Raw genomic sequence first — 115,343 nt, forward strand, 5'->3', positions numbered from 1 at the left:
GATTCAGGCGCGGTAGCAGACGGTTGAGCGCCGAAACGCCCTCTTTCGCCTGATCATACTGTACCCGGTTTTGCTGGTTATCGCTCTCGTGTGCGCTAAGCGCCCGTTCCAGCTCGCCGCGACGGGTGTTGAGTTTACGAATTTCTTCTTCCGGATCGTCCTCAAAAGCGACAGCCAGATGATTGCCGATAAAGCGGCTGAACGCCTGATGCAAACGCTGAGTTTTCTGCACATCAAACGACAGCGTCGCAAAACGTTCTGACAGACCTTCACGCTCGGCGTGCAGCGTTTCAACGCGACTTTCGCGCGCGGCGCGGCCAAACAGCGGCAGCGTCGGGAAGCGTGAATAGCGCCACTGGCGATCGGCAATCTTAACGACAACCGCTTTTTCCAGCTCATCAACGCTGAATACGCTGTCATCAAACGACTGCGGATCCCCCTCGATCAGATAGAGATCTTCCGGACAATCTTCCAGCCCTTCCAGCTGTTCAGCAATTCGCGACAGGTCCGGTACCACAATCGCGTGGCGGGACGGTCCATATAGCGCGGAGTAATACGGCGCATCGTCGAGGCTAACGTCATCATAGATTTCTGATAGCAGCACGCCGCCGAAACGCTCGGCTAGCGCATTCAGGCGCTGATCTTCAGAGCCGCCCGGCTGACTGAGACGCTCAATTTCATCGTCGATAGCGCGCTTGCGGGCACCGACTTCGTCACGCTCGACGATGGCCTCGCGTTCACGCTCCAGCAACTGCTGGAGATATTCAGTGACGTCCTGGCTTGATTCAAACTGCTCGCCGCTCTGCTCGCAAAGCTGGTTGAGGCTGTTCTGCGCTGCCAGCCAGATTGGCGCGCGGCGCATCAAGGTCTGGGTGCGCGATTGCAGCTGCTCCAGTTCCTGACGCAGGGTCATGCGCCGTTCACTGGCGGAAGAGACGCTATCAGACAACGAAGCAATACGGGCTTCCAGCTCCTGATGCAGGGCTTCCAGCTCGTCGATATCGTAGCGTTTGCCCTGACGTTTGCAGAACTCGGTCAGCTGGCGCTCGGCATCCTGCTGTTCACGCAGGCGCTGTTCAAGTTCAGTCAGGCGACTGCGCAACCCATGGGCCTGCTCAGCCTGATGACGCTGATTGACACCATCGCGCAGCAGTTCGCGTGCTACATCCCAGGCCTCGTTACGCGCCAGCGGGCCGTTGATCGAAGCCACCAGCTGATACGCCTGCTCGAACTGGCTGTGCGCGGTTTGCGCCACGCTCATTTTCTGGTCCAGCGACAGCATTTTCTCCGTCGCTTCCTGCTCTTTCGCCTGGAACGTTTCCAGCCACTCGTCAGCGCTCTCCGGGGTTAAGTCCGGCAGATGGCAGAGGGCTTTTGCCCGCTCCAGCGCCTGCAGCGCCTGGTTATACTGAATCGCACGAGTCTGCTGCACATCCAGCGCCTGCTGATAGTCGGCCAGCTGGTTTTTCAGCTCATCCACTTCCAGCTCTGCGGCTTCGGCGCGGGCTTCGTTCTCTTCCTGTTGGTCAGAGGCTTCCGCCACCACTTCATTTTGTTCTTCGAGGCGAATCTGTAGCTCATCGAGATCCGCTTCATAGCGCTCGATTTTTTCCTGCTGGCGCAAAGCGGTCTGCACCAGGTTCAGGTGGTCGCTGGCGGCCTGGTAATCGGCTTCCAGATCGCCTTCCGCGCCGTTATGTTCCTGTAGCTCACGCGCCATATCGACATGCTTATACTGCTCAGCGGCAAGCTGAGAGCGGGAAGTAAACAGATCCCGGCGGTATTCCAGCGCTTTATCGAGATGAATGCGTCGCTCGTTGGCGTGGCGCATATAGTCAGCCGCCACGTAGTTGGTAGCTTCGCTGATCAGATGTTTGAACAGATCGCGGTCGGACTGCGTGACGCGAATCGCTTCCAGCGTCATGCGGTTTTCGCGCAACGCTGCTTCCATATCCTGGAACGCTTTACGTACGCCGCTGTTTTCCGGCAGCAGGTAGTCGCGCAGCGAACGGGTGATGGTGCTCGAAATCCCGCCGTACAGAGAGGCTTCGATCAGGCGATAGTATTTGCTACGGTCCGAGGCCGAACGCAGGCGACGAGCCACCACGCCCAGGTCAAACATCAGCGAGTGATATTCGGTGATAGAGTTGAACTGCTTAAACTGCACCCCTTCCATCGCTTCGAGTTTATCTTTCAGCTCGTTGAGCGTAACGACGCGCGCCTGGCGTTCGTTAAGGGTTTCAGTTAGCAACTGAGTCGGCTGAATGGAGGTCGGCAGGCCCTGAATCGCAAAAGGTTTGATATCGACTTTACGATCGCGGCCAGCGACCTGCTGTAGACGAACCCCAACCACCACGCGCTGGTGACGAGAGTTGATAACGTCCAGCACTGAGTAACAAACCCCGGCGCGCAGCTTACCGTGCAGACCTTTGTCGCGCGAACCGCTGGTAGCCCCGGCTTCCGTGGTGTTACGGAAGTGCAGCAGCGTAAGGTCCGGGATCAGCGCCGTAACGAAAGCCGCCATGGTTGTGGATTTACCGGCACCGTTACCGCCCGAAAGCGTGGTCACCAGTTCATCGAGATCAAAAGTACGGGCAAAAAAACCGTTCCAGTTAACCAGCGTCAGCGAGCGAAATTTACCGCGTTCAATCATTACTCTTCCTCCCCGCTATCCGGCTGATTCTCTTCATTCTCATCATTGAGCTGCAGGCGATTTTCCAGCGCCATGGCTTCGCCGTCGCGGATCATGCGCAGCTGCGCTTCGCGCGGATCGTCTCCAGCACGTACGTCAGCCCCGAAGCGGAAGACCGATTCAGTGATGCGGAATTTGCTGCTGTCATGGCCCATAAACCACACCATGCCGAGACGGCGCAGACGGTTAAGCGAGGCGCGCATTTTTTCCTGCAGTTTCTGACGGTCAAGGTCGGAACCAGTGGAGCGGTTATTCACCAGCTTCAGCAGTTTCGCTTCATCCGCCAGAGTCAGCAGCTCATCATAAAGCTCCTGCTGGGTGAAGATACCTTCATTCGCCAGACGTTCCGGGCTCAGGTAGAGATAGCACAGAATTTTACCCACCATCATATCCAGCTCGGAGAGCACCGAACGCGGGATAAGCGTGGTGGAACGCGGGCGCAGGTAGAAAAATCCCTCCGGCGCGCGAATCAGCTCAACGTTATAGCGAGCATAAAACTCTTCCAGGTAATCCTGAAAATCCATTAAAAAGGCGTGATTATCCAGCTCGTCGAGACCGACGTGACGGCCCGCGCGCAGGGCGCTATCCAGCGCCGGAAATAACGGATTAGCCAACGCTTGCGCCAGTTTAACCGGCATCACTTGTTCAATATTTGTCGATGACATGCGCCTGTACCTTGGCTCCGTAATCATTAATCGGCTGCCATTTAGCTGGCAGTCCGGTGAAATCTGCTTGCGCTACGCCCAAACGTACCGCCTGGTCGACAACGATTCGCGCAACGTCAAAGTGGCGCGCGCGCGGATACTGCGCCAGATACTCGCGTACCACCAGGCCGAGATCCAGCGGCAGGCCTTTATCTTTATAAATCGCCAGTTGAGATTCGATAAGCGCCGCAAGCTGCTCGCGAATTTCGTTAAACTCTTCGTACTCAAGATCCGCAGGAAGTTCCCCGGTTACCTCTTCATCATGCAGCGCCATCTCTTCATCGCGCATATCAAGCAGGCGATCGGCGCTAGCATGAGTGAGTGCCCACGGTGCATCAAAGTAGGTCTGAACCGACTGACGCAGGCGCTGAGCGAAGACGCGGTTCTTATCCATATCAATCGCGGTACGGATAAACTTGTGTACGTGGCGATCGTAGCCAATCCACAGGTCAATCGCCTGCTGGCCCCAACTGACGATACGGTCCAGCTTGCTTTGCAGATCGAAAACCAGGCGATCGACGAAGTTAAGATCGTCGCGGGCCATGGTCGAATCTTGAATGCGCAGCAGGTTTGCCTGCAGCTTATCGCCGGCTGCATCCAGCGTATCCTGCAGTTCGCGCAGAGTACCGGAGGTTTCCGACAGCAACAGTTCACAGCTGGAAATCGCCGCCCGCCAGTCTTTGTTCAACAGCTGAGCAATGTCGTCTTTCACCAGTTGCTGCTGTTCGTCCATGATTCGTTGGGTGAGATCGATACTGTCGAAAATTTCCGCTACCGAGTATTTCAGCGGTGCGAACACATTACGGTGCCAGTGGAACTCATCGCCCCCCTCTTCCGCCGAGTCAGCGGCACGCTTTAGCTCACCGGCAACGATCGATAGCTGCATCGACAGACGCAGGGTGGAGAACTCACGCTGGCGAATATAGTAATCGGTAATGCCGATGCCCAACGGAGTCAGGCGATAAATGGCATTGCCTTCGGTAATTTCGCTGGTAAAGCGGTTCAGCAGACGCTGGCGTACCATATCGTTAATGGCATTATTGGCACGCTGGCTGATGGTTTCGCTGGTCTGCTCAAACGCATCACTGACGTGGCGGAACGCGTCCACCAGTTCTCCCTCGGTCATTTCCCCTTCCATCCGCTCACCGTTCAGCGTGGCAATCGCCAGCAGGAAAGAGAGTCTGTCGACCGGCAGCGAAATAGAAAAATCATTTTTCCTGGCCCAGGCAACCAGTTCGGGGACTGTCTGGGAAAATTCACTCATAGTTTATCCTTGCATCTGCGGCTTAAGCGCGGTGACATGAATGTAACGACCCAGGCTGATATACGGCTCCTGGCGACAGTAGCGCGTTTCCAGCTCCAGTAGCGCCGCAAACTTGTCGTGCTGTTGGCGTTTTTCACGCAGATAATCATGAAACACCCGCACGCCGGTCTTACCGGTAATCTGCCAGCCAATCTCTTCCAGCCAGCCATAAACCTGCTGCGGATCGCGCGGGTAATCCGGCGATAGCGTGCGTTTTTTCTTTTTCGGCATACCTAATTGCACATAGTCTAAATTTCCGACAACGATATTGCGCATCAATAGACCGTTAGCATTGTAGAACATGAGCGACAACGCGCCGCCGGGACGTAACATTGACCACAGCGTACGCAGCATCGCCTGCGGCTCGGCTACCCATTCCAGCACCGCATGAAACAGTATCAGATCGACAGGACTTTCCAAATGCTGCTCAATATCCTGAGCTGCGCATTGTACAAAATGCATGTTGTCGATCACACCTTTATCGGTAGCAGCCTGTCGGGCACGAGCTACCATTTCGCCGGAAAGATCGCATAATGTGACATGGTGGCCCATTTCCGCCACTTTGATTGCCGTTTGCCCTTCGCCGCCGCCCGCGTCAAGAACCCGCAGTGGTCCCGGCCCCATCTGGCTGAGCAGCGGTTGCAGATCCTGCCAGAGGATCGCCTGCCGCAGCTGGCCCTTGGTGGTACCGTAGATATTGCGCGAGAGCTTATCAGCAATATCATCGAAATTACGATCCTTCACGGATGACTCCACACGCCAACACAAAGCCGCTATTTTGTCATACCCGCGCGGAGAATGGAGCGATCTGTTATAAGATCCGGGCATATCTTTGGTTATATGGTCAAAAAAGGAACCATCCGGCATGCTTTTTACGCTGAAAAAGTTTTTAGGTGGCATGATGCTGCCGCTCCCCCTGCTGCTATTGCTTATCGCTCTGGGGATAGCGTTACTGTGGTTTAGCCGCTTCCAGCGCACCGGCAAGCTCTGTGTGAGCCTCGGTTGGCTACTGTTACTGCTTCTTAGCCTGCAACCGGTGGCCGACAGTTTGCTCAAACCTATTGAGGATAAATATCCGACGTGGCGCGGCGAAGAGCGCGTGCACTACGTGGTTGTGCTCGGCGGAGGCTACACGTGGAACCCTGAGTGGGCTCCCAGTTCAAACCTCATCAGCAATAGCTTGCCACGGTTAGCGGAGGGGATCCGCCTGTGGTATGCAAACCCGGGTGCAAAATTGATCTTTACTGGCGGGAGAGCAAAAACTAACCCGATGAGTTCCGCAGAAACCAGCGCCAGAGTTGCAGAGAGTCTGGGCATACCGCGCAGCGAAATTATCGTGCTGGATAAACCCAAAGATACTGAAGAAGAGGCCGCGGCGGTGAAAGAAGCGATTAGCGATGCCCCATTCCTGCTGGTGACCTCCGCCTCACACCTGCCGCGAGCGATGATTTTCTTTCGTCAGGCCGGACTGAACCCTTTACCCGCCCCCGCCAACCAGTTGGCGATTGAGTCACCACTCAATCCGTGGGAACGCGCAATTCCGTCCCCCGTGTGGCTGATGCATAGCGATCGGGTTGGCTACGAAACGTTAGGCCGCATCTGGCAGTGGTTAAAAGGATCCTCAGGCGAGCCAGGGCAAAATTGATTTTGCCGCAAGGTCGAAACGGGCGCGATCAAAGCGCCCGGTATTAACCAGGTTTTCCACTTCATCCCACAACAGATACAGCCAGCGCCGCCAGAGAAAAGCCTCAGCTACCGGCGCACGACGCAGATAGTGCCACAATAGCTGTTCCCCTTGCCCACCATCGGCCAAACGAAATAACTCAAATTCACGCGGAGCCCAGAGCATCATGCCCGGCCCCACCATCGCCAGCAGCTGATCGCTACGCGCATCTTTCAGCATGCTGCGCAGCGTAAAGCTACCGTGCACCAGAACACAGTTATCATTAAAGTCTTTAAACAGATCCGCAAGGCATTCGCGAGTACGGAACAAAATACGTTTGTCCTGCATGGTCAGGCCGGTATCCTGATAGAGATTCAGCGTGCTCCATAGCACCTCGACCCGTTGGCGATACCAGTGCGGCCAGAGGTTTTCCTGAGTGCTATCAACCATCCCTACGCAACCACCGCTATCCTGCCGATGCCAGGCCAGTAGCGCTTCAACGATTTGCTCCTGCAATTGTTCCCAGCGTTCCGGGGTACGGGCAGGCGCTTCAACCGAAACGCCACGCAGTCGTTCAATCAGCAGGACATCGGGCCCAGGTTGCTCTTCATGCGTCATCACGCCATAGACAACCGGCATGCGTACGGTTCCACTACGCGCAAGCGTCGAGATTTTCCACGCTAGCTGACGCGCGATACCTGGCGTCGTAAAACTTCGCGCCAGCAGCGGCATTGGGTTTCCTTGAGCATCATATAGCGACCACAGCGCTGACGAAGGCTTCTCGCTGACGCACTCCACGCGGCTTAGTTTTTCACCAAGCAGGTGGCTCAGTTCGGTACGCAACTGTTCCATTTCAGATTACCCCTATGAATACTACCGATTTCATAATGAGCGTCTGCTACGGGGTTGTCATCGGGTGAGATCAAAATTGCCGCAAAAAAGTATGGAAAAACGGCCTGAATATATCCCCTCCAGACGGAGGGGATGAAAAGATTAACGCAACGCTGCGCGAACGCGTTCCAGATCTTCCGGCGTATCAACGCCCGTACCTGGAACCACTTCAGCCACCGCAACATGGATTTTTTCGCCGTACCACAGAACGCGCAGTTGCTCCAGCATTTCAATCTGCTCCAGCGGACTTGGTGCCCAGCTGACGTAGCGACGAATGAAACCGGCGCGATAGCCGTAAATACCGATATGGCGCAGCAGAGAGTCGCCGATAGTTTCGCGGGATTGAGCAAAACGATCGCGATCCCACGGGATGGTGGCGCGGGAGAAATAGAGTGCGTAGCCCGCAGCGTCCATCACGACCTTCACCGCATTCGGGTTAAAGGCTTCTTCAGCATCGTGGATTGGCACGGCTAACGTCGCCATGCCGCTAGTGCTGGCCGCCAGATTTTCGGCAACCTGACGCACTATCGCCGGCGGGATCATCGGCTCATCGCCCTGAATGTTAACGATGATAGTGTCATCGCTAAAGGCGCATTTCTCGACCACCTCGGCAAGGCGCTCGGTACCGGATTGATGATCTTCACGCGTCATACATACTTCACCACCGGCAGCTTCAACCGCACGGGCAACGTCTGGGTGGTCAGTAGCAACGATGATACGGTCGGCTCCGGACTCACGTGCACGCTCCAGCACATGGACAATCATCGGTTTGCCATTGATATCCTGCAGCGGTTTTCCCGGCAGGCGAGTCGAAGCAAAACGCGCGGGAATGATAACCACGAAGCTCATGACTGGCTCTCTTCTACGGCAAGCGGACGGGCTTCAGTTTCTAACAGTACAGGAATGCCGTCTCGCAGCGGGAAAGCCAGGCTATCAAGTTTGCAGATCAGTTCTTGCTTATCCTGGCTGTAATACAGCTTACCGTTACAAACCGGACAGGCGATAATTTCAAGTAAACGATGATCCATAATTCCTCCAGATGGACCGAATAGATTCCGCAGAAGCATACCATACGCAGGCTCAGGCGGCGTCAATTTCCCAACCCTGTCGTTGCCCGGTAAAGAGCTCCGCCGGCAGCTGCCCGCAGGCCACCTGCGTCGCGTCCTGCCAGCGGGCGAAATCATCAATCGCCCGTTTTAATCCCTTCTCCAGCCCCGATGTCAGCTTGACGCCATCCTCCAGCCACAGTGAGAAAATTTCCAGTACCCCGGTTTTGCGATGCATTTTGCTATCCATCCGCCCCACAAGCTTTCCCTGGTGCAGAAGCGGTAAAACAAAATAGCCGAACTGGCGCTTCGGTGCGGGCGTGTAGCATTCCAGCCGATAACTAAAGTTAAACAGCTGTTCAGCCCGTTTACGATCCCATACGACCGGATCGAAAGGCGAAAGTACGGCGCTATGGCTGGCAGACAGTCTGCCGCCAGGTGCTGACTCCAGTTGCGCTAGCGCATCGCGATGGAGCCACATTTCACCTAGCGCTTCTACGTTCACCGGTACCACCAGCCCTTCTTCCTGCCATTTCGCCAGCAAACCAGGTCGCGAGGGTTGGCGCAAGCGATAATAATCCGCCAGCCACTGCGGGCGAAAAACCCCCAGGCTACGGGCGCTGTTGCGCAGCATAATGTCTTCTGCATGCTCTTGCGAAAGCCCATCCCGCTCATCATTCCAGTGCGGCATTACCCGATGCATCAGGTCATAAACCCGCTGAAAATTGCGCCGTTCGACAACCATAACTTCGCCTGCGGTAAATAAACCTTCAAGGTGACGTTTATGCGGTTTCCACTCCCACCAGCCGCTGGTGCCTTTGCGCGGATGCTCGAAATCTGCCGAGCGGACCGGGCCGTTTTCAGCGATATGATTCAGTAATTCCTGAATGCTCTCGGCATGTGCGTCCATCCACTCTTTATGATACTTCCAGCCCATTTTACCCGGCGTCAGCATGCGGTGACGCACCAGCGAAAAGTCACTACGCGGTAAAAAGCAGGCCTCATGGGCCCAGTACTCCATCAGTTCACCAGTGCGTAGCGCCTCATCCAGCCAGCCCTGTTGATAGTGACCGAGGCGGCTAAAAAGCACCAGGTATGGGCTACGGGCGACAACATTAATGGTGTCGATTTGCAGTAAAGACATCTGCTGGATAGTCTGCAAAATATCTTCGGGTCGCGCGCGACGGCGGGGCTTTTTCAGCAGCCCCTGCGCGGCAAGATGGAGATGGCGGGCTTCTTTAAGCGAGAGGGACAATACCGACATGCAGGTTCTCCATTAAGGGCTCCAGCGCAACGGTATGGCAAAACTAACGTTGCGCCAGCGTGACTAATTCCGTGAGCAGCCGCTGTGCGCGTTCATCAGCCATTATGGCGTCGACGGGTAAATACCACCAGTTAGCTTGCGCAAACTCCCGGCATTTTACCGCGTCTTTTTCGGTCATCAGCAGGGTTTGCTGTGACGTCGCCAGGGCAGCGACGTCGCTTTGATTCAATGCCTGATGATCGGCTAAGGCCACCGTTTTCACTGGCTGCACGCCACAGCTCTCAAGCGTGGCAAAAAAACGCGGCGGGTGACCGATTCCTGCCATCGCCACCACATTGTCGAATGTCGCGACGTTTCGACGTTCGCCAGTCAGCAGATTCACCGCCAGTCCAGGACGGAGCTGCATCGGGATCTCTCCCGGTCGGGCCACACCGCCATTAACGATAATCGCATCCACGCTGTGTAAACGTGAGGCGCGCTCGCGCATCGGCCCGGCGGGCAGCCACCAGCCGTTGCCAAAACGGCGCACGCCGTCTATCACCACGATTTCTTTATCACGCGCCAGCTTGTAGTGCTGCAGGCCATCATCAGTGACGATGATCTGCAGATCGTTTGCTGCCAGTAAAGCCTGGACCGCCTCGCTACGAGACGGCGAGACGGCAACCGGTGCCCCAGTACGCTGGCGAATCAGTACCGGCTCATCGCCCGCTTCGGCGGTATCCGTATTGGCATTAAGCAGAAGCGGATAGCGTGCCGCTTTGCCACCGTAGCCGCGAGAAACAACGCCAACGCGAATGCCGCGCTGCTGGAGCTGCTCCACCAACCAGATCACAACCGGCGTTTTACCATTACCGCCGGCGGTCAGGTTTCCCACCACCACGACCGGGACCGGCGCTCGCCAGGCTTTTCGCCACCCCAGCTTATAGCTAAGCCGTATTAACCCGCTCACCAGGCCATATAGCCAGGAGAGCGGCAGCAACAGCCACCATAAAGGCGATTCACCGGACCAGATGCGAGCAATCATGCGCCGAATTGCATCTTATGCAGTTGAGCGTAAACGCCCTTATGCTCGAGCAGATCGGCATGGCTGCCGCGTTCAACGATTTGACCATCTTCCACCACCACGATCTCGTCAGCTTGCTCAATCGTCGACAGGCGGTGGGCGATAACCAGAGAGGTGCGGTTTTTCTGCAGTTCGTCCAGCGCAGCCTGGATAGCGCGTTCGGATTCAGTATCCAGCGCCGATGTGGCTTCATCGAGAATCAGAATCGGGCTGTTACGCAACAGCGCGCGCGCGATAGCAATACGCTGGCGCTGTCCGCCGGAGAGCATCACGCCGTTTTCACCGATAATCGTATCGAGGCCATTATCCATTTTGTTAATAAAGTCCATGGCGTAAGCCATGCGTGCCGCTTCTTCAATCTGCTCACGGCTGTACTCTTCGGTACGCGCATAGGCAATGTTATTCGCCACCGTATCGTTGAAGAGATGAACGTTTTGCGACACCAGCGCGACCTGATCGCGCAGGGAAGTCAGCGTGTAATCGCGCAGGTCATGACCGTCCAGCAATATCTGGCCTTCATCGACATCGTAGAAACGCGTGATAAGGCTGGCGATAGTCGATTTACCTGAACCTGAACGCCCAACCAGCGCCACGGTTTTCCCTTCGGGTATGTTCAGGTCGATATTGCGCAGTGCAGCAACTTCGCGTCCTGGATATCTGAAGGTGACGTTTTTAAATTCCAGATTGCCCTTCGCGCGCGCGATCTCCAGCTTGCCTTCGTCTTTCTCCTGCTCGGAATCAAGGATAGCGAAAAGCGTCTGGCATGCCGCCATCCCACGCTGGAACTGGGCATTGACGTTAGTCAGCGACTTTAAAGGACGCATTAAAGCAATCATTGAGGAGAAGACAACGGTGATGGTACCGGCAGTCAGCGTCTCCATTACGCTCGGGAAGCTCGCAGCATAAAGCACAAAAGCCAGCGCCAGAGAGGCTATCAGCTGAATGATAGGATCCGAAATAGAGGACGCAGAGACCATTTTCATCCCTTGCAGACGCATCTTGTTACTGACCTTATCAAAACGCTTGGTTTCCACCTTCTGGCCACCAAACATCAGCACTTCTTTATGCCCTTTCAGCATTTGCTCTGCGCTGGTCGTCACCTGGCCCATCGTGTTCTGCATATTCTTACTGATATTACGAAAACGCTTCGACACCACGCGGATAGCGATCGACACAATCGGCGCGAGCACGATAAGAATCACCGAGAGCTGCCAGCTGTAATAGAACATCATGATAAACAGGCCGATAATCGATGCTCCTTCGCGCACGACGGTGATCAGCGCGCTGGAAGAAGAGGATGCGACCTGTTCGGAATCATAGGTAATACGAGATAACAACGTACCGGTGGACTGTTTGTCAAAGAAGGAGACCGGCATTCCCATCATGTGGCTGAATAAACGGCGGCGCATCGTCATAACGACTTTGCCTGAGACCCATGAGATACAATAGCTCGAAACGTAGCTGGTAACACCGCGCAGAATCATCAGCCCGATAACCACCAGCGGCATCCATATCAGCACTGAGCGATCCGTTTTACCAAAACCATCATCCAATAACGGTTTAAGAAGCGATAGCATGAAGGTATCACTAGCCGCGTTAAGCACTAGCGCCACTGCCGCAACGATTAGCCCGGGTTTAAACGGCGCTATAATCGGCCAGAGTCGGCGGAAGGTCTGCCACGTGGAGAGATCTTTATCGTTCTGCATTCAATAAACCAGCTTGTGTTGAAATAGCCGCATATTCTACCCGTTCTACGCCTTCCCGCCAAACCACTGATGATACCAACGAGGTAAAACTTGATCCCGTAAGCCATGGATTTGCCAACTATCTGTGGAAAAAACAACCGTAATTTGCCCCTGGTGCGGGGTATCGAACCATTGATAACCCAAGTTCCGATAACGCTGAATCACTTTACTGGAGGGCATCCGCCATGCGTTAAAGCGTGAAGCTGAGGCAAGCGCCGCTTCGCCTCCCACGCTCTGAAGTAAAGCTGTCCCTGACGAGGTATTGCTACCGTGATGCGGAACCTGGATAAGTGTAGACGCAAGATGCTGCCAGTAGTGGCTGATCATCGCCATTTCCGCAGGGGTTTCGATATCACCCGTAAGCAGAATACTGTGCTTGCCGTCATCAATTCGCACTACGCAGGAACGATTATTTCCCTGCTTTGTCACTCCCGGCAGTGGCCACAGAGCACGAAAAGTTAACCCTCTCCATTGCCAGGTTTCACCGCGCTGACAGGCTAAATGCCCCGCCCAGCCCAACGGGCTACGAACCCATAGTTGCGGCCATGCTTTCTGTATCGAATTCAATCCGCCGCGATGATCGAGATGTTCATGGCTCAGAATGACCCCCTCCGGTTGCAAATGATGCCAACGCAGCCAGGGGATAATAATTTGCTGACCACTGTCACCGTCTGGCCACGCCAGCCCGGTATCATAGAGAAGCGCCGCTCCCTGACGTTCAATAACCATAGCCAGCCCCTGCCCCACATCCAGCATCGTCACTCGCCATTCATTAGCGTCGGTATTACGCCCAAAAGGCCGACTCAATAACACAAGGCACCCTAAACAAAGCGCAGGTAGCGTCCGCCAGGCATGAAAGCGCCAGGCTATCAATGCCAGCCAGGGTATTATGCTTACGCCAAGCCAGCGAACATCCAGGCCCAACCAACCTGGTGGCAGCTGGCGTAATGACCAGAATAACGCGGCCAGAATCCGGTCCGCCATTTGCCACAAGGCCATCTCTACAAATAGCGGCCCGCAGAGATGCAACAGCATTGCTACCAGAATCAGCGGGACAACGACGAAGGTAACCAAGGGCACGGCAATCAGATTGGCGATGATGGAAGTCATACTGATGCCATGAAAGAGAGCAATTTGGATGGGGATAAGTAAGAACATCAATCCAATCTGCAAATGACACAGCGCAAGTATCTGACGTAGCAACCAATGCCTTTCACGAAGTGAAATTGGCGCCAACTGATACCAGAAGATCAACGCAGCGACGGCAAACGCTGATAACCACAGGCTTTCGGATAAAACCGCTAACGGGTCAGCGAACAAAATCGCGCCAAGGCAGCAACACCATATTTGCCACGGCGACCAGCGTTTACCGGATAACCGAAGCCAGCAGCCGACGGCTAATGCGGCGCAGGTACGCAATGCAGGCGGCTGCATACCCGTCAGCCAGGAGTAGAAGATGGCGCATCCCAGGCCAATAAGCAGCGGTGCCCGCCAGCTAAGCCAGCGGCATGGGAGAAAGAACTGCAGCCCTCTCAGTAATAACCAACCAAGCGAAGCCCCCAGCGCAATATGTAAACCCGAAATCGCCATCAGATGCGACGTGCCGGTTTCCTGCATCAAGGTCTTAATCTCACGAGGAACGGCCAGACGCTCCCCCATGCCTAATCCTAGTATCACAGACCGCCATGGCATTATATCAAGTGTTTGGTTTAGCGATGCCAGATAGCGTGCCCGCAAACTACAGCGTCTGTCCCGGGCTTCGGCGGTAAGAAATCGTCCAGTCAGCGGGCGATGTTGCGACAAGGCATAGCGTTGACTATCAAATCCGCCATCGTTGAGCTGTCCGTGAACCGGGCGGGCACGAAGCGTCATTGCCCAGACCTGGCCCGCGCAAGGTGTTTCGGGGAGATAGTTGCCGTAGAGACTCACCCCAGGTGCTGGAAATAGCCGCCGTCCGTCCAGACGGATAATCTTTCCTTGATGGGTTGTCTGTCCATCAGTTGCGGTAAGTTCAATTTCAACCTGTCGATTTCTGTCTAGTAATGTTTCGGTTGGCCATAACACCTGTCGGGCACTGAGTATCCCCCAAACCAGGAACAACATTATCAACGCGACATATTGCGCAGCGCTGCGACGGCATTGTGCGATAAGTAATGCAAGGGCAATGAGTCCCCAGACAACAAAGCGTCCGGGCAAAACGGGTAACCAGAGCAGCGGTAAGATACCGACAATCACACAGCCAGCGAGTTGTGGTAAACGCATTAACACCTCCTTGTCGGCAGAAGTGTCGCGCCAAATAGAAGATATGTCTCACACGGCGTAGATGAGTTGCATGGTGCTTTCCAGTAAATTTACTCTGTTACCAGAAAACGACCTGTGTTTTGCGAGGAGAGATGGAAAAAGTACAAAAAAAAGCACCCGAAGGTGCTTTTTCAACGTTTAAGTATGTTGTCGCCGCTCAGCGAAACTTACTCTTCGTAAATATTGGCGCGGTCGCGTAATTCTTTACCTGGTTTAAAGTGTGGAACGTACTTACCTTCCAGTTCAACTTTATCGCCAGTTTTTGGATTACGCCCGGTGCGGGGTGCTCGATAATGCAAAGAGAAGCTGCCGAAACCGCGGATTTCAATGCGCTCACCTTGAGCAAGCGTTGAGGCCATATGCTCCAGCATTTCTTTAACAGCATCTTCTACTGCTTTCGCAGGAATGTGAGATTGCTGGCTGGCAAGTCTTTCTATCAATTCTGACTTGGTCATTATTCCTCCGGTTTCCTTCAAGGCAAAGTTATCTAACAGCTTAAACAAGGGCGGCCGTAGCCGCCCTTTGTGCTTGATTACAGGACGAATCCTGCAATCTGTCAAGTAAACTCGTCATAATTCAGGTTGTTGTAACCCGAAAGACTAAGATTACTCGCCTTTAGCTGCTTTGAAAGCTTCAGCCATTGCGTTGTTAGAGAAACCAGCTTCTTCCTGTTTGTTAACAGTAGCGATAGCATCTTTCTCATCAGCTTCGTCTTTAGCACGAACAGACAGGCTGATTGCACGGTTCTTACGATCAACGCCGGTGAATTTAGCTTCAACGTCGTCGCCTACGCTCAGAACCAGAGTTGCATCTTCAACGCGGTCACGTGAAGCTTCAGAAGCGCGCAGGTAACCTTCAACGCCGTCAGCCAGTTCTACGGTTGCGCCTTTAGCGTCAACTGCAGTCACTTTACCGTTTACGATTGCGCCTTTCTTGTTCAGTGCAACCCAGTTGTTGAACGGATCTTCTGCGAGCTGTTTAACGCCCAGAGAGATACGCTCACGTTCTGCGTCAACCTGCAGAACAACTGCTGCGATTTCGTCGCCTTTTTTGTATTCACGTACTGCTTCTTCGCCTGCAACGTTCCAGGAGATGTCAGACAGGTGAACCAGGCCGTCGATGCCGCCGTCCAGGCCGATGAAGATACCGAAGTCAGTGATAGACTTGATTTTACCTTCAACACGGTCGCCCTTGTTGTGGGTTTCCGCGAACTGCTGCCATGGGTTGTTTTTGCACTGCTTCAGGCCCAGGGAGATACGACGACGTTCTTCGTCGATATCCAGAACCATAACTTCCACTACGTCACCAACGTTAACAACTTTGGACGGGTGGATGTTTTTGTTGGTCCAATCCATTTCGGAAACGTGAACCAGGCCTTCAACGCCTTCTTCGATTTCAACGAAGCAGCCGTAGTCGGTCAGGTTGGTCACGCGACCAGTCAGTTTGGTACCTTCCGGATAACGCTTAGCGATAGCTACCCATGGATCTTCGCCCAACTGTTTCAGGCCCAGAGATACACGAGTACGCTCGCGGTCGAACTTCAGCACTTTAACAGTGATTTCGTCGCCAACGTTTACGATTTCGCTTGGATGCTTAACGCGTTTCCATGCCATATCGGTGATGTGCAGCAGGCCGTCAACGCCACCCAGATCAACGAATGCACCGTAGTCAGTGAGGTTCTTAACGATACCTTTGACTTCCATGCCTTCCTGCAGGTTTTCCAGCAGCTGATCGCGTTCTGCGCTGTTTTCGGACTCGATAACGGCACGACGAGAAACAACAACGTTGTTACGTTTCTGGTCCAGCTTGATGACTTTGAATTCAAGCTCTTTGCCTTCCAGGTGCAGCGTGTCGCGCACCGGACGAACGTCTACCAGGGAGCCTGGCAGGAACGCACGAATACCATTCAGCTCAACAGTGAAGCCACCTTTAACTTTGCCGTTGATAACACCGACTACAGTTTCAGCTTCTTCGTAAGCTTTTTCCAGCGTGATCCAAGCTTCGTGACGTTTAGCTTTTTCACGGGACAGCAGGGTTTCACCGAAGCCGTCTTCTACTGCATCCAGAGCAACGTCAACTTCGTCACCAACCTGGATTTCCAGCTCGCCCTGGGCGTTTTTGAACTGCTCTGCCGGAATGGCAGACTCAGATTTCAGACCGGCGTCAACCAGTACGATATCTTTGTCGATAGCAACAACAACACCACGAACGATGGAACCCGGACGGGTTTCGATTGTTTTTAAGGATTCTTCAAATAGTTGAGCAAAAGATTCTGTCATGTTTAATCTTCAGGTTTCATATTTAACGTCCACCTGGCTCCATGCCGGATGGGGTTGTTTAACATACCCGCTAACACTCCATTGCTGCGGGGGTACTGCTAAAATTCGGAGGCTATTGCGCTTCACCGATGAACAATTAAGCGACTGCCAGTTTTTCGCGCGCATATTGTAGCGCTTTTTCAATCACTTGCTCAATGTTTAGTTCTGTGGAATCAAGAACTAAAGCATCAGCTGCCGGGATAAGCGGCGCCACTGTGCGATTACGATCGCGGTCATCGCGCTCTTTTATCTCGGATAAAAGGCGATCAAAGTTAACACTAAAGCCCTTCTCCTGCAACTGGAGCATGCGGCGCTGAGCACGTTCTTCCGCTGAGGCATCAAGGAAAATTTTCACCGGCGCATCAGGGAACACTACGGTCCCCATATCACGCCCGTCAGCAATCAGGCCGGGGAGATCGCGGAAGGCGCGCTGACGGCGCAGCAACGCTTCTCTTACGCGTGGGAAAGCGGCCACTTTTGATGCCGTATTGGCCACTTCCTGAGTGCGAATTTCAGCACTAACATCCTCGCCTTCAAGAATCACTTCCAGGCTACCGTTAGTAGAAACAAAACGCACATCCAGATGCGCGGCCAGTGGAACCAGCGCGTCTTCAGATTCAACATCTACGTGATGATGCAATGCCGCCAGAGCCAGAACACGATAAATCGCCCCAGAATCCAGCAGATGCCAGCCCAGCGTTTCCGCCATTGCCTTGCACAATGTGCCCTTACCCGCACCGCCAGGCCCATCAATGGTGATTACCGGAACAGCTACCGTCATCTTTTTCTCCTTCAGCAAGGCGCATAAATATATAAACGCCGCGCATTATACGCATCTATACGACGGAAAGTGAGTGTTGCTTGCAAATTACGGACAACAGGAAATGGAATGCAGAAGAATTACGCAATTATAGCGGGCTGATGGAGCATCAGCCCGGATTGGGACGAAGTTTTACTTTTTATCAGCGGCGATGCGGTCGCGAATGTGCTGCGCACGTTCAGCTGAAGGCGGGTGTGAATCGAACAAAGATTTACTATGCCCGGCGTCAAGGCTGGCCAGTTTGTCGAAGCTTCCCACCAGGCCCTGGGTGCTGATCTTACGTTTCTTCATCAGGTCGTAAGAGAAATCATCGGCATCCGATTCCTGAGAACGGGAGAAGGCTGAGTTGATCATCCCCTCGCCGATATCACCCAACTGGGATTTAGACAAACTTGCAGCTGCTCCACCGGTTGCTGAAATCGCATCACGTGCGGCGACGGTTGCATACGCGGTTTGCATCGCTTTACGCGAGTGACCCAGCGCAACGTGACCCAGTTCATGGCCCAGTACGCCTTCGACTTCATTATCGGTCATCATGTCCATCAGACCGCTATAGACGCGCACGCAGCCGTTAGCCATTGCCCAGGCATTCACGTCTGATGTCACGTATACTTTATAGTTTACCGGGGTACCATCGATATTATTGCCTAACGCTTTGGCAATTTTATTCAGGCGTTTGGTGTACTTGCTTGAAGAGCTCGCCAGTTTATTTTCACCATCCATTTGCTTACAGGCATCATCGGAAAGCGCTTTAACTTCAGAGTCAGAGAGGGTCGCTGCTTTGTAGGCCGTCATCCCGGAATTGACCAGGGCGTTGGTATCCATACCTTGCATATTTTTACAACCTGCCAACAACGTGGCAGAAACAGCCAAAGCCAGCATTAATTTTGTATTTCTCATATCAATCATCCATTGATTTTTCATATTAATTGCTTATAAATCCTATATTTACAAGCAATTAAGGCTAGCACTTAGTTTATCTGCCGACAAGCACGTAAAAAAAACGCCGACCTGATGGTCGGCGTTTTTATAGGACTTGCGTCATTCAAGCCAGTGTGCTGATACGCGCCAGTTGCTCGAAGTAATCAGGGAAAGTTTTCGCCGTACACTTCGGATCGAGGATGGTGACTGGGGTATCGGAAAGCGCAACCAAAGAGAAACACATCGCCATGCGGTGGTCGTTATAGGTACCGATATCGGCAAACTGCAGCTTCGCAGGTGGAGTGATGCGGATGTAATCCTCACCCTCTTCAACTTCAGCGCCCACTTTACGCAGCTCTGTTGCCATAGCAAACAGGCGGTCGGTCTCTTTGACACGCCAGTTATAAATGTTGCGCAGCGTGGTGGTACCTTTCGCAAACAACGCGGCAGTGGCGATAGTCATCGCAGCATCCGGGATATGATTCATGTCCATATCAATGGCGTTCAGCTCGCCATGAGTACAGGCAATAAAATCATCACCCCAGGTAACGGTTGCGCCCATTTTCTCCAGCACATCGGCGAAACGAATATCGCCCTGCACGCTATTACGGCCGATACCGGTCACCTTCACCGTACCGCCCTTAATCGCGCCAGCTGCGAGGAAATAGGATGCAGAAGAGGCATCGCCCTCAACCAGGTAGTCGCCTGGTGATTGATACTGCTGATTGCCGCGTACCACAAAACGCTGATAAGACTGGTTTTCAACCTCAACGCCAAACGTCTTCATCAGGTTGAGCGTGATATCAATGTAAGGTTTGGAAACCAACTCGCCTTTAATAGCAATAACGGTATCCTGCGGAGCCAACGGCGCGGTCATCAACAGCGCAGTGAGGAACTGGCTGGAAACGCTGCCGTCAACTTCAACATGACCACCGTTGAAACCACCGCGCAGACGCAGAGGCGGGTAGTTTTCCTGCTCCAGATAGTCGATTTGCGCGCCGCCCTGACGCAGCGCATCAACCAGGTGGCCAATCGGACGCTCTTTCATTCGCGGCTCACCGGTCAGCACAATATTATTGCTACCCAGGCATAACGCAGCCGCCAGTGGGCGCATTGCGGTCCCGGCGTTACCGAGGAACAGTTCCAGCGCCTGGTCAGACTGTAGTGGGCCCCCGTTACCTGTCACTTCGCAACGAGTACGATCGGAGGACAGGGTGTAATGAACTCCCAGGGCGTTGAGGGCATTCAGCATGTGGCGCACATCGTCGCTGTCCAGCAAATTGGTCAGCACCGTAGTGCCATCGGCTAATGCCGCCAGCAGCAAGGCACGATTGGAGACACTTTTGGACCCGGGCAGGTTAATAGTGCCATCTACACGTGCGATGGGTTGTAACGTCAGGGATTCCATTAAACTCAACTCTCAAACAAACAGAATAAAAACCCCGCAGGCTGGCTGCGGGGATGAAAAACAAGGCAACGATTAACCGTGACGGCGTTCGAAGTCCTGCATAAAGTCAGTCAGCGCCTTCACGCCCGCCAACGGCATCGCGTTATAAATGGAGGCACGCATACCACCCACGACGCGGTGACCTTTCAACGCATGCAGACCGGCTGCAAAAGACTCTTCAAGGAACAACTTGTCAAGAGCGCTATCCGCCAGTTGGAACGGCACGTTCATGCGAGAGCGGTTCGCCACAGCTACGTCATTGCGATAGAAACCACTGCGATCAATCACGCCATATAATAAGTCGGCTTTCTGCTGGTTAATTTTATCCATCACAGCGACGCCGCCCTGCTCTTTCAGCCACTTAAACACCAGGCCTGACAGATACCAGGCAAATGTCGGCGGCGTGTTGAACATCGAGTCATTCTCAGCCAGGATGGAATAGTCAAGAATCGACGGGCAGGCTACGTTGGCTTTACCCAGCAGATCTTCGCGAACAATAATCAGCGTCAAACCTGCCGGACCGATGTTTTTCTGCGCACCGGCGTAGATCACGCCATAATGGCTAACGTCGATTTCACGAGATAAAATAGTCGAAGATAAATCCGCCGTAACTATCACATCGTCAGCAAAGTTCGGCGCTTCTTCGATGGCAATACCATCAATGGTTTCATTCGGGCAGTAGTGCAGGTATGCAGCGCCAGGCGTCAGTTGCCATTCGCTCATTGGTTTAACCGCGCGCAGGCCGTCAACGGTGATTTTGGCGTCGATTACGTTCGGATTACAGTATTTATGCGCTTCTTTAACCGCGCTGGCTGCCCAGTAACCAGCATCAACGTAGTCGGCAACGGTTTTATCGCCAAGCAGGTTCAGTGGGATGCCTGCAAACTGCCCACGGCCGCCGCCATGACAGAATAAAACTTTGTAGTTGGAAGGAATATTGAGCAGGGAGCGAAAATCCTGTTCCGCCTCTTCAGCCACCTTAATGAACTCTTTCCCACGGTGGCTGATTTCCATCACCGACGTCCCCAAACCGTTCCAGTCGCACAGTTCCTGCTGCGCCAGTTTGAGTACTTCCGCCGGCAGCATTGCCGGGCCCGAACTGAAGTTATAGACCTGAGCCATTTACCCTCACCACGTTGCTATGTTATTTGCCCGCGAACCGTCGCGGGCATAAGTTATTCCTGTGGCTATCGGTTTTATCATTCAGTGACACGTACCGCAACGGCTAAAACTGAACAGTGGCAAAATGCGGCCTCGCTCACACAAAAGAATCTGCCAGCTTGACGTCATATAACCGACATAATTGCTGTCAGGTGACTCTTTTTGCTCGACTGACCTTCGACCATTCTGCATTTGCACAGCGCGGGCATAATTGCTTATCCCCGGCACGAAGCGTAAGGATTGCGCTACAGCGGACGCAGGCGTACTCATCATCATGCGGAACGGTAGTAAAACGCTCAGTAAAGCGTGAAGGTAGAATAGAGAGTCCGGCTTTAACATCCGAATCCGGGTAGTAATAAAGGCTAATTTGTCCGTTGGTTTCCAGAATAGCCAGCCGTACCTGCCCCAGTTGCTCCACGCCGTTGGTGCGAAGCTCCATAAAAAACTCAAATTCGGTCATGTTTTCCGCCTGGAGTTTTTCCCATGCCAGCTCGCCGTTTTCCACCACCACAATCGGCTTACCTTCGAGTAAATCCTCCAGCTTTTCACTATGCCCCATCAGCCACATAACCAGTCGGTACAAGAGAGCCAGGGTGATAAAGACGGCCAGTACCGGCAGCATAGGGACATCGTCATAGAATGCGACATCACCCGCCGCCGAGCCGAGGGTCAGAATGATCAGTACTTCAAACAACGACATCTGTCGAACGCCACGCCGCCCGGTTATTTTAAGGAAAATGAATACCAGCACGAAGGTATAGAGGCTACGTAACGCCACCTCGGCAAGAAACTCCACAGGCACCTTATCCAGTGCCATACGATGCCAATCAAAAGTCTTCATGGTTAACGCCTGAACAGTTATCGAGTGACATAAGCATAGCCAGACGATGGAGATAGCACCTGTCATCTAAAACCCGTATGATTGCGCGCTTTCCGTACGATAAAAGTGACTGCCATGACTCAAACATTTATTACTGGCAAAGATGCCGCCCTGGAAGATTCCATCGCCCGCTTCCAGAAAAAATTGCTCGACCTCGGATTTGATATTGAAGAGGCCTCATGGCTTAACCCGGTACCGCACGTCTGGTCAGTGCATATCCGCGATAAAGAGTGCGCCTTGTGTTTCACCAACGGTAAAGGCGCAACCAAAAAAGCCGCGCTGGCTTCCGCGTTGGGGGAATACTTCGAGCGTCTCTCCACTAACTACTTTTTCGCCGATTTCTGGTTAGGCAACACCATCGCTAATGGCCCTTTCGTTCACTATCCGAATGAAAAATGGTTCCCGCTCACCGACGATGACGAAGTACCAGAAGGTCTGTTAGATACCCGCCTGCGTGCGTTCTACGATCCTGACGATCAGTTAACTGCCAGCATGCTGGTGGATCTGCAATCAGGTAATGACGATCGTGGCGTATGTGGCCTGCCGTTCACTCGCCAGTCTGACGGCGAGACTATTTATATTCCGATGAATATCATTAGCAACCTGTACGTTTCGAATGGCATGTCTGCGGGCAACACCCGCAATGAAGCCCGCGTTCAAGGTCTGTCAGAAGTATTCGAACGTCATATTAAAAATCGCATTATTGCTGAAAGCATCAGCCTGCCAGAAATTCCGGCGGAGGTGATGGCGCGTTATCCGGGCGTTGTGGAGTCAATTAATAAACTGGAAGCCGAAGGTTTCCCGATTTTCGCCTATGACGGTTCACTGGGCGGCAAATATCCGGTTATCTGCGTTGTGCTGTTTAACCCGGCCAACGGAACTTGTTTTGCGTCTTTCGGCGCGCACCCTGATTTCGGCGTCGCGCTGGAACGTACCGTTACCGAGTTACTGCAAGGCCGCAGCCTAAAAGATCTCGACGTCTTTACGCCGCCGACCTTCGATGATGAAGAAGTTGCCGAACACGCCAATCTAGAGACTCATTTTATCGATTCCAGCGGTCTGATCTCCTGGGATATGTTTAAGCAGGATGCCGACTACCCGTTCGTGGACTGGAGCTTCTCCGGAACAACGGATGAAGAGTTCGCCACCCTGATGGCTATCTTCAAACAAGAAGATAAAGAAGTGTATATCGCCGATTACGAACACCTGAGCGTCTACGCATGCCGAATCATCGTTCCGGGCATGTCCGATATCTACCCGGCGGAAGATCTCTGGCTGGCGAACAACAGCATGGGTGCGCACCTGCGGGAAACCATTCTTTCCCTGCCGGGAAGCGAGTGGGAAAAAGAAGATTATCTGGCGCTTATCGAACAAATGGACGATGAAGGCCTTGATGATTTCACCCGCGTTCGCGAACTGCTTGGCCTGGCAACTGGCAAAGATAATGGCTGGTACACGCTACGCATTGGTGAGTTAAAAGCCATGCTGGCGCTGGCGGGCGGAGATATTGAGCAAGCCTTGATCTGGACCGAATGGACCATGGAGTTCAATGCTTCAATATTTAGCGCTGAACGCGCTAATTACTACCGTTGCCTGCAAACGCTACTGTTGCTCAGCCAGGAAGAAGAGCGCCAGCCGCTGCAATACCTGAACGCCTTTGTACGTATGTACGGCGTTGAAGCAGTAGAAGCCGCCAGCGCAGCGCTTAGCGGCGAAGCTCCTTTCTACGGTTTGCAGACCGTAGACAGCGATCTGCTGGCTTTCCCGGCTCATCAGTCTTTACTGAAGGCCTATGAAAAGTTGCAGCGCGCAAAAGCAGAATTCTGGGTTAAATAACGCGTCTTTATCTGTCAAAATATCAGTATCGCGGGGTCAGTTGTGGCCCCGTTTTTTTATGCTTTTCGCAAGCCTTCGATTATTTGTGGCAATAAAGTTAATTAATAGTGAAAAATAACGAATAATCGCTGAGAATATTGTTAGTTTTAATAAAAATACCCCATTTTAATTAACCGCCAGAGAGAGCGAGAATGAAAAAAATCAACATAATTTGCAAAATTTAAAATTTATTTTTCACATAAAAAACAACATCTTAAATGCATTTAAAGCCAAAACCATACACTAAAAAGGCCTATAGTTCCGGTAGGATATGATCTACATCAAATTCCCTTCTATAATGCTTTGTTAGTATCTCACCGCCAACTTACATAAAGAGAGAGTTAGTGTGAAAGCTGACAACCCTTTTGATCTTTTACTCCCTGCTGCAATGGCGAAAGTTGCCGAAGAAGCGGGTGTCTATAAAGCGACAAAGCATCCGATAAAGACGTTTTATCTGGCTATTACCGCTGGTGTCTTCATCTCTATCGCTTTTGTTTTCTATATTACGGCAACAACCGGTGCCGCTGGGATGCCTTTCGGTGTTGCCAAACTGATTGGAGGCGTCTGCTTCTCACTAGGTTTGATTCTCTGCGTCATTTGCGGTGCCGACCTGTTTACCTCCACCGTACTTATTGTCGTGGCGAAAGCCAGCGGACGAATTACATGGGGTCAACTGGCAAAAAACTGGCTCAACGTCTATGTTGGTAACCTGATCGGCTGCTTACTATTTGTATTACTGATGTGGCTTTCTGGCGAATATATGACCGCCAACGGTCAATGGGGACTTAACGTCCTGCAAACCGCCGACCACAAAATGCACCATACTTTTATTGAAGCCGTGTGCCTGGGTATCCTGGCAAACCTGATGGTCTGCCTTGCGGTATGGATGAGTTACTCCGGCCGTAGCCTGATGGATAAAGCCATGATCATGGTTTTACCGGTGGCAATGTTTGTTGCCAGCGGATTCGAGCACAGTATCGCTAATATGTTTATGATTCCGATGGGTATCATAATCCGCGACTTTGCAAGCCCGGAATTCTGGACCGCAGTCGGTTCAACTCCGGAAAGTTTCTCTCACTTAACCGTCATGAACTTCATCACTGATAACCTGATTCCGGTAACTATCGGGAACATCATCGGCGGTGGTCTGCTGGTTGGGTTGACATACTGGGTCATTTACCTGCGTGGCGACGACCATCACTAAGGGTTGTTTCAGGCAGTAAATAAAAAATCCACTTAAGAAGGTAGGTGTTACATGTCCGAGCTTAATGAAAAGTTATCTACAGCCTGGGAAGGTTTTGCGAAAGGTGACTGGCAGAAAGAAGTCAACGTCCGCGACTTTATCCAGAAAAACTATACCCCGTACGAAGGTGACGAGTCCTTCCTGGCTGGCGCAACTGACGCGACCACCAAGCTGTGGGACAACGTAATGGAAGGTGTTAAACAGGAAAACCGCACTCACGCGCCTGTTGATTTTGACACTTCCCTTGCATCCACCATCACTTCTCATGACGCTGGCTACATCGAGAAAGCTCTCGAGAAAATCGTTGGTCTGCAGACTGAAGCTCCGTTGAAACGTGCGATTATCCCGTTCGGCGGCATTAAAATGGTTGAAGGTTCTTGCAAAGCGTACGATCGCGAGCTGGACCCAATGCTGAAAAAAATCTTCACCGAATACCGCAAAACCCATAACCAGGGCGTATTCGATGTTTACACCAAAGACATCCTGAACTGCCGTAAATCTGGCGTTCTGACCGGTCTGCCGGATGCCTACGGTCGTGGTCGTATCATCGGTGACTACCGTCGCGTTGCGCTGTACGGTATCGACTTCCTGATGAAAGACAAATACGCGCAGTTCCTGTCTCTGCAATCCGATCTGGAAAATGGCGTAAATCTGGAAGCAACCATTCGTCTGCGTGAAGAAATCTCTGAACAGCACCGTGCACTGGGTCAGATCAAAGAAATGGCAGCAAAATATGGCTGCGATATCTCTGCTCCGGCAAAAACTGCTCAGGAAGCTATCCAGTGGACCTACTTCGGTTACCTGGCTGCCGTTAAATCTCAGAACGGCGCGGCAATGTCCTTCGGTCGTACTTCCAGCTTCCTGGATATCTTCATCGAACGTGACCTGAAAGCCGGTAAAATCACCGAGCAAGACGCTCAGGAAATGGTTGACCACCTGGTCATGAAACTGCGTATGGTTCGTTTCCTGCGTACTCCTGAATATGATGAACTGTTCTCCGGTGACCCGATTTGGGCAACCGAATCTATCGGTGGTATGGGCGTTGATGGCCGTACGCTGGTAACCAAGAACAGCTTCCGCTTCCTGAACACCCTGTACACCATGGGGCCGTCTCCGGAGCCGAACATCACCATTCTGTGGTCTGAAAAACTGCCGCTGAGCTTCAAAAAATTCGCTGCTAAAGTGTCCATCGATACCTCTTCTCTGCAGTATGAGAACGATGACCTGATGCGTCCGGACTTCAACAACGATGACTACGCTATCGCTTGTTGTGTAAGCCCAATGGTTGTTGGTAAGCAAATGCAGTTCTTCGGTGCTCGTGCAAACCTGGCGAAAACCATGCTGTACGCAATCAACGGCGGCGTTGATGAAAAACTGAAAATGCAGGTTGGTCCTAAATCTGAACCGATCAAAGGCGATCTTCTGAACTTTGATGAAGTGATGGATCGTATGGATCACTTTATGGATTGGCTGGCTAAACAGTACGTCACTGCGCTGAACATCATTCACTACATGCATGACAAATACAGCTACGAAGCTTCTCTGATGGCGCTGCACGACCGTGATGTTATCCGCACCATGGCTTGTGGTATCGCTGGTCTGTCCGTTGCTGCTGACTCCCTGTCTGCAATCAAATATGCGAAAGTTAAACCGGTTCGTGATGAAAACGGTCTGGCTGTTGACTTCGAAATCGAAGGCGAATACCCGCAGTTTGGTAACAACGACCCTCGCGTAGATGACATGGCGGTTGACCTGGTTGAACGTTTCATGAAGAAAATTCAGAAACTGACCATGTACCGTAACGCTATCCCGACTCAGTCAGTTCTGACCATCACCTCTAACGTTGTGTATGGTAAGAAAACCGGTAACACCCCTGACGGTCGTCGCGCTGGCGCTCCGTTCGGACCAGGTGCTAACCCGATGCACGGCCGTGACCAGAAAGGTGCTGTTGCCTCTCTGACCTCCGTTGCTAAACTGCCGTTTGCTTACGCGAAAGATGGTATCTCCTATACCTTCTCTATCGTTCCGAACGCGCTGGGTAAAGACGACGAAGTTCGTAAGACTAACCTGGCAGGCCTGATGGATGGTTACTTCCACCACGAAGCTTCCGTCGAAGGCGGTCAGCATCTGAACGTCAACGTCATGAACCGCGAAATGCTGCTCGACGCGATGGAAAACCCGGAAAAATATCCGCAGCTGACCATTCGTGTATCTGGCTACGCAGTACGTTTTAACTCCCTGACTAAAGAACAACAGCAGGACGTTATCACTCGTACCTTCACTCAGACCATGTAATTCCCTGTCTGACTGAAAACGCGTACAATAAAGGCTCCACGCAAGTGGGGCCTTTTTAGCACTCCCCTCTGCCATAGTCTCTTTTGTCTGCTGTCTATACTCAATGGATAACCGCCAAAACAGACTTAACACAGCCGGTTTGAGCTGTGCATCCACAGGCCCCGAACGGGCCGAATCTGGAGATATCACTGCAATGTCAACTATTGGTCGCATTCACTCCTTTGAATCCTGTGGCACCGTCGATGGCCCGGGGATCCGTTTTATCACCTTCTTCCAGGGCTGCCTGATGCGCTGCCTGTATTGTCATAACCGTGATACCTGGGATACCCACGGCGGTAAAGAGATCACCGTTGAAGAGCTAATGAAAGAAGTGGTGACCTATCGCCACTTCATGAACGCTTCCGGAGGCGGAGTGACAGCATCCGGCGGCGAAGCTATTTTGCAGGCTGAATTCGTTCGCGACTGGTTCCGCGCCTGTAGGAAAGAAGGCATTCATACTTGTCTCGACACCAACGGTTTTGTGCGCCGCTACGACCCGGTTATTGATGAACTGTTGGAAGTGACCGACCTGGTGATGCTCGATCTCAAACAGATGAACGACGAAATCCACCAGAACCTGGTCGGTGTTTCTAACCACCGTACGCTGGAGTTTGCGCGCTATCTGTCCAATAAAAACATTAACGTCTGGATCCGCTACGTTGTGGTTCCGGGCTGGTCGGACGACGACGACTCCGCTCATCGTCTGGGCGAGTTTACCCGCGATATGGGCAATGTCGAAAAAATCGAGCTGCTGCCGTATCACGAGTTAGGTAAGCATAAATGGGTCGCGATGGGTGAAGAGTACAAGCTAGATGGCGTTCATCCGCCGAAGAAAGAGACCATGGAACGCGTGAAAGGCATCCTTGAGCAGTATGGTCATAAGGTGATGTACTAAACGCAAAACAGCCCCGGTAAACTTCGTGTTACCGGGGCTTTTGCCGGTAACTTGCGTCAGGACATAAAATATTCCGACAGCTTATTCGCCACGCTCTCAATCGAGAAAATACGTTTCTGATGCGCTTTGCGGTACTCAGCATAGCGTTCATCCTGCTCTTCCAGCGCGCTGAGGATCCGGTCAGCCACCATCATCGCTCCCGCAATTTCTGCAAATCCGGATTCGCCTTCCCCTTGTAAAGCAACGGCTGCCTGAAGGTTCCAGTCAGACAGGCGGGCTAACGGCGTAAACGTCCCACGCGTTAGCGATAATATTTTAACCCCCTGCTGTTTTGCCAGAGACAGGGCCTGCATCATGTCCGCCGATGCCTGCTCGGTATGAATGACAATAATGCCAATTTTTTGATTATCAGCCAGCAGCGGCATCGCCGCCGGATAAGAGCGATCGACAAAACTTGCCGCTTTACCCATATTGATTAAATTCATTTGCAGGAACAACGCGACCGGCACCGCCGTGCCTACAGCATAAATAGCAATGTTATTCAGCGAGTTAAGCCAGTCCGCGGCGGCTTTCAGCTCCTGATTATCAACAATGGCATTGCTGTCGCGGATGCTCGCCAGTACTGGGGCGATCTCTTCATTGCCATTGTCTTTTGAGCGTGCAGCACCCTGCTCCATCGCCAGCGCCGTTCTGAAATCCGAAAAGCCTTTGAAGCCGAAAGCCCGACAAAAACGGGTGATACTTCCCTCACTGGTATCAATGGAGTCAGCCAGTTCTGAAATCGTGTGACGCATCACAAAATCAGGATTTTCCGTAATAAAGCGGCCGACTTTCTCCAGTATCGGGCTTAGCCCCGAAGCTCCATTTCTTATGCTTATCAACAAGTTATTGTCTATCTGACTCATTTTTTGCCTTATTTGCTCAAAATGCAAACACAGTCACATCTTTCGTCCTGCGGTAAAGATAATAATTATTATCTCATACAAACAAATAAAAATAATTATTTTTACAAACAGGAGAACATCTCATGAAAGGTCTCATAGTCTGTCGTACCGGTATGGGTAGCTCGCTAATGCTCAAAATCAAAGCCCAAAAAATTATCGACAAACATGGCTGGGATATCGATCTGGAACACGATGTCCTTTCGGGTCTGAGGACCTGGCGAGACATTGATTTCGTCATCACTATGCGCGATCTCACCGATGAAGTCGAAGCTGCCGGATTCAGAGCTATCGGCATTACCGATCTGATGAATAGTGAAGAAATGGAATCTGCTCTCACTCGCGTCGTTCAAAGCAACTAACCTCTCCCGGAGGCAATATGGATCTCCTCAGATTTATTGTATTCGACATTCTGGGTGTAACCCCACTTTTAGTTGGCTTTATCGCATTAATCGGCTTGTTAATCCAACGTAAGCCGATTGAAAAAGTCCTTTCCGGCACCTTCAAAACTATCGTCGGCTTTTTGGTGTTCGCCGGTGGTGCCGGGCTCGCGGTGACCTCTCTGGGTAATTTTCAGACGTTATTTAGCGATGGATTTGGTTTAAAAGGTGTTATGCCGCTCGCGGAAGCACTAACCGGGCTGGCGCAAACCAAATTCGCGATGTGCGTATCGCTTATCATGGTGATCGGCTTTGGCTGGAACCTGTTCTTTGCACGCGTCACGCCGTTTAAATACATCTTTCTTACCGGACAACATAACCTTTATCTCTCCGCGCTGCTTACCGTCACGCTGAAAGCGCTCGGCTATAGCGACATGACGACCATTATTGTCGGCTCCGTGTTATTAGGTCTGGCGGCCTGTCTTTATCCGGCGATTGCGCAACCCTGGATGCGAAAGATCACCGGTAACGATGAAATCGCGATGGGGCACTACGTGACCCTGGCTTACGCCGCATCCGGCTGGATCGGTTCGAAGGTCGGCGATCCTAAACAATCCACCGAAAAGCTGAACCTTCCCGGCTGGTTGGGGATCTTTAAGGATTACATCGTCTCTGTGTCGATCCGGTGAGTATTTTCTACTACATCGCCGCGCTCGCTGCCGGGAAAGAGGCGGTAACCGCTGCTGCAGGTGGAATGCACTGGCTGGTTTATCCCCTCTTCCAGTCGCTGACCTTCACCGCTTCGCTGTACATCATTATTACCGGCGTGCGTCTGCTGCTGTCAGAGATTGTTCCGGCTTTCCTCGGCATTTCGGAGAAGTTTATTCCTAACGCCAAACCCGCGCTCGACTGTCCAGTGGTCTTCCCGTATGCCCCCACCGCCACGGTTCTGGGATTTATCTCTTCGTTTGTTGGCGGGCTGGTGGTAATGGGCTTTCTCGCGATTTTGGGGCAAACCGTCATTATCCCCGTAGCCATTCCTTATTTCTTCATCGGTGCCACCGCAGCGGTATTTGGTAATGCCTCCGGCGGCTGGAAAGGTGCGATTGCGGGAAGCTTCGTCACCGGGATCCTCATCGGCATTGGGCCTGCGCTGATTTACCCGATTATGGAGTCCGTGGGTCTGTCAGGCACCAGCTTCCCGGAAACCGACTTCGTTGCCCTGGGCCTGGTTGTGTACTACATCGGTAAAATGCTGCCATAAGAAGGAAAAAACATGAACATTGATGAACTGAAATCTCATGCGCTCGCCGCTCGCCGCGAGATAGTCACCATGATTTACGAGTCCGGAATCGGTCATCCAGGCGGAGCGTTATCGATCATCGACATTCTGACCTGGCTCTATTATCAGGAAGTCGATCTGGCTGCCTCTCCGCGTTCGCGAGTGGTGATGAGCAAAGGGCATGCCGTTGCCGCGCAGTACGCCATGCTGTACCAAAAAGGAAAAATCGATCGCAGCGAGTTTAGTACGTTCCGCCAGATTAACTCACGTCTGCAGGGACACCCCAGCATAAAATCGCTGCCGGATGTCGATGCAACTACCGGCCTGTTGGGTCAAGGGCTGTCCATTGCTTTCGGTATGGCGGCGGCGAAAAAACGGCACGACGATCCCCATCGAGTATTTGCCATTATTGGCGATGGCGAAATGCACGAGGGGCAAATCTGGGAAACCTTGCAGCAGGCCGGGCATATGAAGATGGATAACCTGGTTGCCATTATCGATTACAACGGCTTCTCTTCTCACGATCCGGTCAACGAAGTCGTTAACCTCGAACCGCTAGCGGATAAAATCCGCAGCTTTGGCTGGCACGTACTTGAGCTTCATAACGGCAACGATATGCATCAGGTGGCCGACACCCTGATGTTATCCCGCCATCTGAAAGGCAAGCCAATTGCCATCGTGGCGCACACCACAAAAGGTTCCGGTGTCAGCTACATGGAAAACAACGGCGACTGGCACTCAAAAACCCCAAGTAAAGAACAGTATCAGCAGGCAATGGAGGAGTTACAGTGATGAAAGCACCCCGTGATGAGATCGGTAATGCCCTGATTGCCCTCAAAGAAAAAGGCTATCCTGTCGTTGCCATCGACAGCGACTTAGCCAGCTCAACACGTACCGACCAGTTTCAGGCACTCTACCCTGAGGCCTTTTTCGAAATGGGCATTGCGGAAGGTTCCGCTATGAGTTTTGCGGTCGGCCAGGCGCTGGAAGGCTTTATGCCCTTCTACGTTAACTTCGCAATGTTCGTGACGGGAACCGCCTGGACTCAGCTGCGGCAGGCCTGCTATGCCAAAGCGAATATCAAGCTCGTGGGCAGCCATCCTGGCATGGATGATGGCCCGGACGGCGCATCGCATCACGCGCTGGAAGATCTGGCGTTAACCCGCGTACTGCCTGGCTTGACTATCCTGACGCCTGCTGATGCCGAAGAAATTGCCGAAGCCTTTGAACAAGCCGCGAAAATTAATGGGCCAGTCTATATCCGCGTCGCGCGAGAGCCGATGCCGATTCGCGATAAGAGCGCGGTCCCGCGAGTAACTGATATTGCCGCCATCGCCAATAGCGGCAATGATTTCGCCATTATCTTCGAAGGAACCGTGCTCGAGCAGGCTACCGACGGCTACGAAAAACTGCTCGCCAGCGGCAAAAAGGGCAAGCTAATCCATGTGGCTACGCTCAAACCTTTCAATCAGCAGGCATTTTATCAGCTGGTCGAAGACTGCCCGCTCATCGCCACGCTGGAAAATCACAGCGTAAACGGTGGTCTCGGTGGGTTGATTGCTGAAACCATGGCGCAGGCGGCTCACCCTGCCCGTCTTGCACGACTGGGGACGCAGGATACGTTTACTGAATCGGGTAATAGCAGGCAACTGAAAGCGAAATATGGTATCTCGGGCGAGGCGCTGTTGAACGCACTTCGTTAACCGTCACGCGAGCCGATCGCATTGCCGATCGGCTCCGTTATTAAAGAGATCCAATATGGAAAATGCGTTATTTTCTGCCTGTCAGTATGCCAGTAACGGTCTGGACTGGCGCAATGCCATTCAGCTCGCCTGCCGTCCTCTCGAACAGCAAGGAAAAATCACCGAAAGTTATGCCCAGGCGATTATCAGTGCCACGGAACAACACGGCCCCTGGTACATACTCAGCCCGGAATTTGCGCTACCGCACGCACGTCCGCAAGAAGGCGTGTTAAGCCAGAACAGTGTACTTTCGTTGCTTTGTTGCGAAGAAGGCGTTGAATTTCCCGGTTATCCCGGTATACGGCTGATAGTGGTGCTGGCGGCAGCGGATAGCGAACAGCATATTCAAACGATCCAGCGGTTAGTGTGCTGGCTGGATGAGGGGGACAGGCTGCAACAATTCACTACGGTTCAGGATAAGGCCCAGTTTGCGGCGCTTATCGCTTCTCACCAATAGTCAGAGGATATATCCCCTGACTATTGCTTGAGAAAATCAGGCGTGGGCCACCGGCGTCGGATGATGTCCGGCTTTGCGCAGCAGCGTTAGAAGGTAGATAAAGGAGACGCTGGCAATCATGATAAACAGCAGATTGTCTGAGAAATTTTGCATCAGCATGGCGGTAAGCGTCGGACCAAGCAGGCTACCAACGGTGTAGCTCATCAACAGCGCCTGGTTCATCGCCACCAGCTGATGACGTTCCACTTTTTCACAGGCCCAGGCCATAGCGACCGGGTAGAGCGTGAAGCCGGAAGCGCCAAGCACGAACAGCGCAGGCGCCATTGCGGCCTGGCTCAGCATCGCCAGACAGCCCAAAATCACCACAAAAACCTGGACACGCAGGACCATCAGGCGACCATAGCGATCGGCCAGTCGACCAATTGGCCACTGCCCAACAATACCCGAACTCACCATCACCGCCATCCAAAAGCCGATGCCCGAATCGCTGACGCCCTTATGGTTCAGCCACAGCGGCATCAGCCCATATAGCGAGCCGAGAACAATGCCGGAGATAATGCAGCCGTTAACTCCGTGACGCGCCTGGCGCAGTCTTAACATTGGCCAGATACGTGCGGGTTCATGCTGCTCATCAGCTTGATTTGCCACGCGGGTGAACAGCAGCGGCAGAATGCCCGCCAGGGCCAGCGCAGTTACCCACGGCAGGACGCTCATCAAATCCGTCGGCAGTTTGCTGACCATTAATTGGCCCAGCACCGTGCCGACATAATAAATCATCATATACGCCGCCAGCAGGCGACCACGGCTACGTGAGGTGCCGCTACAGACCAGCGCGCTCTCAACAACCACCCAAATCATCGCGCAGCCCACGCCCGCAATAAATCGCCAGCTAAACCACGTCCAGAAACCAATAGTGACACCAAGACCCACGCAGCCAACGGCAAAAATAATCGATGCCAGATAATAGCTGCGGTTGAAACCCAGACGCTTGATTACCCATCCGGCCAGCAAGGTTCCCACCAGGTTACCGGTAAAATAGGACGAACCTACCATCCCAACCTGCCAGGTAGGCATATTTTCATGGGCGAGCCAAAGCGGGACGAGCGTATTTAAAACCGCTATCGCCAGCGTCAATAAAAGCAGGCCACAGAGCAACATTTGCACTGGCCGGGTGTAGATGGTCATGGGTATAAACCGTGATGGAGTTCAGATTTCGTGCGCATCATGCCACTGCTGTAAACATTGTCAATCCACCTAAAGTCAGGCCTGACGCGGTTTGCGGACGAACGATAGAAGTTTTTTATCCAGCGAATCGACAACAGAATCGTTATTTATATTATTCCATTGTTTTTATTAATTTATTCGAAAAAAGAGGCGGGAATATCAGTAGAAATATTTCATGAATCAGCAGCACTTTTTATCGCGCCAGAGTACTTATTTCTGGCGCGATAAAGGTCATTAACTGGCGATAGCCATCCCAACGGTCATATGCAGACCATAGAAGACGCCGCGGCCAATCATCTCACCCACCAGAACCAGCACAAATGCCAGACCCAGCAGCGGTAAGGCAGGCTGATAGCCTTTGAGCTGCGGAGTAATCCAGCATACCAGCGCCAGCGCCAGCGCAACGACACGCCAGGCCATCAGCGAGCCGTAATCCGGCACCAGCGCCGAGGCCTGCTGAATAGAGCTATGAATGGTGGCCAGCTCGCTCCCCTGCATCAGCACAACGGTCACGCTAACCACCAGCGCCAGCAGAGTCACTGCAGGTAGCAGACGCATCGCCCAACCATCAACGCCCGCAACGCGCAACAGCAGATATCCCAACTGCGGGCCACCGATAAACAGCGTCAGGAAGAAGCTAAGCGGCGTCCAGACCGTGTACCAGGTAGGCACGGTATCAATGGTGTTATAAACGCGAACCATCATCCAGACAAAGATAACGCCCAGTACCATGGTGATTACCAACCAGAGCGCACGCAGGCCCGACGGCAACTTGTTGATCACCGCCAGCAGCCAGCCAATACCACCCACGGCAAAGAACAGCGCCCCGCTGGCGATTTCATTGCTGAGCGACGAAGCTCCCACGCGGTTCAGCGAGTTAAAAGCACGCATCGGCGACCCCAGATGCAGAGTTGAGGCAATAAAGCCAATCCCCATCAGCACCCACAGGCCGAACATGCTCCGCACCACTCTCTGCTGTTGCTCTTGCGAGAGATCACCCTTCATTAGCGCCAGGGCCAGCACAATAAAGCCCCCCACAACGCATTGACCAAAGACCGTGAAAATTATCAGCGGCCATTCATGCCATCCACTCCCCATCTCACACCTCCTTCGGGTTGGCCAGATAACCGGTGGTATCACCACACGGACGGCTGTTGGCGTTAGGTTTAATTACAATGCTCGGCTTAGTGAAATGCGCGGCAGGTAACGGCGCAACGGCAGCCAACTGACCGTGTTTTTTACGCAGTTCTTCGATAGGGCCAAAATCGAGCGCGCGCAGCGGGCAAGATTCCACGCAGATCGGTTTTTTGCCTTCGGCTACGCGTTCATGGCAACCATCACACTTGGTCATATGCCCTTTCGCCGCATTGTACTGTGGCGCACCGTACGGACAGGCCATATGGCAATAGCGACAGCCAATACACACATCTTCATCAACCACCACAAAGCCATCTTCACGCTTGTGCATCGCACCGCTTGGACAAACCTTAGTACAGGCCGGATCCTCACAATGGTTGCAGGCGATAGAGAGATAGTAGGCAAAAACGTTTTGCTGCCAGACGCCGTTATCCTCCTGCCAGTCGCCACCGGCGTATTCGTAAATGCGGCGGAAGCTCACCTCCGGCGTGAGATTTTTGTAGTCTTTACAAGCCAGTTCGCAGGTTTTGCAACCGGTGCAACGGGCGGAATCAATAAAAAATCCATATTGAGTTGTCATCGGTCACTCCTTACAGCTTTTCAACCTGGACAAGGTTGGTATGCGATGGGTTGCCTTTCGCCAGCGGCGACGGGCGTTGGGTGGTCAGCACGTTGATGCTGCCCGCCTGATCCACGCGACCTGCATCCGGGTTGTACCAGGCCCCCTCTCCCAACGCGACAACGCCAGGCATCATTCGCGGTGTCACTTTAGCTTCGATATGCACTTCACCACGGTCGTTGAAAATACGGATACGATCGCCATTGGCGATCCCGCGTTTCTTCGCATCAAGTGGGTTAATCCACATCTCCTGACGGCAAGCGGCTTGCAGTACATCAACGTTGCCGTAGGTTGAGTGGGTACGAGCTTTGTAGTGGAAACCGGTAAGTTGTAGCGGATAATTTTTAGTCAAAGGATCGTTATAGTTTTCGAACCCTGGGCTATAGATCGGCAGCGGATCGATAACGTCTTCTTCTTTTAGCTCCCAGGTCGCGGCAATCTCCGCTAGCTGCGCAGAGTAAATCTCTATTTTCCCTGACGGAGTGGTTAACGGGTTAGCCACTGGATCCTCACGGAAAGCCTTGTAGGCTACGTGATGCCCTTCAGGATCGCGCTGTTTGAACATTCCTTGTTTACGGAATTCATCAAACGGCAATAGCTCAGGAATCGCTTTACGGGATTGCTCATAGAGATGACGTAACCACTCTTCCTGAGTACGCCCTTCCGTAAACTGTTGCTCAACGCCCATGCGTTTTGCAAGTTCCGTCGTCATGTCGTAGATGGTCTTGCACTCAAAGCGAGGTTTGATCGCCTGGTCGGCAAAAATAACGTAAGACATGTTGCCGCAGGAAGCATCCAGGGCAAAATCCATCTGTTCCGAAGCCGTACAATCCGGCAGCAGAATATCGGCATATTTCGCCGACGAGGTCATATGGCAATCGATGACCACGATCATCTCGCACTTTTTGTCATCCTGCAGGATCTCATGGGTGCGGTTAATTTCTGAGTGCTGGTTAACCAGGCAGTTACCGGCATAGTTCCAGACCATTTTGATGGGCACATCGAGCTTATCTTTGCCGCGCACGCCGTCGCGCAGCGCGGTCATTTCGGTCCCGCGTTCAATGGCATCTGTCCACATAAACATGGAAATGCTGGTCTCGATCGGGTTGTTCAGCGTTGGCATCCGCTCAAATGGCAGCGAATATGAACCTTCACGTGCACCGGTATTCCCGCCGTTGATCCCTACGTTACCGGTTAAAATCGCCAGCATTGAGATTGCACGGGAAACCAGCTCGCCGTTAGCGTGACGCTGCGGCCCCCAACCCTGAGAAATATATGCGGGTTTGGCACCAGCAATTTCACGCGCCAGTTGCACAATTCGCGCCTGCGGAATACCGGTAATCGTCGACGCCCACTCAGGGGTTTTCGCAATACCATCTTTGCCCTGACCGAGAATATAGGCCTTATAGTGGCCATTAGCTGGCGCACCTTCGGGTAGCGTTTTCTCGTCATAGCCTACGCAGTACTTATCCAGGAAAGGCTGATCAACGAGATTTTCACTAATCATCACCCACGCCAGCGCGGAAATCAGTGCGGCATCAGTACCGGGTCGGATGGGGATCCACTCGTCTTCACGCCCGGCACCGGTATCGGTGTAGCGAGGATCGATAATGATCAGCCTGGCATTAGATTTCTCTCGCGCCTGCTCCAGGTAGTAGGTCACCCCGCCGCCGCTCATTCGGGTTTCACCTGGGTTGTTGCCAAACAGCACCACCAGCTTACTGTTTTCGATATCCGAAGGGCTATTGCCATCGGCCCAGCCGCCGTAGGTGTAATTCAGGCCCGCGGCAATTTGTGCGGTAGAGTAGTCGCCGTAATGATTGAGATAACCGCCGCAGCAGTTCATCAGGCGGGCAATCAGGGTTTTCCCCGGTGGCCAGGAACGCGTCAAGGTACCACCCAGGGTTCCGGTACCGTAGTTCAGATAGATCGATTCGTTACCGTAGTCTTTAATCAAGCGCTGCATATTGCTGGCAATGGTGTCGAACGCCTCTTCCCAACTAATTTGTTCAAATTTGCCTTCACCGCGTTTGCCAACGCGCTTCATAGGATATTTTAGGCGATCGGGATTATAGACACGCCGACGCATCGAACGACCGCGCAGACAGGCGCGAACCTGGTGCAGACCGTCATAGTTATCATCGCCGAAATTATCGGTCTCAACGTATTTGATTTCGCCATCAACCACATGCATACGCAGCGGACAGCGGCTGCCACAGTTAACCGTACAGGCACTCCAGGTGACCGTTTCGCTAACAGGAATTTGGGTGTCCGCAGCATAGGCAATACGTGCGAAGGGTAAGGTCAATGCGCTGCTGGCCATCGCCAGCCCGCCAATCGCCGTGGTTTTCATTAAACCACGCCGGCTCACCTCGGCAGCCAGTAAAGCATCGGGGGTTTTGGTTTTCATAGATACTCGCTTTGGTTGCTCACAATTAACTGAAAACCGCTATATAGATTAATATATAACGAAATTAGCCTTTATTAGTTTTTTATACTGGTTAATCCAAAGGGAGTATCTTCGTATTCACAGGGCCGATTATTGCCCGGTATCAAGAAGGGGGTAAAAAAAAAGCGCCTGAAGGCGCTTTTAGGACGATTAACGAAAATCAGCCGATGAATTCGAGGCCGCGCATATATGGGCGCAGAATTTCCGGGATCTCAATGCGGCCGTCAGCCTGCTGATAGTTCTCCATCAGGGCGACCAGCGTGCGTCCGACCGCCAGGCCAGAGCCGTTCAGCGTGTGCACCAGGCGAGTTTTCTTGTCAGACTTGCTGCGGCAGCGAGCCTGCATGCGACGCGCCTGGAAATCCCCGACGTTGGAGCAGGAAGAAATTTCGCGGTAGGTGTTCTGCGCCGGAACCCACACTTCCAGATCGTAGGTTTTGCATGCGCTAAAGCCCATATCGCCAGTGCACAGAGCCACTTTACGATACGGTAGACCCAGCAATTGCAGAACTTTTTCCGCATGCCCGGTCATTTCTTCCAGCGCCGCCATTGAATCTTCCGGACGCACGATCTGTACCATTTCAACTTTGTCGAACTGGTGCATACGGATCAGGCCGCGAGTATCACGACCGTAGGAGCCCGCTTCGGAGCGGAAGCATGGCGTATGCGCGGTCATTTTGATCGGCAGATCGTCTTCGTCGATGATCTCATCACGAACCAGGTTGGTCAGCGGGACTTCCGCCGTCGGGATCAGCGCGTAGTTGCTGCTGTCCGCTTCTTCTTCCAGCGGACGAGTGTGGAACAGGTCACCGGCGAATTTCGGCAACTGACCAGTACCGTACAGCGTCTCCTGGTTAACCAGATACGGGACATAGTTTTCACTATAGCCGTGCTGTTCAGTGTGCAGGTCCAGCATAAACTGCGCCAGCGCGCGATGCAGGCGAGCCAGTTGGCCTTTCATCACCACAAAACGGGAACCGGTCAGCTTCACGGCGGCGGCAAAATCCAGGCCTCCGTGCATTTCGCCCAGCGTCACGTGATCGCGAACGTCAAAATCAAACTCACGCGGCGTACCCCAGCGGCTAACTTCAACGTTATCGTTTTCATCGCGACCGGCCGGAACATCGTCGTGCGGGATATTAGGGATAGTCAGCGCGATATCACGGATTTCCGCCAGTAGTGTATCCAGTTCGGCCTTCGCAGCATCGAGCTGTTCACCGAGCTTATTCACTTCCAGGCGTAATGGCTCGATATCTTCCCCACGCGCTTTCGCCTGGCCTATGGATTTCGATCGGGAGTTGCGCTCCGCCTGCAGGTTTTCAGTTTGAACCTGCAGAACTTTACGACGCTCTTCCAGAGCGCGAAGTTTATCTACATCCAGCTTATAGCCCCGGCGTGCCAGTTTTTCTGCGACTGCGTCTGGCTCGGTACGCAGCAGATTGGGATCGAGCATGCTTATCCTGTGCTTATCGAATTAATAAAGAAAAATGGCCGCAGATGCGACCACGGAAATATTGTGACAACCTTACCGCAACGCCCCAATTATCGGTAGCGTTTTATCGGGCTATTTTGATCCTGTTCGGTTAACCAGGCGAGCTTTTCGCCTATTTTGCCTTCCAGTCCCCGGTTTGTCGGCTGATAATAGCGTGTTTGTGCCATTTCCTGCGGGAAATACTGCTCTCCCGCGGCATAAGCATTGGGTTCATCGTGCGCATAGCGATACTCTTGCCCGTAGCCCATTTCTTTCATCAGTTTGGTTGGTGCATTACGCAAATGCACCGGTACATCATAGTCAGGGCGCTCGCGAGCATCAGCCATCGCCGCTTTAAATGCCGTGTAAACCGCGTTGCTTTTTGGCGCGCAGGCAAGATAGACAATCGCCTGCGCAATCGCCCGTTCGCCTTCTGCCGGGCCGACGCGAGTGAAACAATCCCAAGCGGAGATGGCGACCTGCATCGCCCGAGGGTCAGCATTGCCGACGTCTTCCGAAGCAATCGCCAGACAGCGCCGAGCCACGTACAGCGGATCGCCACCGGCAGTAATAATTCGCGCATACCAGTACAGGGCCGCGTCCGGTGCGCTCCCGCGAACCGATTTATGCAGTGCGGAGATTAAATCGTAGAAACGGTCGCCTTTATTATCGAATCGCGCGCTGCGTTCTCCGGCAATTTCAGTTAGCAACTCAACTTTCAGCACCCGATTACCGGAAGCATCGGTTTCGGCCATATCGGCCATCATTTCCAGAGTATTCAGCGCCCGGCGCGCATCACCGTTTACCAGATCGGCAATGGCCTTGCATGTCTCGTCAGGCAGAACTATATTTTGCCCGCCGTAGCCGCGCGTCTTGTCACTCATTGCCTGGTGAAGCACCTGCTCAATATCATCGCTGGTTAGCGATTTCAGTAGATAAACACGTGCACGGGATAACAGAGCAGAATTGAGCTCAAACGAAGGGTTTTCCGTTGTCGCACCGATAAAAGTGATAGTTCCATCTTCAATATGCGGTAGGAAGGCATCTTGCTGGCTTTTATTGAATCGGTGAACTTCGTCGACAAACAGGATCGTACGGCGGCCTGCGTTACGGTTTTGACGCGCCCGCTCGATGGCCTCACGGATCTCTTTCACGCCTGAGGTCACTGCCGAGATGCGTTCTACGTCGGCGCTGGCATAGCGGGCAATGACCTCAGCCAGCGTAGTTTTTCCGGTACCCGGCGGTCCCCACAGGATCATGGAGTGCAGATGACCGGCTTCAATTGCCCTCGGCAACGGCTTACCGGTCGCCAGCAGATGCTGCTGGCCAATGTACTGTGCTAAATTTTCTGGCCGCATACGGGCGGCCAGTGGTTGAAATGCGTTGTCGGAAAAATCGAGCGACAGATTGCCCACATTCGCCTCTACTTACGTTGATCGTCCACCGTAACCCCTTGCGGTGGCGTAAAGGTGAACTTAGATGCGTCGATAGCACCATTTTGTTGCGATTTCAGCTGATAGCTGCTGCGTTGATCGTCCTGTTCCACGGCGCTGAACTGATGAATCGTACCGTCACGGCCGACGTTGATGGTGAACTGCTTCAGGTTACCACTGCCGTTTTTCGGCGTCAGAACAAAATCATCACCATTCTGTTTGATGTTGTAGTTCTGCCAGTCGCTGGACTGGTTACGGGCAATCAGCATAAACGGCGTGTTGCTGGTGGCGTCTTTCAGCCAGGTGGCGGTAGCCTGCTCGACAAATGGGTTGTAGAACCACAGGGTTTTACCATCAGAAACCAGCACGCTTTCATCCGGCTGAGTCATATGCCAGTTGAATAGATTTGGGCGCTTGACCCACAGGTCACCCTGCCCGTCCTGCACGGCATTGCCGCTACCATCGGTCACTTTCTGCGTGAAGCTGGAGTGGAAACTGCTCACTTTATCAAGGCGGCTTTTTAAATCGCTGGCGGCATCCGCCCATACCTGGCTTACGACAAAACTGGACAGTAATGCACAGGTGATTGCGAGTTTTTTCATTGTTATTCCTTAATGTGCGTCACTCCCGACGCGGGAGCCTCTTCTGCCCTTAATGTAGGGCCGCCAACGGCGGTGATACAGCAGAACAGGCTGATTTTCACTTATTTACCCAACTTTGCAGTTACTCGAAAGGCGGCGGAGCCAGCACTTCACGGTTACCATTATGACCTTGTTCGCTAACAATGCCCTGAGCTTCCATCTGTTCGATGATACGCGCAGCACGGTTATAGCCAATGCGGAACTGACGCTGCACCCCGGAAATAGAGGCTTTGCGTTTTTCCGTTACAAAGTTGACTGCCTGATCGAATAGCGGATCAAGCTCTTCGCCGCCCTCGTAGCCACCGCCGCTGCCTTCGCTCTCGCTATCGGAGGTAATTCCATCAACATACTGCGGACGTCCACGAGCTTTCCAGTCCTGAACCACAGCATGCACTTCCTCGTCGCGAACAAAGGCACCATGAACACGCACTGGGATCGTCGAGTTTGGCGCCGAATAGAGCATATCGCCCATACCCAGCAGTGATTCCGCTCCGCCCTGGTCAAGGATGGTGCGCGAGTCAATTTTACTCGACACGGTAAAGGCAATACGCGTAGGGATGTTCGCTTTGATAAGGCCGGTAATAACGTCAACCGAAGGACGCTGGGTCGCCAGTACCAGATGAATCCCTGCGGCACGCGCCTTCTGCGCCAGACGAGCAATCAACTCCTCCACTTTCTTGCCGACGGTCATCATCAGGTCAGCAAATTCATCGACCAGAACCACAATATAAGGCTCTTTTTTCAGCACCGGATGGGTGGCATCCATGCTATCGCCGGGTTTCCAGTACGGATCAGGAATTGGCCGTCCCATGCGTGCGGCTTCAGCAATTTTCTCGTTGTAGCCCGCCAGGTTACGCACACCCAGAGCAGACATGAGCTTATAACGACGCTCCATCTCATTAACGCTCCAGCGCAGTGCGTTGGCTGCGTCTTTCATATCCGTAACGACTTCCGTCAACAGATGCGGGATCCCTTCATAAACCGACAGCTCTAGCATTTTCGGGTCGATCATGATGAATTTCACATCTTCCGGCTGCGCTTTATAGAGCATGCTGAGGATCATGGCGTTGACCCCGACCGATTTACCGGAACCGGTGGTACCGGCGACCAGCAGGTGCGGCATTTTTGCCAAATCAGCGGTAACCGGATCGCCTGCAATGTCTTTACCCAGAACAACGGTCAGCGGCGAAGGATTGTCGCGGAATTTCGCACAATCCAGCACTTCGCGCAGGTAAACGGTCTGACGCTTTTTGTTCGGCAGTTCCAGACCCACGTAAGGCTTGCCTGGAATAACTTCCACGACGCGCACAGCGGCGGTAGACAGCGAACGCGCCAAATCTCGCGACAAGTTGGAAATTCGTGCTGCTTTCACCCCAGGAGCCAGATTCAGCTCAAAGCGGGTGATAACCGGGCCTGGCGAGTAGTTCACCACATCAGCTTTGATACGGAAATCAGCCAGACGCGCTTCGACCAGCCGCGCCATTTGCTCCAGCGCGAAAGTATCGACTGGCTCAACTTCAGATGGCGGCGGTGTCAGCAGATCTAAAGACGGCAGTAGCGTAGTCGGTTTTTGTAGCGGACGGCTATCGCCATTACGCATCAACAGCGGATGAATCAGACTTTCCTGCGGCTGTGGTACTGGCTGTTGCGCCACATGACTCTGAGGCGCAGGCTGCTGCGGATAACCACCTGGAGCCTGCGTCATCTGAGGAGCCATTTGCGGATGCTGTACCGGTTGCTGTTGAACCGGCTGATAAACCTGCTGCTGCACAGGCTGAGGCGGCATCTGTTGCTGAGGCATCTGCGGATGTGCCGCATGATGTACAGGCTGCTGATTCTGGATTGGCTGCTGATACTGATGAGCAGGCTGTTGCACTTCCGGCATCGGCGTGAACATCGGCTCGCTCGGCGTATCATCAACTAACGCTTTCATCGGCGAAAATTCATAATCTGCCGGAGAGAACGGATGAGAACCCGGTGGTTGTTCGCTTGCATAGCGCTGCTGCTGAGTCGCAGCAAACTGACGAGCGAGTTCGGCCTCAGCGGCAGAATCTTCATCATCGTCTACTTCATCTGCAACGTCAGCACCGTAGGTTTCGCTATAACGCTGGTTTTGAGAGGCGGCAAACTGACGCGCCAGTTCACCCTGCTCAAGTTCAGCAACTTCTTCATCGGTTAATGGCTCATCATCGTAGTGCTGGTGCTCAGCCTGACGAGCGCGTTCCTCAGCCATTCGCTGCGATGGCAGTTTAATGCCATAGGAGGCGAGCTCACGGCGCGTTGGCACACGAACACGATTTGGGCGCGGCAATTTCGGACCTATGCCCTCTTTTACCTGCACGCGAGGACCACCAGATACGGGGCTAAATAACGGCGCAGCGCTGGACGCCGCAGATGCGGCGGAAGCCACCACAGCACTAGCGGCACCTGCGCCAGTTGCCTGATGGACGCCTGCAGCCAGCGTGCTGACTACTGCGGCATCAACCGGCGATGGCGTTGGCGGCGCGATCGGTTTTGTCGCTACCGGACTAACAGGCTCTGGAATGGGCTGATACCACGCTGCAAGTTGTTCACGTTCGCGCGCGCGCTTCTCTTCAACCTCTTCAAAGTAATACATAGGCGGACGCTGCGGCTTCACTTCCTCTTGCGGGGCCTCAGGCTCCACGACAGGAGTGGGAGCGTACGGCTCAGGCTGATAAGTAGGTTGCTGCATCGGGGCCTGTTCCGGCTGATACGCCTGCTGCGGCTGGTAAGCGGGCTCAGCTGGCTGCTGCATCGGGGCCTGTTCTGGCTGATATGCATGCTGAGGCTGGTAAGCGTGTTCAGGCTGATAATCTGGCTGCTGTATTGGGGCCTGTTCCGGCTGATACGCCTGCTGCGGCTGGTAAGCGGGCTCAGGCTGATAAGCTGGCTGCTGCATCGGGGCCTGTTCTGGCTGATACGCCTGCTGCGGCTGGTAAGCGGGCTCAGGCTGATAAGCTGGCTGCTGCATCGGGGCCTGTTCCGGCTGATACGCCTGCTGCGGCTGGTAAGCGGGTTCAGGCTGATAAGCTGGCTGCTGCATTGGGGCCTGTTCTGGCTGATATGCATGCTGTGGCTGGTAAGCAGGTTCGGATTGATACGTTGGCTGGGCCTCATGTCCTGCAACCGGCTCAGCCCACGCTTGCGGCGCGCTGGTTGCCAATGCAGCGATTGCAACCGGGTCGGCAACGCTGTGGCCATTCAGCAGCGGATCGTATGGGTCAAAATCCCCCGGCCGTGCCGCGCTAGCGCCAGAAAATAGTACATCATCAGCATCCGCCGGACGCGCAGCGCTGGATCCAGAGAAAAGTACGTCTTCAGCCGCCACGGGTGCGCCGCTAGCGCTATACTGAACATCTTCTTCGGCATCATCCATACGCCTGCCGGAGAACAACGCCGCATCGGTCTTGCGCCCCATCGGGTTGGAAAACTTCTCAGCCAGGCGCTGACGGCGTGCTAAAGCGCTACGTAAAATTCGTGCACGACGCGACTCTTGCGGTTTCGCAGAATCATCGTCTTCATATTCATCTTCATCATCTTCATATTCCCCTTCATCGACCCAGGTATCGTCGCGACGGGTACGGTTGCTGGCGAAAGTTAATACCGAAAGGATCGCGCCGCCTAGCTTTTCAGCGATGCTAACCCAGGACCAGCCGGTAAACAGCGTCAGACCAGCCGCCCAGAGACATAGCAGCGCGATCGTCCCACCGCTGCTGTGCAGCAACGGCTTTAGCGTGGTGCTCAGAAGGCTACCAATCACACCACCAGAGGCAAAATACCAGATATCATCAGCATTAATGGCCGCCAGCCCACACGAGGTGAGGATCAGTGCTAATGCGCCAATCAAGCGTAATGACACGGCGAAGTAGTCGATATATTCGTCGTTTTCCTGATGACGCCATGCAAACCAGCAGCCACCGATGATGATGACCGGGATGGTGTATGCCATTACGCCAAAAATGAAAAATAGCGTATCGGCAAGCCAGGCACCTGGTATTCCACCTATGTTATGGATAGGTTCGTGCCATGCAGTTTGTGACCAACTCGGATCCGAGGGATTAAAGCTGAGTAAGGCCGCCATCAACCAGATGGCAAAAAGGGAGCAAAGAATGAGTAACGCCTCAAGGAGTCGACGCCCACTACTAAGCTTTGTAAATTTGACTTCTTTGTCTTCAGTGTATTCCTGGCTCAAGAAAGGCTCTCCAGGTATCAGGCTGTTTCCTGCCTGCAGCTAAAACGGACAACAGTGCCGGGTCTCCCCGGCACTGTTGCTGTATGGATTAACAGGAGTGTAATCAAACTACGTCGATTTTGCACCTGTTCCGTGTTAGCGCGTCTTGATTACCAGACGATTACTTTGCTTGACTTCTTCCATTACCACATAGGTACGGGTGTCATTTACGCCCGGTAGGCGCAGCAAGGTCTCGCCCAGTAACTTACGATACGCTGACATATCCGGTACGCGGGTTTTCAACAGATAGTCGAAATCTCCGGATACCAGATGACACTCTTGAATTTCTTCAAGTTTTTGCACAGCGGAGTTAAATTGCTCAAACACATCCGGCGCGCCACGATTCAGAGTAATCTCAACAAATACCAGAAGTGATGCATCCAGATAATGCGGGTTGAGCAGCGCTGTATAGCCCTGAATAAAACCCTGTCTTTCCAGTCGACGCACACGCTCAAGGCAAGGCGTCGGAGAAAGTCCCACCCGTTTAGAAAGCTCGACGTTGGAAATACGCCCGTCTTTTTGCAATTCATTCAAAATATTACGATCGATGCGGTCGAGATCTTTGCCAGGGCGCTTCTTGCTATCTACCATTATTATTGTCTCTCTGTATTCCTTCCCTACTCCTGTTCTGACCCTGGCCTTCACTGCCAGAGTCCATCCTGTTATTACCCGTACGACATTGGGTAACCCAGGGGTACGTGAGAAGTCCGTTGCCTGAAGGCAGCCACCGACATCACGCATGGCGTCTGTCCACACCATGCGTAGATTTCGCTGACCCGGATAAAAATGGCATTTGCGTGCATGAAAATTCGCCACACGCGAAACACTGCTTTTCTTCTTCCATGAATGTTTTCGCAAAAGCACAGGGGATTGTCAAAGCAAAACATCGATTTTTAGTACAAGATGCCAGATATTCATTATCCTCCCCCGTTGATTCTCATGTTTTCCTCTTATAATTGTCCCGCTGACAGTAGAATTAGTTATATTCTTCGTTCGTTAAATCGCCAATTCATCGGCAGCTTCTATTGCACATATCGTTAACAAAACCGCTGCGCTCTTTTTTTACGACAACAAATTCCCTACAATCCAGCACATGTATGCCAATAAATTATGGGGTTCTCATGGGCACGGCCAAACACAGTAAACTGCTTATTCTTGGTTCTGGACCTGCGGGATATACCGCTGCGGTCTACGCAGCGCGCGCAAATCTTCAGCCGGTACTGATTACCGGGATGGAAAAAGGCGGTCAGCTGACCACCACGACGGAAGTGGAAAACTGGCCTGGCGATCCGAGCGATCTGACCGGACCGCTGCTGATGGAGCGCATGCACGAACACGCCACCAAGTTTGAGACCGAAATTATTTTCGATCATATCAACAGCGTCGATCTGCAAAACCGTCCATTCCGCCTGGTGGGTGACAGCGGCGAATATACCTGCGATGCGCTGATTATCGCTACCGGTGCGTCTGCGCGCTATCTGGGACTGCCATCCGAAGAAGCCTTTAAAGGCCGCGGCGTTTCCGCCTGCGCCACCTGCGACGGCTTCTTCTATCGCAACCAGAAAGTTGCCGTTATCGGCGGCGGCAATACCGCAGTAGAAGAAGCGCTGTATCTGTCTAACATCGCTTCCGAAGTCCACCTGATCCACCGCCGTGACGGCTTCCGTGCGGAAAAAATCCTTATCAAGCGCCTGATGGATAAAGTGGCAAGTGGCAATATCGTGCTGCATACCCACCGTACGCTGGAAGAGGTGACGGGCGATCAGATGGGCGTGAGCGGTCTTCGCCTGCGCGATACGCAGAATACTGACAATATTGAATCGCTGGAAGTTGCGGGGCTGTTCGTCGCTATCGGCCACAGTCCGAACACAGCGATTTTTGCAGGTCAACTAGAGCTGGAAAACGGCTACATCAAAGTTCAGTCCGGTATCCACGGTAATGCAACCCAGACCAGTATTCCGGGCGTCTTCGCTGCCGGTGACGTGATGGATCATATCTATCGTCAGGCCATTACTTCAGCCGGTACAGGCTGTATGGCCGCGCTGGATGCCGAGCGTTATCTGGATGGTTTAGCCGACGCTTGTAAATAATCTTTACAAGTCAGTAACAAAGGTAAAGAAGGCGACGAAAAGTCGCCTTTATTTTTGCCCCGTTGTAACATTGCCGAGCCCAAAAAACTCATAACTACACCTGCTAAGCGCGCAATGAATAAAACCCGTCAACAAGAGTTAACCCGTTGGTTAAAAGATCAAAGTATTATCTCCCGTCGCTGGTTGATGATTTCCCGTGCACTCGGTGTCATTAGCGGTCTGCTGATCGTTGCCCAGGCCTGGTTCCTCGCGCGGATACTCCATCGTATGGTCATGGAAAATATCCCCGCTACGGCGCTGTTGCTGCCCTTTACGTTGCTAGCGCTGACTATTGTGCTTCGCGCCTGGGTGGTATGGCTGCGCGAACGAGTCGGCTTTCAAGCGGGGCAATACATCCGCGTTGAGATCCGCCGCCAGGTTCTGGATCGTCTGCAGCAAGCAGGCCCGGCATGGATTCAGGGCAAACCCGCGGGAAGTTGGGCCACGCTGATTCTTGAACAAATTGACGATATGCATGACTACTACGCGCGTTATTTGCCACAGATGACGCTGGCAGCCTGCGTGCCGTTATTAATTATCATCACCATTTTCCCGATTAACTGGGCTGCGGCACTCATTCTGCTGGGTACCGCGCCGCTTATTCCGCTGTTTATGGCGCTGGTGGGAATGGGGGCGGCTGATGCCAATCGGCGTAACTTCCTTGCTCTGGCGCGATTAAGCGGCCATTTCCTCGACCGCCTGCGAGGGATGGAAACGCTGCGAATTTTTAATCGCGGCGAAGCAGAAACGGACAATATTCGTGAAGCCTCCCAGGATTTCCGCCAACGGACGATGGAAGTGCTGCGTCTGGCCTTTCTCTCTTCCGGCGTACTGGAGTTTTTCACCTCGCTCTCTATCGCTCTCGTCGCTGTCTACTTTGGTTTCTCCTACCTTGGAGAGCTCAATTTTGGCCATTACGGCGTCGGCGTAACCTTAATGTCCGGCTTTCTGGCGTTAATTTTGGCCCCAGAGTTTTTCCAGCCGCTGCGCGATTTAGGCACTTTCTATCACGCAAAAGCACAGGCCATTGGCGCTGCGGATAGCCTGAAAACCTTTATGGAAGCGCCGCTGGCGCAGGCCGAGCGTGGTGAAAAAGTATTGAGCGACAATGAAATGGTGAGCCTTGAAGCGCGCGATCTGGTGATTAAATCGCCTGAAGGTAAAGTACTGGCCGGGCCGCTGAACTTTTCATTGCGCGCAGGTGAGCGCGTGGTCCTGGTTGGTCAGAGCGGCTCCGGCAAAAGTTCTCTTCTCAATACCTTGACTGGTTTTCTTCCCTATGAGGGGTCTCTCAAAGTCAATGACGTTGAGCTACATACCCTGGATGCCGACCGCTGGCGGCGCCTGCTGAGCTGGGTTGGACAAAACCCACAGTTACCCGCTGCAACGCTGCGCGAAAACGTTCTGTTGGCATGGCCCGAAGCCACAGAGGCCCAGCTTCAACTGGCGCTGGATAAGGCCTGGGTCAGCGAATTTGTCTCCCTCCTGCCCCAGGGTATTAATACTTCTGTCGGCGATCAGGCCGGTCGTGTGTCTGTTGGGCAGGCCCAGCGTGTCGCCGTTGCGCGCGCGCTGCTGGTTCCTTGCCGTATGCTGCTGCTGGATGAACCCGCCGCCAGCCTTGATGCGCATAGCGAACAGCGAGTGATGCAGGCGCTCACCAATGCCTCAACCCAGCAAACCACGTTGATGGTGACCCACCAACTGGAAGGCCTGGCAAATTGGGACGCCATCTGGGTTATGCAGGATGGTCAAATTGTCGAGCAGGGCCGTTATTCGCAGTTGGCAACCGCAGGTGGCCCTTTTGCTACCCTGCTCGCTCACCGTCAGGAGGAGATTTAAATGCGCGCATTATTGCCTTACCTGGCGCTCTACAAACGGCACAAATGGCTGCTGATGCTAGGCGTTGTACTGGCGATCGTTACGCTGCTGGCCAGCATTGGTTTGCTGACGCTCTCGGGCTGGTTCCTGTCGGCATCCGCCGTTGTCGGCGTGGCAGGCATCTACAGTTTTAACTATATGCTGCCTGCCGCTGGTGTACGCGGCGCGGCCATTATTCGTACCGCAGGACGCTACTTCGAGCGTCTGGTCAGCCACGACGCCACCTTCCGTGTTCTCCAGCATCTGCGCGTGTTTACCTTCAGTAAGCTTCTGCCGCTCTCCCCCGCCGGACTGGCTCGTTTTCGTCAGGGCGAACTGCTCAACCGGGTCGTTGCCGACGTCGATACTCTGGATCATCTCTATTTGCGCGTGATATCACCGCTGGTAGGTGCCCTGGTGGTGATCCTGGTGGTAACTGCGGGTCTGAGCGTACTGGATGTGCCGCTGGCCCTGACCCTCGGCGGCATTATGCTGCTCACCCTACTGGTACTGCCACCGCTGTTCTATCGCGCCGGTAAACCCGCAGGTGAAAGTATGACCCAGCTTCGTGGCCAGTATCGACAGCAGCTCACTGCATGGCTTCAAGGCCAGGCTGAACTTATGCTGTTCAATGCCAGCGATCGCTACCGGGAGCAGATGGAGAAAACCGAAGTCCGCTGGCAGGATGCACAGCGTCGCCAGGCAGAACTTACCGCTCTCTCCCAGGCGTTAATGCTGCTGATTGGCGGTATTGCAATCATCGCTATGCTATGGCTCGCCTCGGCGGGCGTCGGCGGTAATACTCAGCCTGGCGCGCTAATTGCCTTATTTGTCTTTTGCGCGCTGGCGGCATTCGAAGCGTTAGCGCCAGTAACCGGTGCATTTCAGCATATGGGTCAGGTTATCGCCTCGGCAAAACGCATCACGCAAATTACCGAGCAAGAGCCGGAAGTGTCCTTTACGCAAGGTGAAGGTCAGAAGCTGGAGCAGATCGCGTTAACCTTAAATCAGGTCACCTTCAGCTATCCACAGCAACCCTCCCCTGCGCTGGATAATGTTTCACTGCAGGTCAAGGCCGGGGAACATATCGCCATTCTGGGCCGCACCGGCTGCGGTAAATCGACTCTATTACAACTACTGACCCGCGCCTGGGATCCGGCTCAGGGTGAAATTTTACTCAACCATCAGCCGCTGACTCAGCTTGATGAGACGACGTTGCGCCAGGCAATGAGCGTCGTGCCGCAGCGCGTGCATCTGTTTAGCGCCACGCTGCGTGACAACCTGCTGCTGGCATCGCCGCAGTCCAGCGATGCGCAGCTTTCAGAAACGCTGGAGCGCGTTGGCCTGGGGAAATTACTGGAAGACAGCGGCCTCAATAGCTGGCTGGGTGAAGGCGGGCGTCAACTTTCCGGCGGAGAATTGCGCAGGTTGGCTATCGCCAGGGCCCTGTTACATGATGCGCCGCTCATGCTGCTTGACGAACCAACCGAAGGCCTCGACGCGACAACAGAAAGCCAAATTCTTGATTTACTGGCCGAAGTGATGCGTGACAAAACCGTGTTGATGGTTACCCACCGACTGCGCGGATTGGCGCGTTTTAATCAGATAATAGTCATGGACAACGGCAAAATTATTGAGCAAGGTAGTCACGCAGAACTGCTGGCTGAACAGGGGCGTTACTACCAGTTTAAGCAGCGCCTGTAGGCTACTATTGAATCATCGCCTGATGTGTTGAGGTAAAAATGCGGCTGGTTCAGCTCTCTCATCATTCCATCGCCTTCCCTTCGCCGGAAGGCGCACTGCGCGAACCCAATGGCTTATTAGCTCTAGGCGGCGATCTCAGCCCGGCGCGTTTGCTTATGGCCTATCAGCGCGGTATTTTTCCCTGGTTTTCGCCCGGCGATCCCATTTTATGGTGGTCGCCAGACCCTCGTGCGGTACTGTGGCCGGAGAAATTTCACCTCAGCCGCAGCATGAAACGCTTTCACCAGCGCTCACCGTATCGTGTCACTCTGAATCACGCTTTTGGGCAGGTAATTGAAGGCTGCGCCGACCATCGCGATGAGGGGACATGGATAACGCCCGCTATCGTTCAGGCCTATCACCAGCTTCATGAGCTAGGCCATGCCCACTCTATTGAAGTATGGCAAGGAGATGAGCTGGTCGGCGGTATGTATGGCGTAGCGCAGGGCGCACTCTTTTGCGGTGAGTCGATGTTTAGCCGTGCGGAAAATGCCTCTAAAACCGCGCTGCTGGTATTTAGCCAGGCGTTTATGCAGGATGGCGGAAAATTAATTGATTGCCAGGTGCTCAATAATCATACGGCATCGTTGGGCGCAGTAGAAATTCCCCGCCGCGATTATCTGGATTATCTCTCCGTCCTGCGAACTTATCGTCTTCCCGAGCGATTTTGGGTGCCTCGGGTGCTATTTGCGGGCGAAGCATAAATGTTTTCAGCACATTTTTTGTTGGGATGGTATAATTGCGCGGTAGAGTAGCTTCTGCCTGTTGCCCCGCCGCCGTTTGGGAATAATAAGAGTCAGATAACGCCCATCGTTCTGTCACTCCCCCTTTACGTTTGCGCCTGTCATGCGGTTTATCCGCGTGAATTCCGGGCAATACGCCAAAACTACTTCGGCGATTTGACGTAAAACTTTACTTACTTGCTGAACTTCGGCATTATCTTGCCGGTTCAAAACTATGGTAGTGATACCCAGAGGACTAGATGGCCAAAGAAGACAATATTGAAATGCAGGGCACCGTACTTGACACGTTGCCTAACACAATGTTCCGCGTAGAACTGGAAAACGGTCACGTGGTAACTGCGCATATTTCCGGTAAAATGCGTAAAAACTACATCCGCATTCTGACGGGCGACAAAGTGACTGTTGAGCTGACCCCGTACGACCTGAGCAAAGGCCGCATTGTCTTCCGTAGTCGCTGATCGTTTTCGCCCCTAAGGCGCCAGATGCTGAAGGCCGGGATATTTCCCGGTCTTTTCATTTCTGCTATTCCCTCTTCTTCCCGGTTTTGACTGTCGTATCCCTACCCCCATAAAATGAGTGTGGATTATGGCCGTATTGACTTAGCGAGAAAGGACACGCACATGAGCGCGCTGCAAATCATCTACCCCAACGATATGCTTCATCCGTCACAGCCTGATGAAACATTCTTAACCGAATATACCCATGCCTGCCAGAGTAATATCCACTGCCTCCTGCTCTCCTCAGAGGCCGCAGCGCTGGGGGAATATCGCTTCTCATCGCACTTTCTGGCCGATACACCGGTTTTGTGGCGCGGATGGATGCTGCGTCAGGATGAATACGAAGGCTTATCATGTGCGGTAGAAAAGAAAGGCTCCCGCTTGTTAACCTCAAGCCAGGAGTATCTTCGCTGCCACCATTTACCGGGATGGTATGAGAGCTGTCGGGACGTGACGCCGGAAACCATTGTGACTCACGCCGATGCTGACTTTGACGCGCTAACCAGTGAATGGCAATGGCCCGCTTACTTTGTGAAGGACTACGTGAAGTCGCTAACCACGTCTCGTGGTTCAATCGCCCGAAACTCACAAGAAATTCGCGAAATCATCGGCTTGCTAAAGCAGTATCGGGGTGAAATCGAGGGAGGTATCTGTCTGCGACGTGTGGAGCAATTTGATACTACCAGCGAGAAACGTTTTTTTGTCCTCAATGGGCAAGTCCATTCTCCAGATGACAATATTCCAACGGAGGTCATTGAGATCGCAGCTCGTATTCACAGTCCTTTTTATTCAATCGATGTTATCCGCGATGAGTCCAGGAGTCTAAGGCTTGTCGAGATTGGCGATGGGCAAGTATCGGATATTAAAGATTGGCCCGTTGAGCGTTTTGTGAAAATGCTCGGTGGCTATGTAGCAGGATAAAAAGTGTATGACCGTGTGCGCCGGAGCGGTAGTGGACGACGATAGCAAAAAACCGGCCCTGAGGCCGGTTTCCCGTGTTTAACACAAGAGCATGTTAATGCGCCGCTTCCGGTTTGTGCTTCTGCGCACTCTGGAACTCGTAGGTCAACGCATTTTTCTCTTTATCCAGCTCAACGGTCACCTGGCCGCCGTCAACCAATGAGCCAAACAGCAGCTCGTTGGCCAGCGGTTTCTTCAGGTTGTCCTGAATCACCCGCGCCATTGGACGTGCGCCCATGGCCCGGTCGTAGCCTTTCTCTGCCAGCCAATCGCGAGCTTCCTGGCTGACTTCCAAAGACACGCCTTTCTGATCCAGCTGAACCTGCAGCTCGACGATAAACTTATCCACCACCTGATGAATAACCGTCGTAGACAGGTGATCGAACCAGATAATGTTGTCGAGACGGTTGCGGAACTCCGGCGTAAAGATCTTCTTAATCTCATCCATCGCATCCGGGCTATTGTCCTGATGGATAAGGCCAATGGATTTACGCTCGGTTTCACGCACCCCGGCGTTGGTGGTCATCACCAGCACCACGTTGCGGAAATCCGCTTTGCGACCGTTATTATCGGTCAGCGTCCCGTTATCCATTACCTGCAGCAGCAAGTTAAAGACGTCCGGGTGCGCTTTTTCGATTTCATCAAGCAGCAGCACCGCGTGCGGATGTTTGATAACCGCATCGGTCAGCAGCCCGCCCTGATCGAAGCCAACGTAGCCCGGAGGCGCACCAATTAAACGGCTGACGGTGTGACGTTCCATATATTCGGACATATCAAAACGCAGCAGTTCAATGCCCAGCGATTTCGCCAGTTGCACGGTCACCTCGGTTTTCCCAACCCCGGTCGGCCCAGCGAACAGGAAAGAACCAACAGGTTTATGATCATGACCCAGCCCGGCGCGCGCCATCTTGATGGCTTCGGTTAACGCTTCAATCGCCTTATCCTGGCCAAAGACCAGCATTTTCAGACGATCGCTGAGGTTTTTCAGCGTATCGCGATCGCTGCGGGAAACGCTCTTCTCAGGAATACGCGCAATGCGCGCCACCACGGATTCGATATCCGCGACGTTGACCGTTTTTTTACGCTTACTGACCGGCATTAAGCGCGCACGCGCACCGGCTTCGTCAATCACGTCAATTGCCTTATCCGGCAGATGACGATCGTTAATATATTTCACCGCCAGCTCGACCGCCGCACGCACCGCTTTCGCGGTATAACGCACGTCGTGGTGCGCTTCGTACTTCGGCTTCAGGCCGTTGATAATCTGCACCGTCTCTTCCACGGAAGGTTCGGTAATATCAATTTTCTGGAAACGACGCGCCAGCGCGCGATCTTTTTCAAAGATATTGCTGAACTCCTGGTAGGTCGTCGACCCCATAACCCGAATTTTACCGCTGGAGAGCAGCGGCTTAATCAGGTTAGCGGCATCGACCTGCCCGCCAGAAGCGGCGCCAGCACCGATAATGGTGTGGATTTCATCAATGAACAGAATGCTGCTGGTATCTTGTTCCAACTGTTTAAGCAGCGCTTTGAAACGTTTTTCAAAATCGCCGCGGTATTTGGTGCCTGCCAGCAGCGAGCCGATATCCAGCGAGTAGATAGTGCAATCAGCCATCACTTCCGGTACGTCGCCCTGCACGATACGCCAGGCAAGCCCTTCGGCAATGGCTGTTTTACCGACACCGGATTCCCCCACCAGCAGCGGGTTGTTTTTACGACGACGGCACAGTACCTGAATAGCGCGTTCCAGCTCTTTCTCGCGACCGATCAGCGGGTCGATACCGCCAACGCGGGCAAGCTGATTGAGGTTGGTGGTGAAGTTTTCCATACGATCCTCCCCGCCTGCTTGCTCTTCGCTGCTGCTGGGCTGGCTTCCGCTGTTATCGGAAGACTGGCTCGGCTCATCTTTACGCGTACCGTGAGAGATGAAGTTCACCACATCAAGTCGGCTGACTTCATGTTTACGCAGCAGGTATGCCGCCTGGGATTCCTGTTCACTGAAAATCGCAACCAGCACATTGGCGCCGGTGACTTCGCTACGACCAGAAGACTGAACATGGAAAACGGCACGCTGCAACACGCGCTGGAAGCTCAGCGTCGGCTGAGTATCGCGCTCTTCTTCCGTTGCAGGCAGAACGGGTGTGGTCTGTTCGATGAAGGCTTCAAGTTCCTGACGCAGCGCGACCAGATCCACGGAACACGCTTCAAGCGCTTCGCGGGCCGAAGGGTTGCTAAGCAGCGCCAGCAACAAGTGCTCGACGGTCATGAACTCATGACGGTGCTCGCGCGCTCTGGCGAAAGCCATGTTTAAACTGAGTTCCAGTTCTTGATTGAGCATAGGCACCTCCCCCAATTTTCGTTGCCTGAATTCAGGCTTTTTCTAGCGTACACAACAACGGATGCTCGTTCTCCCTCGCGTATTCGCTCACCATCGCAACTTTGGTTTCCGCGACTTCTGCGGTAAACACGCCGCAAATCGCTTTACCTTGATAGTGAACTGTTAGCATCAGTTGCGTTGCACGTTCAACATCATAAGAAAAGAATTTTTGTAACACGTCAATAACAAACTCCATTGGAGTGTAGTCATCATTGACCAATATCACTTTATACATAGATGGCGGTTTAAGCGCATCTTTAACTTCGTCCTCAACTAGCTGATCGAAGTCTAACCAGTCTCTCTTACTCATCGTCAGTGTTCATCATCGGTTGCTGTTGCCAACAGGCGGCCGCCTGTCGATGACCAGAGGCTATGCACATCACAAATCTACAATAGATCATAGATAACTATCATCTATTACTTCCATCCGCGATGTCTGTCACATTCCCCGGCAATAGCGTTAACTGCTTCAAATTTTGACGCATTTTTCACCGTCCCCCATCGTCAATTGCTTGACGCATTTCCTGATTTCTCTAAATTGTAGTGGCGAGAGTTGGCGAGCAAATGAACAACTCGTCACTCCACTACCGGTTCATTCCATCTTACTTATAAGATTTACGAAGGATGTCGAAGTATGGAAATGGGTACTGTTAAGTGGTTCAACAATGCCAAAGGGTTCGGTTTTATTTGCCCTGAGGGCGGCGGCGAAGACATTTTCGCCCATTACTCCACCATCCAGATGGATGGTTACAGAACGCTAAAAGCCGGACAAGCCGTTCGGTTTGATGTTCACCAGGGGCCAAAAGGTAATCACGCCAGCGTGATTGTCCCTGTAGAAGTAGAAGAAACGGAAACGGCCGCATAACTCTTTTGCTTCATTGTGTACATCCCGCCAGTAAAATGCCAGTCCTTCTGACTGGCATTTTTTTATCACTACTCGCGGGCCAGCGCATCAACAGGATCCAGTCGCGCGGCGTTGCGCGCCGGTAGCCAGCCAAATAAAACCCCGGTCAGCGTTGAACATAAAAATGCGGTTAATAACGCCAGCGGTGAGAAACCAATCTCCCAGCCGGGTAAAAACAGTTGCAGCACAAAGGCTATCAGCAATGATAGCGTCACGCCCAGCGCGCCGCCGACCAGGCAAACCAGCACCGCCTCAATCAAAAATTGTTGCAGCACATCACTGGCTCGCGCCCCGACCGCCATACGGATGCCAATTTCTCTCGTGCGTTCAGTCACCGAGACCAGCATGATGTTCATCACACCAATCCCGCCGACCACCAGCGCAATCACCGCCACCAGCGTCAGAAACAGCTGTAATGTATGTGTGGTCCGTTCTGCGGTTTTCAAGATGTTGTCCATATTCCAGGTGAATACATCTTTTTTGCCGTGGCGGAGCTCCAGTAAACGCAATAACTGCTGCTCTGCAATCGTGCTGTCATAACCATCCCGCAGGCGCACGGTGATTGAGTTTAGCCAGGACTGCCCCATGACCCGGCCAGCCATTGTGGTATAAGGCAACCAAACGCGCAAAATTTTACTGCTGCCAAACATCGACTGTTTTTCTGCTGCGACGCCAATCACCGTCGCGGGCATATTTCCCACCAGAATGACTTCACCAACCACCTGAGCTTTATGCGGAAACAGCTGTCGACGCGCATTACTATCAAGCACCACTACCTGCGCACGGCTATTTAACTGCAGCTCATTGAAGGTGTTACCTTCGCTAAAGGTCATGCCGTAGACGTTAAAATACTGCGCTCCCACGCCCTCTGCGCTGGCGGCGACGTCAATATTGTTTGCCCGCAGACGTAGGCTTTTTGATACCGCTGGCGTCGCCGAGCTGACCCACGGCTGTTTCTGAATCGCCAGCAGGTCATCGTACTTCAGCGCTTGCTGATAGCGGGGATCGTCATCACCAAAATCCTTGCCGGGATAAACATCAATGGTATTCGTACCAATAGCGCGAATATCCGCCAGCACCATCTGCTTGGCCGCATCGCCTACCACCACAATAGACACGACTGACGCAATGCCGATGATGATCCCGAGCATCGTCAGCAGGGTGCGCATTTTATTCGCCGCCATCGCCCGCCAGGCCATCACCAGCGCTTCGCGAAAGCCGCTGCTGAACTGACGCCATGCCGAAGGCTCAGCCGCTGTGCGCTGGCGCAAAGCGCCGCCTTGCGTTGTGCCCAGGGCGGGAGGATTACGCACGATTTCGCCATCGTGGATTTCGATAACCCGCTCCGCCTGCGCCGCCACCTGCGGGTCATGGGTGACGATAATCACCGTATGTCCCTGCGCTTTCAACTGGTGAAGGATCCCCATGACTTCTTCACCTGAACGACTGTCCAGGGCGCCGGTAGGTTCATCCGCCAGGATCACTTCGCCGCCGTTCATTAAGGCGCGAGCAATACTCACTCGCTGCTGCTGGCCACCGGAAAGCTGTGAAGGCTGATATTCGGCCCTGTCGCCAAGCCCCAGCCGCACCAGTAGCTCATGAGCCCGGGCAAGCCGCGCTTTACGCTCCGCTCCGGCATAGACTGCCGGGACCTCCACGTTCTGTGCCGCCGTCAGATGTGATAACAGATGATAACGCTGGAAGATAAAGCCAAAATGCTCCCGCCGCAGACGCGCCAGTTCATCGCCGTTAAGACGGGCGACATCCGTCCCCGCCACCTGGTAAGTGCCGCTGGTGGGCTTATCCAGACAGCCCAGAATATTCATCAGCGTGGATTTACCAGACCCGGATGCCCCGACGATCGCCACCATCTCTCCGGCGGCAATGCTCAACGTGATACCTTTTAGCACATCGACGCTGCCGTCCCCGGATGGATAGCTGCGGCGAATATCACGCAGCTCCAGCAGCGCCGTCATTTCGCCGCTCCAGCCGCGCCTTCGCCGATAATCACTTCATCACCCTCTTCCAGCCCTTTTACCACCGCTACATCGGTGTCATTACGCGCGCCAATAACAATTTCGCGCTCTTTGGCTTCGCCGTTTCGCAACAGACGCACGTGATAGCGGTTATCGCCGATGGCATCACCCAGCGCACTGAGGGGAATCGTGATCACGTTTTTCACTTCAGAGAGCTGGATATGTACCTGGGCGGTCATCTCCAGGCGCAGAATGCCCTGCGGGTTCGGCACTTCGAAACGGGCATAATAGAAAATGGCGTCATTGACCTTTTCCGGGGTCGGAAGAATATCCTTCAGCGTTCCTTCATAGCGAGTTAGCGGGTCGCCGAGCACGGTAAACCAAGCCTTTTGTCCTGGCTTAAGATGAATCACATCCGCTTCGGAAACCTGCGCTTTCACCAGCATGGTGCTGAGGTCTGCGAGAGTCAAAATATTCGGCGCCTGCTGGGCGGCGATAACCGTCTGCCCTTGTAGAGTGGTGATTTGCGTCACTTCACCGGACATCGGCGCCAGAATTTTAGTGTAGTCGAGGTTAGTTTTCGCCGTATCCAGCGTTGCCTGATTGCGCTTGATTTGCGCTTCAATCGTGCCGATTTGCGCCTCTTTTACCGCTAAATCAGTCGCTGCGGTATCCAGGTCCTGGCGTGAAACCAGCTGCCGTTGCGCTAACTGCTGCTGGCGTCCCAGAGTGACTTCAGAGAGCTTACGTTCAGCCCGCGCCTGATTCAGCTGTGCCCGTAGCTCCATCAGCGTCGCCTCAACCTCTTTAATCTGATTTTGCGCCTGCTCCGGGTCGATAACCCCCAACAGCTGATCTTTTTTCACTTTGTCGCCAATTTCGACGCGCAGAGTTTGTAGCTGTCCGCTCACCTGCGCCCCAACGTCGACTTTTTGTAACGCATCCAGCTTACCCGTCGCCAGTACGCTCTGCTGCAGATCGCCTTTACGTACCACCAGCGTTTGATACTGCGGCAACGGCGCATTCAGTATTCGCCATCCCCAGACAGCGAGGGCCAGCACGACTATCGCCAGCAGCCACCAGACTTTCCTGCGCTTTCCATTTAATCTCATAAAAATTCCCGATGTTTTAACCCGCAGATCCAGACGACGATTCTATCGAAACCTGCAAACAACATAACTCTCATTTTTAGCTGTGCTTAATTTTTGTTTAACTGGAGTTGAAGCAAAGGTAAGAAGAAGGGAGTGCCGGACGGATGCCCGGCACCGATAAAACAGGTTAATCTGCCCGCCCACGAGCCAGCCACAGTACGCGGGAGAACATTTTTTTCAGCAGCGCAGGGATGGCATCAACGCCGCGACGCCCGGCATCCATTGCCACTTCAATCGCCAGATCTGGTTTTGACGAACGATGAATAGCTTTGGTTATCACCCGCCGCATGTTCATAGGAATATTCATCGGCAACTGCGCCACCCGGTGATAAACGTTATCAAACCCCTGGCGATACATAAAATGTTCCATATCCATCGCCGGTAACGTCGTCAAATGATCGCGCTCAAGAGTCCTGTCGTCGTTCAGCAGCCCACGAACCGTCGCGGCATATTTCTTCCCAGCTTCATCACCATCTACCAATACATGCCACTCAATTCCCATTCGCCGGGCGAATTTGATTAGCGGTTTTAACCCAGACTGGGCAAACTCAATGACCTTGACGCCTTCCGCATCAAAGTGATGACCACACTGGCGGGCCAGCTCGTTGATAACCCAGGTTTCCGTCTCCCCTTCCACCAGCAGCCAGCAGCGGGCAAACAGCGACGAGGAACGATTAAAACGGATATGAAACGCGATGCGCCGACTGTCTTCGGCATTCATTCCGCCTGGGCCAAGCCGCCAGGCGGATACCCGGGAGGACTCGCGCACCAGACGACAGACGTGCTCGACGGGCGTTAGCGACAGCAGTTCGCCGGAATTAGTGGTAGTTATCCGCTGCAACGGTAGCAAATTCAGCAAATGCCAGGCGACGGACAGCATAATGGGGTGCAAACGGGTTTCCGGGTCCTCAACCAACAGCAATGGTCGCGCGTCACGATCGAGTCTTACCGTGCCTTTGGCCTGCAATAGGGTAGAAAACAAACCCAGCAAAATCACCCGATGGCTGCGGCCACCAGGTTTGTCGATCATGCGGTTGATAATATCCAGATAGCGCCAACTGCGCTGTTCATCATGTGAATATCGACGCATCAAGCGGTTACGCGATTGCGCGCTGCTTTGCTCGGCGAAATAGTGTTCCAGTAACTGCACCATCGCCGAGAGGCCCTGACGTATCTGGCCATCGGTTAAATTTTGCGGATGATGAACCAGTTCACGAGAGAGAAAATCAAGCTGGCGAGCGGTAATCTCAATCTGCGGCGAATGCGGTACGGTGTCGTTATGGATCCGCCGCATAAAACGCGCGTCACGCAGGCGCAGCACCGGCATCAGTCGTACCAGGTGACGGGCCAGCTCATCGATATCGTCCAGATCCAGCGCTTCCCCTTCGCCGTTAATAAAGCTACGCAGGGTCATGACGCTATCATCATCGGCAAGCTCCCCTTCCAGGCGATAGAAAACCCGCTGATAACCATCATCGCAGGGTACCCAGCAGTCGCTTAGGGGTCGATAGCGCCGAACACGATGGCGACCTGGTTCATTTTCACGGAAAGTCAGAATGATATGCAGGTGACGCTCGCGCCCCAGAACATCTCCAGGCGGAAACCAAAAATCCTCGCGGACAAAATGGTAGAGGTCAAACTCCGGCGACAAGAGCAGCGTCAGAGCATCCAGCAGGCTCGATTTACCCCATGCGTTTTCGCCAATCAGTACGTTGTTTTGCTCAAGCATCAACGATAAGCGATTGATACCGCGAAAACCGACAATTTCGACGCGCTCAAGATGCATATATCCTCCGCTCGGTGGCCATTTTCTCCTTCAGTAATCAACAGTATATACCCGTCATACTTCAAGTTGCATGTACGTTGGCTTTCCTCGCTCACCCCAGTCACTTACTTCAGTAAGCTCCTGGGGATTCCCTGCGTCGCCGCCTTCCTGCAACTCGAATTATTTAGGGTATAGCGAGGCAAAGGGAAACATGACACAGCGGGTGTAAACGGGTTTTGATGGCCTGGCGCTTAAATTTTGGACATCACCTCTTATATTTCACGAAATTCAGAAAATAATTCATCACCTAAAGTCGTTATTTTAGTCATTTTTGCTCTACACTTTTAAGAATTCATCATGGCAAAAGGAATACCATCACCTTGTTCTAAATCAAATTACATCAATTTATTTAACTAGTCCCCGGATGGCAATCGTCCCTAGAATAGCGACGCTTTATTTTAATCGTGATTCTTTGTGTCGATAAATAAAGGCCGGCACGATAGTTCGTGCTTGTTTATGTTTTTTATTGAGGTGGTTATGTTTAGAAAATTAGCAGCAGAATGCTTTGGTACATTCTGGCTGGTGTTCGGTGGTTGCGGTAGCGCTGTTTTGGCTGCAGCATTCCCGGAGCTGGGAATTGGTTTTGCCGGTGTCGCACTGGCCTTCGGTTTAACCGTATTAACCATGGCGTATGCCGTCGGTCATATTTCCGGCGGGCACTTTAACCCGGCGGTGACTTTAGGGTTATGGGCCGGTGGCCGTTTTCCGGCCAAAGACGTTATTGGTTATATTATCGCCCAGGTTGTCGGCGGTATTATCGCCGCAGCTATTCTGTATGTTGTCGCCAGCGGTAAAGCCGGCTTTGACGCCGCCGCCAGCGGATTCGCGTCTAACGGTTACGGCGAACATTCTCCAGGCGGTTTCTCAATGCTTTCCGCCATTGTTATTGAGATTGTCCTGACCTGCGGTTTCCTGCTGGTTATTCACGGCGCGACAGATAAAAATGCACCGGCTGGATTTGCACCTATCGCTATTGGTCTGGCGCTGACCTTAATTCACCTGATCAGTATTCCAGTTACCAATACCTCCGTTAACCCGGCGCGTAGCACCGCGGTGGCTATTTTCCAGGGCGGTTGGGCATTGCAGCAGCTGTGGTTATTCTGGGTCATGCCGATTATTGGCGGCATCCTCGGCGGCGTGCTCTATCGCACCCTGCTGGAAAAACGCAATTAATTTCCCCCCCAGGCCCGGCATTGTCGGGCCTTTCTTTCTTTCGACTACTTTACTCAGTCCGGGGATTTGGGTAGTGTCAGTGACGCTATTTTCATTCTGCAAGGACCATGTCGTTCATGTTTTCGGGATTACTCATCATTCTACTGCCGTTGGTCGTAGGCTACCTTATTCCTCTCCATCAGCCGTCCGCCCTTAAACTTATCACACGACTTCTGAGCTGGATTGTCTACGTTATCCTCTTTTTCATGGGGATTAGCCTCGCCTTTCTCGATAATCTGGCCAGCAACCTGCTGGCGATCCTGCATTATGCGGCGGTCAGCGTGGTCATTATTATGCTGTGCAATATTGCAGCCCTGATGTGGCTGGAGCAGAAAATGCCGTGGCAAAATAAGCATCGCCAGGAAAAATTACCCTCGCGTATCGCCATGGCTCTGGAATCCCTTCAACTGTGCGGCGTTGTGCTGGTTGGTTTTCTCATCGGTCTGAGCGGCTTGTCTTTTTTACAACATGCCACCGAGGCCAGCGAATATACGCTGATCTTCCTTTTATTCCTCATCGGCATTCAGCTACGAAATAATGGAATGACGCTGCGGCAAATTGTGCTTAATCGTCGCGGCATGATTGTCGCGGTAGTGGTGATGGTCAGCTCATTATTGGGCGGCGTCATCAACGCCTTTATTCTCGACCTGCCGCTGAAAACTGGTCTGGCAATGGCTTCCGGATTCGGCTGGTATTCCCTCTCCGGGATCCTGCTGACCGAATCCTACGGGCCGGTAATTGGCAGCGCCGCGTTCTTTAACGATCTCGCCCGAGAGCTGCTGGCCATTATGCTTATTCCCGGCCTCGTTCGCCGTAGTCGTTCAACAGCGTTAGGTCTGTGCGGCGCGACATCAATGGACTTTACGTTGCCGGTATTACAGCGTTCCGGCGGCGTGGAAATCGTCCCGGCGGCGATTGTTCACGGCTTTATCCTCAGCCTGCTGGTGCCTATTTTGATGGCATTGTTCTCCGCTTAATACTCCTCTGGCGGTAGGTCTCTACCGCCAATTTTGCGCTAAATCAATATCCCTGCAAGTTGTATCAGAAATACCTTTTCTCTACGCTCGCTCGGGCATAACCTTAAACATGTATATTAAATATAACTTTAAAAAAGGTGTGACCATGTTTTGTGTGCAATGTGAACAAACCATCCGTACCCCGGCAGGGAACGGCTGCTCTTACGCGCAGGGTATGTGCGGGAAAACAGCCGAAACGTCCGATCTGCAGGATCTGCTGATTGCTTCCCTGCAAGGCCTGTCCGCATGGGCGGTTAAAGCTCGTGAATACGGCATCATCGACCATGAAATTGATAACTTTGCGCCGCGTGCCTTCTTCTCCACGCTGACCAACGTTAACTTCGACTCCCCGCGTATCGTTGGCTACGCTCGTGAAGCTATTGCCATGCGCGACGCGCTTAAAGCCCAGTGTCTGAACATTGATGCCAACGCCGTGGTCACCAACCCAATGGCCGACCTGCAGCTGGTCAGCGACGATCTGGGCGACCTGCAGCGTCAGGCGACAGAATTTACCCCAAATAAAGACAAAGCGGCGATTGGCGAGAACATTCTCGGCCTGCGCCTGCTGTGCCTGTACGGCCTGAAAGGCGCGGCAGCTTACATGGAGCACGCGCACGTTCTCGGGCAGTACGACAACGATATCTACGCCCAGTACCACAAGATTATGGCGTGGCTGGGCACCTGGCCTTCCGATATGAACGCTCTGCTGGAGTGCTCAATGGAAATCGGCCAGATGAACTTCAAAGTGATGAGCATTCTGGACGCGGGTGAAACCACCAAATACGGCCACCCGACGCCAACTCAGGTCAACGTCAAAGCGACCGAAGGTAAATGCATCCTGATCTCCGGCCACGACCTGAAAGACTTGTACAACCTGTTGGTACAAACCGAAGGCACCGGCGTTAACGTCTACACCCACGGTGAAATGCTGCCAGCGCACGGTTACCCGGAACTGCGTAAATTCAAACATCTGATCGGTAACTACGGCAGCGGCTGGCAGAACCAGCAGGTGGAATTCGCTCGTTTCCCTGGCCCTATCGTGATGACCTCTAACTGCATCATCGACCCAACCGTTGGCGCGTACGATGACCGTATCTGGACCCGCAGCATCGTCGGCTGGCCGGACGTAAGCCACCTGGAAGGCGATGACTTCGCGCCGGTTATCGCCCAGGCGCAGCAGATGGCAGGTTTCCCGTATAGCGAAATCCCGCATCTGATAACCGTCGGTTTCGGTCGTCAAACTCTGCTGGGCGCTGCTGATACGCTGATTGACCTGGTGAGCCGTGAAAAACTGCGTCATATCTTCCTCGTCGGCGGTTGCGACGGCGCGCGCGGTGAACGTAATTACTTCACCGACTTCGCCACCAGCGTACCGGACGACTGTCTGATCCTGACCCTGGCATGCGGTAAATACCGTTTCAACAAACTGGATTTCGGCGACATCGAAGGCCTGCCGCGTCTGGTGGATGCCGGTCAGTGTAACGATGCTTATTCGGCCATTATCCTGGCGGTCACCCTGGCGGAAAAACTGGGCTGCGGCGTGAATGACCTGCCGCTGTCTCTGGTGCTCTCCTGGTTTGAACAGAAAGCAATCGTCATTCTGCTGACCCTGCTGTCCCTGGGCGTAAAAAACATCGTCACCGGCCCGACTGCGCCTGGCTTCTTCACTCCGGACCTGCTGGCAGTTCTCAACGAGAAATTTGGTCTGCGTTCCGTGACCACCGTTGAAGAAGACATGAAGCAGTTGCTGAGCGCATAAGGAGTATTAGCATGACTTTGCCAACCAATCAGTGCCCATGGCGGATGCAGGTCCATCACGTTCACCAGGAGACGCCGGACGTCTGGACAATTTCGTTACTGTGCCACGATTACTACCCGTATCGCGCCGGACAGTATGCGCTGGTCAGCGTGCGTAACTCGGCGGAAACCCTGCGTGCTTACACCCTCTCTTCAACGCCGGGCGTTAGCGAGTACATTACGCTGACCGTTCGCCGGATTGACGAGGGTGCCGGTTCGCAGTGGCTAACCCGAGACGTGAAGCGCGGCGACTATATCTGGCTGTCTGATGCGATGGGTGAATTCACCTGTGAGGGTAAAGCAGAAGACAAGTTCCTGATGCTGGCTGCCGGCTGCGGCGTAACGCCGATTATGTCAATGCGCCGCTGGTTGGCGAAGTACCGCCCACAGGCCGATGTGCAGGTGATCTTCAACGTGCGTTCGCCGCAGGATGTGATTTTTGCCGACGAATGGCGTCAGTATCCGGTCACTCTGGTGGCGGAAAACAACGCAACCCACGGCTTTGTTCCCGGTCGACTAACCACTGAGCTACTGCAAAGCGTGCCGGATTTAACCTCACGTACCGTAATGACCTGCGGCCCGGCACCGTATATGGAGCTGGTCGAAAAAGAAGTGAAAGCGCTTGGCGTGACGCGCTTCTTTAAAGAGCAGTTCTTTACGCCAGTAGCCGAAGCCGCCACCAGCGGCCTGAAGTTCACCAAGCTTCAGCCAGCGAAAGAGTTCTATGCGCCGGTTGGCACCACGCTGCTGGATGCGCTGGAGAGTAATAAGGTTCCGGTGACCGTTGCCTGTCGCGCGGGCGTTTGCGGCTGCTGCAAAACGAAAGTTGTTTCCGGTGAGTATACGGTCAGCAGCACCATGACGCTGACCGATGCGGAAGTTGCCGATGGCTATGTGCTGGCCTGCTCCTGTCACCCACAGGGCGATTTAGTCCTGGCTTGATTATTCACGTTAACGATAGTGCCCACGCTACCCGGCGAACCGTCGGGTAGCATTTTCCCTTCTAAACGACTAACACCTGTGCGCTCTTTTGAAATTGCCCGGCGGCGCTTCGCTTGCGCGGGCCTACAGGTAATGCATAATATTTTGATATTGCTTGTTTTTGTAGGCCGGATAAGGCGCTAGCCGCCATCCGGCAAAGATGCGAGCACAATGGTTTGTCATTGCATTGGCTAATGCTGCCTGTACGGCAGTGAACAACGTCAAAACCGCGGCTCCCGAAACTCAACGTTTCTAAGCTGCCTGTACGGCAGCGAACTCCAACCAAATAACTCTAACTAATTGTTTATAAATAATAAATAAAAACCCTGGCATACGAGACGCAGCCAGGGTGAGGGAATAACTCAGCCGAACCTACCGCCAGGCCGAATTTCCGGCCACGGCGTAACGCCCCGCGCCCAGAAACGCCACCGCCAGCGCGCCGATAAAGAAATAGACCAGACTCTCAATGGCCCAGGCCCCTACCGCGTCCAGCGCGAAGGTTTTGCCCGTCCCGGCCATCAGCCAGGCGACGATCATTGTAAACGCCAGCACCAGCGCCGCCGGACGCGTCAGAATTCCCAGAATCAACAGACAAGGTGCAACCACCTCGCCCACTAATACGCCATAAGCGATAAAACCCGGCAATCCTTTTGCCACCAGCATGTTGCTGATTCCCCCTACGCCATCAAATAACTTATGCAACCCGTGAAACAGCATTAGCCCGCCGACGGCAAGTCGTAACAAGAGTTTGCCGAAGTCGTCATGGGATAGCATTTTATTAACTGAATTTAACAGCGATTTAACCATTTGAAATGATTCCTGTTTACCACTTTATGTGTACACACATTATCGGAATTTTCGCCTAATGAAACCAGCTGAAATTAAGGGGCAGCAGCGAGCGTAACGGCCAGATTCATCTAAGCTTGTAAGCGTTATCACAAAAAGGAGATGGAGAACCATGAAACAGACCGTGGCGGCATATATTGCTAAAACTCTTGAACAGGCTGGCGTTAAGCGTATTTGGGGCGTTACCGGAGATTCTCTCAATGGTTTAAGCGACAGCCTGAACCGGATGGGAACCATTGACTGGATGCCCACGCGCCATGAAGAAGTTGCCGCCTTCGCCGCCGGAGCGGAAGCGCAGCTGACCGGCGAGCTGGCAGTGTGCGCCGGTTCCTGCGGGCCGGGCAACCTGCACCTGATTAACGGTCTTTTCGACTGCCATCGCAATCACGTTCCGGTGCTGGCAATCGCCGCCCATATTCCATCCAGCGAAATCGGCAGCGGTTATTTCCAGGAAACCCACCCACAGGAGTTATTCCGCGAATGCAGCCACTACTGCGAGCTGGTCTCCTCCCCGGAGCAAATCCCGCAGGTGCTGGCTATCGCCATGCGCAAGGCGGTAATTAACCGCGGCGTATCGGTCGTGGTGCTGCCTGGCGACGTGGCGCTAAAAGCCGCGCCAGAAAGCGCCAGTAGCCACTGGTATCACGCGCCGCTGCCAGAAGTTACCCCGCAGGAAGAAGAACTCAAAAAGCTGGCCCAGTTGCTGCGCTACTCAAGCAATATCGCCCTGATGTGCGGCAGCGGCTGCGCCGGCGCGCATAAAGAGCTGGTGGAGTTCGCCGCGAAGCTAAAAGCCCCCATCGTCCACGCCCTGCGCGGGAAAGAGCATGTGGAATACGACAACCCCTACGATGTCGGCATGACCGGGCTGATCGGCTTCTCCTCCGGTTTCCACACCATGATGAACGCCGATACTCTGGTGCTGCTCGGCACCCAATTCCCCTATCGCGCCTTCTATCCGACTGACGCCAAAATCATTCAGATCGACATTAATCCGGGCAGCATTGGCGCGCATAGCAAAGTCGATATGGCGCTGGTCGGCGATATTAAATCCACCCTCAGGGCGCTACTACCGCATCTGGAAGAGAAAACCGACCGCAAGTTCCTCGATAAGGCGCTGGAACACTATCGCGATGCGCGTAAAGGGCTTGATGATCTGGCGAAGCCCAGCGAGAAAACCATCCACCCGCAGTACCTGGCGCAGCAGATTAGCCACTTTGCCGATGACGACGCCATTTTTACCTGCGACGTCGGTACGCCAACCGTCTGGGCCGCACGTTATCTGAAGATGAACGGTAAACGCCGCCTGCTGGGTTCGTTCAACCATGGATCAATGGCCAACGCCATGCCGCAGGCCATCGGTGCGAAAGCCACGGCTCCGGAACGTCAGGTGGTCGCGATGTGCGGCGACGGCGGCTTTAGTATGCTGATGGGGGATTTTCTCTCGCTGGCGCAGATGAAGCTGCCGGTGAAAATTATCATCTTCAATAACAGCATTCTCGGCTTCGTGGCCATGGAGATGAAAGCCGGAGGCTATCTCACCGACGGTACCGAGCTGCACGACACCAACTTTGCCCGCATCGCCGAAGCCTGCGGTATCAAAGGCATTCGTGTAGAAAACGCGGCGGACGTTGACGAAGCGCTGCAAACCGCCTTCAGCACCGACGGTCCAGTGCTGGTGGATGTGGTCGTCGCCAAAGAAGAGCTGGCGATCCCGCCGCAAATCAAGCTGGAGCAGGCCAAAGGCTTCAGCCTGTATATGCTGCGGGCGATTATCAGCGGACGCGGTGACGAAGTACTCGATCTGGCGAAAACCAACTGGCTGCGTTAACTCGCGGCTGCGGGCGTTTATCCACTGACGAAACGAAACGTCAGCGGGTAGCGCTCGCTATTGGCCCATCCTCGCGTAAATTCAAACGGAACGTTATCTTTGCGCCGGGATGCCAGACGCTCAACGCGCATGCAGGGCTGGCCGGAAGAGATATCCAGCTTCTTAGCCATATCCGCCTCCGGCAAGCAGGGGAAATAGCTCTCCTGCGCCGCGATGCTCAGCAAGTAAAATCGTTCTCCCAGCACGTTATACAGTCCCGTCGTTTCCACTTCCTCACGCTGTAAATCTGGAAACAGCGCCAACGGCAGACAGGTCTCTTCATACAGCGCAGGAAGACTATTAGTAAAGCGCAGACGCACCATAAATATCACTAAATCACTGGCCGAAAGATGCAGCTTTTGCTGCTGTTCAGCATTCGCCAGCTGCTGCGTAAACGTGAGGATAGAGGTACTGGCTTTCAGGCTATGCTGGGCCATATTCTCCGAAAAACTCAGCGGCTGATGGCGTCGGGCTTCAATCGGCGGACAGGTGACGCGCGTCCCGACCCCCTGTTTTTTTACCACATACCCTCTTTCCGCCAGCATCTCTACGGCCGCCCGCAGCGTCGCCCGCCCGCCGCTATACTGCCCCACCAGCTCACCTTCGCTGGGCAGCATGTCGCCCACTCTAAACTCCCCGCGTTCTATCCGTCCTTTCAGATCCAGAGCTATTTGAACATACAATGGGTTAGCACTTTCCAGTTCGTCCACGTTCCTCTCCCGCCCACACGTTTTAATTATCGAATTTCGTTATGCCAGAGATCCACACTCATCGCATGCTGAATTAACACCCACTTTTTGATGAAAATGTGATCAAGCCTATGGACGCCAGTATACCCGATTCTCTATCTTGTTCAAACATTCGGATGTTTGAATGTTTGAACAAATACCGCAATAAAGGAGGCACCGTGAATACCTCGACCATCGATACCGAAGAGATCAGTTTCCAGATTATTGCCTGCGCCGGTGATGCGCTTAGCAAAATGCATCAGGCGCTGGCGTGCAGCAAGGCACAGCAGTTTTCTGAAGCCACCCGCTTGATGCAGGAGGCCAACGCAAGCCTGAATGAAGGCCACAATTCGCATACGCGTTTACTGGTCGCCGAAAGCGAAGGTGCCTGCGCAAGCTATTCCACTCTACTCACCCACGCACAGGATTCGCTAATGAATGCCCTGCTGGCACACACCCTTTTCCAGGAATTTATCGAAATCTATCAGCACCTAAACGGAGCCCGCGATGAATCTTTCAACGTTAACGCATCTTAATATTCTGCTGGTTTGTAACCTGGGCGCGTCTACCGGCGTCATGGTGAGTAAAATGCGCGCGATCGCCGCCGATAGCGAAAAGTTACGCGCCATTAAGATCAATATTGAGGCCCATCCGGCTGGATTACTGGTCGAGAAAATCAGCGAGTTTGACGTCGTGCTGCTGGGGCCGCAAATCAAACACCGCCTGGCGGAACTGGAAGCTATTTGCCGTGAGCACCAGCGGCCGATTGGGGTTATCGACGTCCGGGATTACGGCACCGTAAACGGCGGCAATATTCTGAAAACCGCCATTCTGCTGCGCCTGGGTCAGGAGACAAATCCATGAGCCGGGCAAATTCCTTTATCACCTGGCTGGAGCATTGGCTCACGCCGGTTGCAGCCCGTATAGAGAGGCAGCGGCATATCTCCTCCATCAAAAATGGCATGATCGCGCTGATGGCGGTATTAATGGTCGGCTCCATCTCGCTGATGTTAATGGGAATTGGCGGCATGTTCCCTCAGGATAGTGCCGTCCACCTGTGGTTCAACCATTACAACGACCTGATTAGCCTCCCTTTTCAGTTTACCTTTGGCCTGCTGTCTATTTATTGTGCCGCCTCGGTAGCCTGGCATCACGCCCAGCAAATGCAGGTCCCGATCCTGCCCGCGATCACCGGTTCGATGATGGCGACCCTGATGCTGAACGTGAGCATCGTCGACGGCAAAATGGTGACGGATTACCTCGATTCACGAGGATTATTCGTCGCGCTGATCGCCTCGCTCGGCACCGTTGAGCTGATGGCGCTCTTTATTCGCAAGCGCATCACCATTCGCATCAACGGCCTGCCCGCAGGTATCGCACAAACATTTGAATCGATTATCCCACTGCTGGTTTCGCTGATCGCCGCAACCATCGTGCATGGGGTGGTCGCTAATCTGTCCGGAGGGTTGATCCTGCCGCAGGTGCTGATGAGCCTGCTGGCCCCGGCCTTCAACAGCATCGATACCCCGCAGGCCGTCTTTCTGATCTCGTTTCTGGAGATGATTTTCTGGTTTATCGGCCTGAACGGCTACGCCATTATCGTCGGCGTGGTACTGCCCTTTATGACCCAGTACCTGGCTGAAAATGCGGCTGCATTCGCCGCGGGTGCGCCGATCCCACACGTGTTTGCGCCGAATTTCTGGGATTATTTCCTCGGCTTTTCCGGCTCAGGCATCACTGGCGCATTGGTCATTTTATCGTTACGCAGCCGTTCGCAGGAGCTACGCGCCGTCGGTAAAGCCGCCGTGGTCCCGGCTATTTTTACTATCTCCGAACCGGTGGTGTTTGGCCTGCCCGTCGCCTGGAATCCCTGGTTCTTTATTCCCTTTGTGCTGGGTACGCCAACGATTGGCGTCATGAGCTGGTACATCTTCCATTGGGGTTGGGTTCGCCCGCCGGTCACCAACGTCGGCGCAACACCTATTCCGCTGGCGCAGTACCTCTCAACCATGGACTGGCGCGCGGTTATTCTGGGATTTGCCATCCTCGGCATCGCCACCCTCGTCTACTACCCCTTCTTTCGGCTTTACGAACGCAGCCTGCTGCAGAAAACGCAGCAGCAGGATAGCCGTCAGGCAGCCTTCGACAGCCTGGACCTGGATTTTTGATTGAGAAATAAGGACCTGAGTATGCATATTTATCACCAAGACACGGCGGATCAACTGGCACAAGCCATCAGCTTACGCATCGCGGCACAGCTACAGGAGCGGCCCGATAGCCTGTTATGTCTGGCGGGGGGAGAAACCACGCTGCCCGTGTTTCGCGCCTGCGTCGCCGCACAGCAGGCTGGCCTGGCGGATTTTAGCCGCTGCCGCTTTGTCAGCCTTGATGAGTGGATCGGCCTTGGCCGCGAGGACGTCGGCAGCTGCCTGCAAACGCTGAGCGATGAGTTATTTCAGCCTCTGGCGTTAAGGAACGAACAGATCGTGTTCTTTGACGGTCAAGCGGCGGATTTGCAAAATGAATGCCGAAGAATCGACGCGGTCATCGCCGCCCATGGCGGTCTGGATCTGGTGGTGCTTGGGGTGGGCATGAATGGTCATATCGGTTTCAACGAACCGGGCGTCAATGGCGAGCAAAACAGCCATATCGAACCGCTGGATGAGGTCACCCGCACCATCGCCCCGAAATACTTCAACCGTCCGCAGCCGGTCACACAGGGCATCACTCTGGGCATTCAGCAACTGCGCACGGCGCGACAAATTTTGCTGATGATCACTGGTGATCACAAAACTGACATCGCTGAACGGTTTATCAACACGCCTGTTGGCCCACATTTCCCCGCCAGCCTGCTGCGTGATTTACCGCAAACGACCTTCTGGACGGACAGGGCACTTCCTCACGCCGATATTTCTCAGGAGGCGATACGATGAAACAAATAGCGCTGCGCGGCTGGAACGATGGCAAACCGTTCACCTTCTCCTGTAGCCAACTGGTGCTGGGCTCGGCGAACTGCTTATGTAAGGATCGCCGGGAGGAAGCTTTTGCCCTGCTGGACGCCTTCTTCGCCGCTGGCGGTAACACGTTTGATGTTGCACGCCACTACCGCGCCAGCGAGACGGTAGTAGGCGACTGGATTGCACAACGCGGCCTACGCGAGCAGGTGCGGATAGCCACCAAAGGCGGTCACCCCACGCGCGAGGAGCCCGAACGTTCGCGCATCACTCCACCCGCCATCGATGAAGACATCTTCACCAGCCTTGAACAACTGCAGACGAATTATATCGACCTGTACGCCCTGCATCGGGACGATCCCAGCGTCGACGTTTCATCGTTAATGTCCTGCCTGCATGAACATGTCCTTAAGGGCAGGATCCGCGCCATCGGCGTGTCAAACTGGTCTCAGGCGAGGATCACCGAAGCGCAGAATTTTATTGCGCGCCACGGACTTACGCCATTGAGCTTTAACAGTCCGCAGTTAAGCCTTGCGCAAAGCCGGGTCCCCCGTTGGCCAGGGTGTGTTAGCGCCGCCCCACAGATGCAGCAGTGGCATCAGCAAACGCAGCTCCCGCTGATTGCCTGGTCATCGCAAGCCGGAGGCTTTTTTTCCGGGCTGTACGGTCCAAACCGGCTGCCGCAGGAACAAGAGATGGTCGACGCCTTTTGCTTTGATGACAACTGGCAACGATTGAGCCGCGCTCAGCAACTGGCGCAGCGTAAAAACGTCAACGCCATCAATATCGCCCTGGCCTGGGTGCTGGCCCGCCCCTTCCCCTGCGCGGCAATCATCGGCCCTGAAACCCCCGCTGAATTAGCGGATTGCCTGCGCGCGGCGGCGTTAACGCTAACGACAGAGGAACTTAACTGGCTGGAAACAGGAGACAAAGCATGAACTGCGGAAAATTTGCCGTACAGCTCTATACCTTACGCCACGCGCTCACCGAGGATTTCGCCGGAACACTACGCGAAGTCAAAAAGATGGGCTGGAAAGCGGTGCAAATAGATGGCCTGCGTGGGCACAGTGCGGAGGAAGTCAAAGATATCTTGCGCGAAACCAATCTGAAGGTCGCCGGAATGCATATCAGTCCGCAGAGAATGGTCAATGACCTGGATGCGGTGGTTTACGAAGGGCTGCTGTTCGGCACGAAGACCATGTTTTGCCATTATCTCGAACCGGAGCGACAGAATGAGTCGGGCTACCGGGAGATTAAATCACAGCTGCTGGGCGTCGCCGATAAGCTCGCGAAGCTCGGCTGGCGCGTCGGTTACCACAATCACGAGTTTGAGTTTCAGTCGCAGGTGGATGGGCTCGTCGCCCATGACTATCTGATGGCACCAGAGAATAACCGCTGTCTGTATCCAGAAATTGATACTTATTGGGTCAAATATGCCGGGTTCGATCCGCTTAGCTGCATCGAAAAATACCCCTACCGCATTCCTATCCTGCATCTGAAGGATATCTATGCCGACCCGGCACTCGGCTACCCGGAATCGCTGGCCGAAATTGGCCGCGGAAGTATTGATTTCCTGCCCATCCTGCAATGGGGTGAGCGCTACGGCGTTGAATATTACGCCGTTGAACAGGATATCTGCCCTGGCAACCCGCTTGATAGCCTGGCCATCAGCCTGGAGAATTTACAGCGACTGGCACAAAAATGCGCCTGATCGAGGAGTCTTATCGTGAATTATCTACAAGCACATATTCGCATTCGCAACCCTAGCGGCCTGCATGCCCGCCCTGCGGCGCAGTTAGTCAAAACCGTTAAGGCACTGGATTTCCCGGTGGAGATTGCCCATACGCGGCATCCGGAGCGCTTCGTCAATGCGGGCAGTTTAATGAAGCTCCTCGGCCTCGGCGTCAGCCGCGGGGATGAGATAATCCTGCGCCTGCCCGCCGGAAAAGCGGCGGAAATGGTCAATTTGCAGGCGTTGATTAATGCCGGGCTGGGGGAGAATATCGATTAAACGGACTTTTCCTTCTCCAGAGTGGCGTAAGCCTGGAACTTCCGGTACAAATTGAAGACAACTCTTGAGAAGGAATTTATATGATTGATTTACGCAGTGATACCGTCACCCGCCCGGGCCGCGCCATGCTGGAAGCGATGATGGCCGCCCCGGTCGGGGACGATGTTTATGGCGATGACCCGACGGTAAATGAACTTCAGCGCTACGCCGCAGAACTGGCGGGCAAAGAAGCGGCAATCTTCCTGCCGACCGGCACCCAGGCCAACCTCGTGGGCTTACTCAGCCACTGCCAGCGCGGCGAAGAGTATATCGTCGGCCAGGGCGCGCATAACTATCTCTACGAAGCCGGTGGCGCAGCGGTGCTCGGCAGCATCCAACCGCAACCGATCGACGCAGCTGCAGATGGCTCCCTGCCGCTGGATAAAGTCGCCGCCAAGATTAAGCCGGACGATATCCATTTCGCCCCCACTCGCCTGCTCACCCTTGAAAACACCCATAATGGCAAGGTGCTGCCGCGTGAATATCTTAAAGAAGCATGGGAATTCACCCGTGAACGCGGCCTGGGGCTGCACGTTGACGGCGCGCGTATTTTCAACGCCGTAGTGGATTACGGCTGCGAGCTGCGCGATATCACGCAGTACTGCGACTCATTCACTATCTGCCTGTCAAAAGGCCTCGGCGCGCCGATAGGTTCTCTGCTGGTGGGGAGCCAGGAGTACATTCACCGCGCTATTCGCTGGCGAAAAATGGTCGGCGGCGGGATGCGCCAGGCGGGGATTCTGGCGGCGGCGGGTCTGTATGCCTTGCAGAATAACGTCGAGCGTTTAAAAGAAGATCACGACAACGCCGCATGGATGGCGGAGCAACTGCGCGCTATCGGCGCTGACGTTATGCGTCATGATACCAATATGCTGTTTATCCGCGTCGGCGAAGAACATGCCGCGCTGGGTGAATATTTGCGCGGGCACGGTGTGTTGATCAACGCCTCACCGGCCGTGCGTCTGGTGACGCATATTGACGTGAATCGCCAGCAGCTTGCCGAGGTGGTGAACCACTGGCAGGCGTTTCTGAATCGTTAAAGCGAATTGTTAAGGTGAATCGTTAAGGAGTCCGGCGTGTCGCAACGAATTCTGGTGCTTGGCGCCAGCGGTTATATCGGTCAGCATTTGGTGAAAAGCCTCAGCGAGCAAGGTTTTCCGGTGCTGGCGGCGGCACGCCACATCGACAGGCTCAAAAAACAGAACCTCCCCAGCGTCGAGTGTCATCAGCTCGATTTAAACCAACCAGATGCGCTCCCCGCTCTGCTGGCGCAGGCCGATACCGTCTACTACCTGGTTCACGGAATGGGCGAAGGCGGCGACTTTATCCGTCATGAGCATCAGGTTGCGCTGAACGTGCGCGACGCCCTGCGCCAGGTCCCGGTCCGCGAAGTGATTTTCCTGAGTTCGCTTCAGGTTGCGGAACAAGAGCAATCCGACCATCTGCGCGCCCGCCAGGTCACCGCCGACCTGCTCCGCGAATCGAGCGTTCCGGTGACTGAAGTCAGGGCGGGCATTATCGTCGGAGCGGGCTCCGCCGCCTTCGAAGTGATGCGCGATATGGTTTACAACCTGCCGGTACTGACGCCGCCGCGCTGGGTGCGCTCGCGCACAACCCCGATTGCGCTGGAAAATTTGCTCTACTATCTGGTGCAGTTGCTTAATCATCCCGCCCACGAGCATCGCGTTTTTGAAGCCGCCGGGCCGGAGGTTTTAAGCTATCAGCAACAGTTCACCCGTTTTATGGCGGTTAGCGGCAAGCACCGTCTGCTGATCCCCATCCCCTTCCCGACCAGCTGGATTTCGGTGTGGTTTCTCAACGTCATTACTTCGGTGCCGCCCACCATCGCCAAAGCGCTGATCCAGGGTCTGAAACATGACCTGATCGCCGACGATCGCTCTCTGCGGGCGCTCATTCCCCAACCACTGATCGCTTTCGATGAGGCGGTGCGCCGCACACTCGAAGAAGAGGAGCAACTGGTGAACTCCAGCGACTGGGGCTACGATGCGCAGGCCTTCGCCCGCTGGCGGCCGGAGTACGGTTACTTCCCGAAACAGGCGGGCTGTACCGTTAACACGCCTGCCAGCCTGGACGCGCTGTGGAAGGTGGTCAACCAAATTGGCGGCAAAGAGGGCTACTTCTTCGGTAACGTCCTGTGGAAAACTCGCGGCGCGATGGATTTGCTGGTCGGCCATCGGCTGGCAAAAGGCCGCCCGGAAAAAGAATATTTGCAGACCGGCGACGCGGTGGACAGCTGGAAGGTGATTATCGTCGAGCCGGAAAAGCAGCTCACGTTGTTATTCGGCATGAAAGCCCCCGGCCTTGGTCGCCTGAGCTTTACCCTGCGCGATAAAGGCGATCATCGCGAGCTGGACGTTCGCGCCTGGTGGCATCCGCACGGTATGCCAGGCCTGTTCTACTGGCTGCTGATGATCCCGGCACATCTGTTTATTTTTCGCGGCATGGCGCGACGTATCGCCCGGCTAGCGGAGCAAATCACCAGCCAATAGAATATTTGTATAACATTCTTTCATGATTCTCATTGCATCGTCGTTAGAATCACGGAAAAATGCGCACGAAATTCTTTTGTGGAACAGTGGAACGATATGAAGGTACTGGTTACCGGTGCGACCAGCGGATTAGGCCGCAACGCAGTGGAATATCTGCGTAACAAGGGCATCAGCGTCAGAGCGACCGGGCGTAACGAAGCGATGGGCAAGCTTCTGTGCAAAATGGGCGCCGAGTTCGTTCCCGCGGACTTAACCGAGCTGGTCTCCTCGCAGGCCAAAGTGATGCTCGCCGGTATCGATACCCTGTGGCACTGTTCCAGCTTTACCTCGCCGTGGGGCACCCAGCAGGCCTTCGATTTAGCCAACGTTCGCGCCACCCGTCGCCTCGGTGAATGGGCGGTCGCCTGGGGTGTGCGCAACTTCGTACATATCTCTTCGCCATCGCTCTATTTTGATTATCACCATCATCGCGATATTCAGGAAGATTTTCGCCCAAACCGGTTCGCCAACGAGTTTGCCCGCAGTAAAGCGGCAAGCGAAGAGGTGATCAATTTGCTGGCCCAGGCTAACCCGAATACCCGTTTTACGATTTTGCGCCCGCAGAGCCTCTTTGGCCCGCATGATAAAGTATTTATCCCGCGCCTGGCGCAGATGATGCAGCACTACGGCAGCGTTCTGTTACCGCGCGGCGGCAGCGCGCTGGTGGATATGACCTATTATGAAAACGCAGTGCACGCGATGTGGCTCGCCAGCCAACCGCAGTGCGACCGTCTGCCTTCGGCTCGCGCCTACAACATCACTAACGGCGAACCGCAATCCCTGCACAGCATTGTGCAGAAGCTTATTGATGAGCTGGGGATTAAGTGCCGCATCCGCTCGGTCCCTTATCCGATGCTGGATATCATCGCCCGCAGCATGGAGCACTTTGGCAATAAGTCAGCTAAGGAACCCGCATTCACCCACTACGGCGTATCTAAGCTGAACTTTGATTTCACTCTCGACATCACCCGCGCCCAGCAGGAGCTAGGCTACCAGCCGGTGGTGACGATGGATGGAGGCATCATCCGTACCGCCGCATGGCTAAAAGACCACGGTAAACTGCACCTCTAACCCCGACCGTACTTTTCCAGCAGCGCTTCAGCAATCGCCAGCGTTTGGGCATCGGCAACGCCATCCCAGCGCGCTGGGCGGAAGTGCATCTGGAATGCCATAATCACTCGCTTCTGCTGCGCTGGGGTCATTTCCGGCGCCACCTGATAGCCGTAACGCGACAGCACATCCAGCAGCTCTGCCGTATCCACCGGTTCGTATGACGGGCGGCCTTGCAGATAAAACGCCACCCGCTGCGCATCCGGCCATGCGCCTATCCCCTGCTCCGCCAGCCTGTGCCACGGGAAAAGCGGCCCCGGATCGTCTTTACGCTGCGGAGCAATGTCTGCATGGGCAACAACGTTCTGCGGCGCAATGTGGTAGCGGGCGATAATATCTTTCGCCAGCGGGATCAGGGCGTCAATCTGCGCCGGATTAAACGGCGTGAAGCTTTTTACCCCCGCCGTTTTTTGCCAGCCGCGATTCTCCAGCTCAATACCAATCGAGGTATCGTTAATGCGTGTGCTGCCGCGCCAGAAGCTGACTCCCGCATGCCAGGCCAGATCTTCTTCCGGCACCAGCTGCCAGATCCGCGGCTTGCCGTTGTGCCGCGGCGGCTTCTCTGGGATCAGGTAGTGGGAACTCACCTGATTATCCGTCAGCGTCGCCAGCGAAACGTCAAAATCATCGGCGGTGTAGTGGATCACCAACACCTTGATGCGCGGATAAGCCGCCTGCGCCGGGTGGCGCGTATCCAGCTGATAGCCGTCGCGATCGACAATCCCTTTTTCCGTGGCGCAGCCCGCCAACAGCAGCGCGAGCAGGACGCCAGCCCGGCAAATTCTCATCGCCGGGTCTTCACCGCAGTACCGCTGACGCTCACCATCAGCATGCTGCTATCTTTGCCGACGGTTTCGTAATCAATATCGATACCGACTATCGCATCCGCACCCAGCGCTTTCGCCTGCTCGCTCATCTCTTCGAAAGCGATTTCCCGCGCCTTACGCAACTCTTTTTCATAGGCACCGGAACGACCGCCGACGATATCGCGAATGCTGGCGAAAAAATCGCGGAACACGTTGGCACCGAGAATCGCTTCCCCCGTGACGACGCCGCAGTACTCGATAATGGGCTGACCTTCCAGGGTCGGGGTGGTTGAGAATTGCATGATAAAACTCCTTCTTTAGCGTTCAATGCGTTAGCTCTAAGGGTCAAGCACAATCCCTATCTGATACACTATGCTTGAAAAGATATTCTAACGTAGTGAGCTTATAAGGAAATCATCATGCGCTACAAAGTTCTTGCATTAGTCCTCCCCTGCGCGCTGGCGCTCAGCGCCTGTACCACCGTCACGCCTGCCTACAAAGATAACGGCACCCGCAGCGGCCCTTGCGTCGAAGGCGGTCCGGATGACGTGGCGCAGAAGTTTTATGATTACCAGGTGCAGAATCGCAACAGCGATCTGACGGCGCTGCGTCCGTATCTGAGCGACGATCTGGCAAAATTGGTGAACGATGCTCGCCAGGATCCGTCAAACAATACCCTGCTGCAGTCTAACCTGTTCTCCAGCAGCACAACGCCTGCCGACAGCGCCGATGTCGCCAGCGCCTCCACGATCCCTAATCGCGATGCGCGTAATATTCCGCTGCGCGTTGAGCTAAAACAGGGTACCCAGAGCTGGAAAGATGAAGTACTGATGATTCAGGAAGGCCAGTGCTGGGCCGTGGATGACGTCCGTTACCTCGGCAATAACTCCCACGCGCCAGCCGGTAGCCTGCGTCAGAGCCTCGAAAAACGCTGAGTTGGGCGTTGAACTGACTCTGCCAGATTAATAACCCCGGTAAAATGTCGGTATTCCTTCCAGTAATACCGACATTTACTCCCCTCGCCTTCACGAAGCCATATTTTGTGCTACCTTTAAATGTAAACGTGGTTTACATTTAACTTTTAACGCATAAATATTGCATAACTATTCTGCCAAAGGTACTATTTGCGGCCTCAATTGCTATTTGTATCAGACTGCCCAGATGAGTATTAAACTAAACGGCATTAACTGCTTCTACGGCGCACACCAGGCGCTGTTCGACATCACGCTGGATTGCCCGCAGGGGGAAACGCTGGTGCTGCTCGGCCCTAGCGGTGCCGGTAAAAGCTCGCTGCTTCGCGTACTCAACCTGCTGGAGATGCCGCGTTCCGGTACCCTGCACATTGCCGGGAATCATTTCGACTTTACCAAAGCGCCTTCTGACAAAGCCATTCGTGAGCTGCGCCAGAACGTCGGTATGGTTTTCCAACAGTACAATCTGTGGCCGCATCTGACCGTGCAGCAAAACCTGATTGAAGCCCCCTGCCGTGTGCTCGGCTTAAGCAAGGATCAGGCTTTGGCCCGCGCCGAAAAGCTGCTCGAACGTCTGCGCCTGAAACCCTACAGCGATCGCTATCCGCTGCATCTTTCCGGCGGCCAGCAGCAGCGTGTCGCCATTGCCCGCGCGCTGATGATGGAACCGCAGATTCTGCTGTTTGATGAACCAACGGCGGCGCTCGATCCAGAAATCACTGCTCAGATCGTCAGCATTATTCGCGAACTGGCTGAAACCGGCATTACTCAGGTTATCGTCACCCACGAGGTGGAAGTGGCGCGTAAAACCGCGAGCCGCGTGGTGTATATGGAAAATGGCTATATCGTCGAACAAGGGGATGCTGGCTGCTTCACGCATCCGCAAACCGACGCGTTTAAAAACTATCTTTCACATTGATGTTTTCGGGGAAATGACGATGAAAAAAGTACTGATTGCCGCTCTTCTTGCGGGCATGAGCCTCTCCGCCACCGCAGCCCAGACCATTCGTTTCGCCACCGAGGCTTCCTATCCTCCGTTTGAAGCGATTGATGCTAATAACAAAATCGTCGGATTCGATGTCGATTTGGCCAACGCGCTGTGTAAAGAGATTGATGCCACCTGCACCTTTACCAACCAGGCTTTCGACAGCCTGATCCCAAGCCTCAAGTTCCGTCGTTTCGATGCGGTAATGGCCGGGATGGACATCACCCCTGAGCGTGAAAAACAGGTGCTGTTCACCACGCCATATTACGAGAACTCAGCGCTGTTCGTCGGTCAGCAGGGTAAATTCACCAGTATCGAGCAGCTTAAAGGCAAAAAAGTCGGCGTCCAGAACGGCACGACTCACCAGAAATTTATCACCGATAAGCACCCGGAAATCACCACCGTTCCTTACGACAGCTATCAGAATGCGAAGCTGGATCTGCAAAACGGCCGTATTGACGCCGTCTTCGGCGATACCGCTGTCGTCACCGAATGGCTGAAGAGCAATCCGAAGCTGGGAGCAGTGGGCGACAAAGTCACCGACAAAGACTACTTCGGCACTGGTCTCGGCATTGCGCTGCGCCAGGGCAATACCGAGCTGCAGCAGAAATTCAACGCTGCGCTGGAAAAAGTGAAGAGCGATGGGACTTACCAGTCTATCTATAACAAATGGTTCCAGAAGTAACGCTGAATGAACGAATTTTTTCCATTAGCAAGCGCCGCCGGGATGACCGTCGGCCTTGCCGTTTGCGCCCTGATCATCGGCCTGGTGCTGGCGATGCTGTTTGCCGTCCTCGAGTCGGTGAAGCTGCGTCCCGTCGCCTGGCTCGCAACCGGCATTGTCACCCTTTTGCGCGGACTACCGGAAATTCTGGTGGTTCTGTTTATCTATTTTGGCTCCTCGCAGCTGCTGCTCATTCTTTCTGACGGCTTTACGATCAATCTCGGCTTTGCGCAGATCCCTGTGCAGATGGAAATTGAAAACTTCGACGTCAGCCCGTTCCTCTGCGGGGCCATTGCCCTCTCTCTGCTCTACGCCGCCTATGCGTCGCAGACTCTGCGCGGGGCGCTTAAAGCAGTCCCTCAGGGACAGTGGGAATCCGGTCAGGCGCTGGGATTATCGAAAGCCGCCATTTTCTTTCGCCTGGTGATGCCGCAAATGTGGCGGCACGCGCTGCCGGGACTCGGTAACCAATGGCTGGTGCTGCTGAAGGATACCGCGCTGGTGAGCCTGATCAGCGTCAACGACCTGATGCTGCAAACCAAAAGTATCGCCACCCGTACCCAGGAGCCGTTTAACTGGTACATCATCGCGGCGGCAATCTATCTGGTCATCACCCTGTTAAGTCAGTATATCCTCAAACGTATTGACCAGCGTGCGACGCGCTTCGAAAGGAGTCCAGGCTGATGCTTGATTACTTACCCGAACTGTTGAAAGGGCTGCACACCAGCCTGACGCTGACTGCGGCATCCATCGCGGTGGCGCTGATTTTGTCGCTGATTTTTACTATCATCCTGACGCTCAAAACGCCGGTGTTGGTATGGATTGTTCGCGGCTACATCACGCTATTTACCGGCACGCCGCTGCTGGTGCAGATCTTCCTGATTTACTACGGCCCGGGCCAGTTCCCGTCGCTGCAGGAATATCCGGCAATCTGGCACCTGATTTCCGAGCCATGGCTCTGCGCGCTGATTGCCCTTTCGCTGAATAGCGCCGCTTATACCACGCAGCTGTTTTATGGTGCTATTCGCGCTATTCCTGACGGTCAGTGGCAATCCTGCGGCGCGCTGGGGATGAGCAAAAAGGATACCCTGGCAATTCTGCTGCCGTACGCTTTTAAGCGCGCGCTCTCCTCTTACTCCAACGAAGTGGTGCTGGTGTTCAAGAGTACCTCTCTGGCCTACACCATCACGCTGATGGAAGTGATGGGCCATAGCCAGCTGCTCTATGGACGCACCTATGACGTAATGGTGTTCGGCGCCGCCGGGATTGTCTATCTCATCGTCAACGGCCTGCTGACGCTGCTGATGCGCGTGGTTGAACATAAAGCATTGGCATTTGAGCGACGCAACTAACCGCTCCAGCGAAATGCATAATTAGCAAATCGATGACGGATAAGCCCAATGACTTATCCGTCTTTTTTTATTTATATTAAAATAAATATCCATGTTTATTGCATATAAATTCATTTAATGGCATTGTTAAACCCAGCCGCAAATACGGCATAACATCATAAGATTGATCGACGGGAGTTTGACGATGAAAAAGTTAGTTCTGGCTGCACTGCTTACCTCTTTCGCCTTTGGCGCCGCCGCCGCAGAAAAAATCAGCTTTGGCGTTTCAGCGACTTACCCACCGTTTGAATCGATGGACGCCAACAACCAGATCGCCGGTTTCGACATCGACCTGGCAAACGCGCTATGCAAACAGATGCAGGCCGAGTGTACCTTTACCAACCACGCTTTTGACAGCCTGATCCCGGCGCTCAAATTCAAGAAATATGATGCGGTGATTTCCGGTATGGACATCACGCCGGAGCGCAGCAAGCAGGTAGCGTTTACTGACCCGTACTATGCCAACTCCGCGCTGGTTATTTCGAAGAAAGATGCTTACCACTCTTTTGACGATCTGAAAGGCAAGCGTATCGGCATGGAAAATGGCACTACGCATCAGAAATACCTGCAGGATAAACATCCTGAAGTGAAAACCGTGGCCTACGATAGCTACCAGAATGCATTTATCGACCTGAAAAATGGCCGTATCGATGGCGTGTTTGGTGATACAGCCGTGGTCAACGAGTGGCTGAAAACCAACCCGCAGCTGGGCGTAGCAACGCCGAAAGTGACCGACCCACAATACTTCGGCACCGGCCTCGGCATTGCGGTACGCCCGGATAACAAAGCGCTGCTGGAAAAACTGAATGCCGCGCTGAAGGCGATTAAAGCCGACGGGACCTACCAGAAAATCAGCAACCAGTGGTTCCCGGAGTAATCCTTCCCGAATTGCGGCAGTGGACCCGTAGCCCGGGTAAGCGCAGCGCGACCCGGGAATAAGCCGCACCAAGCCTCAACCCCGGCGCATTCCCCGGGTTGCGGCGTAAACGCCTTACCCGGGCTACCGGTTAGCAGTCGGCGGTAAACCTCTATCCCGGTAGGCCAATCCGCAACCTTAAACCGGCAGGGTAAACTGGAAACAGGCCCCTGCCGGTGCTTCCAAAAGGCGTATATCGCCGCCGTGTAGCTGTAGCATCCTGCGCACAATCATCAACCCTAACCCTCCCCGCAATGCGCTTTGCGCGCCCGGCTCCAGTACCGAAGGCCGTTCAAACAACGTTGCCCGTAGCTCACCAGCCACTCCCGGCCCGCTATCCGCGACCTCAACGATAATCTCCGGCCCTGACCGACGCGCCGTCAGGCGAATCACGCCGCCTTCCGGGGTATGCCGCAGGGCGTTATCAAGTAGATTAGTCAGCACCCGCTCGATCATCGACAGGTCCGCGACAACCGGCGGCAAACCCTCCGACAGCTCCAGCTGAAAAGCAATTTTTCGCGTGGCGATCGTCAAATCGAACTTTTGCGCTACGTCCTGTACCAGCTCAGCCAGCGCAAACTTCTCCGGATGCGGCTTAATCCCCCCGTGCTCTAGGCGAGCCAGCTCAAACAGTTGCTGAGAAAGATGGCGAACTTTATTCCCCTGACGTAGCGCGATGTTCAGATACTGTTTGTTCTCCTCCATCGTGAGTCGATCGGCCTTAATGGTCAATGTTTCCAGATAGCCCAGCAACGAGGTGAGCGGCGTGCGCAGGTCGTGAGAGATATTGGCGACGAATTCGCGACGCTGGCGATCGCTATCGGCCAGGCGATCCCACTGTCCGGCAATCTGGCGGGCCAGTTCGATAAAGCGATTATGCAGCACGGCGACTTCATTGCCCGGATTCGCTTCCGGCGTTTGCGCCGCCAGCGCCTTAATTGCGCGAATGCTGTCTTTTTCATCCGTCGCCACCAACGCGGTAAGCTGGCGCACCGGGCGCGTTACCCAATACCAGGCAAGCCAGCCCGCCAGCAGGCCAAGGGCAGCCACCAGCAACAAGGTCCACAGCAGCAGGCTCCACAATGTTTTCTGCCAGGCGCTCGCCGCCAGTTCATTAAAGGTTTCTCCCTGCAAAATGATATACAGATAGCCGCGCAGCTGGCCGTCCTGCCTTAGCGGCGCGACGCTAAACACTTTTTGCTGGTCGATACTGCGCGGGTCGTCGCCATAAATCGGCCACGTGCCGCCGGAGAGAAAAGTTTGTACCGGGGCCAGACCAATACTCTGGCGCTTGATATGACCGGGCGGCGCAGCGTCGGCCAGCAGCTCGCCGTCGGGTGAAACCAGATACAGCTCGACGCTTGGGTTAAAGGTCATCAGCCGGTCGAAAAGTGGTTTCAGCATCTGGCGGTCAACCTGCCCCTGAGAGTCCAGAAGCGGTTCGCGGGCGGCAATTTGCTGCGCCAGTCCGGCAGAGAGGCGCTGCACCATCGCATTACCATATTGCGCGCTACTGTAAAGCTGGATCAGGCACACGGCGATGGCGCAGAGCAGCAGCAGCGAGGTGAAAACCAACGCCAGGCGCTGGCTGAGGCTGAAACGGTGGATCATGACAGCGCCTCTTTGCGCTCCACGGCGAACTTATAGCCTTTTCCCCAGACTGTCAGGATGATGTCAGGTTCAGCCGGGTCGTGCTCAATTTTGGTACGCAGGCGGTTGATATGGGTGTTGACAGTATGCTCATAGCCATCGTGCTGATAGCCCCATACCTGGTCAAGCAGCGCCAGACGGGAAAAGACCTCGCCCGGGTGGCGGGCAAAGTAGTACAGCAGGTCAAACTCTCGCGGCGTGAGGTCGATCGCCTCGCCGCGCAGCTTCACTTCGCGGGACAAGGGGTCGATACTCAGACCATGGCTGGCGATGCGCCCGGCATCCATCAACAGATTTTGGCCCATCGCCTCCTGGCGGCGAAACACCGCTTTCACTCTGGCGGTCAGTTCGAGAATTGAAAAGGGTTTAGCCAAGTAATCATCCGCACCCATTTCCAGCCCCTGCACGCGCTGGGTTTCGCTGGCGCGAGCGCTGATAATAATCACCGGCAGGTAACGAGCTTGCTGGCGAATGTGCCGACAGATTTCCAGACCATCAACGTTGGGCAGCATCAGGTCGAGAATCACCGCATCCCAGATCTCTTTCTCCAGCCGCTGTAGCGCCTGCGCCCCGTCCGCCTCGTGGACAATCTGATACCCCTCATCCTGCAGATTGAGGCGCAGCAGCACGGCGATATCGTCATCATCTTCAACCAACAGAATTTTTTTTGCCACCGCAGCGCTCCGCTATTCTTACGTTCTGATTAGCCAAGCTTACCCGATCTTCGCCTGCTGAAGAGTTCACATTTTGTTTAAACTTCGCGAACCAGCAGGGTCAGCACCTCATAGTGGGCGGTATGGGGGAACATATCGAACAGTTGGACGCGCTCAACTCGGTAGCCGGCCAGGCGGGCGATATCTTTCGCCATCGTCCGGGCGTTACAGCTGGAGTAGATGATAAAGCCGGGTGCCATGCGGCTTAAATAGTCACACTGACCCGTCCTGAATAGCGTTGACACGTTCCTGACTTAAATCCGGAGAACGTGATGATGACTGAGTTCAAACGCACCCAACGTGATTATCCTCTATCCTTTAAAATAGCCGTTGTTGAACAGGTTGAAAAAGGCGAGATGACCTATAAACAGGCTCAGCAGCGGTATGGCATTCAGGGGCGCTCCACCGTTCTTGTCTGGCTGCGTAAATATGGCCGGCTTGACTGGAGCCCCGGACTTCCTGACCTGGTGAAGAGGAAACTGCCTGTGGCTCAGACGACTGTCCCGCTTACACCCGAGCAAAGAATCAGGGAACTTGAAGAACAGCTTGAGCTGGCAAACCAGAAAGCTGAGTTTTTTGAGTCGGTTATCAATGTTCTGAAAAATGATTATGGGGTGAGCATCGTAAAAAAGCGGCCCGGCAAGTCCTCGCGCAAAGTCCGATCCCGAAAATAACCGTTACGCGTGCATGCCAGTTCCTGGGGCACAGCAGACAGGCATGGTACCAGGACAACACAAGGCGCAGAAAACGGCAGGAACATCATGCTCAGGTTCTGGAATTTGTTGCCCGCATCCGGTGTCGTCAGCCGAGAATCGGTACGCGTAAACTGCACTATCTGCTGAATACTCAGGCCGATAAAACGCTGAATATCGGGCGGGACCAGCTGTTTAACTTGCTGGATGAATACCGGCTCCTGGTGCCGGTGAAACGGGCATATCACAAAACCACCAACAGCCATCATCGCTTTCACTGGCATCCTAACCTGCTGAAACCCGGCCCTGAACAGGTTATCGCCCTTGAGCCGGAGCAGGTCTGGGTTGCCGATATTACTTACCTTCCGCTACGTAGCGGCACGGCCTATCTGAGTCTGGTCACCGATGCCTGCTCCAGAAAAATCGTGGGTTACCATGTCGGGGAAAACCTGCAGACAGAAAACGTGGTAAAAGCGTTCAGACAGGCGCTGAGGCGGAGAAAAACGACAGGTCCGCTGGTACATCATTCTGACAGAGGGCTGCAATACTGTTCAGCGCTCTATCAGTCAGTCCATGAAAGAAACGGGATAACCTGTTCAATGACCGATGGTTACGACTGCTACCAGAATGCACTGGCAGAGCGAATAAACGGTATCCTGAAAAATGAGTTTTTACTCTCGCGTCCAGCCGATCTGGCACAAGCCAGAATGATGGTAAAAGAGTCGGTGGGAATTTATAACCATGAGCGGCCACATCTGGCCCTGAAGTACAAAACGCCCGATGATGTTCATCAGGCGTTTTATCGACAGAAAACTGTCAACCTATATCAGGACTAGTCACACAGCTCGTTGCCGATACCACGACGCGGCGGATTCACCAGCACCAGGTCGGGAACTTCCCCTTCGCCAGTGGCGAACTGCGTGGAGTCAAGCGCCTGAAAATGCAGGTTATGCAAGCCAAGCTCCGCCGCCGACTGCTTCGCGCAGGCGATGGCCTCCGGAGCGATTTCAATCCCGGTCAGGCGCATCTGCGGCGTGGCGCAGTGCAGGCCAAAGCCGCCGACCCCGCAGAAGAGATCCCACATATGGTTGACCGGCAGTTCACGCACCCAGTCACGGGCGGTGGCGTACAGCTGGCTGGCAACCACCGGGTTAGTTTGAAAGAAACTTTGCGGACGGATCCACAGCGGCACGCCGTTGAAATTTTCCGCCAGCGCCTGTTGGTCAGTAAGAAAAATTTCCTGCTCCCCTTCCATAATCGCCATATGCACCGGCTGAACGTTGGCGGTAATCACTTTCAACTGCGGCAACTGAGCCTGTAGCTCCGGCAGCGCGGCGCGCAACTGGTCAAGCTTGGCCTCTGAGCGCAGGACAAAGCGCAGCATCATGCCGCCGTCCTGCTGGCTTTCGGTAAGCAGAAGATACTTCAGCTCGCCGCGTTTGCGGGCAACGTTATAGGGCGTGAGTCCGGCGCGGGCGATAAACGGTTTAAGCGCGGCAAACACTGGCGCAAAACTTTCGGGATATAGCGGGCAATCGGTGAGATCTTCCGGGGTACCATCGCGGTGCAGCATGCCAAGGAGCGGACGCTCAACGCTGCCGCTGACCACCATTTTGGCTTTATTGCGAAACCCGGCTTCCGGGCCACAAACCGGTGCGCACCAGTTAGCTACCGGAATCTCCGCCAACAGCCTATGCAGGTCGACCATTTTATCGGCGAGCTGTTGCGGTACCGGTAGTTCCAGCCACTGACAGGAGCGACAGCGGCCCGCGTCATAAAGTGCGCAGTGCATAAGAAGACCTTCAAAAAAACAGGGGCGGGGATTGTATCACCGTTACTGTAAACGGAAAAAGCGTCGACACGGGGCCGGGACAAACAGCAGCACCAGCACCAGCAAATCCGGCAGTTTTTGCATCATCAGCGAGCGGAAGATTTCGCGCTTCGATTCTCCGGCGATGCTAAATAGCTCTGGATAACCGTAACCCAGCGATGCGGCCCACAGATAGCCGATGACGATAACCTGAGTCAGCAGATACAGCCAGCGCGCCCAGTTACGCCCTTTTACCAGCGAAAACGCACACCAGATTTCAACGAACACCAGCACCAGACTTGAGAGAAAGACCAACGTCAACGGCCACGTCTGCACGCTGCGATGGATAAACTCCGCGATCCCTCTGACGCCAAGCTGATTGAGGATCATCAACAGATCCAGACCACGGATCAAAATAATGGCGAAAGCCGCCACCTGCACCAGTGCAGGAACGTTAAGACGAGCATGAGACGAGTGCGTTTTTGTAAACAATCCCAACGTAAAGTCTTCCATGAAAACGGCGCCACAAATGCGGCGCCGATGTTAACTCTATTGCAGATATTATACCCTAAATAATTCGAGTTGCTTAAAGGCGGCAAGGGAGGGAGTCCCCAGGAGCATAGATAACTATGTGACTGGGGTGAGCGAGCGTAGCCAACACATAAGCAACTTGAAGTATGACGGGTATAGGTGGTTCAGCCCCTTCTTGCACGCTGAATATCGCGCACCCGCTGCTTTTCTGCGCGCGCCATCAAATACCAGGCGATAAAACCGACAATTCCGACCACGCCGAGGATTAAGGTCGCCAGGGCGTTAATCTCCGGGTTCACGCCCATGCGCACGCTGGAGAAGACCAGCATCGGCAACGTCGTCGCGCCCGGCCCGGAAACAAAGCTGGCAATCACCAAATCGTCCAGAGACAAGGTAAACGCCAACAGCCAGCCGGAGACCACTGCCGGCATAATCATCGGCAGCGTAATGACGAAAAAGACCTTCAGCGGCGCAGCCCCCAGATCCATTGCCGCCTCTTCGATAGAGTGGTCCAGCTCGCGCAGACGCGACGAAATCACCACCGCCACATAAGCGGTACAAAAGGTGACGTGCGCCAGCCAGATGGTCAGCATTCCGCGATCCGACGGCCAGCCAATAGAGTGCCCCAGCGCCACAAACAGCAGCAGCAGCGACAAACCGGTTATCACATCAGGCATCACCAGCGGCGCGGTAATCATAAAGGCAAAACCGTTTGAACCGCGAAAGCGGCCAAAACGCACCATCACCACCGCAGCAATGGTGCCAAGGATCACCGCCGCCGTCGCGGCGCAGGCGGCAATGGTCAGGCTCAGTCCCACCGCGCTCATCATCGCATCGTCATGAAAAAGCTCGCGATACCAGCGCGTCGACCACCCGGCCCAGACCGTCACCAGCTTCGAGCTGTTGAACGAGTAAATCACCAGCATGAGCATCGGCGCGTACAGGAAGGTAAAGCCAAGCACCAGAATTAAAATTCGCCACGGCGAACGGACTACCGGCAAATCACTCATCCGTGTTCTCCTCCCTGTTTTTGCTGATGCTTGTGGAACCACATGATCGGTACGATCAGCAGCAACAGCATCACAATCGCTACCGCCGAGGCCACCGGCCAGTCACGGTTATTAAAGAACTCCTGCCACAGCACGCGGCCAATCATAATGCTGTCCGGGCCGCCCAACAGTTCCGGAATCACGAACTCCCCTACCGCCGGAATAAACACCAGCATCGACCCGGCGATAATGCCGCCTTTGGTCAGCGGAACAATGACCTGGAAGAAGGTTTTCAGCGGACGCGCCCCCAGATCCAGCGACGCCTCGACCAGTGAGTAATCAATGCGCGTCAGAGCGGTATAAATCGGCAGCACCATAAACGGCAGATAGGCGTATACAATGCCGATATAGACCGCAAGGTTGGTGTGCAGGATCTCCAGCGGCTGATCGATAACCCCCAGCCACAACAGGAAGTTATTCAGCACACCGTTGCTTTTCAGCAGTCCCATCCAGGCATAGACGCGGATCAGGAACGACGTCCACGACGGCAGGATAACCAGCAGCAGCAGGATATTGCGCGTCGATGGTTTACTGTGCGCTACCGCCCACGCCAGCGGATAACCCATCAGCAGACAGCAAAACGTCGAGATCCCCGCCACCTGAAGCGATTGCAGATAGGCTTCGAAATAGAGCGGATCGTCGGTGAGCTGCAGGAAATTGCCAAGATTCAGCGTCAGCGTCAGCTGGCCGTCAGCCCATTCCAGCAGATCGGTATACGGCGGGATCGCCCGCGCCATTTCCGCAAGGCTGATTTTAAACACAATCAGGAACGGCAGCAGAAACAGCAAAATCAGCCACACGTAAGGTAGCGCAATCACCAGTTTGCGCCCGTGAGCCATTTGCAGGCGCGCCAGCCACAGCGCAAAACCGCCCGGCTTTTTCGCGCCTGACGGAGGTTCTAATGTACTCATCGCCCTCTCCTTACACCGTCAGCACGACGCAGCTATCAGCATCCCAGCACAAACGAACCTCATCGCCCCACGTCGGCGCACCTTTGCGGTAGCGGTGTTCGTTTTGTAACTGGGCGCTGATCATCTGCCCGCTTTTTAGGCGTACATGGTAGATAGACAGGTCACCGAGATAGGCGATATAGATAACTTCGCCCACCGCAAAGTTGTAGCCATCCGCTGGCGGGTCTTCGCAGAGCATGATTTTTTCCGGGCGCAGAGCCACCCACACCGGGACGTTATCCACCACGGAGGCGTCAGGGTCTACTTTCAAGGGATGCGTCAGACCCGGCGAATCCAGCACCAGTCCATCTTCCTGACGCTCTTTCACTAGCCCTTCAAAGACGTTGACCGAACCGATAAACTCCGCGCTATAGCGGGTGGTTGGATGCTCGTAAATCTCCTCCGGCTCGCCAATTTGCACAAACTTGCCGCGGTTCATAATGGCGATGCGTCCCGCCATGGTCATCGCTTCTTCCTGATCGTGGGTCACCATCACGCAGGTGACGCCGACGCGCTCGAGAATATCGACCACTTCCAGCTGCATCCTGTCGCGCAGCTTTTTATCCAGCGCCCCCATCGGCTCATCGAGCAGCAGCAGCTTCGGTCTTTTCGCCAGGCTACGGGCCAGCGCCACGCGCTGGCGCTGGCCACCAGAGAGCTGATGCGGTTTGCGCTTCGCGAACTCCTGCATATGCACCAGCGCCAGCATCTCCTGCACCCGACTGGTGATTTCCGCTTTCGGTAATCTGTCCTGCTTGAGGCCAAAGGCGATATTCTGCTCGACCGTCATATGCGGAAATAGCGCGTAGGACTGAAACATCATGTTGATAGGCCGCTGATACGGCGGCACCCGCGCCAGGTCGACGCCATCGAGAACAATCTGCCCAGCTGTTGGCTGTTCAAAACCCGCCAGCATGCGCAGCAAGGTCGATTTACCGCAGCCGGATGCGCCCAGCAGGGCAAAGATTTCGCCTTTGTAAATGGTGAGATTGACATCGTCGACAGCGTGCTGCCCATCAAACGACTTGGTTAAATTACGAATTTCCAGTAGCGGGGTCAGCGCTTTGGGGGCTTTTGCCTGCGGGCGGGGGATTGCATCATTCACGGGGTGTTCTCCGGCAGAAATCAAAACTGGTGCAAACGCACTGTTATGGTGCGTATCGCCGGGCAGCGCTAACGCTTGCCCGGCCTACGGGTTTTGTAGGCCCGGTAGCATTAGCGCCACCGGACAACGGTATTAAAAGTCGTTATTTCCCGCTTTTCACTTTTGTCCATGCGCGAGTACGCACACGGTCGATTTTTGGATCTTGTACTTTCAGGGTGAACAGCTTGGCGAATACGTCAGCTGGTGGATAAATTGCCGGGTTATTACGAATATCTTCGCTAACCAGCGGCGTAGAGGCTTTGTTACCGTTAGCGTAATAAACGTGATCGCTAATATGCGCGATAACATCAGGACGCATCAGATAATTAAGGAACTGATAAGCCTCATCTTTATTTTTGGCATCCGCAGGCATGGCGAAGACATCAAAGAACGCCAGCGCCCCCTCCTTCGGAATAAAGTAGGAGACGTTTACGCCGTTCTTCGCTTCTTTCGCCCGATTAGCCGCCTGCCATACGTCACCCGCCCAGCCGATAGCAACGCAGATATCGCCGTTGGCAAGGTCATTGATGTACTGCGAGGAGTGGAAATAGCGGATGTTCGGACGCAGCTTAAGCAGCAGGTCGGTCGCCGGGCCAGTGTAATCATCGGCTTTACTGCTGTTCGGATCTTTGCCGAGATAGTTCAGCACGGTGGCGAAAATCTCTTCAGGAGCATCAAGGAATGAGACGCCGCAGCTTTTCAGTTTCTCCAGGTTTTCCGGCTTCATCACCAGATCCCAGCTGTCCAGCGGTACATCTTTGCCCAGCACGGCTTTGACTTTATCCACGTTGTAGCCAATACCGGTGGTCGCCCACAGGTACGGTATCGCGTATTTATTGTCCGGGTCGTGCTTCGCCACCAGCTTCAGCACTTCAGGATCGAGGTTTTTCCAGTTGGGGAGCTTGCTCTTATCCAGCGGCTGGAAAACCCCTGCCGCCAGCTGTCGTTCAAGGAAGCTTGCTGACGGCACCACCAGGTCAAAGCCGGTGCTGCCCGCCATGAGTTTGCCTTCCAGCACTTCGTTGGAATCAAAAACGTCATACACCACTTTAATACCGGTCTCTTTTTCAAAATTCGCTACCGTATCCGGCGCAATATAATCAGACCAGTTATAAACATGCAGGGTTTTTTGTTCAGCTGCGAGCGAACCGGCAGAAACGGCCATCAGCGCACCCGTAACCAGACCTGTTAACCATTTTTTACCAAAGGCGGTCATATCTCTTATTCCTTCTCAATGCCCGTTAACAAGCGGGCTGAATATACGCACTTGTTTGCATGCAATAATCATGCATATTTTTTCATTGCCTAAGAAAAGGAGAGAGGACCTCTCCCGGAATGGTTGCCCGCAACTGGAAGCATCGTCAGAATAACTGTAGCCAGAATAAGAGGCTATAGCCCAGGTAAAAAAACGGCTTTTATCAATTTTTTATGCAATAACGGTCTACGTGATAAGCCGAAAGCGGCAGTATGGCGGTGAAATATTCTTTAAAGAAAGGTTAATAGCAGAATAAAAGCGGGAAATACGCAGCCGCTATGGCAGTGGCTGCGCTATTTTTAGACAGGCTTAGTGAAGAAAATGGTACTGGATATTCTCAGCGACGGGCTCTTCTTCCTCAGGCTTATACAACACCTGATTGGCGCTGGCTTCGAGCATAACCATTGAAATCTGTTCTTCGCTCTGACGGAAAAACCACGCGAACTGATCAAAGGTAATACCGACACCGACGATCAGCGCCTGGCACACCACCAGTTTCGGCAGATTATCATCCTGAATATCGAGAAAAGCCTTCACGGTCAACGAACTGGCGTTAATCGCTGAAAGATCGGCAGAGAGCGGCAGCAGCGCAGAGGGCTTAACTTCTGCCAGTGCGGAAAAGAGTACCACGTTGTCCACCAGGTCGATTTTGGCATCAAAAATGCCTTCGAAATTCTGCATATGCGGCAGATGTAGCGCCTGGCAGGAATCACACTCAAAAAAGCTGATGCCCAATTCGTCGAGCCATTGACGTAACGTATCAAGACCCGGAACGACCAGTGAATCCATATGACCTGTGACCTCTTGCTGTGGAAAAATGCGACGCCATAGCTTACGCAAAAAAAGCGTCATGTACCATAACGCTGTCGTGAAAGGAAAGTGACTGCTCCCCGCCATAAACGGCGGGGCTTCCCACTTCTCAGGCTGCAACTGGCATAACGCCAGACTTATGCAAGCCTCGATGGGCTTTGACGACAAGTCCTGCCGCCATTAATTCTGTTATGCCCTTGCGCTGGATGTTGATCGCCGCGTTGATATCGCGGTCATGGTCAGCATAACAGCCGGGGCAAGTCCATTCGCGTACTTTCAGCGGCATTTCCGCCATCTTATGGCCGCAACAATGGCACGTTTTCGAACTGGAGAACCACTGATCCAGTCTGACCAGGTGAACCCCTGCCGACTCCGCTTTGTAGGCGAGTTTTGCCACAAATCCGGACCAGGCCGCATCCCCGATATGACGGGCAAGGCGACGGTTTTTCATCATGTTTGCTGATTTCAGCGTTTCCACTATCACCGCTTGGTTTTCGTCGATAATTCGTCGGGAAAGTTTGTGCTGGAAGTCCGCGCGGGCATTGGCTACCCGCTCATGCTGCGCGGCAAGGCATAAGCGGGCCTTACGGCGGTTTGCGCTTCCCGGCATCTTACGGGATAGCGCCTTACTATCGCGGCGTAAACGGCGGTATGCGTTGACCAGATGTCGGGGGTTAGCCACCTTGCCACCGTCATTGCCAATCAAATAGTGCGATAGCCCCAAATCATAGCCCGCCACGGTGGTGATACAGGTCGGCTTTGCTGCCGCTTCCTGTCCATCATCTGCAAGTATTGAGGCGTAGTATTTGCCCGCCGCGTTGCGGGTGATTGTGATGCTGGAAACCTTGCCGACAATCTCACGGTGAACTTTCGCCCGGACAGGTTTCAATTTTGGCAACTGGATAGCGTCAGTGAGTACCTTTCCGTTGGGATGGTAGCTGGATTGCCTGCCGTGTTTGCTTTTGAAGGCGGGGAATTTAGCCCGCTTCTGAAAGAAATTAGCAAATGCCCTGTCCAGATTGATCACCGCTTGCTGTAGCGCCAGAGAGTCGTAACCTTTGAGCCAGCCATAACGGCGGGATTTTTTCGCCACGGCCAGCAACGGCTTTATATCGCGTGCTGGCCTGAGAGAAACGCCGTGACGCTGGTACATATGGCGGCTGATATGCAGGGCTTTATTATACGCGAACCGAACCGCGCCAAACTGCGCATTTAAGAATGCGGCCTGTTCGTCGGTCTGGTAAATGCGTACTTTAGTCGCTCGCTTCATCTCAGTACCGTCAGAAATGAAGTGGTTATTTATACAGTGCTTTTGTGGATTAATTTTGATGCAAAACAACATTAGCGCCCTTATATCCCCGCCCGCACTGGGCTAGGGTTTGCGGGGCATTTGCTAACCTCCCATTTTCAGACAAAACCCCGGTGTTGCCTGACGCTCAATCCAGTCAATCATTCGCCCGGCAATATCCGCCCCCGTTGTGGTTTCAACACCTTCCAGGCCCGGCGAAGCATTCACTTCCATCACCAGCGGGCCGCGCGTAGCACGCAAAATATCGACGCCCGCCACATCCAACCCCAGCGTTTGCGTGGCTTTAATCGCCATTTCTCGCTCCTGCTCGCTGATGGTCGCGACCGTCGCCACGCCACCGCGATGCAGATTTGAACGGAAGTCGCCCTCCTTCGCCCGCCGTTCAATCGCCGCCACCACTTCATTGCCCACCACCAGGCAGCGCACATCCCGACCTTTCGCCTCGGCGATATACTCCTGCACCAGAATATGGGCGTTCAGACCGCGAAACGCGTCAATCACGCTCTCCGCCGCCTGGCGGGTTTCGGCCAGCACCACGCCGATGCCCTGCGTACCTTCCACCAGTTTTACCACCAGCGGCGCGCCGCCCACCATCGCGATCAGGTCGCTGGTATCATCCGGCGAGTGCGCAATACCGGTAAGCGGCAGGTCAATCCCCTGACGCGCCAGCAGCTGTAGCGAGCGCAGCTTGTCACGGGCGCGCGTAATAGCGACAGACTCATTCAGCGGATAGCTGCCCAGCAGCTCAAACTGACGCAACGCGGCGGTGCCGTAATAGGTGATCGCTGAACCGATGCGAGGGATCACAGCATCGAAATGCGGTAGCTGGCGGCCTTTATAGTGAATCGATGAGGCCACCGGACTGACGTTCATATAGCAAGAAAGTGGATCGAGGATTTCGACCTGATGACCGCGTTTATGCGCGGCTTCACGCAGGCGTCGACATGAATAAAGCGTTCCATCCCGGGATAATATGGCAATTTTCACCCTGTACCTCTGCGAAAAGACCCGCTTTGGCGGGCCTTTGATAGCTAACAACGACTCAAATTTACGCTGACCTTGCAAAATCGCCTGGCGTCAGGCCGGGGCAGTTTACACGCAATCAGCGCGTAGCCCATCCCTGCTTATGCAGATATTCAAGAATAAACGGGCGACTCTCTTTAACAATAGTACGACGGATATGGTCGCTCCAGGTATCACGACGCGTGTTGCTCCCACGTGACAGATAATACTGCGCCAGCTGCTCGTCATATTCGCTAAGTAGCGCATCGTCTAGCGGCTGATAGCTATTTTCGTGCACCAGCATCGCCGACGGCATACGCGGTTTTACGTCCGGGTTATCCGCGGGCCAGCCAAGGCACAGGCCAAACAGCGGCAGTACGTGCTGCGGCAGCTTCAGCAGTTCGGTCACTGCATCAATATTGTTGCGCAAGCCGCCGATATAGACACCGCCCAATCCCAGAGACTCTGCCGCCACCAGCGCATTCTGCGCCATAATCGCGGTATCAACGCAACCCAGCAGCAACTGTTCCGCCAGTCCCAGTTGGGCATCGGGGCAAATTTGCTGATTGCGATTAAAATCGGCGCAGAACACCCAGAATTCGGCAGCCTGCGCCACGTGCTTCTGACCGCCGCTCATTGTCACCAGCTGTTGACGCAGCTGTGGATCGGTGACACGAATGATTGAGGTACATTGTAAAAAACTGGAGCTGGAAGCCCCCTGTGCACCGGCAATAATCGCAGCGCGCTGTTCATCACTGATAGGCGCGTCGGTAAAATGGCGAATAGAACGGTGGCTACGCAGCAGCTCAATGGTCGGCGTCATCTCGTTTTTCTCTGTCAGACAAGGAAGAAGGTGGGGTTTTGGTTTGCGTCAACTGCGGGGCAATCACTTTCGCCACCCGCCACATTAACGCCACGGCGGCCGGGAGCATCAGCAGGATCCCCGCGAAAATCATCAATAGCGCAGCCGTCGGGCTGGAAAACGGTGCGGGTAGACTGACGTACTGATTGAGCGAGAGCCAGGCCAGCGTCAACAACACCATGCCGAGAATCTCAACCACCAGCACGCTTTTTGGCAATGCAGCGGGCGATCGCATAACACTCCTCCGGTCCAAATAATTCGCACAACCCAGCGAAAACGGGTCACGCAACAGGGCCAGTATAGCGGTTTCATCGCCAGAGTATTTATCAAACATAGCCCTAAACCATCGAAGCAAAAGGCAGAACCTTCTTTCCCTCGTCGGCATAACGCGTCATGATACGCCCCATTCGCCATCAGGCTGAGATTTAAGGAGAGAAACGATGTTTACCGTAATTTTTGGTCGTCCAGGTTGTCCGTATTGCGTTCGCGCCAAAGAACTGGCTGAAAAGTTGACCAATGAGCGTGATGATTTCAACTATCGCTACATTGATATTCACGCCGAAGGCATCAGCAAAGCCGATCTGGAAAAAACCGTGGGCAAGCCGGTAGAAACCGTACCGCAGATTTTTGTCGATCAGAAACACATCGGCGGCTGCACGGATTTTGAAGCCTGGGCGAAAGAGAATCTGGGTCTGTTTGCCTGAGACGACTCAATCTTCTGATGAGTGCTTGCGTCTGGTATCAAGCCAGGCGCAAATAAACAGAAAGCATAACGCGCCAAGCGCGCACCAGAACACCGCGCTAAACAACCACGCCAGCTCCTGCCAGAAAGAACGCTGAGTCACAAAGAAAAGCCGCATTACCACCAGACAAATGGGGGCCGCCAGCATCGCACCGATAAGGGGACGAATAACCCGCTGTCCAGGTGAGAGGCAGCTTGCCGCAGCGCCGGGGAGTAAAAAAAACAGTAGCCCTAGCTCGGGATTACCGGTAGCCCGAAAGGCACCTTTCATATGTAACAGCAGCGATAAACAAACCACAATAAATAGAAAGAACCCACAGATAATACCGGCCCAAGCACGCTCAGATTTCACTACATCCTCCTGATTTTGCCTCTAACCAACTTCCACTTCGTCCAGTCAGATAAAGATTCTGGCAGTCCATTCCAATTAAAGATCCCGCCAGTGCAAAAACGATTGTTACTAGCCGAAGCCTCCAGGAAGGATTAAACTACCGACTATATTTTGCTGGTTATAACGGGATGCCAGAATAGCGTTCGTGACAGCGCGAACACTGGAGCAACCTTAGACCAAATAACCATTTCCTTCAACAACTTACTAGTAAATGAGAAGTTGGCTTTCGTGAATATAAACGTCGCAGATTTGTTAAACGGGAATTACATCCTGTTATTGTTCGTTGTTCTTGCATTAGGTCTTTGCCTCGGGAAACTGCGTCTCGGGTCAGTACAACTTGGTAATTCCATTGGCGTTTTAGTCGTTTCGTTATTATTAGGCCAGCAACATTTTAGTATTAACACTGATGCCCTAAATCTCGGCTTTATGCTGTTTATTTTTTGTGTCGGCGTGGAAGCGGGTCCCAACTTTTTTTCTATTTTTTTTCGCGATGGGAAAAATTACCTGATGCTGGCTCTGGTAATGGTCGGTAGCGCAATGCTGATCGCCATGGGTCTGGGTAAGCTGTTCGGCTGGGATATCGGCCTGACGGCCGGGATGCTCGCCGGGGCAATGACCTCAACCCCGGTGCTGGTCGGCGCTGGCGATACGCTACGCCACTTCGGCATGTCCAGCGAGCAGCTCGCCTCCTCACTCGATCACCTGAGTCTTGGCTACGCTCTGACCTACCTGGTTGGCCTGGTGAGCCTGATTGTTGGCGCTCGCTATATGCCCAAACTACAGCACCAGGATTTGCAAACCAGCGCCCAGCAAATCGCCCGTGAACGTGGCCTCGATAACGATTCCCGGCGCAAGGTCTATCTGCCGGTGATCCGCGCCTATCGCGTCGGCCCGGAGCTGGTGGCATGGGCCGACGGCAAAAACCTGCGCGAGCTGGGTATTTATCGCCAGACCGGCTGCTATATCGAGCGAATTCGCCGTAACGGCATTCTCGCCAACCCAGACGGTGACGCGGTGTTGCAGATGGGCGATGATATCGCGCTGGTAGGCTACCCGGATGCCCATGCCCGTCTCGACCCGAGCTTTCGTAACGGCAAAGAGGTCTTCGACCGCGACCTGCTGGACATGCGCATCGTCACCGAAGAGATCGTGGTCAAAAATCACAATGCCGTGGGCCGTCGTCTGGCGCAGCTGAAGCTGACCGATCACGGTTGCTTCTTAAACCGCGTGATCCGCAGCCAAATCGAAATGCCCATTGACGATAACGTGGTGCTTAATAAGGGCGATGTGTTACAGGTCAGCGGCGATGCGCGTCGCGTTAAAACTGTCGCGGACCGTATCGGCTTTATCTCTATTCACAGCCAGGTGACCGACCTGCTCGCCTTCTGCGCCTTCTTCATCGTTGGCCTGATGATCGGCATGATCACCTTCCAGTTCAGTTCGTTCAGCTTCGGCATCGGTAACGCCGCCGGTCTGTTGTTTGCCGGGATCATGCTCGGCTTCCTGCGAGCTAACCATCCGACGTTCGGCTATATCCCCCAGGGGGCGCTGAATATGGTGAAAGAGTTCGGATTGATGGTGTTTATGGCCGGTGTAGGGCTCAGTGCAGGAGCCGGTATTAATAACGGCCTTGGTGCGGTTGGTGGTCAAATGCTGGCTGCCGGGCTTATCGTCAGCCTGGTGCCGGTGGTTATCTGCTTCCTGTTCGGCGCGTACGTCCTGCGCATGAACCGCGCAATGCTATTCGGCGCGATGATGGGAGCCCGTACCTGTGCGCCAGCGATGGAAATTATCAGCGATACCGCGCGCAGCAACATTCCCGCTCTGGGATACGCCGGAACCTATGCCATCGCTAACGTGTTGTTAACCCTGGCAGGTACGCTGATTGTCATCATCTGGCCGGGGCTACAGTAATTTTTTTCAGAAAAAAAACGCATATTCGCAGAACTTTTTTTACTGGCATCAGTCATAAGTAGTGCCACTGCTTTTCTTTGATGTCCCCATTTTGTGGAGCCCATCAACCCCGCCGCTTAGGTTCAAGGTTGATGGGTTTTTTGTTTTCTGCGCCCCGCTCACTCCCCCGCCAGCCTTCCCACCATCAGCCGAATCGCTTCTCTTGATAGCGGCGCTCTGTCGGTCACGAAATGTAGCGTCATCCCCTCAATGAATGCATCCAGCCCGCGGGCTGTTGCCGGTTCAAACCACTGCTCGAGGGTTTGCTGGCTGCGTAGCATCCAGTTCTGCATCACTGCTTTTAAATTCGGCTGGCTGCTGCAAAAGGCGTAAAGCTGGTACATCAGTTCCATATTGCGCGCGGTGGTAACCTGGGCGCTAAAAATCAGCTCAGCAATGGCGTCACACGCCTCTTCACGGTTGCTTACGTTCGCGAAGAACTGCTGATACTGTACCGACATCTGGCCGGTAAATACGCTGAATGCTTCCTCGACCAGCGCCTCAATACCGCTGAAATAGTAAGTCAGCGAGCCCAGCGGAACACCGGCACAGCTGGCGATTTTGCGATGCGTGACCGCATGAATTCCATGTATAGCAATCGTGTCCAGCGTCGCCTGCAAAATGCGCTCCCGACGCTGTGGGTCGTTCGGTCGACGAGCCATAAGTTTCCCTCTTTTATTCAAATGGACGCATACTCTCACAGCACGCGCTTAAGATATCCCTCAGGCTGAATCGAGTCATTGAGGTCAATAAAAAAGCGGTCAGCAGCAAGCAACCTATATGTACAAATGTACACAACCTTGCTACTGTTGTCTCCATCTCTTCACTCACGGGCATTTACGGATGACAGCACAAACCTCCCGCAGAGCCCTCCAGCTACGGCTGTGGGCGCTCTTCATGTTCTTTTTTATTCCCGGATTACTCATGGCCTCATGGGCAACCCGCACGCCAGCGATTCGCGATTTGCTGACGCTATCCACGGCGGAAATGGGGATTGTATTATTTGGACTATCGATAGGTTCAATGAGCGGAATTCTCTGCTCCGCGTGGCTGGTCAATCGTTTCGGCACCCGTAAAGTCATTCGCGCCACCATGTCCTGCGCGGTGGTAGGGATGCTGGTGCTCAGCGTCGCACTGTGGTTTACATCAGCCGTTCTATTTGCTCTTGGGCTGGCCATCTTTGGTGCCAGCTTTGGCTCAGCCGAGGTGGCGATTAACGTTGAAGGCGCTGCCGTTGAACGTGAAATGAATAAAACCGTCCTGCCGATGATGCATGGCTTCTACAGCTTCGGCACGCTGATCGGTGCCGGGATTGGCATGGCGGTCACCGGTTTCGGCCTGCCCGCCGCGCCGCATATTCTGCTGGCGGCGCTGGTGGCTATCCTCCCTATTGCCATCGCCATTCGCGCCATCCCCGACGGTACCGGCAAAAATGCTGCAGAAGCCGCACGCCACGAAGGAAAAGGACTGCCGGTCTGGCGTGATACCCAACTGTTGCTCATTGGGTTAATCGTGCTGGCAATGGCCTTTGCCGAAGGTTCCGCCAACGACTGGTTACCGCTGCTAATGGTGGATGGTCATGGCTTCAGCCCAACCTCCGGCTCTTTGATTTACGCAGGCTTCACGCTCGGAATGACCATCGGTCGCTTTACCGGCGGTTGGTTTATCGACCGCTACAGCCGGGTAACCGTCGTTCGCGCCAGCGCGGTGATGGGCGCTCTGGGCATTGCGCTGATTATTTTTGTCGATAGCCCGTGGGTCGCCGGCATTTCCGTACTGTTATGGGGCCTCGGCGCTTCGCTGGGCTTCCCGCTGACTATTTCCGCCGCCAGCGATACCGGGCCCGATGCGCCGAAGCGTGTTAGCATCGTGGCAATCACCGGCTACCTCGCCTTTCTCGTCGGCCCGCCGCTGCTGGGCTTCCTCGGCGAGCATTTTGGCCTGCGCAGCGCGATGATGGTCGTTCTGGCGCTGGTCCTGGTGGCGGCACTGGTCGCCCGCGCGGTAGCAAAACCACAACCCGAACCTGTTATGGAGAACAGTTAATGAGCATCAAATTGATTGCGGTAGACATGGATGGCACTTTCTTAAGCGATGCCAAAACCTATAACCGCCAGCGCTTCCTTGCCCAATACCAGCGAATGCGTGAACAAGACATCCGCTTCGTCGTGGCCAGCGGCAACCAGTATTACCAGTTGATTTCGTTCTTCCCTGAGGTAGCCAATGAGATTGCTTTTGTCGCCGAAAACGGCGGCTGGGTGGTCAGCGCCGGGGACGACGTGTTTAACTGCCAAATACCAAAAGCGCATTTCAATACCGTCATAGATCATCTGCAAACGCTAACTGACATTGAAATTATCGCCTGCGGTAAACGCAGCGCTTACACCCTCAATCAATATAACGATGAACTGAAGGCGATCGCGGCAAAGTATTATCATCGCCTTGAACTGGTCGACGACTTTAATCAGATTGATGATGTGATTCTGAAATTCGGCCTCAACGTACCGGATCACTTAATCCCGCAGATGCAGCCGAAACTGCACGCCGCACTGGGTGATATGGTCACCGCGGTGGCTACGGGTTACGGCAGTATCGACCTGATTATTCCTGGGGTACACAAAGCCAACGGCCTGCGCATTTTGCAGGAGCGCTGGGGCATTGAAAACCATGAAGTCGTCGCGTTCGGCGACAGCGGCAACGATATTGAAATGCTGCAACACGCCGGATTCGGTTTTGCGATGGCAAACGCCGCCGCCCCGGTGAAAGCCGTTGCTAGATATGATGCGCCGCACAACAACGAGGAAGGCGTGCTGCATATTATTGATAAAGTGCTTAATCGCGAAGCGCCGTTCGCCTGAGGCGTAACCCGCTGCGGCGCTCAACGTCGCAGCGGGTGATTTTGAAAGTTAGTGAGGATCGTGGGAGCTTCCCACGCTCTTATCCTTCAGGAAGTAGACCGTCATTGCCAGCCACAGCACCCCGCTCAGCAGGTTTAACAAGCTGAAAATCCCGCTACCGCCAGATTCATAAGCATGCTTACTGACTTCAATGCCAACGGTAAAGATCAGCATTTGCAGCATCCCCATCGCCGCAGACACCGTCCCCTTACTCATCTCGCTGGCAAATAGCGTCAGGCGCACCAGCCCGGCGTTGGCCAGACCAATCCCGAACGCGTAAACGCTCAGCCCTGCGGTCATCCACAGATAGGCGTGGGTTGAAGCCACCGTCGCCACCGCGGAGATCAGCAGGCCAATCATAATCGGCCAGCCGCCGAGAATAATCAGCGAACGCACCGTCTTGCGCGAAGTCTGGCGCGCCAGCACCAGATTACCGGCAATCAACGCGCCAAAAATCGGTACCTGAAGCAGGCCATATTCATAGCTGGTCGCCTTCTCGCCGCTGATAATAATCACTGGCGATTGGGCAATCCAGGCCAGCAACGGCAGGCTGACAAAACCGGTCGCCAGCGCTCCGGCTACAAAACGCAGGTTTTTCAGCACCTCACGGTAATCGCGCCCCAACTCTTTTACCGACAGTTTCTCGCCCATCCGGGTGGCGGTTTCCGGCATCGCCCGCTGTAGGCCAACGAAAGCGATAGCCGCCAACACGGCGAACAGGACAAACATCATTTCCCACGGCAGAACGTGAACCCAGGCAGCCCCCACCAGCGGCCCGAGAAGCGGCGCAATCAGCGCAACGTTGGCCATCAGGGCAGTAATTTTGATACAGACCGCCTCTTCGAAAGACTCCTGAATCGCTGCGTAGCCCACTGCGCCGATAAAACAGAGGCTAATGCCCTGCAAAAAGCGCAGCAGCGTAAACTGCTCAATAGTTTGCGCCAGCAGCGTCGCCAGGCAGGTCACGATAAACCACACGACGCCGGTCAGCATCACCGGACGGCGGCCGATACGGTCCGACAGCGGCCCCAGCAGCCACTGTAAAAACATACCGCCGGCCAGATAAGCGGTCATCGAGGTCGGAACCCACTCATTGCCAACGCCGAACTCTTCCACCACCGAGAGCATTCCCGGTTGGATCATGTCGTTGCCGATATAAGTGGAAAATTCGTATAGCACCAGGCACAGCGGAAACAGCAAGGCCTGACGTCCGAGGCGCTTGCCCGAAAGCGAATAATTCTGCATGAAATCTCTTATTTAAATAAAACCGCGCAAAGTTTAATGAAAGTCGAGCCGGTGAGGTAGCGAATTGTGAGCGACAACGAAAAATAGCGCTACTCAGGTAACAACATCGCCATCAGCAAATGAAAAGCCAACTGTATATATTTCGTTTATGTTTCAATTAGATTACAGACTATATACTCTCCATTGCAGTCTGTTAACGAAGGCACAAATACGCATAAATTCGTAACAGACTGATAATTAAGACAATACTGCTTTACCTCATCGCTGCCCTTTTTTAAGGTAGGCGGCTTATTGCTGACGGACTAAAGAGCCTGGATGTATGCTGGAAAATATCAACTACGCGCTGTTTGCATTGCTCAATGCAACGCCTGATTCCCCGTGGTGGGCGATTGAAGTGGCGACTTTTATTGCCAAAGACCTGATTATTCTTGTGCCATTACTCGTATTAGCCCTATGGCTATGGGGGCCCAATCAGCGCCAGTTGGTATTTAAGGTCATGATGGCGTTAGCTATTAGCCTCACGCTTTCATGGATATTCGGCCTTCTCTTTCCACACGAACGTCCGTTTGCCGCTGGTGTCGGCTATAACTTCCTGCACCATTCGTCGAATAACTCTTTCCCGAGCAACCACGGTACCATCTGCTTTACCTTTGCGCTGGCCTTTATGTTCTGGCATCGATGGTGGTCTGGCGCATTGATCCTCGGTATCGCCTGCGCAATCGCCTGGTCCCGGGTTTATCTCGGCGTCCACTGGCCGATGGACATGCTGGGGGGACTGCTGACCGCCATGAGCGCCTGCCTTAGCGCCCAGCTATTGTGGCATAGCGGAGGACATAGCCTTTACCAGCATCTACAGCGACTGTACCGCCTGTTTTTTTCGTTGCCAATCCGCAAAGGCTGGGTGCGCGGATAATCTTATTCCTGATAAACCCATCGCGTAGTCACGGCGCTATTCCACCGCGTGACTAACCCTCTTTCGGCAGGTAAAATCGCCGCTGACGCCCTGTCGATGCAGGGCGCTTTGAGCTTAGAGGGAATATGGAAACTCGTCGTGACGAACGCATCAGCCAGCTTATTCAGGCACTCAAGCGCAGTGATAAACTCCATCTAAAAGAAGCAGCAACCCTGCTTGGTGTGTCAGAAATGACCATTCGTCGCGATCTCAATGGTCATAATGGTCCGGTGGTGCTGCTCGGCGGTTACATTGTGCTGGAGCCGCGTAGCGCCACGCACTATCTGTTAAGCGACCAAAAAACGCGCCTGGTCGATGAGAAGCGACGCGCCGCCCGCCACGCCGCCAAACTGTTAGAGCCTCATCAGATGGCCTTTTTCGACTGCGGAACGACCACGCCGTGGATCATCGACGCCATCGACAACGCCCTGCCCTTTACTGGCGTGTGCTATTCGCTCAATACCTTTCTTTCCCTTCAGGATAAGCCCCAGTGTCGGGCGATTTTATGCGGCGGCGAATTCCACGCCAGCAACGCGATTTTTAAACCTCTGAGCCTTCAGGATACGCTGAGCCATCTTTGCCCGGATATCGCGTTTTATTCAGCGGCCGGGATTGACTGCGAGCAGGGCGCGACCTGTTTTAATCTGGAAGAGCTGCCGGTCAAACACTGGGCGATGAAAAGCGCTCGCTACCACGTGCTGGTGGTCGATCACAGTAAATTCGGTAAAGTTCGGCCGGCGAGAATGGGCGATTTAGCGCAGTTTGATGTGATTGCCAGCGACGTTTGTCCGGATGACGACCTACAGGCGCTGGCGAAAGAAAAACAGATTTCACTACTCTACTAACCGCGCCCGCAGGGCGCGGCCTGCATCTTAAGAGAACCAGCTACCGAACCAGCCGTGCAGTTTCATCAGCACGAAATCAACCATCCGGCTAAAGAAACCACCTTCGTTTACCGCTTCCATCACCATCAGCGGTCGCTGCTCAATGGTCTTATCATTGAGTTTAAAGTCGATAGTGCCCACGACCTGGCCTTTGGTCAGCGGCGCGGTCAGCTGCGTTTCGTTCAGGGTGTAGCTGGCCTTCAGGTTTTTCAGCTGTCCTTTCGGCAGCGTAATGGAACCGGCCTCGCCCGCGCCTAACTTCGCTTCGCTGCTATCACCAAACCAGACGCGTTGGGTAATAAAGGTGGCATCCGGTTTAATCGGCGTTACGGTTTCATAGAAGCGGAAGCCCCAGGTCAGCAGTTTTTCTGACTCATTAAAACGGATGCGGTCAGTTTTGGTTCCAAGTACCACAGCAATCAGGCGCATATCATTGCCCTGAGTTGCGGAAGAAACCAGGTTATAACCCGCACCTGCGGTGGTTCCTGTTTTCACACCGTCGGCATTAAAGCTGGTGCTCCACAGCAGCCGATTGCGGTTTGGCTGACGAATTTTGTTAAAAGTGAACTCTTTTTCTTTATGAATGGCGTACTCTTCCGGCACGTCATGGATCATCGCTTTAGTCAGCAGCGCCATATCACGAGCGGTGCTGAACTGCCCCGGCGCATCCAGACCGTGCACGGTCATAAAGGTGGTATTAGTCAGGCCCATCTTCTGCGCATAACCGTTCATCAGGCTGACGAACGCATCCTGACTTCCCGCCACGTAGTCGGCAATCGCGATGCTGGCATCGTTGCCGGACTGAATGATTACGCCCTTATTCAGGTCTTCGACCGAGACCTGCATGCCCGGCTTAAGGAACATCACCGACGAACCGCGCAGCGCCGGGTTACCGGTTGCCCACGCATCACGCCCGATGGTCACCATGTCGGTGGACTTAATCTTGCCCGCCTTTAACGCCTGGCCGACGACGTAGCTGGTCATGATTTTGGTCAGGCTCGCCGGGTCGAGTTTTTCATCAGCATTGCCTTCGCTGAGCACTTTGCCACTGGCATAGTCCATCAGGATCCAGGCTCGCGCGTCAATCGACGGCGCATCGGGGAGTTGTTCCGCAGCCTGCACCGCAGGCGCAACGAGAAGTAAAAGCGCGCAGCCTGCCGCGAGGCCGCGAAGGGAAAAAGCATCATGCGTCATAAGAGCCACCCAAGTATCCTTTCCAAACAAAAATATGCCGCAACACTCTTTCGGCGCCGCAGCAGCCGGTGAGTAAAGCGTACAAATGACCTTAAAGAAACAGCGAGTTGGTAAAGTTTTTAAAGTTTACGCAATAACCTCACGCCCTGCCGCAAACAGAGCAATTTTTTTGATCGTGGTTGCCTATACCCAAAATAATTCGAGTTGCACAAAGGCGGCAACGCAGGGAGTCCCCAGGAGCTTACTCCAGTAAGTGACTGGGGTGAGCGAGGAAAGCCAACACATGTGCAACTTGAAGTATGACGGGGATATATATTAACTTTATTCCAACATGAATGCTCATCACGCTGCAATGGCGGCTAAATAAAAGGCAGGAGCGGATATCATTACGCTATGGGGCAGAAATAACTCGACCAATGTGAAGAAAGTGCGCTGGGTGCTGGAAGAGCTTGATCTCCCGTATCAGCAAATTCTGGCGGGACTGGAGTTCGGCCTGAACCATGACCCGGCGTATCTGGCCATGAACCCCAATGGCCTGGTGCCGCTGTTAAAAGATGAGTCCACCGACATCGTGCTTTGGGAATCGAATACTATTATTCGCTATCTGGCCGCGCAATATGGTCAGAATCGCCTGTGGGTAGAGTCGCCGGCATTGCGTGCCCAGGGTGACAAATGGATGGACTGGTCCAACGGTTCGCTCTCTCCTGCTCATCGGCCCATTCTGATGGGGCTGGTCAGAACACCGCCGGAAAAGCGCGATCCCGTCGCAATTGAAGCGGGCATTGCCGCCTGCGAGGTGCTGTTCGCCATTCTTGATGATGAACTGGCGCACCATCCGTGGCTCTCGGGAGATGCCTTCGGCCTGGGCGATATTGCCGTCGCGCCGTTCGTATACAACCTGTTGGAAAGCGTAAAAACCTGGCAACCGCGCCCGCACCTGCAGCGCTGGTATCAGCAGATTAACGAGCGTCAGGCCTGGCGCAATGTGGTAATGATCCCTGTCACCTGATTTAGCCTGCCGGACTCACCTTCAGCAGTTCGCCGTTGGACTCGTCGGTTAACACATACAGATAACCGTCGGGTCCAACGCGCACATCACGGATACGCTTCCCGCGATCGGCCAAAATGCGTTCCTCTTCAGTGGCTTTATCGCCATCCACCTTCAATACAATCAGCGACTGATCCTTCAGCGCACCGATAAACAACCGGTGTTGCCACTGCGGGAAGGTCGCTGCGTCGTAGAAAGCCATCCCGCTCACCGCCGGAGATTTTTCCCAAACAAACAGCGGAGCTTCGGTTCCAGCCACCGCCTTGCCTTTGGCTTCCGGTATCGGCAGACCACTATAATTGATGCCGTGCGTCGCCAGTGGCCAGCCGTAGTTTTTCCCCTTTTGCGGGATATTAATCTCATCACCACCGCGTGGACCGTGTTCATTCAACCACAGCGTATCGCTCCACGGATTCATCGCCATCCCCTGTGGATTACGAATACCGTAAGACCAGATTTCCGGCCTGACGCCCGGCTTACCGATAAAAGGGTTATCAGTGGGGACTTTGCCATCAGCCGTCAGACGGACCACTTTTCCCTGAAGTTTATCCAGATCCTGAGCTGTCGAACGCTGGTTATTTTCCCCAAGTCCGATAAACAGATGACCGTGGCCGTCGAACACCATCCGTCCGCCAAAATGGTTGCCGGTAGAGAGTTTTGGCTGCTGGCGGAAAACGACCTGGAAGTTTTCCAGGCGCTTGAGATCCTCGCTTAATCGGCCATAGCCGACGGCGGTCCCCGCTTTGCCATCATTGCCACCTTCGGCATAGCTCAGCCAGACGCGTCGCGACTGGGAAAAGTCCGGCGCTAATACGACGTCCAGCAGCCCCCCCTGACCGTTGGCCCATACCTGCGGAACGCCAGATAACGCCGAAGACAACCCTTTGTTAGGTTGCCAGAGCTTAAGCTCGCCGCCGCGCAGGGTTATTAGTATACCTTTATCATCAGGCAGAAAGGCCAGCGCCCACGGGTGTTCAAGCTGATTCTGCAACACCTCTACGCGCTCCTGGGCGGCAAAGGTTGCGGCGGGTAACAACAACGCGGTAAGGGCTATCAGGGTGACGGTCTGGCGCATGGCACTCTCCTTTTGTCAGCAATGGGATAAGGGTAGCCAGCGTGGGGAGGCGGGAAGGGATTTTTACATAACATTAATCAGGGGGAGCAGGCTCCCCCTTATCTCAGGCAGGGTGAACAGGCGCTGAATCATTCAATTTATGAATATTTAGCGTCAATACTGCCAGGCAGCGTTCCAGCTTCTCTACGTTAACCGCAATGTAGGATGGGCAATCATGATGCCCGGTCATCAGGCATACCGCCGCAGAGGCGATGGCTTCACCCGCAAGTCGCAGGGCTTCCTTCTCCTCCGGCGCGATGGCGTGCTGCAAGCGCGGAGCGCGTTCACGCATTTCATGACACAGTTCAAACAGGTTATCACGCAGATGGTCATTTTCGCTGACCGACATATAGCCTTTCGCTTTTCGCAACTGTAAATAAGCATCAAGATCAATATTGGCATTAATCAGCTTATTCATAAGGTTACGATATAGTTTGTCAACAGTCATCATAGCTCCTCCTCTGTCGTCCTTTACCATAATTATAATATGGTCATTTTTCGTACAAAACGATGAGGAAGATCAATAAATACCAGCCTATTAACATCATTTACAATGTTACAACGATAGGTAAAATCCTTCCCTGCGTTCAGACAGTCCCCAAAGCAAAAAACAATAAAAATGTTATACGCTCCCATAAGAATACAATTTTCAACCTGGCGATGAACAATCATTTATTGCAGCAATGATCACAAAACGGCGTCATGCTTATTGCCTGAAAAGTCTGCCGGGTGTCATATCATGCCAATAAATGTATTACGTATAACATTCAAAAACAACAGCAAGCAGCTCGATCCTGTTTGCAACCTTTATCTCTATCGCTTGAAGGAACTGAAATGATTACGCCCGGCAAAAGAAACTATATCTTGTTGAGTCTTTTCGATTTCCTCTATCTGTTCGCCTGGTCATCGACCATGGCGTTTTTTGTTATCTGGACCACTCAACACCTCGGGATTAGTGCGACCAAAACCGGCCTGCTCTATTCGGTCAACGCCTTTATCGCCTTGCTGATGCAGCCCTTCTTCGGTTTTATTTCCGACAAGTTTGGCCTGAAAAAGCGGCTGATCTGGATCCTGGTCGCAATGCTGCTGCCGGTTGGCCCGTTCTTTATCTATTTATATGCGCCGCTACTGGTACACAGCTTCTGGCTAGGGGCACTGCTTGGCGGGGTATACCTGGGGATTATTTTCAACTCCGGCTGCGGGGTGATTGATTCGTATATCGATAAAATCTCGCGCCGCTATCAGTTCGAATATGGTCGCGTGCGGATGTGGGGATCGTTAGGCTGGGCGGCTGCAGCGTGGATCGTCGGCAAATATATCGACAGCAATCCGAACCTTGCTTTCTGGCTGGCCAGCTTCGCCATCGTTATCGCGGCAATCTGTTTTATGCTGACTAAGGTCGAATTGACCGAAGCGGAAATGCAAAAAACCAGCGCGCTGAAAGTTTCGCATGCCCTGGAACTGGCCAAGAACGGTCAGTTCTGGATGCTGCTGGTGTTTACCCTTTTCGTTACGCAAATCTACGACACCTATGACCAGCAGTTCGCTCAATACTTTTCTCTGCAGTTCCCGACGCCGGAAGAAGGCAACCGTTGGTACGGGATTCTGGCTTCCATTCAGGTGTGCGGCGAAACGCTGTTTTTATGCCTGATGCCGTGGTTTGTTAACCGCACCGGCGCGAAGTGGGCGTTGATCATTGCCGGGCTGATTATGTCAGTGCGTATCGTCGGCTCTGCTATCCCGCTTGGTCCGGTGTGGATCGGCGCGGTCAAAATGATGCATGCGCTGGAAAAACCGCTGATTCTGGTTTCGGTGTTTAAATTTATCGCCGCCAACTTCGACAACAAACTGTCATCGACGGTTTACCTGTTGGTGCTGTTTGTCGCCTCTATCGCCACCGCGATTTACTCACCATTGGCGGGATATTTGTACGACACCATTGGCTTTGCGCACACGTATTACATTCTGGGCGGCATCGCCGGGCTGTTTACACTGATCTCGATATTTACCCTTCGCGATAACCGGGAGCCGACCTCCCCCGGAACAGCGCCAGGTACAGGGGTGACGCAAGCGCAGTAATTTTCACGCCCGGGATATTCTCCCGGGCTTTTTCATCATTAAGCATGTCGTTGCTATACTCTTTTCCCCAAAGATCTGTAAAATCCCTGCCCTGACCATTCCAATAATTGAACACTTTTTAAGCTATGAGCAATGTCACCCATCAGCCGAAAATCGGCTTTGTCTCTCTGGGCTGCCCGAAAAATCTCGTGGACTCAGAACGTATCCTGACCGAACTGCGCACCGAAGGGTATGACGTGGTTCCAACCTACGATAACGCCGATATGGTTATCGTAAACACCTGCGGCTTTATTGATAGCGCCGTGCAGGAGTCGCTGGAAGCGATTGGCGAAGCGCTGAAAGAAAATGGCAAAGTGATTGTCACCGGTTGCCTGGGCGCGAAAGAAGATCAGATCCGTGAAGTCCATCCGAAGGTGCTGGAAATTACCGGCCCGCACAGCTACGAGCAGGTGCTGGAACACGTCCACCACTACGCGCCGAAGCCAAAACATAACCCGTTCCTGAGCCTTGTGCCGGAACAGGGCGTTAAGCTGACGCCGCGTCATTACGCCTACTTAAAAATTTCTGAAGGCTGCAACCATCGCTGCACCTTCTGCATTATCCCGTCAATGCGCGGCGACCTGGTCAGCCGTCCGATTGGTGAAGTGCTGGCGGAAGCCAAACGCCTGGCCGATGCCGGGGTCAAAGAGCTGCTGGTGATTTCTCAGGACACTTCCGCCTACGGCGTCGATGTGAAGCACCGCAGCGGTTTCCACAACGGTATGCCGGTAAAAACCAGCATGGTAAGCCTGTGCGAAGAGCTGGCTAAACTCGGTATCTGGGTGCGCCTGCACTACGTCTACCCGTACCCACATGTTGATGATGTCATCCCGCTGATGGCGGAAGGCAAAATTCTGCCGTATCTGGATATTCCGCTGCAGCACGCCAGCCCGCGTATTCTCAAAATGATGAAACGCCCTGGCTCCGCTGACCGTCAGTTGGCGCGTATCAAACAGTGGCGCGAAGTCTGCCCTGAGCTGACCCTGCGCTCGACCTTTATCGTCGGCTTCCCGGGCGAAACGGAAGAAGATTTCCAGATGCTGCTCGATTTCCTGAAAGAGGCCCGTCTCGACCGCGTTGGCTGCTTCAAGTACAGCCCGGTGGAAGGTGCGACCGCTAACGAACTGGCGGACCAGGTGCCAAAAGAGGTTAAAGAAGAGCGCTGGAACCGCTTTATGCAACTTCAACAGCAGATCTCCGCCGAGCGCCTGCAAGAGAAAGTGGGCCGCGAAATTATGGTCCTGATCGATGAAGTTGATGAAGAAGGCGCGATTGGCCGCAGCATGGCGGATGCACCGGAAATCGACGGCGCGGTCTACCTGAATGGCGAAAGCAAAGTTAAACCGGGTGACGTTGTGCGGGT

The 115,343-nt window shown here is 53.9% G+C and carries 102 protein-coding genes and 3 pseudogenes (2 of these 105 cut by a window edge); 48 read left to right on the forward strand and 57 right to left on the reverse strand.

Annotated features, from left to right (window positions below; all coding sequences use genetic code 11):
• The 4 genes in view from mukB to cmoM are tightly spaced (at most 3 nt apart) and all read right to left on the reverse strand, a layout consistent with a single transcriptional unit that may run on beyond the window.
• Positions 1 to 2,653: the 5' portion of a chromosome partition protein MukB gene (gene mukB / locus HV213_RS18495; RefSeq protein WP_181482819.1), read on the reverse strand. It extends 1,796 nt beyond the left edge of the window; 2,653 of the gene's 4,449 nt are visible here — the first part of the coding sequence; its start codon is at positions 2,651 to 2,653; the stop codon falls past the left edge of the window.
• Positions 2,653 to 3,357 (reverse strand): chromosome partition protein MukE, encoded by a 705-nt coding sequence (gene mukE / locus HV213_RS18500; protein ID WP_110275138.1) that lies wholly within the window; start codon positions 3,355 to 3,357, stop codon positions 2,653 to 2,655. Before mukE ends, mukB begins: the two co-directional genes overlap by 1 nt.
• The gene (gene mukF / locus HV213_RS18505) at positions 3,338 to 4,660 is read right to left on the reverse strand and encodes a chromosome partition protein MukF (RefSeq protein WP_142512458.1); all 1,323 of its coding nucleotides are present in this window, start codon (positions 4,658 to 4,660) and stop codon (positions 3,338 to 3,340) included. The genes mukE and mukF overlap by 20 nt, the downstream gene beginning before the upstream one ends.
• A gap of 3 nt (positions 4,661 to 4,663) precedes the next feature.
• Positions 4,664 to 5,443: a tRNA uridine 5-oxyacetic acid(34) methyltransferase CmoM gene (cmoM, locus tag HV213_RS18510; protein ID WP_181482820.1), complete on the reverse strand. Its 780-nt coding sequence runs from the start codon at positions 5,441 to 5,443 to the stop codon at positions 4,664 to 4,666.
• 121 nt (positions 5,444 to 5,564) lie between these two features.
• Here cmoM and elyC point away from each other — a divergent pair, with 121 nt between their 5' ends.
• Positions 5,565 to 6,344 (forward strand): envelope biogenesis factor ElyC, encoded by a 780-nt coding sequence (elyC, locus tag HV213_RS18515; RefSeq protein ID WP_181482821.1) that lies wholly within the window; start codon positions 5,565 to 5,567, stop codon positions 6,342 to 6,344.
• Here the strand turns inward: elyC and HV213_RS18520 are convergent.
• The 14 genes from HV213_RS18520 to HV213_RS18585 form a co-directional block, all read right to left on the reverse strand.
• Positions 6,321 to 7,214 carry a YcbJ family phosphotransferase gene (locus tag HV213_RS18520; protein WP_181482822.1) on the reverse strand — a complete coding sequence of 298 codons (894 nt, stop codon included), beginning with the start codon at positions 7,212 to 7,214 and terminating at the stop codon, positions 6,321 to 6,323. The two genes, elyC and HV213_RS18520, sit on opposite strands and share 24 nt — an antisense overlap.
• Before the next feature lie 141 nt (positions 7,215 to 7,355).
• Positions 7,356 to 8,102, reverse strand: coding sequence for a 3-deoxy-manno-octulosonate cytidylyltransferase (gene kdsB / locus HV213_RS18525; RefSeq protein WP_181482823.1), 747 nt, complete (start codon positions 8,100 to 8,102; stop codon positions 7,356 to 7,358).
• Positions 8,099 to 8,281 (reverse strand): protein YcaR, encoded by a 183-nt coding sequence (ycaR, locus tag HV213_RS18530; protein ID WP_110275150.1) that lies wholly within the window; start codon positions 8,279 to 8,281, stop codon positions 8,099 to 8,101. Before ycaR ends, kdsB begins: the two co-directional genes overlap by 4 nt.
• Before the next feature lie 52 nt (positions 8,282 to 8,333).
• Entirely contained in the window at positions 8,334 to 9,563 is a 1,230-nt protein-coding gene (locus HV213_RS18535) for a winged helix-turn-helix domain-containing protein (RefSeq protein WP_181482824.1), read from the reverse strand.
• Between the two features lie 43 nt (positions 9,564 to 9,606).
• Positions 9,607 to 10,587 carry a tetraacyldisaccharide 4'-kinase gene (gene lpxK, locus HV213_RS18540; RefSeq protein WP_181482825.1) on the reverse strand — a complete coding sequence of 327 codons (981 nt, stop codon included), beginning with the start codon at positions 10,585 to 10,587 and terminating at the stop codon, positions 9,607 to 9,609.
• Entirely contained in the window at positions 10,584 to 12,332 is a 1,749-nt protein-coding gene (gene msbA / locus HV213_RS18545) for a lipid A ABC transporter ATP-binding protein/permease MsbA (protein ID WP_181482826.1), read from the reverse strand. The genes lpxK and msbA overlap by 4 nt, the downstream gene beginning before the upstream one ends.
• Before the next feature lie 45 nt (positions 12,333 to 12,377).
• Positions 12,378 to 14,633 carry a ComEC family protein gene (locus HV213_RS18550; RefSeq protein ID WP_181482827.1) on the reverse strand — a complete coding sequence of 752 codons (2,256 nt, stop codon included), beginning with the start codon at positions 14,631 to 14,633 and terminating at the stop codon, positions 12,378 to 12,380.
• Positions 14,634 to 14,839: 206 nt separating this feature from the next.
• Positions 14,840 to 15,127: an integration host factor subunit beta gene (gene ihfB, locus HV213_RS18555; protein WP_004100704.1), complete on the reverse strand. Its 288-nt coding sequence runs from the start codon at positions 15,125 to 15,127 to the stop codon at positions 14,840 to 14,842.
• A 150-nt stretch (positions 15,128 to 15,277) separates the two neighbouring features.
• Complete coding sequence (gene rpsA / locus HV213_RS18560; RefSeq protein WP_110275160.1) at positions 15,278 to 16,951, reverse strand: 30S ribosomal protein S1; 1,674 nt, start codon at positions 16,949 to 16,951, stop codon at positions 15,278 to 15,280.
• Positions 16,952 to 17,087: 136 nt separating this feature from the next.
• The gene (gene cmk, locus HV213_RS18565) at positions 17,088 to 17,771 is read right to left on the reverse strand and encodes a (d)CMP kinase (RefSeq protein ID WP_181482828.1); all 684 of its coding nucleotides are present in this window, start codon (positions 17,769 to 17,771) and stop codon (positions 17,088 to 17,090) included.
• Positions 17,772 to 17,942: 171 nt separating this feature from the next.
• Complete coding sequence (locus HV213_RS18570; RefSeq protein ID WP_181482829.1) at positions 17,943 to 18,710, reverse strand: metalloprotease LoiP; 768 nt, start codon at positions 18,708 to 18,710, stop codon at positions 17,943 to 17,945.
• A gap of 145 nt (positions 18,711 to 18,855) precedes the next feature.
• On the reverse strand, positions 18,856 to 20,139 hold the full coding sequence (aroA, locus tag HV213_RS18575; RefSeq protein ID WP_181482830.1) for a 3-phosphoshikimate 1-carboxyvinyltransferase: 1,284 nt from the start codon (positions 20,137 to 20,139) through the stop codon (positions 18,856 to 18,858).
• Positions 20,140 to 20,211: 72 nt separating this feature from the next.
• Positions 20,212 to 21,300 (reverse strand): 3-phosphoserine/phosphohydroxythreonine transaminase, encoded by a 1,089-nt coding sequence (gene serC / locus HV213_RS18580; protein WP_181482831.1) that lies wholly within the window; start codon positions 21,298 to 21,300, stop codon positions 20,212 to 20,214.
• 187 nt (positions 21,301 to 21,487) lie between these two features.
• On the reverse strand, positions 21,488 to 22,180 hold the full coding sequence (locus HV213_RS18585) for a DUF421 domain-containing protein (RefSeq protein ID WP_181482832.1): 693 nt from the start codon (positions 22,178 to 22,180) through the stop codon (positions 21,488 to 21,490).
• Between the two features lie 114 nt (positions 22,181 to 22,294).
• Here HV213_RS18585 and ycaO point away from each other — a divergent pair, with 114 nt between their 5' ends.
• The 4 genes from ycaO to pflA all read left to right on the forward strand — a co-directional run bounded on the left by ycaO (position 22,295) and on the right by pflA (position 28,566).
• On the forward strand, positions 22,295 to 24,055 hold the full coding sequence (gene ycaO, locus HV213_RS18590) for a 30S ribosomal protein S12 methylthiotransferase accessory factor YcaO (RefSeq protein ID WP_181482833.1): 1,761 nt from the start codon (positions 22,295 to 22,297) through the stop codon (positions 24,053 to 24,055).
• 385 nt (positions 24,056 to 24,440) lie between these two features.
• Positions 24,441 to 25,298: a formate transporter FocA gene (gene focA / locus HV213_RS18595; RefSeq protein ID WP_110275170.1), complete on the forward strand. Its 858-nt coding sequence runs from the start codon at positions 24,441 to 24,443 to the stop codon at positions 25,296 to 25,298.
• A gap of 51 nt (positions 25,299 to 25,349) precedes the next feature.
• A complete protein-coding gene (pflB, locus tag HV213_RS18600; protein WP_181482834.1) occupies positions 25,350 to 27,632 on the forward strand; it encodes a formate C-acetyltransferase in 2,283 nt (760 codons plus the stop codon).
• Positions 27,633 to 27,825: 193 nt separating this feature from the next.
• Positions 27,826 to 28,566, forward strand: a complete 741-nt coding sequence (pflA, locus tag HV213_RS18605) for a pyruvate formate lyase 1-activating protein (protein ID WP_110275174.1) — start codon at positions 27,826 to 27,828, stop codon at positions 28,564 to 28,566.
• A gap of 56 nt (positions 28,567 to 28,622) precedes the next feature.
• On the opposite strand, the gene HV213_RS18610 is transcribed toward pflA, so the two are convergent.
• Entirely contained in the window at positions 28,623 to 29,471 is an 849-nt protein-coding gene (locus tag HV213_RS18610; RefSeq protein ID WP_181482835.1) for a MurR/RpiR family transcriptional regulator, read from the reverse strand.
• A gap of 122 nt (positions 29,472 to 29,593) precedes the next feature.
• On the opposite strand from HV213_RS18610, the gene HV213_RS18615 reads away from it, so the two are divergent.
• The 5 genes and pseudogenes from HV213_RS18615 to HV213_RS18635 all read left to right on the forward strand — a co-directional run bounded on the left by HV213_RS18615 (position 29,594) and on the right by HV213_RS18635 (position 33,368).
• Complete coding sequence (locus HV213_RS18615; protein ID WP_181482836.1) at positions 29,594 to 29,869, forward strand: PTS sugar transporter subunit IIB; 276 nt, start codon at positions 29,594 to 29,596, stop codon at positions 29,867 to 29,869.
• A gap of 17 nt (positions 29,870 to 29,886) precedes the next feature.
• Positions 29,887 to 31,151, forward strand: a pseudogene (locus tag HV213_RS18620) (PTS ascorbate transporter subunit IIC).
• Between the two features lie 12 nt (positions 31,152 to 31,163).
• Entirely contained in the window at positions 31,164 to 31,961 is a 798-nt protein-coding gene (locus HV213_RS18625; RefSeq protein WP_181482837.1) for a transketolase, read from the forward strand.
• Complete coding sequence (locus tag HV213_RS18630; protein ID WP_181482838.1) at positions 31,961 to 32,872, forward strand: transketolase family protein; 912 nt, start codon at positions 31,961 to 31,963, stop codon at positions 32,870 to 32,872. Before HV213_RS18625 ends, HV213_RS18630 begins: the two co-directional genes overlap by 1 nt.
• A 55-nt stretch (positions 32,873 to 32,927) precedes the next feature.
• A complete protein-coding gene (locus tag HV213_RS18635; protein WP_181482839.1) occupies positions 32,928 to 33,368 on the forward strand; it encodes a PTS sugar transporter subunit IIA in 441 nt (146 codons plus the stop codon).
• Between the two features lie 36 nt (positions 33,369 to 33,404).
• Here the strand turns inward: HV213_RS18635 and HV213_RS18640 are convergent, their stop codons facing one another.
• The 9 genes from HV213_RS18640 to lrp form a co-directional block, all read right to left on the reverse strand.
• A complete protein-coding gene (locus HV213_RS18640; RefSeq protein ID WP_181482840.1) occupies positions 33,405 to 34,553 on the reverse strand; it encodes an MFS transporter in 1,149 nt (382 codons plus the stop codon).
• 273 nt (positions 34,554 to 34,826) lie between these two features.
• On the reverse strand, positions 34,827 to 35,690 hold the full coding sequence (locus HV213_RS18645; RefSeq protein WP_181482841.1) for a dimethyl sulfoxide reductase anchor subunit family protein: 864 nt from the start codon (positions 35,688 to 35,690) through the stop codon (positions 34,827 to 34,829).
• 1 nt (position 35,691) lies between these two features.
• Complete coding sequence (locus tag HV213_RS18650) at positions 35,692 to 36,309, reverse strand: DMSO/selenate family reductase complex B subunit (protein WP_181482842.1); 618 nt, start codon at positions 36,307 to 36,309, stop codon at positions 35,692 to 35,694.
• A 10-nt stretch (positions 36,310 to 36,319) separates the two neighbouring features.
• The gene (gene dmsA, locus HV213_RS18655) at positions 36,320 to 38,758 is read right to left on the reverse strand and encodes a dimethylsulfoxide reductase subunit A (protein ID WP_181482843.1); all 2,439 of its coding nucleotides are present in this window, start codon (positions 38,756 to 38,758) and stop codon (positions 36,320 to 36,322) included.
• Positions 38,759 to 38,957: 199 nt separating this feature from the next.
• Complete coding sequence (gene serS / locus HV213_RS18660; RefSeq protein WP_181482844.1) at positions 38,958 to 40,250, reverse strand: serine--tRNA ligase; 1,293 nt, start codon at positions 40,248 to 40,250, stop codon at positions 38,958 to 38,960.
• 89 nt (positions 40,251 to 40,339) lie between these two features.
• Positions 40,340 to 41,683, reverse strand: coding sequence for a replication-associated recombination protein RarA (gene rarA, locus HV213_RS18665; protein WP_181482845.1), 1,344 nt, complete (start codon positions 41,681 to 41,683; stop codon positions 40,340 to 40,342).
• A gap of 8 nt (positions 41,684 to 41,691) precedes the next feature.
• On the reverse strand, positions 41,692 to 42,303 hold the full coding sequence (gene lolA / locus HV213_RS18670; protein ID WP_181482846.1) for an outer membrane lipoprotein periplasmic chaperone LolA: 612 nt from the start codon (positions 42,301 to 42,303) through the stop codon (positions 41,692 to 41,694).
• Positions 42,304 to 42,424: 121 nt separating this feature from the next.
• The gene (ftsK, locus tag HV213_RS18675; RefSeq protein ID WP_181482847.1) at positions 42,425 to 46,555 is read right to left on the reverse strand and encodes a DNA translocase FtsK; all 4,131 of its coding nucleotides are present in this window, start codon (positions 46,553 to 46,555) and stop codon (positions 42,425 to 42,427) included.
• A gap of 135 nt (positions 46,556 to 46,690) precedes the next feature.
• Positions 46,691 to 47,185, reverse strand: coding sequence for a leucine-responsive transcriptional regulator Lrp (gene lrp, locus HV213_RS18680; RefSeq protein ID WP_002439523.1), 495 nt, complete (start codon positions 47,183 to 47,185; stop codon positions 46,691 to 46,693).
• Positions 47,186 to 47,715: 530 nt separating this feature from the next.
• On the opposite strand from lrp, the gene trxB reads away from it, so the two are divergent.
• The 6 genes from trxB (at position 47,716) to HV213_RS18710 (ending at position 54,487) form a co-directional block, all read left to right on the forward strand.
• Entirely contained in the window at positions 47,716 to 48,684 is a 969-nt protein-coding gene (trxB, locus tag HV213_RS18685) for a thioredoxin-disulfide reductase (RefSeq protein WP_181482848.1), read from the forward strand.
• Between the two features lie 114 nt (positions 48,685 to 48,798).
• A complete protein-coding gene (gene cydD, locus HV213_RS18690; protein WP_181482849.1) occupies positions 48,799 to 50,565 on the forward strand; it encodes a heme ABC transporter permease/ATP-binding protein CydD in 1,767 nt (588 codons plus the stop codon).
• Entirely contained in the window at positions 50,566 to 52,287 is a 1,722-nt protein-coding gene (cydC, locus tag HV213_RS18695) for a heme ABC transporter ATP-binding protein/permease CydC (RefSeq protein ID WP_181482850.1), read from the forward strand. It begins immediately after the preceding gene.
• A gap of 38 nt (positions 52,288 to 52,325) precedes the next feature.
• Positions 52,326 to 53,030, forward strand: a complete 705-nt coding sequence (aat, locus tag HV213_RS18700) for a leucyl/phenylalanyl-tRNA--protein transferase (protein WP_181482851.1) — start codon at positions 52,326 to 52,328, stop codon at positions 53,028 to 53,030.
• Positions 53,031 to 53,308: 278 nt separating this feature from the next.
• Positions 53,309 to 53,527, forward strand: a complete 219-nt coding sequence (gene infA / locus HV213_RS18705; protein ID WP_002211347.1) for a translation initiation factor IF-1 — start codon at positions 53,309 to 53,311, stop codon at positions 53,525 to 53,527.
• A gap of 162 nt (positions 53,528 to 53,689) precedes the next feature.
• On the forward strand, positions 53,690 to 54,487 hold the full coding sequence (locus HV213_RS18710) for an ATP-grasp domain-containing protein (protein WP_181482852.1): 798 nt from the start codon (positions 53,690 to 53,692) through the stop codon (positions 54,485 to 54,487).
• A 94-nt stretch (positions 54,488 to 54,581) separates the two neighbouring features.
• Here HV213_RS18710 and clpA read toward each other — a convergent pair whose 3' ends face one another.
• Complete coding sequence (gene clpA, locus HV213_RS18715; protein ID WP_181482853.1) at positions 54,582 to 56,864, reverse strand: ATP-dependent Clp protease ATP-binding subunit ClpA; 2,283 nt, start codon at positions 56,862 to 56,864, stop codon at positions 54,582 to 54,584.
• A gap of 31 nt (positions 56,865 to 56,895) precedes the next feature.
• Positions 56,896 to 57,213, reverse strand: coding sequence for an ATP-dependent Clp protease adapter ClpS (gene clpS, locus HV213_RS18720; RefSeq protein ID WP_112214662.1), 318 nt, complete (start codon positions 57,211 to 57,213; stop codon positions 56,896 to 56,898).
• Positions 57,214 to 57,537: 324 nt separating this feature from the next.
• Here clpS and cspD point away from each other — a divergent pair, with 324 nt between their 5' ends.
• Positions 57,538 to 57,768: a cold shock-like protein CspD gene (cspD, locus tag HV213_RS18725; RefSeq protein WP_110275216.1), complete on the forward strand. Its 231-nt coding sequence runs from the start codon at positions 57,538 to 57,540 to the stop codon at positions 57,766 to 57,768.
• A 68-nt stretch (positions 57,769 to 57,836) separates the two neighbouring features.
• Here cspD and macB read toward each other — a convergent pair whose 3' ends face one another.
• The 3 genes from macB to HV213_RS18740 all read right to left on the reverse strand — a co-directional run bounded on the left by macB (position 57,837) and on the right by HV213_RS18740 (position 62,720).
• Positions 57,837 to 59,783, reverse strand: a complete 1,947-nt coding sequence (macB, locus tag HV213_RS18730) for a macrolide ABC transporter ATP-binding protein/permease MacB (RefSeq protein ID WP_181482854.1) — start codon at positions 59,781 to 59,783, stop codon at positions 57,837 to 57,839.
• A complete protein-coding gene (macA, locus tag HV213_RS18735; protein WP_181482855.1) occupies positions 59,780 to 60,895 on the reverse strand; it encodes a macrolide transporter subunit MacA in 1,116 nt (371 codons plus the stop codon). The genes macB and macA overlap by 4 nt, the downstream gene beginning before the upstream one ends.
• Before the next feature lie 166 nt (positions 60,896 to 61,061).
• A complete protein-coding gene (locus HV213_RS18740; RefSeq protein WP_181482856.1) occupies positions 61,062 to 62,720 on the reverse strand; it encodes an ATP-dependent endonuclease in 1,659 nt (552 codons plus the stop codon).
• 516 nt (positions 62,721 to 63,236) lie between these two features.
• On the opposite strand from HV213_RS18740, the gene aqpZ reads away from it, so the two are divergent.
• From aqpZ to hcr, 4 genes are all read left to right on the forward strand, one after another.
• A complete protein-coding gene (gene aqpZ, locus HV213_RS18745) occupies positions 63,237 to 63,932 on the forward strand; it encodes an aquaporin Z (RefSeq protein WP_181482857.1) in 696 nt (231 codons plus the stop codon).
• 116 nt (positions 63,933 to 64,048) lie between these two features.
• The gene (locus HV213_RS18750; RefSeq protein WP_110275227.1) at positions 64,049 to 64,948 is read left to right on the forward strand and encodes a LysO family transporter; all 900 of its coding nucleotides are present in this window, start codon (positions 64,049 to 64,051) and stop codon (positions 64,946 to 64,948) included.
• A gap of 145 nt (positions 64,949 to 65,093) precedes the next feature.
• A complete protein-coding gene (hcp, locus tag HV213_RS18755; protein WP_181482858.1) occupies positions 65,094 to 66,746 on the forward strand; it encodes a hydroxylamine reductase in 1,653 nt (550 codons plus the stop codon).
• A gap of 11 nt (positions 66,747 to 66,757) precedes the next feature.
• Entirely contained in the window at positions 66,758 to 67,726 is a 969-nt protein-coding gene (gene hcr / locus HV213_RS18760) for an NADH oxidoreductase (protein WP_181482859.1), read from the forward strand.
• 411 nt (positions 67,727 to 68,137) lie between these two features.
• Here hcr and HV213_RS18765 read toward each other — a convergent pair whose 3' ends face one another.
• Positions 68,138 to 68,572, reverse strand: coding sequence for a DoxX family protein (locus HV213_RS18765; RefSeq protein WP_181482860.1), 435 nt, complete (start codon positions 68,570 to 68,572; stop codon positions 68,138 to 68,140).
• 151 nt (positions 68,573 to 68,723) lie between these two features.
• Here HV213_RS18765 and poxB point away from each other — a divergent pair, with 151 nt between their 5' ends.
• The gene (gene poxB, locus HV213_RS18770) at positions 68,724 to 70,442 is read left to right on the forward strand and encodes a ubiquinone-dependent pyruvate dehydrogenase (RefSeq protein ID WP_181482861.1); all 1,719 of its coding nucleotides are present in this window, start codon (positions 68,724 to 68,726) and stop codon (positions 70,440 to 70,442) included.
• 17 nt (positions 70,443 to 70,459) lie between these two features.
• Here the strand turns inward: poxB and HV213_RS18775 are convergent, their stop codons facing one another.
• On the reverse strand, positions 70,460 to 71,191 hold the full coding sequence (locus tag HV213_RS18775; RefSeq protein WP_181482862.1) for a GntR family transcriptional regulator: 732 nt from the start codon (positions 71,189 to 71,191) through the stop codon (positions 70,460 to 70,462).
• A 197-nt stretch (positions 71,192 to 71,388) separates the two neighbouring features.
• On the opposite strand from HV213_RS18775, the gene HV213_RS18780 reads away from it, so the two are divergent.
• From HV213_RS18780 to HV213_RS18825, 10 genes are all read left to right on the forward strand, one after another.
• Positions 71,389 to 71,745: a PTS lactose/cellobiose transporter subunit IIA gene (locus tag HV213_RS18780; protein WP_197975044.1), complete on the forward strand. Its 357-nt coding sequence runs from the start codon at positions 71,389 to 71,391 to the stop codon at positions 71,743 to 71,745.
• On the forward strand, positions 71,717 to 72,073 hold the full coding sequence (locus tag HV213_RS18785) for a PTS sugar transporter subunit IIB (protein ID WP_181482863.1): 357 nt from the start codon (positions 71,717 to 71,719) through the stop codon (positions 72,071 to 72,073). The genes HV213_RS18780 and HV213_RS18785 overlap by 29 nt, the downstream gene beginning before the upstream one ends.
• A complete protein-coding gene (locus HV213_RS18790) occupies positions 72,070 to 73,377 on the forward strand; it encodes a PTS sugar transporter subunit IIC (protein WP_181482864.1) in 1,308 nt (435 codons plus the stop codon). Before HV213_RS18785 ends, HV213_RS18790 begins: the two co-directional genes overlap by 4 nt.
• Before the next feature lie 21 nt (positions 73,378 to 73,398).
• A complete protein-coding gene (locus HV213_RS18795) occupies positions 73,399 to 74,142 on the forward strand; it encodes a glucosamine-6-phosphate deaminase (RefSeq protein WP_181482865.1) in 744 nt (247 codons plus the stop codon).
• Entirely contained in the window at positions 74,139 to 75,101 is a 963-nt protein-coding gene (locus HV213_RS18800) for an aldo/keto reductase (protein ID WP_181482866.1), read from the forward strand. The genes HV213_RS18795 and HV213_RS18800 overlap by 4 nt, the downstream gene beginning before the upstream one ends.
• A complete protein-coding gene (locus HV213_RS18805) occupies positions 75,098 to 75,874 on the forward strand; it encodes a sugar phosphate isomerase/epimerase family protein (protein WP_181482867.1) in 777 nt (258 codons plus the stop codon). Before HV213_RS18800 ends, HV213_RS18805 begins: the two co-directional genes overlap by 4 nt.
• A gap of 15 nt (positions 75,875 to 75,889) precedes the next feature.
• Positions 75,890 to 76,174, forward strand: coding sequence for an HPr family phosphocarrier protein (locus tag HV213_RS18810; protein WP_181482868.1), 285 nt, complete (start codon positions 75,890 to 75,892; stop codon positions 76,172 to 76,174).
• Between the two features lie 80 nt (positions 76,175 to 76,254).
• Complete coding sequence (gene ltaE, locus HV213_RS18815; protein WP_181482869.1) at positions 76,255 to 77,253, forward strand: low-specificity L-threonine aldolase; 999 nt, start codon at positions 76,255 to 76,257, stop codon at positions 77,251 to 77,253.
• 36 nt (positions 77,254 to 77,289) lie between these two features.
• Positions 77,290 to 78,723, forward strand: coding sequence for a DUF2867 domain-containing protein (locus tag HV213_RS18820; RefSeq protein WP_181482870.1), 1,434 nt, complete (start codon positions 77,290 to 77,292; stop codon positions 78,721 to 78,723).
• Positions 78,724 to 78,819: 96 nt separating this feature from the next.
• On the forward strand, positions 78,820 to 79,833 hold the full coding sequence (locus tag HV213_RS18825) for an NAD-dependent epimerase/dehydratase family protein (RefSeq protein ID WP_181482871.1): 1,014 nt from the start codon (positions 78,820 to 78,822) through the stop codon (positions 79,831 to 79,833).
• On the opposite strand, the gene HV213_RS18830 is transcribed toward HV213_RS18825, so the two are convergent.
• The gene (locus HV213_RS18830) at positions 79,830 to 80,660 is read right to left on the reverse strand and encodes an N-acetylmuramoyl-L-alanine amidase (protein ID WP_181482872.1); all 831 of its coding nucleotides are present in this window, start codon (positions 80,658 to 80,660) and stop codon (positions 79,830 to 79,832) included. The two genes, HV213_RS18825 and HV213_RS18830, sit on opposite strands and share 4 nt — an antisense overlap.
• Positions 80,657 to 80,980: a heavy metal-binding domain-containing protein gene (locus HV213_RS18835; protein ID WP_112214675.1), complete on the reverse strand. Its 324-nt coding sequence runs from the start codon at positions 80,978 to 80,980 to the stop codon at positions 80,657 to 80,659. Before HV213_RS18835 ends, HV213_RS18830 begins: the two co-directional genes overlap by 4 nt.
• 117 nt (positions 80,981 to 81,097) lie before the next feature.
• Here HV213_RS18835 and HV213_RS18840 point away from each other — a divergent pair, with 117 nt between their 5' ends.
• From HV213_RS18840 to artJ, 6 genes are all read left to right on the forward strand, one after another.
• The gene (locus tag HV213_RS18840) at positions 81,098 to 81,613 is read left to right on the forward strand and encodes a lipoprotein (protein ID WP_181482873.1); all 516 of its coding nucleotides are present in this window, start codon (positions 81,098 to 81,100) and stop codon (positions 81,611 to 81,613) included.
• A 226-nt stretch (positions 81,614 to 81,839) separates the two neighbouring features.
• The gene (gene artP / locus HV213_RS18845; protein ID WP_110275250.1) at positions 81,840 to 82,568 is read left to right on the forward strand and encodes an arginine ABC transporter ATP-binding protein ArtP; all 729 of its coding nucleotides are present in this window, start codon (positions 81,840 to 81,842) and stop codon (positions 82,566 to 82,568) included.
• A gap of 19 nt (positions 82,569 to 82,587) precedes the next feature.
• Complete coding sequence (gene artI, locus HV213_RS18850; protein WP_139537113.1) at positions 82,588 to 83,319, forward strand: arginine ABC transporter substrate-binding protein ArtI; 732 nt, start codon at positions 82,588 to 82,590, stop codon at positions 83,317 to 83,319.
• A gap of 6 nt (positions 83,320 to 83,325) precedes the next feature.
• The gene (gene artQ, locus HV213_RS18855; protein ID WP_110275255.1) at positions 83,326 to 84,042 is read left to right on the forward strand and encodes an arginine ABC transporter permease ArtQ; all 717 of its coding nucleotides are present in this window, start codon (positions 83,326 to 83,328) and stop codon (positions 84,040 to 84,042) included.
• Positions 84,042 to 84,710 carry an arginine ABC transporter permease ArtM gene (gene artM / locus HV213_RS18860; RefSeq protein ID WP_181482874.1) on the forward strand — a complete coding sequence of 223 codons (669 nt, stop codon included), beginning with the start codon at positions 84,042 to 84,044 and terminating at the stop codon, positions 84,708 to 84,710. The genes artQ and artM overlap by 1 nt, the downstream gene beginning before the upstream one ends.
• Positions 84,711 to 84,894: 184 nt before the next feature.
• Positions 84,895 to 85,626 carry an arginine ABC transporter substrate-binding protein ArtJ gene (artJ, locus tag HV213_RS18865; protein ID WP_181482875.1) on the forward strand — a complete coding sequence of 244 codons (732 nt, stop codon included), beginning with the start codon at positions 84,895 to 84,897 and terminating at the stop codon, positions 85,624 to 85,626.
• A 177-nt stretch (positions 85,627 to 85,803) separates the two neighbouring features.
• Here the strand turns inward: artJ and HV213_RS18870 are convergent, their stop codons facing one another.
• The 3 genes and pseudogenes from HV213_RS18870 to rumB form a co-directional block, all read right to left on the reverse strand.
• The gene (locus tag HV213_RS18870) at positions 85,804 to 87,276 is read right to left on the reverse strand and encodes a sensor histidine kinase (RefSeq protein WP_181482876.1); all 1,473 of its coding nucleotides are present in this window, start codon (positions 87,274 to 87,276) and stop codon (positions 85,804 to 85,806) included.
• Positions 87,273 to 87,989 carry a response regulator transcription factor gene (locus HV213_RS18875; protein ID WP_181482877.1) on the reverse strand — a complete coding sequence of 239 codons (717 nt, stop codon included), beginning with the start codon at positions 87,987 to 87,989 and terminating at the stop codon, positions 87,273 to 87,275. Before HV213_RS18875 ends, HV213_RS18870 begins: the two co-directional genes overlap by 4 nt.
• 77 nt (positions 87,990 to 88,066) lie before the next feature.
• Positions 88,067 to 88,246, reverse strand: a pseudogene (gene rumB / locus HV213_RS18880) (23S rRNA (uracil(747)-C(5))-methyltransferase RlmC); the annotation flags it as partial.
• Between the two features lie 54 nt (positions 88,247 to 88,300).
• Here rumB and HV213_RS18885 point away from each other — a divergent pair.
• Positions 88,301 to 89,556, forward strand: a protein-coding gene (locus HV213_RS18885; RefSeq protein ID WP_181482878.1) for an IS3 family transposase whose coding sequence is annotated in 2 segments (ribosomal slippage) — positions 88,301 to 88,652 and positions 88,652 to 89,556 — 1,257 coding nt in all. Because the reading frame shifts where the segments join, the coding sequence is not laid out codon by codon here.
• On the opposite strand, the pseudogene rlmC reads toward HV213_RS18885, so the two are convergent.
• The 11 genes and pseudogenes from rlmC to HV213_RS18940 all read right to left on the reverse strand — a co-directional run.
• A pseudogene (gene rlmC, locus HV213_RS18890) lies at positions 89,556 to 90,512 on the reverse strand (23S rRNA (uracil(747)-C(5))-methyltransferase RlmC); the annotation flags it as partial. The gene HV213_RS18885 and the pseudogene rlmC sit on opposite strands and share 1 nt — an antisense overlap.
• A 42-nt stretch (positions 90,513 to 90,554) precedes the next feature.
• Entirely contained in the window at positions 90,555 to 91,043 is a 489-nt protein-coding gene (locus HV213_RS18895) for a YbjO family protein (RefSeq protein WP_110275267.1), read from the reverse strand.
• Between the two features lie 182 nt (positions 91,044 to 91,225).
• Entirely contained in the window at positions 91,226 to 92,071 is an 846-nt protein-coding gene (potI, locus tag HV213_RS18900; RefSeq protein WP_181482879.1) for a putrescine ABC transporter permease PotI, read from the reverse strand.
• Entirely contained in the window at positions 92,068 to 93,021 is a 954-nt protein-coding gene (potH, locus tag HV213_RS18905) for a putrescine ABC transporter permease PotH (RefSeq protein WP_181482880.1), read from the reverse strand. The genes potI and potH overlap by 4 nt, the downstream gene beginning before the upstream one ends.
• 10 nt (positions 93,022 to 93,031) lie before the next feature.
• Positions 93,032 to 94,165, reverse strand: a complete 1,134-nt coding sequence (gene potG, locus HV213_RS18910) for a putrescine ABC transporter ATP-binding subunit PotG (protein ID WP_181482881.1) — start codon at positions 94,163 to 94,165, stop codon at positions 93,032 to 93,034.
• A 142-nt stretch (positions 94,166 to 94,307) separates the two neighbouring features.
• Positions 94,308 to 95,420, reverse strand: coding sequence for a spermidine/putrescine ABC transporter substrate-binding protein PotF (gene potF / locus HV213_RS18915; RefSeq protein WP_181482882.1), 1,113 nt, complete (start codon positions 95,418 to 95,420; stop codon positions 94,308 to 94,310).
• Positions 95,421 to 95,768: 348 nt separating this feature from the next.
• Entirely contained in the window at positions 95,769 to 96,248 is a 480-nt protein-coding gene (locus HV213_RS18920; RefSeq protein WP_181482883.1) for a type III secretion system chaperone family protein, read from the reverse strand.
• A 130-nt stretch (positions 96,249 to 96,378) separates the two neighbouring features.
• Complete coding sequence (locus HV213_RS18925; protein WP_181482884.1) at positions 96,379 to 97,539, reverse strand: RNA-guided endonuclease TnpB family protein; 1,161 nt, start codon at positions 97,537 to 97,539, stop codon at positions 96,379 to 96,381.
• Positions 97,540 to 97,662: 123 nt separating this feature from the next.
• Positions 97,663 to 98,565: a 30S ribosomal protein S6--L-glutamate ligase gene (gene rimK, locus HV213_RS18930; RefSeq protein WP_112214686.1), complete on the reverse strand. Its 903-nt coding sequence runs from the start codon at positions 98,563 to 98,565 to the stop codon at positions 97,663 to 97,665.
• A 115-nt stretch (positions 98,566 to 98,680) separates the two neighbouring features.
• Positions 98,681 to 99,403 (reverse strand): nitroreductase NfsA, encoded by a 723-nt coding sequence (nfsA, locus tag HV213_RS18935; protein WP_181482885.1) that lies wholly within the window; start codon positions 99,401 to 99,403, stop codon positions 98,681 to 98,683.
• Positions 99,387 to 99,677, reverse strand: coding sequence for a YbjC family protein (locus HV213_RS18940; RefSeq protein WP_181482886.1), 291 nt, complete (start codon positions 99,675 to 99,677; stop codon positions 99,387 to 99,389). Before HV213_RS18940 ends, nfsA begins: the two co-directional genes overlap by 17 nt.
• 205 nt (positions 99,678 to 99,882) lie before the next feature.
• Here HV213_RS18940 and HV213_RS18945 point away from each other — a divergent pair, with 205 nt between their 5' ends.
• Positions 99,883 to 100,146 carry a GrxA family glutaredoxin gene (locus HV213_RS18945; RefSeq protein ID WP_110275282.1) on the forward strand — a complete coding sequence of 88 codons (264 nt, stop codon included), beginning with the start codon at positions 99,883 to 99,885 and terminating at the stop codon, positions 100,144 to 100,146.
• Between the two features lie 6 nt (positions 100,147 to 100,152).
• On the opposite strand, the gene ybjM is transcribed toward HV213_RS18945, so the two are convergent.
• Entirely contained in the window at positions 100,153 to 100,536 is a 384-nt protein-coding gene (gene ybjM / locus HV213_RS18950; RefSeq protein WP_110275284.1) for an inner membrane protein YbjM, read from the reverse strand.
• 267 nt (positions 100,537 to 100,803) lie between these two features.
• On the opposite strand from ybjM, the gene HV213_RS18955 reads away from it, so the two are divergent.
• The gene (locus tag HV213_RS18955) at positions 100,804 to 102,489 is read left to right on the forward strand and encodes an aspartate:alanine antiporter (protein WP_181482887.1); all 1,686 of its coding nucleotides are present in this window, start codon (positions 100,804 to 100,806) and stop codon (positions 102,487 to 102,489) included.
• 158 nt (positions 102,490 to 102,647) lie between these two features.
• Here the strand turns inward: HV213_RS18955 and HV213_RS18960 are convergent, their stop codons facing one another.
• The gene (locus HV213_RS18960; RefSeq protein WP_181482888.1) at positions 102,648 to 103,190 is read right to left on the reverse strand and encodes a TetR/AcrR family transcriptional regulator; all 543 of its coding nucleotides are present in this window, start codon (positions 103,188 to 103,190) and stop codon (positions 102,648 to 102,650) included.
• Between the two features lie 181 nt (positions 103,191 to 103,371).
• Between HV213_RS18960 and HV213_RS18965 the strand changes: the two genes are divergently transcribed.
• Positions 103,372 to 104,574, forward strand: coding sequence for an MFS transporter (locus HV213_RS18965; protein WP_181482889.1), 1,203 nt, complete (start codon positions 103,372 to 103,374; stop codon positions 104,572 to 104,574).
• Positions 104,574 to 105,386, forward strand: coding sequence for a Cof-type HAD-IIB family hydrolase (locus HV213_RS18970; RefSeq protein WP_181482890.1), 813 nt, complete (start codon positions 104,574 to 104,576; stop codon positions 105,384 to 105,386). Before HV213_RS18965 ends, HV213_RS18970 begins: the two co-directional genes overlap by 1 nt.
• Before the next feature lie 48 nt (positions 105,387 to 105,434).
• Here HV213_RS18970 and HV213_RS18975 read toward each other — a convergent pair whose 3' ends face one another.
• Positions 105,435 to 106,670 carry an MFS transporter gene (locus tag HV213_RS18975; RefSeq protein ID WP_181482891.1) on the reverse strand — a complete coding sequence of 412 codons (1,236 nt, stop codon included), beginning with the start codon at positions 106,668 to 106,670 and terminating at the stop codon, positions 105,435 to 105,437.
• Positions 106,671 to 106,989: 319 nt separating this feature from the next.
• On the opposite strand from HV213_RS18975, the gene ybjG reads away from it, so the two are divergent.
• Together ybjG and deoR are read left to right on the forward strand one after the other, a co-directional pair.
• The gene (gene ybjG, locus HV213_RS18980; RefSeq protein WP_181482892.1) at positions 106,990 to 107,583 is read left to right on the forward strand and encodes an undecaprenyl-diphosphate phosphatase; all 594 of its coding nucleotides are present in this window, start codon (positions 106,990 to 106,992) and stop codon (positions 107,581 to 107,583) included.
• A gap of 125 nt (positions 107,584 to 107,708) precedes the next feature.
• Positions 107,709 to 108,467, forward strand: coding sequence for a DNA-binding transcriptional repressor DeoR (deoR, locus tag HV213_RS18985; protein WP_110275304.1), 759 nt, complete (start codon positions 107,709 to 107,711; stop codon positions 108,465 to 108,467).
• Positions 108,468 to 108,494: 27 nt separating this feature from the next.
• On the opposite strand, the gene dacC is transcribed toward deoR, so the two are convergent.
• On the reverse strand, positions 108,495 to 109,700 hold the full coding sequence (dacC, locus tag HV213_RS18990) for a serine-type D-Ala-D-Ala carboxypeptidase (RefSeq protein WP_181486453.1): 1,206 nt from the start codon (positions 109,698 to 109,700) through the stop codon (positions 108,495 to 108,497).
• Positions 109,701 to 110,082: 382 nt separating this feature from the next.
• Between dacC and HV213_RS18995 the strand changes: the two genes are divergently transcribed.
• A complete protein-coding gene (locus HV213_RS18995) occupies positions 110,083 to 110,709 on the forward strand; it encodes a glutathione S-transferase family protein (RefSeq protein ID WP_181486454.1) in 627 nt (208 codons plus the stop codon).
• Between the two features lies 1 nt (position 110,710).
• Here the strand turns inward: HV213_RS18995 and HV213_RS19000 are convergent, their stop codons facing one another.
• Together HV213_RS19000 and bssR are read right to left on the reverse strand one after the other, a co-directional pair.
• The gene (locus HV213_RS19000; protein ID WP_181482893.1) at positions 110,711 to 111,823 is read right to left on the reverse strand and encodes a PQQ-dependent sugar dehydrogenase; all 1,113 of its coding nucleotides are present in this window, start codon (positions 111,821 to 111,823) and stop codon (positions 110,711 to 110,713) included.
• A gap of 103 nt (positions 111,824 to 111,926) precedes the next feature.
• Positions 111,927 to 112,310, reverse strand: coding sequence for a biofilm formation regulator BssR (gene bssR / locus HV213_RS19005; protein WP_181486455.1), 384 nt, complete (start codon positions 112,308 to 112,310; stop codon positions 111,927 to 111,929).
• A gap of 389 nt (positions 112,311 to 112,699) precedes the next feature.
• Between bssR and HV213_RS19010 the strand changes: the two genes are divergently transcribed.
• Together HV213_RS19010 and rimO are read left to right on the forward strand one after the other, a co-directional pair.
• A complete protein-coding gene (locus HV213_RS19010; RefSeq protein ID WP_181421831.1) occupies positions 112,700 to 113,941 on the forward strand; it encodes an oligosaccharide MFS transporter in 1,242 nt (413 codons plus the stop codon).
• A 125-nt stretch (positions 113,942 to 114,066) separates the two neighbouring features.
• A protein-coding gene (gene rimO, locus HV213_RS19015; RefSeq protein WP_181482894.1) for a 30S ribosomal protein S12 methylthiotransferase RimO crosses the window boundary here: on the forward strand, positions 114,067 to 115,343 show its 5' portion. It continues 49 nt past the right edge of the window; the window shows 1,277 of its 1,326 coding nt (coding positions 1–1,277); its start codon is at positions 114,067 to 114,069; its stop codon lies off the right edge, out of view.

It is taken from the genome of Klebsiella sp. RHBSTW-00484 (assembly GCF_013705725.1).
Taxonomy (GTDB): domain Bacteria; phylum Pseudomonadota; class Gammaproteobacteria; order Enterobacterales; family Enterobacteriaceae; genus Klebsiella.

Excerpts from the sequence above, each read along its gene's own strand:
- mukE (WP_110275138.1), bottom strand. The coding sequence starts at position 3,357 with ATGTCATCGACAAATATTGAACAAGTGATGCCGGTTAAACTGGCGCAA.
- mukF (WP_142512458.1), bottom strand. The coding sequence starts at position 4,660 with ATGAGTGAATTTTCCCAGACAGTCCCCGAACTGGTTGCCTGGGCCAGG.
- elyC (WP_181482821.1), top strand. The coding sequence starts at position 5,565 with ATGCTTTTTACGCTGAAAAAGTTTTTAGGTGGCATGATGCTGCCGCTC.
- HV213_RS18520 (WP_181482822.1), bottom strand. The coding sequence starts at position 7,214 with ATGGAACAGTTGCGTACCGAACTGAGCCACCTGCTTGGTGAAAAACTA.
- kdsB (WP_181482823.1), bottom strand. The coding sequence starts at position 8,102 with ATGAGCTTCGTGGTTATCATTCCCGCGCGTTTTGCTTCGACTCGCCTG.
- ycaR (WP_110275150.1), bottom strand. The coding sequence starts at position 8,281 with ATGGATCATCGTTTACTTGAAATTATCGCCTGTCCGGTTTGTAACGGT.
- HV213_RS18535 (WP_181482824.1), bottom strand. The coding sequence starts at position 9,563 with ATGTCGGTATTGTCCCTCTCGCTTAAAGAAGCCCGCCATCTCCATCTT.
- lpxK (WP_181482825.1), bottom strand. The coding sequence starts at position 10,587 with ATGATTGCTCGCATCTGGTCCGGTGAATCGCCTTTATGGTGGCTGTTG.
- msbA (WP_181482826.1), bottom strand. The coding sequence starts at position 12,332 with ATGCAGAACGATAAAGATCTCTCCACGTGGCAGACCTTCCGCCGACTC.
- HV213_RS18550 (WP_181482827.1), bottom strand. The coding sequence starts at position 14,633 with ATGCGTTTACCACAACTCGCTGGCTGTGTGATTGTCGGTATCTTACCG.
- ihfB (WP_004100704.1), bottom strand. The coding sequence starts at position 15,127 with ATGACCAAGTCAGAATTGATAGAAAGACTTGCCAGCCAGCAATCTCAC.
- rpsA (WP_110275160.1), bottom strand. The coding sequence starts at position 16,951 with ATGACAGAATCTTTTGCTCAACTATTTGAAGAATCCTTAAAAACAATC.
- cmk (WP_181482828.1), bottom strand. The coding sequence starts at position 17,771 with ATGACGGTAGCTGTTCCGGTAATCACCATTGATGGGCCTGGCGGTGCG.
- HV213_RS18570 (WP_181482829.1), bottom strand. The coding sequence starts at position 18,710 with ATGAGAAATACAAAATTAATGCTGGCTTTGGCTGTTTCTGCCACGTTG.
- aroA (WP_181482830.1), bottom strand. The coding sequence starts at position 20,139 with ATGGAATCCCTGACGTTACAACCCATCGCACGTGTAGATGGCACTATT.
- serC (WP_181482831.1), bottom strand. The coding sequence starts at position 21,300 with ATGGCTCAGGTCTATAACTTCAGTTCGGGCCCGGCAATGCTGCCGGCG.
- HV213_RS18585 (WP_181482832.1), bottom strand. The coding sequence starts at position 22,180 with ATGAAGACTTTTGATTGGCATCGTATGGCACTGGATAAGGTGCCTGTG.
- ycaO (WP_181482833.1), top strand. The coding sequence starts at position 22,295 with ATGACTCAAACATTTATTACTGGCAAAGATGCCGCCCTGGAAGATTCC.
- pflB (WP_181482834.1), top strand. The coding sequence starts at position 25,350 with ATGTCCGAGCTTAATGAAAAGTTATCTACAGCCTGGGAAGGTTTTGCG.
- pflA (WP_110275174.1), top strand. The coding sequence starts at position 27,826 with ATGTCAACTATTGGTCGCATTCACTCCTTTGAATCCTGTGGCACCGTC.
- HV213_RS18610 (WP_181482835.1), bottom strand. The coding sequence starts at position 29,471 with ATGAGTCAGATAGACAATAACTTGTTGATAAGCATAAGAAATGGAGCT.
- HV213_RS18615 (WP_181482836.1), top strand. The coding sequence starts at position 29,594 with ATGAAAGGTCTCATAGTCTGTCGTACCGGTATGGGTAGCTCGCTAATG.
- HV213_RS18625 (WP_181482837.1), top strand. The coding sequence starts at position 31,164 with ATGAACATTGATGAACTGAAATCTCATGCGCTCGCCGCTCGCCGCGAG.
- HV213_RS18630 (WP_181482838.1), top strand. The coding sequence starts at position 31,961 with ATGAAAGCACCCCGTGATGAGATCGGTAATGCCCTGATTGCCCTCAAA.
- HV213_RS18635 (WP_181482839.1), top strand. The coding sequence starts at position 32,928 with ATGGAAAATGCGTTATTTTCTGCCTGTCAGTATGCCAGTAACGGTCTG.
- HV213_RS18640 (WP_181482840.1), bottom strand. The coding sequence starts at position 34,553 with ATGACCATCTACACCCGGCCAGTGCAAATGTTGCTCTGTGGCCTGCTT.
- HV213_RS18645 (WP_181482841.1), bottom strand. The coding sequence starts at position 35,690 with ATGGGGAGTGGATGGCATGAATGGCCGCTGATAATTTTCACGGTCTTT.
- HV213_RS18650 (WP_181482842.1), bottom strand. The coding sequence starts at position 36,309 with ATGACAACTCAATATGGATTTTTTATTGATTCCGCCCGTTGCACCGGT.
- dmsA (WP_181482843.1), bottom strand. The coding sequence starts at position 38,758 with ATGAAAACCAAAACCCCCGATGCTTTACTGGCTGCCGAGGTGAGCCGG.
- serS (WP_181482844.1), bottom strand. The coding sequence starts at position 40,250 with ATGCTCGATCCCAATCTGCTGCGTACCGAGCCAGACGCAGTCGCAGAA.
- lolA (WP_181482846.1), bottom strand. The coding sequence starts at position 42,303 with ATGAAAAAACTCGCAATCACCTGTGCATTACTGTCCAGTTTTGTCGTA.
- lrp (WP_002439523.1), bottom strand. The coding sequence starts at position 47,185 with ATGGTAGATAGCAAGAAGCGCCCTGGCAAAGATCTCGACCGCATCGAT.
- trxB (WP_181482848.1), top strand. The coding sequence starts at position 47,716 with ATGGGCACGGCCAAACACAGTAAACTGCTTATTCTTGGTTCTGGACCT.
- cydD (WP_181482849.1), top strand. The coding sequence starts at position 48,799 with ATGAATAAAACCCGTCAACAAGAGTTAACCCGTTGGTTAAAAGATCAA.
- cydC (WP_181482850.1), top strand. The coding sequence starts at position 50,566 with ATGCGCGCATTATTGCCTTACCTGGCGCTCTACAAACGGCACAAATGG.
- aat (WP_181482851.1), top strand. The coding sequence starts at position 52,326 with ATGCGGCTGGTTCAGCTCTCTCATCATTCCATCGCCTTCCCTTCGCCG.
- infA (WP_002211347.1), top strand. The coding sequence starts at position 53,309 with ATGGCCAAAGAAGACAATATTGAAATGCAGGGCACCGTACTTGACACG.
- HV213_RS18710 (WP_181482852.1), top strand. The coding sequence starts at position 53,690 with ATGAGCGCGCTGCAAATCATCTACCCCAACGATATGCTTCATCCGTCA.
- clpA (WP_181482853.1), bottom strand. The coding sequence starts at position 56,864 with ATGCTCAATCAAGAACTGGAACTCAGTTTAAACATGGCTTTCGCCAGA.
- clpS (WP_112214662.1), bottom strand. The coding sequence starts at position 57,213 with ATGAGTAAGAGAGACTGGTTAGACTTCGATCAGCTAGTTGAGGACGAA.
- cspD (WP_110275216.1), top strand. The coding sequence starts at position 57,538 with ATGGAAATGGGTACTGTTAAGTGGTTCAACAATGCCAAAGGGTTCGGT.
- macB (WP_181482854.1), bottom strand. The coding sequence starts at position 59,783 with ATGACGGCGCTGCTGGAGCTGCGTGATATTCGCCGCAGCTATCCATCC.
- macA (WP_181482855.1), bottom strand. The coding sequence starts at position 60,895 with ATGAGATTAAATGGAAAGCGCAGGAAAGTCTGGTGGCTGCTGGCGATA.
- HV213_RS18740 (WP_181482856.1), bottom strand. The coding sequence starts at position 62,720 with ATGCATCTTGAGCGCGTCGAAATTGTCGGTTTTCGCGGTATCAATCGC.
- aqpZ (WP_181482857.1), top strand. The coding sequence starts at position 63,237 with ATGTTTAGAAAATTAGCAGCAGAATGCTTTGGTACATTCTGGCTGGTG.
- HV213_RS18750 (WP_110275227.1), top strand. The coding sequence starts at position 64,049 with ATGTTTTCGGGATTACTCATCATTCTACTGCCGTTGGTCGTAGGCTAC.
- hcp (WP_181482858.1), top strand. The coding sequence starts at position 65,094 with ATGTTTTGTGTGCAATGTGAACAAACCATCCGTACCCCGGCAGGGAAC.
- hcr (WP_181482859.1), top strand. The coding sequence starts at position 66,758 with ATGACTTTGCCAACCAATCAGTGCCCATGGCGGATGCAGGTCCATCAC.
- HV213_RS18765 (WP_181482860.1), bottom strand. The coding sequence starts at position 68,572 with ATGGTTAAATCGCTGTTAAATTCAGTTAATAAAATGCTATCCCATGAC.
- poxB (WP_181482861.1), top strand. The coding sequence starts at position 68,724 with ATGAAACAGACCGTGGCGGCATATATTGCTAAAACTCTTGAACAGGCT.
- HV213_RS18785 (WP_181482863.1), top strand. The coding sequence starts at position 71,717 with ATGAATCTTTCAACGTTAACGCATCTTAATATTCTGCTGGTTTGTAAC.
- HV213_RS18790 (WP_181482864.1), top strand. The coding sequence starts at position 72,070 with ATGAGCCGGGCAAATTCCTTTATCACCTGGCTGGAGCATTGGCTCACG.
- HV213_RS18795 (WP_181482865.1), top strand. The coding sequence starts at position 73,399 with ATGCATATTTATCACCAAGACACGGCGGATCAACTGGCACAAGCCATC.
- HV213_RS18800 (WP_181482866.1), top strand. The coding sequence starts at position 74,139 with ATGAAACAAATAGCGCTGCGCGGCTGGAACGATGGCAAACCGTTCACC.
- HV213_RS18805 (WP_181482867.1), top strand. The coding sequence starts at position 75,098 with ATGAACTGCGGAAAATTTGCCGTACAGCTCTATACCTTACGCCACGCG.
- ltaE (WP_181482869.1), top strand. The coding sequence starts at position 76,255 with ATGATTGATTTACGCAGTGATACCGTCACCCGCCCGGGCCGCGCCATG.
- HV213_RS18825 (WP_181482871.1), top strand. The coding sequence starts at position 78,820 with ATGAAGGTACTGGTTACCGGTGCGACCAGCGGATTAGGCCGCAACGCA.
- HV213_RS18830 (WP_181482872.1), bottom strand. The coding sequence starts at position 80,660 with ATGAGAATTTGCCGGGCTGGCGTCCTGCTCGCGCTGCTGTTGGCGGGC.
- HV213_RS18835 (WP_112214675.1), bottom strand. The coding sequence starts at position 80,980 with ATGCAATTCTCAACCACCCCGACCCTGGAAGGTCAGCCCATTATCGAG.
- HV213_RS18840 (WP_181482873.1), top strand. The coding sequence starts at position 81,098 with ATGCGCTACAAAGTTCTTGCATTAGTCCTCCCCTGCGCGCTGGCGCTC.
- artP (WP_110275250.1), top strand. The coding sequence starts at position 81,840 with ATGAGTATTAAACTAAACGGCATTAACTGCTTCTACGGCGCACACCAG.
- artI (WP_139537113.1), top strand. The coding sequence starts at position 82,588 with ATGAAAAAAGTACTGATTGCCGCTCTTCTTGCGGGCATGAGCCTCTCC.
- artQ (WP_110275255.1), top strand. The coding sequence starts at position 83,326 with ATGAACGAATTTTTTCCATTAGCAAGCGCCGCCGGGATGACCGTCGGC.
- artM (WP_181482874.1), top strand. The coding sequence starts at position 84,042 with ATGCTTGATTACTTACCCGAACTGTTGAAAGGGCTGCACACCAGCCTG.
- artJ (WP_181482875.1), top strand. The coding sequence starts at position 84,895 with ATGAAAAAGTTAGTTCTGGCTGCACTGCTTACCTCTTTCGCCTTTGGC.
- HV213_RS18870 (WP_181482876.1), bottom strand. The coding sequence starts at position 87,276 with ATGATCCACCGTTTCAGCCTCAGCCAGCGCCTGGCGTTGGTTTTCACC.
- HV213_RS18895 (WP_110275267.1), bottom strand. The coding sequence starts at position 91,043 with ATGGAAGACTTTACGTTGGGATTGTTTACAAAAACGCACTCGTCTCAT.
- potI (WP_181482879.1), bottom strand. The coding sequence starts at position 92,071 with ATGAGTGATTTGCCGGTAGTCCGTTCGCCGTGGCGAATTTTAATTCTG.
- potH (WP_181482880.1), bottom strand. The coding sequence starts at position 93,021 with ATGAGTACATTAGAACCTCCGTCAGGCGCGAAAAAGCCGGGCGGTTTT.
- potF (WP_181482882.1), bottom strand. The coding sequence starts at position 95,420 with ATGACCGCCTTTGGTAAAAAATGGTTAACAGGTCTGGTTACGGGTGCG.
- HV213_RS18920 (WP_181482883.1), bottom strand. The coding sequence starts at position 96,248 with ATGGATTCACTGGTCGTTCCGGGTCTTGATACGTTACGTCAATGGCTC.
- HV213_RS18925 (WP_181482884.1), bottom strand. The coding sequence starts at position 97,539 with ATGAAGCGAGCGACTAAAGTACGCATTTACCAGACCGACGAACAGGCC.
- nfsA (WP_181482885.1), bottom strand. The coding sequence starts at position 99,403 with ATGACGCCGACCATTGAGCTGCTGCGTAGCCACCGTTCTATTCGCCAT.
- HV213_RS18940 (WP_181482886.1), bottom strand. The coding sequence starts at position 99,677 with ATGCGATCGCCCGCTGCATTGCCAAAAAGCGTGCTGGTGGTTGAGATT.
- HV213_RS18945 (WP_110275282.1), top strand. The coding sequence starts at position 99,883 with ATGTTTACCGTAATTTTTGGTCGTCCAGGTTGTCCGTATTGCGTTCGC.
- HV213_RS18960 (WP_181482888.1), bottom strand. The coding sequence starts at position 103,190 with ATGGCTCGTCGACCGAACGACCCACAGCGTCGGGAGCGCATTTTGCAG.
- HV213_RS18965 (WP_181482889.1), top strand. The coding sequence starts at position 103,372 with ATGACAGCACAAACCTCCCGCAGAGCCCTCCAGCTACGGCTGTGGGCG.
- HV213_RS18970 (WP_181482890.1), top strand. The coding sequence starts at position 104,574 with ATGAGCATCAAATTGATTGCGGTAGACATGGATGGCACTTTCTTAAGC.
- HV213_RS18975 (WP_181482891.1), bottom strand. The coding sequence starts at position 106,670 with ATGCAGAATTATTCGCTTTCGGGCAAGCGCCTCGGACGTCAGGCCTTG.
- ybjG (WP_181482892.1), top strand. The coding sequence starts at position 106,990 with ATGCTGGAAAATATCAACTACGCGCTGTTTGCATTGCTCAATGCAACG.
- deoR (WP_110275304.1), top strand. The coding sequence starts at position 107,709 with ATGGAAACTCGTCGTGACGAACGCATCAGCCAGCTTATTCAGGCACTC.
- dacC (WP_181486453.1), bottom strand. The coding sequence starts at position 109,700 with ATGACGCATGATGCTTTTTCCCTTCGCGGCCTCGCGGCAGGCTGCGCG.
- HV213_RS19000 (WP_181482893.1), bottom strand. The coding sequence starts at position 111,823 with ATGCGCCAGACCGTCACCCTGATAGCCCTTACCGCGTTGTTGTTACCC.
- bssR (WP_181486455.1), bottom strand. The coding sequence starts at position 112,310 with ATGACTGTTGACAAACTATATCGTAACCTTATGAATAAGCTGATTAAT.